103 protein-coding genes, 3 tRNA genes and 1 pseudogene are annotated in these 115,343 nt (G+C 46.2%); 50 read left to right on the forward strand and 57 right to left on the reverse strand.

All coding sequences use genetic code 11. From position 1 onward, the window contains the following. Nucleotides 1-84: 84 nt before the first annotated feature. From arsB to LRY47_RS00020, 4 genes are all read right to left on the reverse strand, one after another. The gene (arsB, locus tag LRY47_RS00005) at nucleotides 85-972 is read right to left on the reverse strand and encodes an ACR3 family arsenite efflux transporter (protein WP_295221149.1); all 888 of its coding nucleotides are present in this window, start codon (nucleotides 970-972) and stop codon (nucleotides 85-87) included. A gap of 134 nt (nucleotides 973-1,106) precedes the next feature. Then, a tRNA-Lys gene (locus LRY47_RS00010) sits at nucleotides 1,107-1,179 on the reverse strand. Between the two features lie 74 nt (nucleotides 1,180-1,253). Further along, a tRNA-Ala gene (locus LRY47_RS00015) sits at nucleotides 1,254-1,326 on the reverse strand. Nucleotides 1,327-1,429: 103 nt separating this feature from the next. Next, complete coding sequence (locus tag LRY47_RS00020; RefSeq protein WP_295221152.1) at nucleotides 1,430-2,644, reverse strand: PAS domain-containing protein; 1,215 nt, start codon at nucleotides 2,642-2,644, stop codon at nucleotides 1,430-1,432. A gap of 241 nt (nucleotides 2,645-2,885) precedes the next feature. On the opposite strand from LRY47_RS00020, the gene pncA reads away from it, so the two are divergent. The 6 genes from pncA to LRY47_RS00045 all read left to right on the forward strand — a co-directional run bounded on the left by pncA (nucleotide 2,886) and on the right by LRY47_RS00045 (nucleotide 7,931). Continuing rightward, the gene (pncA, locus tag LRY47_RS00025; RefSeq protein ID WP_295221154.1) at nucleotides 2,886-3,518 is read left to right on the forward strand and encodes a bifunctional nicotinamidase/pyrazinamidase; all 633 of its coding nucleotides are present in this window, start codon (nucleotides 2,886-2,888) and stop codon (nucleotides 3,516-3,518) included. Continuing rightward, nucleotides 3,515-4,975: a nicotinate phosphoribosyltransferase gene (locus LRY47_RS00030; protein ID WP_295221156.1), complete on the forward strand. Its 1,461-nt coding sequence runs from the start codon at nucleotides 3,515-3,517 to the stop codon at nucleotides 4,973-4,975. The genes pncA and LRY47_RS00030 overlap by 4 nt, the downstream gene beginning before the upstream one ends. A 70-nt stretch (nucleotides 4,976-5,045) precedes the next feature. Beyond that, complete coding sequence (locus LRY47_RS14120) at nucleotides 5,046-5,441, forward strand: S24 family peptidase (protein ID WP_366042984.1); 396 nt, start codon at nucleotides 5,046-5,048, stop codon at nucleotides 5,439-5,441. A gap of 16 nt (nucleotides 5,442-5,457) precedes the next feature. After that, nucleotides 5,458-5,712 carry a hypothetical protein gene (locus LRY47_RS00035; protein WP_295221159.1) on the forward strand — a complete coding sequence of 85 codons (255 nt, stop codon included), beginning with the start codon at nucleotides 5,458-5,460 and terminating at the stop codon, nucleotides 5,710-5,712. Between the two features lie 3 nt (nucleotides 5,713-5,715). Then, nucleotides 5,716-6,348 carry a hypothetical protein gene (locus tag LRY47_RS00040; RefSeq protein WP_295221162.1) on the forward strand — a complete coding sequence of 211 codons (633 nt, stop codon included), beginning with the start codon at nucleotides 5,716-5,718 and terminating at the stop codon, nucleotides 6,346-6,348. A gap of 482 nt (nucleotides 6,349-6,830) precedes the next feature. Further along, on the forward strand, nucleotides 6,831-7,931 hold the full coding sequence (locus LRY47_RS00045; protein ID WP_295221164.1) for a Fic family protein: 1,101 nt from the start codon (nucleotides 6,831-6,833) through the stop codon (nucleotides 7,929-7,931). 156 nt (nucleotides 7,932-8,087) lie between these two features. Here the strand turns inward: LRY47_RS00045 and LRY47_RS00050 are convergent, their stop codons facing one another. The 19 genes and pseudogenes from LRY47_RS00050 to LRY47_RS00140 form a co-directional block, all read right to left on the reverse strand. Continuing rightward, a complete protein-coding gene (locus LRY47_RS00050; protein ID WP_295221167.1) occupies nucleotides 8,088-8,660 on the reverse strand; it encodes a glycosyltransferase family 4 protein in 573 nt (190 codons plus the stop codon). A 31-nt stretch (nucleotides 8,661-8,691) separates the two neighbouring features. Further along, a pseudogene (locus LRY47_RS14125) lies at nucleotides 8,692-9,135 on the reverse strand (glycosyl transferase); the annotation flags it as partial. Nucleotides 9,136-9,146: 11 nt separating this feature from the next. Next, nucleotides 9,147-10,289, reverse strand: a complete 1,143-nt coding sequence (gene ftsZ / locus LRY47_RS00060; RefSeq protein ID WP_295221173.1) for a cell division protein FtsZ — start codon at nucleotides 10,287-10,289, stop codon at nucleotides 9,147-9,149. 153 nt (nucleotides 10,290-10,442) lie between these two features. Then, nucleotides 10,443-11,687: a cell division protein FtsA gene (gene ftsA / locus LRY47_RS00065; protein ID WP_295221174.1), complete on the reverse strand. Its 1,245-nt coding sequence runs from the start codon at nucleotides 11,685-11,687 to the stop codon at nucleotides 10,443-10,445. Next, on the reverse strand, nucleotides 11,687-12,370 hold the full coding sequence (locus tag LRY47_RS00070; RefSeq protein ID WP_295221175.1) for an FtsQ-type POTRA domain-containing protein: 684 nt from the start codon (nucleotides 12,368-12,370) through the stop codon (nucleotides 11,687-11,689). Before LRY47_RS00070 ends, ftsA begins: the two co-directional genes overlap by 1 nt. A 189-nt stretch (nucleotides 12,371-12,559) precedes the next feature. Next, nucleotides 12,560-13,444 carry a D-alanine--D-alanine ligase gene (locus LRY47_RS00075; RefSeq protein ID WP_295221178.1) on the reverse strand — a complete coding sequence of 295 codons (885 nt, stop codon included), beginning with the start codon at nucleotides 13,442-13,444 and terminating at the stop codon, nucleotides 12,560-12,562. Further along, a complete protein-coding gene (gene murC / locus LRY47_RS00080) occupies nucleotides 13,431-14,819 on the reverse strand; it encodes a UDP-N-acetylmuramate--L-alanine ligase (protein WP_295221581.1) in 1,389 nt (462 codons plus the stop codon). Before murC ends, LRY47_RS00075 begins: the two co-directional genes overlap by 14 nt. Before the next feature lies 1 nt (nucleotide 14,820). Continuing rightward, complete coding sequence (locus tag LRY47_RS00085) at nucleotides 14,821-15,867, reverse strand: UDP-N-acetylglucosamine--N-acetylmuramyl-(pentapeptide) pyrophosphoryl-undecaprenol N-acetylglucosamine transferase (RefSeq protein WP_295221179.1); 1,047 nt, start codon at nucleotides 15,865-15,867, stop codon at nucleotides 14,821-14,823. Beyond that, nucleotides 15,867-16,958 carry a putative lipid II flippase FtsW gene (ftsW, locus tag LRY47_RS00090; protein WP_295221181.1) on the reverse strand — a complete coding sequence of 364 codons (1,092 nt, stop codon included), beginning with the start codon at nucleotides 16,956-16,958 and terminating at the stop codon, nucleotides 15,867-15,869. Before ftsW ends, LRY47_RS00085 begins: the two co-directional genes overlap by 1 nt. A 1-nt stretch (nucleotide 16,959) precedes the next feature. Continuing rightward, entirely contained in the window at nucleotides 16,960-18,219 is a 1,260-nt protein-coding gene (murD, locus tag LRY47_RS00095; RefSeq protein ID WP_295221184.1) for a UDP-N-acetylmuramoyl-L-alanine--D-glutamate ligase, read from the reverse strand. Between the two features lie 5 nt (nucleotides 18,220-18,224). Beyond that, a complete protein-coding gene (gene mraY, locus LRY47_RS00100; protein WP_295221185.1) occupies nucleotides 18,225-19,310 on the reverse strand; it encodes a phospho-N-acetylmuramoyl-pentapeptide-transferase in 1,086 nt (361 codons plus the stop codon). Continuing rightward, nucleotides 19,300-20,676, reverse strand: a complete 1,377-nt coding sequence (murF, locus tag LRY47_RS00105; RefSeq protein WP_295221187.1) for a UDP-N-acetylmuramoyl-tripeptide--D-alanyl-D-alanine ligase — start codon at nucleotides 20,674-20,676, stop codon at nucleotides 19,300-19,302. Before murF ends, mraY begins: the two co-directional genes overlap by 11 nt. Next, nucleotides 20,658-22,106 carry a UDP-N-acetylmuramoyl-L-alanyl-D-glutamate--2,6-diaminopimelate ligase gene (locus tag LRY47_RS00110; protein ID WP_295221190.1) on the reverse strand — a complete coding sequence of 483 codons (1,449 nt, stop codon included), beginning with the start codon at nucleotides 22,104-22,106 and terminating at the stop codon, nucleotides 20,658-20,660. The genes murF and LRY47_RS00110 overlap by 19 nt, the downstream gene beginning before the upstream one ends. After that, the gene (locus LRY47_RS00115) at nucleotides 22,084-23,775 is read right to left on the reverse strand and encodes a penicillin-binding protein 2 (protein WP_295221193.1); all 1,692 of its coding nucleotides are present in this window, start codon (nucleotides 23,773-23,775) and stop codon (nucleotides 22,084-22,086) included. Before LRY47_RS00115 ends, LRY47_RS00110 begins: the two co-directional genes overlap by 23 nt. Further along, nucleotides 23,762-24,067, reverse strand: coding sequence for a hypothetical protein (locus LRY47_RS00120; RefSeq protein WP_295221196.1), 306 nt, complete (start codon nucleotides 24,065-24,067; stop codon nucleotides 23,762-23,764). Before LRY47_RS00120 ends, LRY47_RS00115 begins: the two co-directional genes overlap by 14 nt. 133 nt (nucleotides 24,068-24,200) lie before the next feature. Continuing rightward, nucleotides 24,201-25,127, reverse strand: coding sequence for a 16S rRNA (cytosine(1402)-N(4))-methyltransferase RsmH (gene rsmH / locus LRY47_RS00125; protein ID WP_295221199.1), 927 nt, complete (start codon nucleotides 25,125-25,127; stop codon nucleotides 24,201-24,203). Continuing rightward, nucleotides 25,075-25,299: a hypothetical protein gene (locus LRY47_RS00130; RefSeq protein ID WP_295221201.1), complete on the reverse strand. Its 225-nt coding sequence runs from the start codon at nucleotides 25,297-25,299 to the stop codon at nucleotides 25,075-25,077. The genes rsmH and LRY47_RS00130 overlap by 53 nt, the downstream gene beginning before the upstream one ends. 37 nt (nucleotides 25,300-25,336) lie before the next feature. Beyond that, on the reverse strand, nucleotides 25,337-25,783 hold the full coding sequence (locus tag LRY47_RS00135; RefSeq protein ID WP_295221204.1) for a division/cell wall cluster transcriptional repressor MraZ: 447 nt from the start codon (nucleotides 25,781-25,783) through the stop codon (nucleotides 25,337-25,339). 248 nt (nucleotides 25,784-26,031) lie between these two features. Beyond that, nucleotides 26,032-26,457, reverse strand: a complete 426-nt coding sequence (locus LRY47_RS00140; RefSeq protein ID WP_295221208.1) for a pyridoxamine 5'-phosphate oxidase family protein — start codon at nucleotides 26,455-26,457, stop codon at nucleotides 26,032-26,034. Nucleotides 26,458-26,575: 118 nt separating this feature from the next. Between LRY47_RS00140 and LRY47_RS00145 the strand changes: the two genes are divergently transcribed. The 4 genes from LRY47_RS00145 (at nucleotide 26,576) to ftsY (ending at nucleotide 30,423) form a co-directional block, all read left to right on the forward strand. Beyond that, on the forward strand, nucleotides 26,576-27,508 hold the full coding sequence (locus tag LRY47_RS00145; protein ID WP_295221210.1) for a YafY family protein: 933 nt from the start codon (nucleotides 26,576-26,578) through the stop codon (nucleotides 27,506-27,508). A 46-nt stretch (nucleotides 27,509-27,554) separates the two neighbouring features. Continuing rightward, complete coding sequence (locus LRY47_RS00150) at nucleotides 27,555-28,355, forward strand: hypothetical protein (protein ID WP_295221212.1); 801 nt, start codon at nucleotides 27,555-27,557, stop codon at nucleotides 28,353-28,355. Then, nucleotides 28,336-29,361, forward strand: a complete 1,026-nt coding sequence (locus tag LRY47_RS00155; protein ID WP_295221215.1) for a spore photoproduct lyase family protein — start codon at nucleotides 28,336-28,338, stop codon at nucleotides 29,359-29,361. The genes LRY47_RS00150 and LRY47_RS00155 overlap by 20 nt, the downstream gene beginning before the upstream one ends. A 63-nt stretch (nucleotides 29,362-29,424) precedes the next feature. Further along, nucleotides 29,425-30,423, forward strand: a complete 999-nt coding sequence (gene ftsY / locus LRY47_RS00160) for a signal recognition particle-docking protein FtsY (RefSeq protein WP_295221217.1) — start codon at nucleotides 29,425-29,427, stop codon at nucleotides 30,421-30,423. A 76-nt stretch (nucleotides 30,424-30,499) separates the two neighbouring features. Here the strand turns inward: ftsY and LRY47_RS00165 are convergent, their stop codons facing one another. Then, nucleotides 30,500-30,751: a helix-turn-helix domain-containing protein gene (locus LRY47_RS00165; protein WP_295221220.1), complete on the reverse strand. Its 252-nt coding sequence runs from the start codon at nucleotides 30,749-30,751 to the stop codon at nucleotides 30,500-30,502. A gap of 109 nt (nucleotides 30,752-30,860) precedes the next feature. On the opposite strand from LRY47_RS00165, the gene LRY47_RS00170 reads away from it, so the two are divergent. Together LRY47_RS00170 and LRY47_RS00175 are read left to right on the forward strand one after the other, a co-directional pair. Further along, on the forward strand, nucleotides 30,861-31,220 hold the full coding sequence (locus LRY47_RS00170; protein WP_295221223.1) for a helix-turn-helix transcriptional regulator: 360 nt from the start codon (nucleotides 30,861-30,863) through the stop codon (nucleotides 31,218-31,220). A gap of 29 nt (nucleotides 31,221-31,249) precedes the next feature. Further along, on the forward strand, nucleotides 31,250-33,421 hold the full coding sequence (locus LRY47_RS00175; protein WP_295221225.1) for a S8 family peptidase: 2,172 nt from the start codon (nucleotides 31,250-31,252) through the stop codon (nucleotides 33,419-33,421). Between the two features lie 298 nt (nucleotides 33,422-33,719). Here LRY47_RS00175 and LRY47_RS00180 read toward each other — a convergent pair whose 3' ends face one another. After that, a complete protein-coding gene (locus LRY47_RS00180; protein WP_295221228.1) occupies nucleotides 33,720-34,679 on the reverse strand; it encodes a tetratricopeptide repeat protein in 960 nt (319 codons plus the stop codon). A gap of 150 nt (nucleotides 34,680-34,829) precedes the next feature. On the opposite strand from LRY47_RS00180, the gene LRY47_RS00185 reads away from it, so the two are divergent. The 16 genes from LRY47_RS00185 (at nucleotide 34,830) to LRY47_RS00260 (ending at nucleotide 47,064) form a co-directional block, all read left to right on the forward strand. Next, nucleotides 34,830-35,516, forward strand: a complete 687-nt coding sequence (locus LRY47_RS00185; RefSeq protein ID WP_295221230.1) for a hypothetical protein — start codon at nucleotides 34,830-34,832, stop codon at nucleotides 35,514-35,516. Nucleotides 35,517-35,526: 10 nt separating this feature from the next. Next, nucleotides 35,527-35,889, forward strand: a complete 363-nt coding sequence (locus LRY47_RS00190; RefSeq protein WP_295221232.1) for a hypothetical protein — start codon at nucleotides 35,527-35,529, stop codon at nucleotides 35,887-35,889. Between the two features lie 9 nt (nucleotides 35,890-35,898). Next, nucleotides 35,899-36,882 carry a major capsid protein gene (locus tag LRY47_RS00195; RefSeq protein WP_295221234.1) on the forward strand — a complete coding sequence of 328 codons (984 nt, stop codon included), beginning with the start codon at nucleotides 35,899-35,901 and terminating at the stop codon, nucleotides 36,880-36,882. 135 nt (nucleotides 36,883-37,017) lie between these two features. Continuing rightward, nucleotides 37,018-37,389, forward strand: coding sequence for a hypothetical protein (locus LRY47_RS00200; protein ID WP_295221237.1), 372 nt, complete (start codon nucleotides 37,018-37,020; stop codon nucleotides 37,387-37,389). Then, on the forward strand, nucleotides 37,386-37,739 hold the full coding sequence (locus LRY47_RS00205) for a hypothetical protein (protein ID WP_295221240.1): 354 nt from the start codon (nucleotides 37,386-37,388) through the stop codon (nucleotides 37,737-37,739). Before LRY47_RS00200 ends, LRY47_RS00205 begins: the two co-directional genes overlap by 4 nt. A 1-nt stretch (nucleotide 37,740) precedes the next feature. Continuing rightward, nucleotides 37,741-38,109, forward strand: coding sequence for a hypothetical protein (locus LRY47_RS00210; protein WP_295221243.1), 369 nt, complete (start codon nucleotides 37,741-37,743; stop codon nucleotides 38,107-38,109). A gap of 1 nt (nucleotide 38,110) precedes the next feature. Next, nucleotides 38,111-39,061, forward strand: a complete 951-nt coding sequence (locus LRY47_RS00215; protein WP_295221246.1) for a hypothetical protein — start codon at nucleotides 38,111-38,113, stop codon at nucleotides 39,059-39,061. Continuing rightward, a complete protein-coding gene (locus LRY47_RS00220) occupies nucleotides 39,046-40,233 on the forward strand; it encodes a hypothetical protein (RefSeq protein ID WP_295221249.1) in 1,188 nt (395 codons plus the stop codon). The genes LRY47_RS00215 and LRY47_RS00220 overlap by 16 nt, the downstream gene beginning before the upstream one ends. 1 nt (nucleotide 40,234) lies before the next feature. Then, nucleotides 40,235-41,866, forward strand: coding sequence for a hypothetical protein (locus LRY47_RS00225; RefSeq protein WP_295221252.1), 1,632 nt, complete (start codon nucleotides 40,235-40,237; stop codon nucleotides 41,864-41,866). Beyond that, nucleotides 41,863-42,366, forward strand: a complete 504-nt coding sequence (locus LRY47_RS00230; RefSeq protein ID WP_295221255.1) for a hypothetical protein — start codon at nucleotides 41,863-41,865, stop codon at nucleotides 42,364-42,366. Before LRY47_RS00225 ends, LRY47_RS00230 begins: the two co-directional genes overlap by 4 nt. Then, nucleotides 42,359-43,078 carry a PEGA domain-containing protein gene (locus LRY47_RS00235; RefSeq protein WP_295221257.1) on the forward strand — a complete coding sequence of 240 codons (720 nt, stop codon included), beginning with the start codon at nucleotides 42,359-42,361 and terminating at the stop codon, nucleotides 43,076-43,078. Before LRY47_RS00230 ends, LRY47_RS00235 begins: the two co-directional genes overlap by 8 nt. Continuing rightward, nucleotides 43,078-44,055, forward strand: coding sequence for a hypothetical protein (locus tag LRY47_RS00240; RefSeq protein ID WP_295221260.1), 978 nt, complete (start codon nucleotides 43,078-43,080; stop codon nucleotides 44,053-44,055). Before LRY47_RS00235 ends, LRY47_RS00240 begins: the two co-directional genes overlap by 1 nt. Further along, nucleotides 44,052-45,125 (forward strand): hypothetical protein, encoded by a 1,074-nt coding sequence (locus LRY47_RS00245; RefSeq protein WP_295221262.1) that lies wholly within the window; start codon nucleotides 44,052-44,054, stop codon nucleotides 45,123-45,125. Before LRY47_RS00240 ends, LRY47_RS00245 begins: the two co-directional genes overlap by 4 nt. A 12-nt stretch (nucleotides 45,126-45,137) precedes the next feature. Continuing rightward, nucleotides 45,138-46,574, forward strand: coding sequence for a LamG domain-containing protein (locus tag LRY47_RS00250; protein ID WP_295221264.1), 1,437 nt, complete (start codon nucleotides 45,138-45,140; stop codon nucleotides 46,572-46,574). Then, nucleotides 46,571-46,846, forward strand: a complete 276-nt coding sequence (locus LRY47_RS00255; protein WP_295221267.1) for a hypothetical protein — start codon at nucleotides 46,571-46,573, stop codon at nucleotides 46,844-46,846. Before LRY47_RS00250 ends, LRY47_RS00255 begins: the two co-directional genes overlap by 4 nt. Next, nucleotides 46,843-47,064 (forward strand): hypothetical protein, encoded by a 222-nt coding sequence (locus tag LRY47_RS00260; RefSeq protein WP_295221270.1) that lies wholly within the window; start codon nucleotides 46,843-46,845, stop codon nucleotides 47,062-47,064. The genes LRY47_RS00255 and LRY47_RS00260 overlap by 4 nt, the downstream gene beginning before the upstream one ends. On the opposite strand, the gene LRY47_RS00265 is transcribed toward LRY47_RS00260, so the two are convergent. Beyond that, nucleotides 47,061-49,277 (reverse strand): ATP-binding protein, encoded by a 2,217-nt coding sequence (locus LRY47_RS00265; protein ID WP_295221272.1) that lies wholly within the window; start codon nucleotides 49,275-49,277, stop codon nucleotides 47,061-47,063. The two genes, LRY47_RS00260 and LRY47_RS00265, sit on opposite strands and share 4 nt — an antisense overlap. 243 nt (nucleotides 49,278-49,520) lie before the next feature. Here LRY47_RS00265 and LRY47_RS00270 point away from each other — a divergent pair, with 243 nt between their 5' ends. Further along, on the forward strand, nucleotides 49,521-49,859 hold the full coding sequence (locus tag LRY47_RS00270; protein WP_295221275.1) for a P-II family nitrogen regulator: 339 nt from the start codon (nucleotides 49,521-49,523) through the stop codon (nucleotides 49,857-49,859). A gap of 16 nt (nucleotides 49,860-49,875) precedes the next feature. Next, nucleotides 49,876-51,210, forward strand: coding sequence for an ammonium transporter (locus tag LRY47_RS00275; RefSeq protein ID WP_295221276.1), 1,335 nt, complete (start codon nucleotides 49,876-49,878; stop codon nucleotides 51,208-51,210). A 525-nt stretch (nucleotides 51,211-51,735) separates the two neighbouring features. Here LRY47_RS00275 and LRY47_RS00280 read toward each other — a convergent pair. After that, entirely contained in the window at nucleotides 51,736-52,551 is an 816-nt protein-coding gene (locus tag LRY47_RS00280) for a helix-turn-helix transcriptional regulator (protein WP_295221278.1), read from the reverse strand. A 337-nt stretch (nucleotides 52,552-52,888) separates the two neighbouring features. Here LRY47_RS00280 and LRY47_RS00285 point away from each other — a divergent pair, with 337 nt between their 5' ends. The 5 genes from LRY47_RS00285 (at nucleotide 52,889) to LRY47_RS00305 (ending at nucleotide 60,514) form a co-directional block, all read left to right on the forward strand. Next, the gene (locus LRY47_RS00285) at nucleotides 52,889-53,317 is read left to right on the forward strand and encodes a DUF2062 domain-containing protein (protein WP_295221280.1); all 429 of its coding nucleotides are present in this window, start codon (nucleotides 52,889-52,891) and stop codon (nucleotides 53,315-53,317) included. Further along, nucleotides 53,317-54,201 (forward strand): P-loop NTPase, encoded by an 885-nt coding sequence (locus tag LRY47_RS00290; protein ID WP_295221283.1) that lies wholly within the window; start codon nucleotides 53,317-53,319, stop codon nucleotides 54,199-54,201. Before LRY47_RS00285 ends, LRY47_RS00290 begins: the two co-directional genes overlap by 1 nt. A 10-nt stretch (nucleotides 54,202-54,211) precedes the next feature. After that, entirely contained in the window at nucleotides 54,212-56,260 is a 2,049-nt protein-coding gene (locus tag LRY47_RS00295; RefSeq protein WP_295221286.1) for a chemotaxis protein CheW, read from the forward strand. 611 nt (nucleotides 56,261-56,871) lie between these two features. Further along, nucleotides 56,872-58,779 carry an AMP-binding protein gene (locus tag LRY47_RS00300; protein WP_295221288.1) on the forward strand — a complete coding sequence of 636 codons (1,908 nt, stop codon included), beginning with the start codon at nucleotides 56,872-56,874 and terminating at the stop codon, nucleotides 58,777-58,779. Then, complete coding sequence (locus LRY47_RS00305; RefSeq protein WP_295221291.1) at nucleotides 58,769-60,514, forward strand: YgiQ family radical SAM protein; 1,746 nt, start codon at nucleotides 58,769-58,771, stop codon at nucleotides 60,512-60,514. The genes LRY47_RS00300 and LRY47_RS00305 overlap by 11 nt, the downstream gene beginning before the upstream one ends. A gap of 10 nt (nucleotides 60,515-60,524) precedes the next feature. On the opposite strand, the gene LRY47_RS00310 is transcribed toward LRY47_RS00305, so the two are convergent. Genes LRY47_RS00310 through LRY47_RS00340 form a run of 7 tightly spaced genes read right to left on the reverse strand, consistent with a single transcriptional unit; the run spans nucleotide 60,525 to nucleotide 69,105 of the window. Further along, complete coding sequence (locus tag LRY47_RS00310; protein ID WP_295221293.1) at nucleotides 60,525-62,426, reverse strand: ChaN family lipoprotein; 1,902 nt, start codon at nucleotides 62,424-62,426, stop codon at nucleotides 60,525-60,527. A 38-nt stretch (nucleotides 62,427-62,464) separates the two neighbouring features. Continuing rightward, nucleotides 62,465-63,253 carry a hypothetical protein gene (locus LRY47_RS00315; RefSeq protein ID WP_295221296.1) on the reverse strand — a complete coding sequence of 263 codons (789 nt, stop codon included), beginning with the start codon at nucleotides 63,251-63,253 and terminating at the stop codon, nucleotides 62,465-62,467. A 47-nt stretch (nucleotides 63,254-63,300) separates the two neighbouring features. Next, complete coding sequence (locus LRY47_RS00320; RefSeq protein ID WP_295221298.1) at nucleotides 63,301-64,269, reverse strand: nucleoside recognition domain-containing protein; 969 nt, start codon at nucleotides 64,267-64,269, stop codon at nucleotides 63,301-63,303. After that, on the reverse strand, nucleotides 64,266-65,462 hold the full coding sequence (ilvA, locus tag LRY47_RS00325) for a threonine ammonia-lyase (RefSeq protein ID WP_295221301.1): 1,197 nt from the start codon (nucleotides 65,460-65,462) through the stop codon (nucleotides 64,266-64,268). The genes LRY47_RS00320 and ilvA overlap by 4 nt, the downstream gene beginning before the upstream one ends. A 40-nt stretch (nucleotides 65,463-65,502) precedes the next feature. After that, nucleotides 65,503-66,630, reverse strand: coding sequence for a HEAT repeat domain-containing protein (locus LRY47_RS00330; protein WP_295221304.1), 1,128 nt, complete (start codon nucleotides 66,628-66,630; stop codon nucleotides 65,503-65,505). Further along, nucleotides 66,630-67,781, reverse strand: a complete 1,152-nt coding sequence (locus LRY47_RS00335; protein ID WP_295221307.1) for a hypothetical protein — start codon at nucleotides 67,779-67,781, stop codon at nucleotides 66,630-66,632. The genes LRY47_RS00330 and LRY47_RS00335 overlap by 1 nt, the downstream gene beginning before the upstream one ends. A gap of 16 nt (nucleotides 67,782-67,797) precedes the next feature. Continuing rightward, entirely contained in the window at nucleotides 67,798-69,105 is a 1,308-nt protein-coding gene (locus tag LRY47_RS00340; RefSeq protein WP_295221309.1) for a hypothetical protein, read from the reverse strand. A gap of 308 nt (nucleotides 69,106-69,413) precedes the next feature. Here LRY47_RS00340 and LRY47_RS00345 point away from each other — a divergent pair, with 308 nt between their 5' ends. Continuing rightward, nucleotides 69,414-70,205 carry a mechanosensitive ion channel domain-containing protein gene (locus tag LRY47_RS00345; protein ID WP_295221313.1) on the forward strand — a complete coding sequence of 264 codons (792 nt, stop codon included), beginning with the start codon at nucleotides 69,414-69,416 and terminating at the stop codon, nucleotides 70,203-70,205. Between the two features lie 156 nt (nucleotides 70,206-70,361). Here the strand turns inward: LRY47_RS00345 and LRY47_RS00350 are convergent, their stop codons facing one another. From LRY47_RS00350 to LRY47_RS00375, 6 genes are all read right to left on the reverse strand, one after another. Beyond that, a complete protein-coding gene (locus LRY47_RS00350) occupies nucleotides 70,362-70,622 on the reverse strand; it encodes a Txe/YoeB family addiction module toxin (protein WP_295221315.1) in 261 nt (86 codons plus the stop codon). Next, entirely contained in the window at nucleotides 70,615-70,869 is a 255-nt protein-coding gene (locus LRY47_RS00355; RefSeq protein ID WP_295221317.1) for a type II toxin-antitoxin system prevent-host-death family antitoxin, read from the reverse strand. Before LRY47_RS00355 ends, LRY47_RS00350 begins: the two co-directional genes overlap by 8 nt. Nucleotides 70,870-71,099: 230 nt before the next feature. Continuing rightward, nucleotides 71,100-72,176 carry a c-type cytochrome biogenesis protein CcsB gene (ccsB, locus tag LRY47_RS00360; protein ID WP_295221320.1) on the reverse strand — a complete coding sequence of 359 codons (1,077 nt, stop codon included), beginning with the start codon at nucleotides 72,174-72,176 and terminating at the stop codon, nucleotides 71,100-71,102. 1 nt (nucleotide 72,177) lies between these two features. After that, complete coding sequence (locus LRY47_RS00365; protein ID WP_295221322.1) at nucleotides 72,178-73,539, reverse strand: cytochrome c biogenesis protein ResB; 1,362 nt, start codon at nucleotides 73,537-73,539, stop codon at nucleotides 72,178-72,180. A 133-nt stretch (nucleotides 73,540-73,672) separates the two neighbouring features. Next, entirely contained in the window at nucleotides 73,673-75,316 is a 1,644-nt protein-coding gene (locus LRY47_RS00370) for an ammonia-forming cytochrome c nitrite reductase subunit c552 (RefSeq protein ID WP_295221325.1), read from the reverse strand. A gap of 191 nt (nucleotides 75,317-75,507) precedes the next feature. Continuing rightward, nucleotides 75,508-75,864 carry a response regulator gene (locus tag LRY47_RS00375; protein ID WP_295221327.1) on the reverse strand — a complete coding sequence of 119 codons (357 nt, stop codon included), beginning with the start codon at nucleotides 75,862-75,864 and terminating at the stop codon, nucleotides 75,508-75,510. A 120-nt stretch (nucleotides 75,865-75,984) separates the two neighbouring features. Between LRY47_RS00375 and LRY47_RS00380 the strand changes: the two genes are divergently transcribed. The 3 genes from LRY47_RS00380 to LRY47_RS00390 all read left to right on the forward strand — a co-directional run bounded on the left by LRY47_RS00380 (nucleotide 75,985) and on the right by LRY47_RS00390 (nucleotide 81,460). Then, complete coding sequence (locus LRY47_RS00380; protein WP_295221330.1) at nucleotides 75,985-77,757, forward strand: histidine kinase dimerization/phosphoacceptor domain -containing protein; 1,773 nt, start codon at nucleotides 75,985-75,987, stop codon at nucleotides 77,755-77,757. A 70-nt stretch (nucleotides 77,758-77,827) separates the two neighbouring features. Further along, complete coding sequence (locus tag LRY47_RS00385; protein ID WP_295221333.1) at nucleotides 77,828-79,642, forward strand: KUP/HAK/KT family potassium transporter; 1,815 nt, start codon at nucleotides 77,828-77,830, stop codon at nucleotides 79,640-79,642. 171 nt (nucleotides 79,643-79,813) lie between these two features. Beyond that, the gene (locus LRY47_RS00390; RefSeq protein ID WP_295221336.1) at nucleotides 79,814-81,460 is read left to right on the forward strand and encodes a methyl-accepting chemotaxis protein; all 1,647 of its coding nucleotides are present in this window, start codon (nucleotides 79,814-79,816) and stop codon (nucleotides 81,458-81,460) included. Nucleotides 81,461-81,500: 40 nt separating this feature from the next. Here LRY47_RS00390 and LRY47_RS00395 read toward each other — a convergent pair whose 3' ends face one another. Both LRY47_RS00395 and LRY47_RS00400 read right to left on the reverse strand, forming a co-directional pair. After that, a complete protein-coding gene (locus LRY47_RS00395; protein WP_295221339.1) occupies nucleotides 81,501-83,222 on the reverse strand; it encodes a hypothetical protein in 1,722 nt (573 codons plus the stop codon). An 84-nt stretch (nucleotides 83,223-83,306) separates the two neighbouring features. Further along, the gene (locus tag LRY47_RS00400) at nucleotides 83,307-85,151 is read right to left on the reverse strand and encodes an alkaline phosphatase PhoX (RefSeq protein ID WP_295221340.1); all 1,845 of its coding nucleotides are present in this window, start codon (nucleotides 85,149-85,151) and stop codon (nucleotides 83,307-83,309) included. A gap of 188 nt (nucleotides 85,152-85,339) precedes the next feature. On the opposite strand from LRY47_RS00400, the gene LRY47_RS00405 reads away from it, so the two are divergent. The 4 genes from LRY47_RS00405 to LRY47_RS00420 all read left to right on the forward strand — a co-directional run bounded on the left by LRY47_RS00405 (nucleotide 85,340) and on the right by LRY47_RS00420 (nucleotide 90,934). After that, nucleotides 85,340-86,608 carry an MFS transporter gene (locus tag LRY47_RS00405; RefSeq protein WP_295221342.1) on the forward strand — a complete coding sequence of 423 codons (1,269 nt, stop codon included), beginning with the start codon at nucleotides 85,340-85,342 and terminating at the stop codon, nucleotides 86,606-86,608. Then, the gene (mprF, locus tag LRY47_RS00410; RefSeq protein WP_295221343.1) at nucleotides 86,598-89,153 is read left to right on the forward strand and encodes a bifunctional lysylphosphatidylglycerol flippase/synthetase MprF; all 2,556 of its coding nucleotides are present in this window, start codon (nucleotides 86,598-86,600) and stop codon (nucleotides 89,151-89,153) included. Before LRY47_RS00405 ends, mprF begins: the two co-directional genes overlap by 11 nt. A gap of 134 nt (nucleotides 89,154-89,287) precedes the next feature. Continuing rightward, nucleotides 89,288-90,496 (forward strand): HD-GYP domain-containing protein, encoded by a 1,209-nt coding sequence (locus tag LRY47_RS00415; protein ID WP_295221346.1) that lies wholly within the window; start codon nucleotides 89,288-89,290, stop codon nucleotides 90,494-90,496. A 111-nt stretch (nucleotides 90,497-90,607) separates the two neighbouring features. After that, nucleotides 90,608-90,934 carry an EF-hand domain-containing protein gene (locus tag LRY47_RS00420; RefSeq protein WP_295221348.1) on the forward strand — a complete coding sequence of 109 codons (327 nt, stop codon included), beginning with the start codon at nucleotides 90,608-90,610 and terminating at the stop codon, nucleotides 90,932-90,934. Here the strand turns inward: LRY47_RS00420 and LRY47_RS00425 are convergent. Genes LRY47_RS00425 through LRY47_RS00430 form a run of 3 tightly spaced genes read right to left on the reverse strand, consistent with a single transcriptional unit; the run spans nucleotide 90,924 to nucleotide 94,146 of the window. Next, entirely contained in the window at nucleotides 90,924-92,159 is a 1,236-nt protein-coding gene (locus LRY47_RS00425; protein ID WP_295221351.1) for an MFS transporter, read from the reverse strand. The genes LRY47_RS00420 and LRY47_RS00425 overlap by 11 nt on opposite strands. Nucleotides 92,160-92,185: 26 nt before the next feature. After that, nucleotides 92,186-92,554, reverse strand: a complete 369-nt coding sequence (locus tag LRY47_RS14130; protein WP_366042960.1) for a cytochrome c3 family protein — start codon at nucleotides 92,552-92,554, stop codon at nucleotides 92,186-92,188. 56 nt (nucleotides 92,555-92,610) lie between these two features. Then, nucleotides 92,611-94,146: an FAD-dependent oxidoreductase gene (locus tag LRY47_RS00430; protein ID WP_295221354.1), complete on the reverse strand. Its 1,536-nt coding sequence runs from the start codon at nucleotides 94,144-94,146 to the stop codon at nucleotides 92,611-92,613. Nucleotides 94,147-94,320: 174 nt separating this feature from the next. On the opposite strand from LRY47_RS00430, the gene LRY47_RS00435 reads away from it, so the two are divergent. Next, a complete protein-coding gene (locus LRY47_RS00435; protein ID WP_295221357.1) occupies nucleotides 94,321-95,031 on the forward strand; it encodes a Crp/Fnr family transcriptional regulator in 711 nt (236 codons plus the stop codon). Between the two features lie 22 nt (nucleotides 95,032-95,053). On the opposite strand, the gene LRY47_RS00440 is transcribed toward LRY47_RS00435, so the two are convergent. Further along, the gene (locus LRY47_RS00440; RefSeq protein ID WP_295221360.1) at nucleotides 95,054-96,406 is read right to left on the reverse strand and encodes an alginate export family protein; all 1,353 of its coding nucleotides are present in this window, start codon (nucleotides 96,404-96,406) and stop codon (nucleotides 95,054-95,056) included. A gap of 320 nt (nucleotides 96,407-96,726) precedes the next feature. Between LRY47_RS00440 and LRY47_RS00445 the strand changes: the two genes are divergently transcribed. Both LRY47_RS00445 and LRY47_RS00450 read left to right on the forward strand, forming a co-directional pair. Beyond that, nucleotides 96,727-97,977: an ATP-binding protein gene (locus tag LRY47_RS00445; protein ID WP_295221362.1), complete on the forward strand. Its 1,251-nt coding sequence runs from the start codon at nucleotides 96,727-96,729 to the stop codon at nucleotides 97,975-97,977. Next, nucleotides 97,967-98,605 carry an RloB family protein gene (locus LRY47_RS00450; protein ID WP_295221365.1) on the forward strand — a complete coding sequence of 213 codons (639 nt, stop codon included), beginning with the start codon at nucleotides 97,967-97,969 and terminating at the stop codon, nucleotides 98,603-98,605. The genes LRY47_RS00445 and LRY47_RS00450 overlap by 11 nt, the downstream gene beginning before the upstream one ends. Before the next feature lie 55 nt (nucleotides 98,606-98,660). Here the strand turns inward: LRY47_RS00450 and LRY47_RS00455 are convergent, their stop codons facing one another. The 9 genes from LRY47_RS00455 to rpmB form a co-directional block, all read right to left on the reverse strand. Then, nucleotides 98,661-98,957, reverse strand: coding sequence for a hypothetical protein (locus tag LRY47_RS00455; RefSeq protein ID WP_295221367.1), 297 nt, complete (start codon nucleotides 98,955-98,957; stop codon nucleotides 98,661-98,663). 195 nt (nucleotides 98,958-99,152) lie between these two features. Further along, nucleotides 99,153-99,226 (reverse strand) — tRNA-Pro (locus tag LRY47_RS00460). A gap of 273 nt (nucleotides 99,227-99,499) precedes the next feature. Continuing rightward, nucleotides 99,500-101,416: a cytochrome C gene (locus tag LRY47_RS00465; protein WP_295221369.1), complete on the reverse strand. Its 1,917-nt coding sequence runs from the start codon at nucleotides 101,414-101,416 to the stop codon at nucleotides 99,500-99,502. Between the two features lie 172 nt (nucleotides 101,417-101,588). Then, nucleotides 101,589-104,570 carry a putative Ig domain-containing protein gene (locus LRY47_RS00470; protein WP_295221372.1) on the reverse strand — a complete coding sequence of 994 codons (2,982 nt, stop codon included), beginning with the start codon at nucleotides 104,568-104,570 and terminating at the stop codon, nucleotides 101,589-101,591. A gap of 86 nt (nucleotides 104,571-104,656) precedes the next feature. Then, nucleotides 104,657-105,946, reverse strand: coding sequence for a sigma-54 dependent transcriptional regulator (locus LRY47_RS00475; protein ID WP_295221375.1), 1,290 nt, complete (start codon nucleotides 105,944-105,946; stop codon nucleotides 104,657-104,659). Next, nucleotides 105,927-107,756 carry a sensor histidine kinase gene (locus LRY47_RS00480; RefSeq protein ID WP_295221377.1) on the reverse strand — a complete coding sequence of 610 codons (1,830 nt, stop codon included), beginning with the start codon at nucleotides 107,754-107,756 and terminating at the stop codon, nucleotides 105,927-105,929. The genes LRY47_RS00475 and LRY47_RS00480 overlap by 20 nt, the downstream gene beginning before the upstream one ends. Nucleotides 107,757-107,795: 39 nt before the next feature. Beyond that, nucleotides 107,796-108,158, reverse strand: a complete 363-nt coding sequence (locus LRY47_RS00485; protein WP_295221380.1) for a DUF805 domain-containing protein — start codon at nucleotides 108,156-108,158, stop codon at nucleotides 107,796-107,798. Nucleotides 108,159-108,173: 15 nt separating this feature from the next. Then, nucleotides 108,174-108,515 (reverse strand): hypothetical protein, encoded by a 342-nt coding sequence (locus tag LRY47_RS00490; RefSeq protein WP_295221382.1) that lies wholly within the window; start codon nucleotides 108,513-108,515, stop codon nucleotides 108,174-108,176. 491 nt (nucleotides 108,516-109,006) lie between these two features. After that, nucleotides 109,007-109,195, reverse strand: a complete 189-nt coding sequence (gene rpmB / locus LRY47_RS00495) for a 50S ribosomal protein L28 (RefSeq protein WP_295221384.1) — start codon at nucleotides 109,193-109,195, stop codon at nucleotides 109,007-109,009. Between the two features lie 99 nt (nucleotides 109,196-109,294). Between rpmB and trmB the strand changes: the two genes are divergently transcribed. The 4 genes from trmB to LRY47_RS00515 all read left to right on the forward strand — a co-directional run bounded on the left by trmB (nucleotide 109,295) and on the right by LRY47_RS00515 (nucleotide 113,423). After that, nucleotides 109,295-109,984, forward strand: a complete 690-nt coding sequence (trmB, locus tag LRY47_RS00500) for a tRNA (guanosine(46)-N7)-methyltransferase TrmB (protein ID WP_295221387.1) — start codon at nucleotides 109,295-109,297, stop codon at nucleotides 109,982-109,984. Nucleotide 109,985: 1 nt separating this feature from the next. Further along, entirely contained in the window at nucleotides 109,986-111,230 is a 1,245-nt protein-coding gene (locus LRY47_RS00505; RefSeq protein WP_295221390.1) for a nodulation protein NfeD, read from the forward strand. Beyond that, nucleotides 111,223-111,480 (forward strand): DUF493 domain-containing protein, encoded by a 258-nt coding sequence (locus LRY47_RS00510; RefSeq protein ID WP_295221392.1) that lies wholly within the window; start codon nucleotides 111,223-111,225, stop codon nucleotides 111,478-111,480. The genes LRY47_RS00505 and LRY47_RS00510 overlap by 8 nt, the downstream gene beginning before the upstream one ends. A 122-nt stretch (nucleotides 111,481-111,602) precedes the next feature. After that, the gene (locus LRY47_RS00515) at nucleotides 111,603-113,423 is read left to right on the forward strand and encodes a methyl-accepting chemotaxis protein (RefSeq protein WP_295221395.1); all 1,821 of its coding nucleotides are present in this window, start codon (nucleotides 111,603-111,605) and stop codon (nucleotides 113,421-113,423) included. A 209-nt stretch (nucleotides 113,424-113,632) separates the two neighbouring features. On the opposite strand, the gene LRY47_RS00520 is transcribed toward LRY47_RS00515, so the two are convergent. Together LRY47_RS00520 and LRY47_RS00525 are read right to left on the reverse strand one after the other, a co-directional pair. Continuing rightward, the gene (locus LRY47_RS00520) at nucleotides 113,633-114,421 is read right to left on the reverse strand and encodes a hypothetical protein (RefSeq protein WP_295221398.1); all 789 of its coding nucleotides are present in this window, start codon (nucleotides 114,419-114,421) and stop codon (nucleotides 113,633-113,635) included. After that, nucleotides 114,421-114,987, reverse strand: coding sequence for a hypothetical protein (locus LRY47_RS00525; RefSeq protein ID WP_295221401.1), 567 nt, complete (start codon nucleotides 114,985-114,987; stop codon nucleotides 114,421-114,423). The genes LRY47_RS00520 and LRY47_RS00525 overlap by 1 nt, the downstream gene beginning before the upstream one ends. Nucleotides 114,988-115,343 lie beyond the last annotated feature (356 nt).

Raw genomic sequence — 115,343 nt, forward strand, 5'->3', positions numbered from 1 at the left:
AACAGAAGGCTGCATTCAGCTTTGGGATATAAGAGACCTATGGAAGTGCACATGAATCAGATGAAGATGGCGGCATAATATTTACTAAGAAATAGTAAACTGATGTCTTGACAATAGGTCCACTATATATCCTGCGCCTGCTTTTTTACCCATATAAAAAGAAACAACAAACATAACTGCAAAATAGATACAGAGCGGAACGGCTATCCTGAACACATCGTATGGTATCTCCACAATCATCTTACCCTTAAGACTGAACATCACAAATATAGTAAAAAGAAGGGCAATCAGTGTAAGTTTACCCACTTTCGGAACGAATCGGCTGTAGTAAGCATCTTTTCCTATAATCTTTATGCCTATCAGGCGTGTTATGAATCCCGCTATGAACGGTATGCCGAGGTATATAAAGACACTGACTGCTATCTCTTTGACAGATATGTCCACATAAGTGCCGCGAAGCCCGAAGAACGGCGGCAGAACAGTCATAAAAAACCACGCGAAAACGCTGTAGAAAAACACCTGAAATATTGAGTTGAAAGCAACCAGTCCGGCGGCATACTCTGCGCTGCCCTCCGCAAGCTCGTTCCAGACGATAACCATTGCGATACATCTCGCAAGACCTATGAGGATAAGCCCCGCCATATAATCCGGCTTGTCGGGCAGAAAAATAACAGCGAGAAAAAACATTAGAAAAGGACCGATAAGCCAGTTCTGCACCAGCGAAACCAAAAGCACGCGGACATTGCGGAACACGTCCGGCAGATCTTCGTAATGCACCTTCGCAAACGGCGGATACATCATTATGATAAGCCCCGCGGCAATCGGTACATTAGTTGTTCCGACATTGAAAGCGTTTACTATATTCTCTATTCCGTCGATGAAATAACCGACGGCAACTCCCGCCAGCATCGCAATGATTATTATAAGCGTCAGGTTTCTGTCGGTAAATGACAACTTTGAGGATGTTTTCATAACTACCCTGCCGAATAAATTTACGACAGAATTGCATATATCAACTTAAAAATCAACATTATTCCTAAAAATATAAAATTATAACGGCGATAAAAAAAATAGCCCGGATTTCTCCGAGCCATTTCAGTTATTTATGGGGTATGTAGGATTCGAACCTACGACCTACTGATTAAGAGTCAGCCGCTCTACCAACTAAGCTAATACCCCTATAAAATTTTTAACATCCAAAAACGGAACAAAAGGGAACCTGTGTTGTTTCAACAAGTTCCCTTCCGATAATATGGAGGTAAACGGGATCGAACCGATGACCTCTACAATGCCATTGTAGCGCTCTCCCAGCTGAGCTATACCCCCTGATTTTTCAGGAAGTTTGATTATATTTATATTCATCAGATAATCAAGCATAAATTTTCAATTATTTTTGACAAAAAAAGCGGCTTGCAAACCCGCCTGGATATCACTGAAAGTCCAGAAGTCTCTTTTCGCCGGAAAGCTCGCGTATTCCTGTCACATCCTGACTGACCTCGATTGTACCTATATATTTCCCGTCTTTGTCTCTGAGCGCAAAATACTGGATGAGGATAAATTTGCCGCCCATCTGAATCCAGAAGCTCTCAACGTTCTTTTTGCCGGATTTAAGACGCTCCACAACATCGTTCACTATATGAACGCTCTCCGGCGGGTGGCAGTTCTGAACTGTGCGTCCGATGATAGCTTTTGAACGCGGAAAGATACGATCATTGGGAGATGAAAAATAGCGAACCCTGTCGTCGGCATCCACATAGGTCATGTCCACCGGCAGTGTGTTCAGCATAGTTATAAGCTCATTTGCGGATAAGCTTCCCGTTTCAAGATCAATAGTTCCGTCGGGAATGGCTGTTCCTTTTTTCAAAGCGGCTTTGACTTCCGGTGTTTTTATGAACGAGTAACCGATTTCAGGACACTGCGACACTATCTCTGCGAAAACGTCCTCCGGTATCTTTTGTGCCGCCATGGGCAGCAGTATGTAATCCTCTCTGAAGATAAGCCCGTATATATCAAAAAACAGCCTGCCCACAGTGCGGTTGAATTTTATACTGTCCATAGACGGTTCCGAAAGGATGCCTGTAAGTAACTTTATACCCTGACGCACGTCGTCATGCATCGACCACATCACGCCTATACATCTGTATTCCGGAATATATTTCTCAACATACGGAAAAAGGATGTTCTCCTTCTTTATGTAATGCTTGTCTATCTCTGTAAGCTCTTCCAGTTTCCCGATGAGTTCACGTTTGCACCTGTCAGATTCAGCGGAACCTTCCTGTGCCTTACTGAATGATTTCAGCAGCTCCTTTATAGAATCCATGTGTTCAATTACGGCACTGTTTTCATCCGACAGAATGGAAATGAACTGCGGCACATGCCTGCATAGATTGAAGACGTCCTTGTCCAGCTGGCTTGAAAAGATGTTTATAATTCTGTTCAGCGCATCCTTAACAGTTTCCATATCATAATCGCCGCAGGATACCATCCAGTGAACAAGAGCCATGACCTCGTCATACTGAACTGATTTTATATCGCCTTCATATTCGGCATAAAGTGCTCCAAGGTCTTCGTCTTCAAGAACGCCCTTGCAGTAGAGCCTGAGGTTTTCCATATGGGGATCATTTTTGGCAAGCCATTCCGACATTATCACCCTCCGGCAGTGTTTAACGAATTATACCCCATTAAGAACCATGTTTCAATTCACCACGCTGATTTCCAAAGGAGTTCCGGTCAATTTTTCTTCTGCCGGACAACCGTACAGATACTTTTGATATTGAAAAAACACACCTTTATTTTCAATACACTGCACGACAGTCTTGCTTCCTTTCATTTTTGATACCATAATTACAGTCAGCTCACAAAATATCAGCACAGGAAGGTACAGCATGACAGCAGGAAAAGATACCGCTTTGATAGTTGTTGATGTCCAAAACGACTTCTGCCCGGGCGGCGGGCTTGCCGTTAAAGGCGGTGACGAGGTTGTTTCAGTTATCAACAAAATGATGGATTGCTTTGATACGGTTGTCGGAACACAGGACTGGCATCCGGCAAACCACAGATCTTTCGCATCAAACAACGAAGGCACCGAAGTTTATCAGATTAAAAATCTGAACGGAACTGATCAGGTCATGTGGCCCGACCACTGTGTTCAGGGTACATGCGGAGCCGATTTTCATCCCGATCTCACAACCGACCTTTTTTCAGTCATAATCAGAAAAGGGAGCAATCCTGAGATAGATTCATATTCCGCATTCATGGAGAATGACAGGAAGACAGTAACGGGACTTAAAGGCTATCTGGAAAGCAAAGGCATTAAAAAAGTGTTCATAACCGGGCTTGCAACTGATTACTGCGTAAGATATACCGCAGAAGATGCGCTTTCAGCCGGATTCGAGGTTTATGTAGCCGCAGACGCGTGCAGAGGAGTGGATTTTCCGGAAGGAAGTGCCAAAGCCGCTCTTGATGCTATGCAGGCAAAAGGCATAAGGATAATCTCTTCGGAGGATATTTTAAAATGAAATGCACTTACTCGGCGCTTCTGACAGATTTTTACGAACTCACAATGATGCAGGGATTCTTTTCGCAAAATCCCGACAGACTGTCCGTTTTCGACATGTTCTTCCGCAGACAGCCATACGGCGGCGGTTACGCTGTTTTCGCAGGACTGGAGCCTATGCTCGACGCTATAGAGAACTTCACTTTTTCGGCGGACGATATCGGCTATCTCAAAAGCCTGAACTGCTTTTCTAAGGAATTTCTGGACTACCTCAGTAATTTCCGTTTCAAAGGCGAAATATATGCCGTTAAGGAAGGCACTGTCGTTTTCCCAAATGAACCTCTGCTCAGAGTTAAAGGGACTCTGCTCGAAGCCCAGCTTATCGAGCCTATTCTCCTCAACTTTGTGAATTTTCAGACCAGCATAGCTACCAAGTCCGCCAGAATATGCAGAGCCGCAGGTGCTTCCGCCGTTATGGAATTCGGACTGAGGCGCGCGCAGGGACCCGACGGCGCAGTGTCCGCCACAAGGGCATCATACATCGGCGGAGTCGGCGCGACATCAAACGTTCTTGCAGGCAAATTATATGATATCCCAGTCAGCGGAACCATGGCGCATAGCTGGATAATGAGCTTTAAAACCGAGCTTGAGGCATTTGAAGCATTTGCACAAATGTATCCCAACAATTGCATTCTTCTTGCAGATACATACGACACGCTGAAATCAGGCGTACAGAACGCCGTAAAAGTATTCAAAAAACTTAAGGCAAAAGGCTGCAAAGGATACGGCATACGCCTTGACAGCGGGGATTTGAGCTTTCTGAGCCGCGAAGCTAAAAGAATCTTTGCGGAAAACGGATTGCAGGAAGCAAAAATAGTCGCATCCAACGATCTGGACGAATGGGTCATCGAACAGATGGCATTCGAAGGCGCCAGAGTAGACGCTTACGGCGTGGGAACCAGACTTGTCACAGCGGACAAAGATCCTTCGCTCACCGGAGTGTATAAGCTCACAGCGAAAGAAGCTGAAGACGGCTCTTTTTCTCCGGCAATAAAACTGACAAATAACCCAGAAAAGATGTCAAACCCCGGTATAAAGAACATCCTCCGTTTTTATGACAAAAGCGGAATGATGCTTGCAGATATGGTACTTTTTGAAGAGGAAACAGAGGAAATTCTGAAAATCACCGCAGAAAAGAAACCCCTGCGCCTGAACCACCCATCCATTGAATATGCTTTCATAACACTGGATGAATACGCCGATGCAAAACTCCTGCTTGAGAAGGTCATGGAAGGCGGTAAAAAGATAATCGCTCAATCTGACTTGCGTGAAATAAGAGGACGTGCGAAAACAGAAATGAATTCCCTGCACGACACGTTCAAACGCCTGCTGAATCCTCACGTCTACAAGGTAAGCATCTCCGACAGGCTGAAGAAGGTCAAAACCGACATGATCAGCGAACATATGCAGGACTCATAAAAAAAACCGCTATAATTACAATCTATTTCTATAAGGGCTGACATTTCAGCCCTCTTTTTTTATGTCTTAACTGTTAGAATCTGAAAATCAGGCATCGGCAGGTTACGGAGCATATAACAGCAACGAGCCTGTAGGTCAAATTTCTCTTGATAGAGTATTTATCGAAAAGGGACTTAGAGCGAATTACAAACTTTTAGCATCAATTACAGTTGTTGGCGACAGTATGGAACCTACATTGCGAAATGGTGATGTGGTCATCGTTGATAATAGCCAAACTGGCGGGGATGGCATATTTATAGTCAGAGCCGGAGAGGTTTTATATATAAAACGTGTACAAATATTCTTCGATAAGGGTATAATGAGATTAACATCGGACAACGGTTTCTATGAGCCGATGGAGCTTGATGTCAAAACTGATAATGTTAAAGTCGTTGGTCGCGTAATATGCTGCCTCCGAAAAATCTAACAACTAAGAGGTCTTGATGGCTAAGTTAACTTTCATTTTTGCTATACTCTGCCTTCTGATTGGTTTGATTTTCCCTCCATTTATCATGATAGCCATCATCATGTTATTGATTGCTCTATTTCTCAAGCCCACTAATCAAAAACCTGACAACGGTTTTTTAGCTGGTCTCAAAAGAGGGCTTTATGAAAGAAAATGTCCCTACTGTTTGTCACAAATCCCCGCCGATGCACTTAAATGCAAGCACTGTGGGGAATTTGTAAAGCCGGATTAATAAATGAAATTTAGAATTATCTTTATAATATGCTTGTCAATCATTACAACATCGTGTGCAAACAATTATACTCCAAAGTATTTCCCAACATCGCAGACAAAAATTGACGGATATCTTAAAGAAATAAATGTCACCACGGCACCCGAAGAAAAACAGATGGGAAAAATTGTCGGGTTAAGGGATTCAAAACTTGATTTAATTAAAGAATCAATACAAAAAACAATGGACAATTCTCATACATTTAATGGCAACATTAAAAACCTGTATACATTGGATGCAACAATTTACACGTTTTACACACCTGCTGCAAAGGTATTTATGTCTTTTTACCCCATGCAGGTATTTGTCCCCGCAAATCAATCACAACCGACTGATGTTATCATCAGATATGATATCTATGATGATTTTGGCACCATTTACAGTTTGGTTGTAACAAGCCAAGGCGTCGGAGACTCTTCATGCACAAGTGATTGCTCAGAACATTTCGCAGTTAGAAATAACATTTCAATGTTTATGGATAACTTTATCGCCGCAATTCCTGAGATGGAAGAATACATAGAGGGTAGTAAACCGAAAAAAGAACAAGAGAAGAATTTCAAATCTCTGATCAGAATCATGCCTAAGAACAGTCGTTAGTCTCCATCATCAAAACCGCGCGTTCAAATTTCGCTGGTTTCGATGCGCTCGTCAACCATCTTCAAAAAGGATAGCACTCTTAATTTTCTCGCTTTAAAAGTTCGACCGTCTTTCTCGCATTATAGATTTTCATAATAGCTCTTTTCTTGGTTTTGGTCACTGTGACTTCTTACGAAAGCTCTGACATGTTAAGAGATGTTAAGTAGAAGTTGGAAAAAAAATTCCATTCCGTTTGACACGACAGTCACTACTCTTTTGACACCCCCGTACATTTATTCATCAAAACTACTCACTTATAATTCTTCTGAAATATTTTATTCCATAATATCAACCATATACATTCTTGATATATTATCGGATATTTTACATTTTTCTTTACATTTTATATGACTTTTTTCTTTACATTAAATAGCTACTATGATATATAAATAATTGTGGTTAGGAATTAAAAATATTACATTTTTAATTTTAAAGAGGGTGTTATGTTATATAAAAAGCAACTGGTTATTGCGGACGGTTTTTCTACGGCGGATATTTTTGACGAGAATCAGCTAAATGATTTACTTACAAGGGCATCTGTTCTGAACGGAACCATCAGCGATATACCGCTGCTGCCCAATCAGGCGTTAGAAATGGAGACCGAAATTGCTGTTTCCTCCATTTTTGCCACTGCCGCACTGGACGGAAACACACTTTCTAAAGAAGAAATAGCATCCATATACTCACAAAATGCATCTAAAACTTCTACAGCAAACAATGTAAAAGAAATAAAGAACCTGATAAGAGCATATAAACTGCTCGACGAGATAGTGCCGGACGGTTCGGCACCAGTTATAACTCAGGAACTCATAAAAGAACTGCACAAAAACCTCACCATAGGAATCGACACAGCAGGTTCCACCCCCGGTGAATACCGCGATAAACCCGCGAAGGCAGGAAGCAGAAAATCAGCAGACCTTGACGCGCAGATGGCTGAGTTCATTGAGTTCATCAACCATCCCGTTATGATGTCCGTATCACCCTATGTCCGCGCCGCAGCCGCGCACGCGAAGCTCACAGGAATACACCCTTTCTTCACGGCGAACGGACGCACTGCAAGACTTCTGGAAGCCTACATCCTCTCCCATGCTGACATGCGTCTCACTGCAAAATCACTCAGTGTCCGCTACCATGCAAAATCAGAAGAGTATTTCAATATATTTTCAATGTCTAAAAGAGCCAAAAAAGACATAACTCCTTTTATCCGGTTCGTCCTTGAGGCGGTCAACGCCTCACTGGACGGGCTGAAGGACACTGTTTACGGTTACCTTTATGACCTGACCATGCGCGAATACCTCAATATACTTAAAGAGGACGGCGATCTGAACCAGCGCCAGCTTGATCTTGTCATACTTATGATGGACAAGGATTGTACAATCACTCTGGCATCCATCCAGACGAACCTTCCGTTCTCTCTGCTTTACTCAGGCAAGAACGAGCAGACAGCCAGACGTGACCTTAAAAAACTGACGGATATGAAGATATTAGCAACCGACGATAACAAGGAATACAGACTCGGAACAGACCTGCTCTGTTTCGGCTAATATAACCAAGCGTAGTGTGAGCCTACGCAGGCTTTGCCTGTGTAAGGCGTTGATCAAAAATGACACGACGTCATTTTTGATATACATACTCTGATCATTTCGTACCTCGTAACTCTTCTTTTAGCCTGAAAGCCCCGCACTGCCATGCGGGGCTTTTCACATCCGCATGATTTTGTGAAAAGCTGACGCGAAATCGTCAAGTGAATAGACAGTAACCGACGGGTCGTAATCTGTCAGGAGTTCCGACAGCCGCTCCCAGTCGTTTTTAGGATAGACGTTCTTAGAAATTTCTGGAAGCACGCCTGTATCGCTGGTGATAAGCGGCACTCCGCATGCCATGGCTTCCATACCGACACGGCATATAGCTTCCGAACCCAGAGAAGACACAACGCACACATCAAAGCTGTTGTATATGTCCGCAATATCCTCACGGAATCCCGTTATAGTTGCTATATCTTCGATACCGTTGTCGTATATATATTTTCTTATGCTTTCAGTCTGGCTCACCGCATCGAAACCGGCGATCACCAGTCTGATGTTCCTTCTGCCCTCGCGGTAGACCTTGCCGACTGCTTTTATGAGGTTTTCATGACCTTTTATGGGGTCGAACCTGCCGACTATGCCCACAACATGATCGTCCTGTGCAAAACCGAACTCGTCGCGTATCTTTATTCGGGCAAACTCGCTCTTTTTGAATTTTTTTTGTATCGACACCGCCGTATACGACATTGAGTGCCGAATCGGGTGTTTTGAGATTTTTCCTGTAGCTGTCCGCTATAAATTCGCCTGAACAGATTATTGCGTCGGTGCATCGGTTGTGCATGACACGGTTAAAGAATCCGTTTCTGGGCGGACGTATATCGCCGCGCACGCGTACAAGATTGAAGTTTTGTCTGGTGATGCGTTTCCACGCGAAATACCCGAAAAATTCGCCGCGGTTTGCAATGATGATATCCGGCTGATAAGACATGAGTATCCTGTCCATCGCCCCCATGGCGGCAAGCACCTTTAACGGGTTTGATGTGTTAATGCCGGCCTCGAAAATTTCGAGACCGGCATCACGAGCTTTAAGGACAGGAGGTGAGCCCGGCAGTCCGCAAACAGCGACATCGTGCCCTTTGCACTTAAGAGCCGACGACAAAGACACGGCATACCAGGCGGTTGCGTTATACCACCGTACGTTGATTACGTTTAGTATACGCACCTCAATCTATCTCAGTCTGCCTGATTCCTAAGGTATGCGGGGAGTTCAGACTCCTCCTCATTGAAATCAGTCAGCGTTTTTAACCTGTGGTCTGTCTTTCTTATTGTGCCGAGAGTCATTTTGATCTCTTTACCGACCTTAGTCTTCTCGGCGAAGCTTTCAAGGTCTACCGGCTTTTTTTCGCGTGTTTTACCCAGACCTGTAGCAACAACGGTAACTCTCAGTTCGCCGTTAGTGATGTCGGGGTTGATCACGACGCCTTTAAATATGTTTGCTTCATCGCCTGCCGCTTCATAGATTTTGGTGGCGATTCTGTCCATCTCAAACATACGGAAGTCTGTGCCGCAAGTGATGTTAAGCAGCAGAGCGTCCGCGCCCGCGATGGAAACGTCTGTGATAAGCGGAGAGCTGAGTGCTTTTTCCGCAGCGAGAAGGTCTCTGTTTTCGCCTTCCGCAGTACCTATACCCATAAGAGCCATGCCTTTGCTGCTCATGATGGTGCGGATATCTGCAAAGTCCACGTTCACTACGCCGTTTGAGTTGATAGCGTCGCTGATACCCTGAACGCCCTGACGCAGAACGTCGTCTGCCATTTTGAACGCTTCCTCAAACAGAGTGTTCTCTTTGCACTGATCCATTATTTTATCATTGTGAACAACGATATAGGTGTCCACATGGTCTTTCAGAAATTTAAGTCCCTGCTCTGCGTTGTCGTTTCTTTTTCTGCCTTCAAAAGCGAAGGGTTTTGAAACAACGGCAACTGTAAGAGCTCCGAGATCTTTTGCAATGCTCGCTATAACGGGAGCCGCACCTGTGCCGGTACCGCCGCCCATACCTGCTGTAACGAATACCATATCGGCCCCGCGCAGGTGCTGTTCGATAGCTTCCATGTCCTCGATAGCTGATTTTTTACCAACTTCGGGAACGCCGCCCGCACCGAGACCGCGTGTGATGGTGGTGCCAAGCTGAATTTTGTTAGGTGCAAGGTTGGATGCAAGTGCTTGTGCATCCGTGTTCGCAGCGATAAACTCAACGTCTGCTATCCCTGCTCTGATCATGTTGTTGACAGCGTTTCCACCTGCCCCGCCAACACCGACTACTTTGATTACCGCGTTTTGAGGCAGCGGCGCAAAGTCGAATTGTAATTTGTCCATCTGAAACCTCCTTGTAAAGCTCGAAAAATTTCCTTAAAGCTATATAAAGACCTAATTCAAATCCACCCCAACCCTCCTTTTTTAAAGGAGGGAGTTTTTCCCCCTTTAACAAAGGGGGATTAAGGGGGATTTTCTTTCTATCCTGCCATTCTGTTAAAAGAACTCTGAAAACCAGCTTTTCATCCTGCCAAGCACATTTGAAAACTGCTTTTCGTCGCTGTCGGACGAAGAGGACAGTCTTGAACCTGATGATTTGCCTTTTTTTGCCGCGCAAAGTGCAAGACCTACGCCTGTCGCATATTTGGGGTCATGAACATAATCGCTCAGACCGCCGACGTTGTGGGGTCTGCCAACGCGCACCGGAACGCCGAGTATCTCGCCCGCGAGCATATCAATGCCTTCGTGGTTTGAAAGTCCGCCTGTGATAACCACACCCGCACCGAGATGATCAAGCAGTCCCTTGTATTGAAGCTCTCCCTTAAATATCTGGAAAACCTCTTCTGCTCTTGCCTGAAGAATCTGAGTGACTGTCGCCTTGCTCACCAGTCTGGGGGGTCTGCCGCCGACAGTGGGAACCTCGATGCGCTCATCCTCTTCAACGAGGGGCATCCATACGCATCCGTTCTTCAGTTTCAGCTTTTCAGCCTCGGATTCGGGAGTGTTAAGCCCTATCGCAAGATCTTTTGTAAAGTTGCGTCCGCCTATGAGAAGTGCCGCTGTGTGGAACACTGCACCCTGTTTGAAAACAGCCATGTCGCTGGTGCCGCCGCCGCCGTCGATAAGACAAACGCCTATCTCTTTCTCGTCTTCGCTGAGGACGGATTCGGAAGATGCGAGCTGTTCAAGAACGATATCGTTAACGATTATTCCCGCCTTTTCACAGCTTCTTATTATGTTCTGGGCGCTTGACACTGCGCCTGTGATTATATGTACGTCAGCTTCCAGACGAACGCCGCTCATACCGACAGGATCTTTGATCTCGCTCTGCCCGTCCAGAATGAACTGCTGGGGCAGAATAGCCAGAATCTCGTTTCCCACGGTGATGTTCGTGGCGGCGGCTGTCTCGATTACCCTTTCAACGTCCTTCTGGGTTATCTCGCGCCCGCCTTTAACGGCTATTGTTCCCCTCTGGTTAAAGCTTTTTATGTGTCCGCCTGCGATGCCCGCAGTAACTGCCTTTATCTGCACACCGGACATTCTTTCAGCCTCTGCGATGGCGTCGCGGATGCTTTGCACTGTGGAGTCTATATTGACAACCACGCCCCGCCTGATGCCGTCGCTGGGCGCCTTGCCCAGACCGATTATGTCTATGCTTCCGTCGCTGTTCTGACTTGCGACAACAACACATATTTTCGTTGTGCCGAAGTCCAGCCCGACATAGATATTATCCTGTATCATTACATCACCCCTTTCACGAATATCTTGTCAGGAATCCTCATATCAACGTATTCTATCTCTTTGTAGCGTTTCCTGATGATGTCCTGATAAGCTGCGTACATCCTTTCAAAATCCGCCTGATCGTATGAAGCCCGCAGTTCCACGCCGTTTTCCACCATTGTGAAATAAAACTGCTTAAGATTTATGTTTTTGTCCTTAAGCACCGCCGCGGTCTCATACATTTTGATGAACTCCTTAAAATCGTCTTCCTTCACTTTCTGGTCCATCTTTATCCTGACGCCTTCGCATGTATCCTTTATCATAAGTCCGGTGGAGGTAGCCGTAAAGCATCCTCTGGTGTATTGAAGCTTGAACACGGGACGTTTTTCAAACACCACCACATCCAGCCTGTCGGGGAACACCTTGCGTATTTCCATACGCTCAACCCACGAATCCCCGTTATAGTTTATGGTCTCCGGCTTAACATCAAATATGCTCTGCCCCACCATGCTTTTCACCATGGTTTCGACCTTTTTGTTGTCAGCTTTTATCAGTCCTTTGACATTTACGCTCTTCACCTTGAAATAACCGCTCTCGGTGAAAGAATCCGCACCCTTCTTTATGCCGACGCCTACGGCGCTCATTGTTCCCAGCGCAAGAAGAGACACGAGAATAAAACGTCCGATTCCTTTCTTTTTTGCCATTACTTAACTCCGTTCAAGCAACCCCATCCTTGGGCATTGGCAGTTGATTTAACTCTCGGAAATGCTGTCCTAGCATTTCCTCGTAACGCTCCGCATGGAATGAATCCATGCTACGCTCACACTCCGTCGCAAATCCGAGTAAAACTTCGGATTTACTCCTCCGTGTGGTGCGTCCTGCACCTTGAGAACTCATTTTTTCAGCGCTCCGGCGAGCATCTTTTCAACCATCTGCTCAAAGGTCATCCCGGCTTTTCCGGCGGCCTTAGGCAGCAGACTTGTTTCGGTCATGCCCGGCAGTGTATTGACTTCGAGAACGTAGCTCTCTTTTCCGTCAAAGATGGCGTCAACCCTGCCGTATCCTGAACACCCTGCCGCGTTGAACGCATCCAGAGCGACTTTCTGCACATATTTATACTGTTCGTCGGTCAGTTCAGTTTCAAAGACATACTCTGTCATGCCCTTGGTATATTTAGATTCATAATCGTACACGCCTTTTTTCGGGCGTATCCAGATGATAGGGAGCGCTTCGCCGTTGAGTATGGAGATAGTAAGCTCCTTTCCCTCGATGCACTCTTCAACCATCAGCTTGCTGTCATATTTCGCAGCGTCATCAAGAGCCGCAGCATAGTCAGCTTCGTTATCCACTATATGTATGCCCACGGACGAACCCTGACGGCAGGGTTTGACCACGCATTTCTTAAAGGGCATCTTTTTATCTGTCGGCACTTTGTATGCCGGAGTGGGTACGTTGTTCTTAACGAACTGCTCCTTTGTCATGAGCTTATCGAAGGCAACCATGTTCGCCTCGAAGTCCGAACCTGTGTAGGGAAGCCCCATGATGTCCAGCATCCCCTGAATACGTCCGTCCTCACCGTATGTTCCGTGGAGAGCGATGAAGCAGACTGTTGCGCCCGCCTCGCGTATTTTAAATGCAACGTCCTTGTCCATATCTATAAGCGCCGTGTCGTAACCCAGACGAACAAGCGCATCATACGCCGCCTTACCGCTGCGCAGTGAAACTTCTCTTTCAGCAGACATCCCGCCGTAAAGTACGGCTACCTTATTTTCCTTCACGTTTTTCCCTCACCTTTTCGGCAAGATCGAATGAGAACTTGGTTACGTTTCCTGCGCCCTGCGTGATTATCACGGTGTTGTCGCATCCTTCGTCTTCAAGGTAGTCATAGACCTCGTCAAAGGAACCTATATAATTTACGTTTTTGAATCCTCTTCTCTTTATCTCACGTACAAGGGTCTCTGAATCAACACCCTCTATCTTGTCTTCGCTGGCGGCATATATGTCCGCTATGAACAGCATGTCCACATCAAAGAAAGCCATTGCGAAATCTTTTATGAGCGCCTGCGTTCTGGTGTATCTGTGTGGCTGGAACACGGCGATTATCTTCTTGTCGCCGTATGCGCCGCGCACCGCACGCAGTGTGGTCTTTATCTCTGTGGGGTGGTGACCGTAGTCGTCCATAACGATGCATGAGCCGTCGTCATATCTTGCGGTCAGCCTTCTCTGTACGCCTTTGAATTTCTCAAGGGCGCGTTTTACCGTTTTGAAAGGAATGTTGAACTCCTGCGCAACAGCTATGGCACCGAGCGAGTTCAGTACGTTGTGTTCGCCGGGGAATCCAAGCCTTATCTTACCCATCTTCTGACCTTTGATAACAACATCAAAATGCATTCCGAATCCCTTCTGTTCAACGTTCACCGCATGAACGTCAGCCTGTGCCTTAAAGCCGTAGGTAAGGAACTTTCTGCCGATATGCGGAATTATGTCCGCAGTGTTCATATCTTCCAGACAGAGAACAACGCTTCCGTAGAACGGAACCCTTGAGGCGAAATCTATGAAGGTCTGTTTAACATCCTCAAGGTCGCTGTAGGTGTCGGGGTGTTCATAATCTATATTGGTGATGAGCGCTACACTGGGTGACATCATCAGGAAACTTCTGTCGGATTCGTCCGCTTCCGCAACGATAACGTTACCTTTGCCGAGCGACGCGTTTGTGTCGCGAGTATTGAGGATACCGCCCACGACTATCGTCGGGTCGAGTTTCGCCTCGTTCAGAATTTCAGCAACCATTGAGGTTGTGGTAGTCTTTCCGTGGCTTCCTGCAACTGCGACTGAGAATTTCAGGCGCATAAGCTCCGCAAGCATCTCTCCGCGCTTGATAACTGGTATGAATCTGTCCTTCGCACAGACAAGCTCCGGATTGGTTTCTTTAACCGCAGATGTATAGACAACAACGTCGGCGTTCTCCGCATATTCGTATCTGTGCCCTGTGCGCACATCTATTCCCATGTTCTGTAATCTTTTAACGTTACCGCCTTCGGACAGGTCGGAGCCGCTTACGCCAAACCCCATGTTATGCAGAACCTCTGCGATCCCGCTCATACCTATCCCGCCGATACCCACAAAATGAATGTTCTTGACCGAACCGAACACCTTATCCAATGTTCATTCCCCCTGCTATAAGAGCAGCACTTTCGTATTTTTTCATATTTCTAAGCGACTCTATATATAAATCGCTGTTTTCTTCATAATCTATAACGGCTTCTATAATTTTTTCCGCATTTGCGTATTCTTCCGTAACAACTTTCGCACCTTTCTGCTTTTCAGCAAACAAAGCGTTAAAGTATTGATGGTTATCCGCAGCCTTTGCAAACGGAACGTAAATAGCATAGCGTCCTGCGTTCGTGACCTCGAAAACGGTACCGGAACCGCTTCTGGCTATTACGATATCGCAGTTTTCAAGCGCCTCGGCAACGTTGTCTATGTATCCGCAGACAGTGACTTTTCCGCTGTCCAGAAGCCCTTTGACCTTATATTTCTCTACGGTCTCTTCATACAGCGCGCCGCCTGTCTGGTGGACGATGGTATATCCTCTGTCCACAAGTATGGGAGCGGAGTTGGAGACCAGTATGTTCACCAGTCTGGAACCCTGCGAACCGCCCATCACAAGTATGCGCTTTCCGCCCTTTTCGGCGGGTTTTATGCTTTTAAATTCCTCGCGGACGGGATTGCCTGTGACAATCGTGTTGCCCGCCGCGTTTATGGTTTCCGGAAACGACAGAAAAACCCTGTCGCAGCATCCGGCAAAAATCCTGTTTGTCAGCCCCATGACGCTGTTCTGCTCGTGCATGTAAAGCTTAAGCCCCTTCATAACGGCGATTATCCCCGCCGCCGCAGATGCGAAACCGCCTGTCATAAGAACCGTGTCGTGTCTGCGCACCAGCGTGTAGCAGACGCTTATCTCTTTCAGCAGTCTGAAAAGAGAACGGATGCGGGTAAATATATTTACGCCTTTCAGAGGTGTCTGTTTCTGTTCGTAGAACCTGTATCCAAGCTCTGTCAGCACCCTGCGTTCAAGTCCTCGGTCGGAAACGATAAAGAAACATTCGACGTTTTTGTCCTTTAGATACTGCGCAACGGCAATACCCGGATAAAGATGTCCGCCGGTTCCGCCGCCGGCTATTATAAGACGCTCCTTCATCACTTCTTCACCTGAGCCTCTTCCGCACTGCGCAGAAGAATCCCCGTCATGAACATCGCAAATATCATACTCGAACCGCCGTAACTCATATACGGCAGACCGATACCTTTTGTGGGCAGTGCGCCCGAAACCACGCCGACGTGGAGTATCGCCTGAATTATCATGCAGTACGCCAGCCCGAACGTAAGCAGTCTCTTGAATTTATCATCGTGTGCTTTCGCAACCTTTATAACCACATAAAACAGGAGAATGAACAGTATCATTATCCCGAACGCACCCCAAAGCCCCGTCTCCTCAGCTATGATGGCATAGATGAAGTCAGTGTGGGCTTCCGGCAGGAAATAGAGTTTCTGTGTGGAGTTCCCAAGCCCCTTGCCCCAAAGTCCGCCGCTTCCAACTGCAATGAGCGACTGAATAAGCTGATATCCTACCCCGTGGCTGTCCTGCCACGGATCGAGGAAGTTCAGAAGCCTTGCCTTGCGGTAGCCCATCATCATACCCGCAATGAGTATGGGGGAGATGAACCCCAGCATACCGCCGATGTGCAGTACGCTTGCGCCGCCGATGACGAACATGGCGAGCAGAACCGTGATAAGCAGGAAGGTTGTTCCGAAGTCAGGTTCCATAAGTATCAAAGCCCCCATCATACCGAGCATGATGGAAGCAGGTAAAAATCCTTTTGAAAAATCCTTGAGCTTGTCCTCTTTCTTCTCAAGGTAGTGCGCCAGATACAGTATAACCGTGAACTTAGCAAGCTCCGACGGCTGCAAGCTGAATCCGGGCAGAATAACCCATCGGTGCGCACCGTTGATGGGTCTGTAAAAGAAGACAGCAACCAGCAGTATCAGCGTTCCGAAATAGAAGATAGGCACAAATCTGCGCCATGTATCAAGGGGCACCTTATATGCAGAGTACATTATGAACGCACCCACAAGGACACTGATGAGCTGTTTCTGGAAGAAATACAGCTCCTGACGACCGAGGGACATCGCCTGCATACTGCCCGCAGACAGCAGGAATATCAGTCCCAGAATCACCAGTACGGAGGTGATTATCAGAATTTTAAGTCTGTTGTCCTGTAAATCGTGCATATCACCCTTTTTTAAGAGCTTTTACAAGCTCGCAGAAATGTTCGCCGCGGTGCTCAAAACCTCTGTAGAGGTCGAAGCTTGCGCAAGCGGGAGACAGAACCACTTTTTCGCCCGCTTTCGCGTGCTTAAAGCATACGTCAACCGCCTCAACCATGTCTTTTACCCTGACAACAGGTACTTTTACCTTGTCTTTCAGAGTGTTTTCTATCTTTTCGCCCGCCTTGCCGTATGCAACAACAAGGGAAGCCTTTTCATTAAGTACGTCTATCAGAACGTTGAAATCCCCGTTCTTGTCCTTTCCGCCGAGAATAACGTTAACGCCCTTTTCAAACCCTTTCAGCGCTGTAAGGGTGCTGTGCAGGTTCGTTCCCTTGGAATCGTTTATCCACTCGACACCGTTTATAGTGTCAACGTATTCGCATCTGTGGGGCAGTCCCTTTAAACCTTCGACAAGATGAGTTACATCCCCCTCAAATTTGCAGAGCGCGTCAGCCGCCAGCAGAGCGTATGAGAGGTTCATTATGTTATGTCCGCCGTTCAGCGGAAATTTTGCTACATCAACAAAAAAACTTCCGAAATCGAGCTTAGTGCCGTTAAGCTTCGGAAAACCTTTCAGTTTCGGGTCTATTTTGACCGTTTCGCCTTTATAAAAGGCGGTCTTCTTAACAAGGTACGGCTCGTCTTCGATTATAAGTCTGCCGCCCTCCTTGATATACTTCACCAGATTCATCTTGTCGTCTGCGTAGTCGTCCATATCGCGGTATCTGTCCATATGGTCTTCCGCAAGGTTGGTGACTATCGCACAGTCCGCTTCAAACTCGCGGAGCATCCCGGTCTGGAAGCTGGAGAGTTCCACGACATAGCAGTCCATATGCTCGCCGAGAACACATTCGCCGTATGTCAGCCCGATGTTTCCGCACGCCTCGGAGCGGATACCGGCTTTGGTAAGCACCTGCGCCGTGAGTGCCGTAACGGTGGATTTACCGTTTGTACCTGTTATACCCACAACCTTCGCACCCTGAGGCTTGTGCTTCTGCGCAAGCTCAATCTCGCTGGTAAACTCTTTGGGCGCGTTCGGATAGTTTCTCAGGTTCACGCCGGGGCTTACGGCAACAAGGTCGTAAGTATCTGTAAACTCACTTATATTTTTAAACGAGTTATCACCGTCGTCAAAAACGGTGATATCTGTGTATCCGTCCAGTTTAAGCAGTGCTTCGGCAGCTTTGCCGCTTTTTCCGTATCCTAAGATCGCAGCTTTCATCTACATTACCTCAGTTTCAGCGTAGACAGCGCTATGAGCGCCAGAATAAAGGATATGATCCAGAAACGAATGGTTATCTTCGTTTCGCTCCATCCGGCAAGCTCAAAGTGATGGTGTATCGGTGCCATGCGGAACATTCGTTTGCCCTTTGTTATTTTGAAGTAGCCCACCTGCAGGATAACTGAAAGTGTCTCCATAACAAAAATGCCGCCGACAACCGCAAGAACTATCTCGTGTTTTGCTATGACAGCCACGCCCGCAAGCGCGCCGCCTATAGACAGCGAACCGACGTCGCCCATAAAAACGCTGGCGGGATGCGCATTGAACCACAGAAAACCAAGACCCGCACCCACCATCGCCCCGCAGAAGACTGCAACCTCGCCCGCTCCATGAACATAAATGATATTCAGATAGCTGGCGAATTTGAAGTTACCTGTAAGGTACGCCATGAAACCGATTGTTCCGAAAGCGATTATGCTTGGAGTGATGGCAAGTCCGTCCAGACCGTCGGTAAGGTTCACCGCGTTGGACGTGCCTATCATTATAAAAATAGCAAGCAGGGCATAGAAATAGCCCATATCTATTACAAACTTTTTAAAGAATGGCATTGCAAGTTTCGTTGAAACACCGGATTTATCCACATAAAGCACCAGAAGTGTGGCTATCACAGCGAAAAGAAGCTGTCCGCCGGATTTCTGGCGTGGAGATATACCTTCTGGGTTTTTAAGGATCGTTTTTTTATAATCATCAACGAAGCCTATAAGTCCGTACCCTATGAAGAGCAGAAGAACTATCCAGATATAAGGGTTGCGCAGGTCAGCCCAGAGCAATGTTGATATAGCGGCGGAACCGACTATCATGACACCGCCCATTGTGGGTGTACCCTCTTTAACCTTGTGGCGTTCCGGTTCATATCCCTTTGATTTCATGCTGAAAGACATCTCTTTCAGCTTGCGAATAACATAGGGACCGAACACAAGTGTTATGACCAGAGCGGTAATGGCAGCATACGCCGTTCTGAAGGTAATGTACCTGAATACGTTAAGAAAACTTAAATATTCCGAAAGCGGAACTAAAAGGTTATACAGCACGCTGCTCTTTCTCCTTCTGAAGATAATTTATGAAATCTTCAAACCTGCGGGCGCGGCTCGCTTTGAACAGGAACATCCCGCCGTTAAGAGCAGCCACCTGTTTCATGGCATCCTCTTTTTCGGCTATGACCTTCACGTTCTCTGCGCACTCAAACTTTAAAAAGCTTTTGCCCACGAATATGAAATTTACATCCTTAAGCTCTTTGGCACGCTTCATCAGCTTGTGATAAAGCATCTCTTCGTATCCTTCGATCTCGCCCATTTCGCCTAATACAGCGGTTTTTGGTGATGCGGGTATCTCCGCCAGATTGTTCATTGCACTCATGACAGATTCAAATCCGGCGTTGTATGTGTCGTCTATAACTCTGTATGCGCCGTAGTCAGTTATCCTTCCCCTGCCGTTCTCCGGCTGAAAATTCCTGATACCTTTCATAACGTCTGTGTATGAAAGCCCGCATGTCATGCCTATGCCGATGGCGGCAAGGCTGTTCTGCACGAAGTGGCTGTATATATGGTTCAGTTTAAAGCAGTAAGGCGTGTTGCGCATAACTGCCGTAAAGTAAAAATCGCCGTTAACGGTTCTGTTCATGTCGCCCATGATAACGTGGGAAGCCATGTCCGTTCCGAAGTAGCGGACGTTTACCTTTGAAAGCTCCCGTTCGCCTATGAAGCGTCTGCATGAATCATGCACCCAGAGGGTTCCCTCGCCTGTCATGCCGTCGACTATGGACAGCTTTTCCGCCGCCAGCCCCTCAATGTTCCCGAATCTGCCGATGTGCGCGTGACCGATAAGTGTCACAACAGCTACGTCAGGTTTGATATATCTGGACAGGGCGGATATCTCCCCTGTGTTGTTCGTTCCCATCTCAAAAACGGCAAAACCGCTTCTGTTCTTCATATTCGCCGCGCAAATGGCAACACCAAGCTCGTTGTTATAGTTGCCGTATGCCGTATAGACCTTCTTTTTTGCTCCGAGAACACAGGAGATAAGCTCCTTAGTGGTGGTCTTGCCGACGCTTCCTGTCACTGCGACTTTTATGCCTTTGAACTTCGACAGGTTGTATGTGCCGATGGTCTTAAGAGCATCCAGACTGCTTTTAACAAGCACCCTGTTGCCTGACATCTTGTTGAACGTCTCTTCATCCTCAAGGATAACGAGCGCCGCTCCGCTGTCCACCGCCTGCTGCGCATACAGATTGCCGTCGGTGACCTCTCCTCGGAAAGCAACAAAACAGCTTCCTGCGGAAACCTTTCTGCTGTCGATTACAAAATCGGTTATCTCACAGTCGGTTGAGATAGCTGACCTGAGAACCCCGCCCATTGCATTTATTGCCTGTGTAACGTGCATCACTGCGCCTCCAGACATTTTCTTACCTCTTCCCTGTCGTCGAAATGTATCTTATCTTTGCCTATTATCATGTAATCTTCGTGTCCCTTGCCGGCTATCAGTACAATATCCTTGTCCTGTGCCATACCCACCGCCTGCTGAATTGCATGGCGTCTGTCGGGTGTAAGGATAACGTTCTCCGCATCCTCAAAACCTGTGAGGATGTCCCCGAATATCTGTTTCGGATCCTCGGTTCTGGGGTTGTCGCTGGTGAGTATCACCACGTCGGAGTTTTTCTCCGCCGCTTTCGCCATTCTGGGGCGTTTCGTTCTGTCGCGGTCTCCGCCACAGCCGAAAACGGTTATTATTCTGTTCTCTCTGAAATTGCCCAGAGCGGACAGAACGTTTATAAGCGCGTCGTCTGTGTGGGCATAGTCCACAAAGATGAATGCGCCGTTGTCTTTTTTAAATTTCTCAAGCCTGCCCGGCACGTTCTTCATCTTAGCAATGCCCTCTCTGATATGCCCGGAATCTATACCGAGCATGATGCAGGCTGATGCCGCAGCCAGCAGGTTCTCAAGGTTGTGCAGTCCCACAAGGTGGGAATCTATATTTATCTTTCCGGCGGGGCATATCAGCTTCGCTTTGATACCATCCAGCCCGAACCATATCTCTTCCGCTCCGATGTCGGTCTTCGGACTCACGCCGAAAGTGACCTTGTCGACCTCGCTCTCTTTCGCGAGCCTTTTGCCGAAATCATGATCAACGTTTATAACGCCGACCTTTGAATACGTCGGTGTGAAAAGCTTTTTCTTAGCATTGAAATACTCGTCCATTGTCTTGTGATAGTCGAGGTGATCGCCTGTCAGGTTTGTGAAGGCGGCGACATCAAAGACTGTTCCGTATACCCTGTGCTGGTCGAGAGCGTGGGATGATACCTCCATCACCATCGCATTGCAACCTGCATCTGCTGCTTTTCGCACAGCTTTGTAATATTCATACGGAGACGGGGTTGTCGAATCCAAATCGAACGATGTGTCGCCGTATGCAACGCCCGTCGTACCGATGCGTACAGGTCTCATTCCCGCTTCTTTCATGATGGATTCTATAATATATGTAGTGGTCGTTTTTCCGTTTGTACCTGTTACTCCGACCTTAACCATATCCTCGTCGGGTCTGCCGAAAAGGTTGCGGCATGCAAGAGCAATGGCTTTGCGTCCGTCCTCAACCACAACGGTGGGAACGCCTTCAATGGGGCGCTCGGCAACTACAAAAGGAGCTTTTTTTGTTTCATACGCTTCTCTGGCAAAGGAGTGAGAATCGAAATGTGTCCCCTTGAACGCAAAGAAAGGACACTTTCTCTTTGTGTCTCTGTTGTCGAAGCTGATATCTTTGATATCCGCTTCAAAGTCAACATCCAGATCAAACCCCTTAATATCAAGTCCGTCAAGAAGTTGGGACACTTTCATATACATAGCTCCTTTTAAGCCCCATGTGCATGGATATCTGTTCCGCGAGGGTCTTGAAAGTTCTTGCGGCTGTGGTTCCGCCATAGATAGAACTTTTGGGCTCCTTGTAAACGACAACCATAGCAATTCTGGGATTGTCAGCAGGGAAAACGCCTGCAAAACTCGCAACGTAACCCGTTTTGCTGTATGTGCCTGTTTCCTTATCTATCCTCTGTCCGGTACCCGTTTTTCCGCCTATATCAACAAAGTCTGAATAGGCGTTCTTTCCGGTACCGTCCTTGACCACCTTCTTCAAAAGCCCCTGCAAACGTTTTGCAGTTTCATCCGAAAAAACCCGCTCGTCTTTATTTTTCGGCGTATAGGTGTCCTCGCCCTTCACTATCTTCTTTACGACTTTGGGGTTAAGAAGATGTCCGCCGTTTGCTATGGCGCTGTAAAAACGCACCATCTGCAAAGGAGTTACCAGTATCTCCTGACCGATTGAAATGGAAGGTTTACTGAGACCCGACCAGCGTCTGTAGCTGCGTACAAGCCCCTCTTCCTCTATCATGCCGGAAATGCCCGTTCTGTCACCGAATCCCAGAGACTTTATATAATCGTGAAATTCCTGTTTAGTAACCTTGTCGGAAAGCTTAACCATTCCGATGTTGCTGGACTTAATAAGCACCTGCTCCGCCGTCAGCATACCGTTTGGGGAAACATCCTTGATGTTGTGTCCGTAAACGTTATAGGCACCGTTTTCGCAGTCTATAGTTATATTCGTATTCAGGTGGTGCTTATCCAGAAGCAGTGAAAAAAGAACCGGTTTAAATATCGAACCCGGCTCGTAAAGAAAACTTGCAGGATCGTTCTTCCACTCCTTCTGGGAATACTTTCTAAAGTCGTTCGGGTCAAACCCTCCGGAGGACGCGGCAAAAATTATTTCCCCTGTCTGTGCGTCCATGGCAATGGCCATGCCTTTGTCCGCCATGAACTCAGCCGTGCCCTGCCGAAGGATCTCTTCCGATAGACCCTGTAGGTATTCGTCTATGGTCAGATAAATCACTGTATCCACATCTTTTTTCTTCTGCGGATCTTCAAAGATAATTCTTTTTCCTTTGTTGTCGCGCATTGCGAGAAGCTGGAATTCGCTCCCTTCAAGCACGTCGTTGTAACGGTACTCAACTCCGTTGAGACCTTCGTTGTCTGTTCCTGTGAAACCTATTATGGATGCCGCAAGTTTGCGTTCAGGATAAAACCTCTGTTCTTCGAGGACATACTCAATCTCCGGTATCTCCTCCTGAATTCTTTTTGCCTGTGCAACCTCAATGTTTCTGGCTATCCATGTGAAGCCTTTTTTATTGATTATTCTGCGTCTTTTATCAGCCGAAAGTCTGATTCCGTCGCGTCGAAGCTGATCTATAAAAGCCTGACGGTTTTTCAGTTCCTCCGGAAAAACATAAAGGGAAGCGGACTTTTTGTTCAGTGCGAGCGGGTTGCCGTTCGCATCCATGATAAGTCCTCTTCCCTTTGTGCTTTTCATCACGCCTTTCGACTGTCTGACAGCTTTATCCGTGTAGAAATCGTTCTGCGCTGTCTGGAGATATGCCACCTTTGCACCAACAAGGCAAAAGAAAAAGATGGCGAGCCACGAAAAGAATGTCAGTCTTCCGCTCTCAGTTTTTAACATAATAGGTTCTTCTTACGTCAGGCATCATAAGCCCCATATCCTTTGCTTTTTTATAAAGGTTCTCCGCATCGTATGCGTCGGATTTTTTTGAAAGCAGAGAGGTATAGTCTATCTCACCCTGCTCTATTTTCTGCGTCATGCTGCTGATGTCATAACCTGCGCGGATGCACATCTGGCGCACATAAACTATGGAAAACAGAAGAAGCATCATAACAGCGCCCAGTATCAGGGTGCTGAGTCTCACTCTTGAAACAGTCTCTGCGGGTGCTGCCGTCATGGTTTGCGCTTTCATATCCGTCTCCTGATATAAATGTTTTTTACAGTTCTTCTTGTCTCCCCCTTTAATAAAGGGGGAATAAGGGGGATTTGCATTAAATCTTAATCAAATCCACCCCGACCCTCCTTTGCTAAAGGAGGGGGAAAAGTCAAACTCTTTCGGCAACGCGCATCTTTGCGCTTCGCGAAAGAGGATTAAGTTCAACCTCGTCCTCTTTAGCTGTCAGAGGTTTACGGGTTATCTGGCGGAAGGTGCGTACCTTTCCGCATGTACAAACGGGCATTCCGGGAGGACATACACATTCTTTTTCAAACTCACGGAAATAGTCTTTGACAAGTCTATCCTCCAGAGAATGAAACGAAATAAAGGCAGCCTTGCCGCCCTTTGATACATATTTTTCAAGCTTGCCAAGCATCTTTTCGATGGCGTCAAGCTCTCCGTTTACATAAATACGCAATGCCTGAAAGCTCTTGGTCGCCGGATGAACACCGGGCTTCTGAGCTTTTTTCGGCACGGCGGAAGCTATAATGTCCGCCAGCTGTACAGTAGTCTCTATTCTTTTTATCGCTCTCGCCGCAACAATAGCGGTGGCAATGTTCCAGGCGAAATCGTCTTCGCCGTACTTTCTTATAAGATTTGCAAGTGTCTCTCTGGAATAGCTGTTCACAACCTCAGCGGCAGTGAGCCTGTCCGCGGGGTTCATACGCATGTCCAGCGGTCCCTGACTGCGGAATGAAAATCCGCGCTCCGCTGTTTTAAGATGGAACAGCGAGACGCCGAAATCCGCCAGAACAGAGGACACAGCTTTAACATCCAGTTCGTCGAGAACCTGATCGAAGTCGGAAAAGTTGGAATGAACAACGGTAACGTTGCTGTGCTCCGCAAAGCGTTCCTTCAGCCGCACCACTGCGTCAGGGTCACGGTCAAGGACGATAAGCCGCCCCTTTTCCGATATCTCCTTCAGCATGGCAGCCGAGTGACCGCCGCCTCCGCCCGTCATATCCAGAGTTATCCCGTCCGGATCAACCGGCAGATACCTGAGCACCTCCCTTACCATTACCGGTACATGCTTCATTTCCTCTTACCGCCCTTTGCGTTCTGCCGAAATCAAGCTCGACAAAACTGCCTTTTTGCATAAACTCTCTGCACTGCGCCGCAATGTCTTCGATGCTTCGGTTGTGCCTGTCGAACATCGAAAGGTCGGCGCGGTTGTACATCAGTTGGGTCAGCCAGAAAAATATGTGCATTTCTCCACTCCTTATTATAAGGCGGGCCGACCTGCCCTTATCTTATTTTGGAAGCGAACTTTTTGAAAAGTTCGTCCTTTCTCTCCTCTGAGGCTTTCTCGCCCCAGACAACGGCAGGCCATAGCTCGAAATGGTTTCTGAAACCGTTTACGATACATTCGCCTTGGATACCGTTTCGCTGTCTCACTTCGGAAGTGATCTGTATGCGCCCGTTTCCGTCGATGGCAACCTCGTCCATCTCGGAATACAGGTATCGCAGAAACTCCTGAAATTCGTCATTGTCGGTGGATTCGGACTCCAACCGGGCTTCCTCTCTGTCCCATTCGGCAGAAGGGTACAGTCTCAGATGGTCTCCCATGGACAACAGTGTAAGCTCGTCACTGCCATATTTGACCTTCAGTATCTCGCGGAACTTTGAAGGAACCGAGATACGTCCGGTGTCGCTGATTTTATGTTGGTACTGCCCTCTGAAACTTCCTGCCATTTTTATGCCAATTTATACCTATTAATGACATTATCGTACAATTTATGCCAAAGTTAACAAATTATATTTCGCTAGTCAAGGGATATTGAAACTGCTCAAAATAGCATCACTAAAGGGTTTCAGAACTTAAGAGACTGATGTGTATGCGTATTCGGATATGAAGAAATTATGTGCCTAATTACATGTAAAAAAATTTTACGCAGAAGGGAGGAAAGAAGGGTCCCCGGAAACAGAGGACCCTGTTTAAATCACTGAAAAGATACCGTTTCAAACTGATCCATGCCGGTAACAACTACACAATCTTTAATGGAAATCTCATAAACCTCCAGAACGTCCCCCATCGCCTCGATTATCTTGTCGTACCCGTCATGCACCTCGGCAAACTTTCCGCTCATGTCCTTAATTGTAAATTTGCTTTTAGATACTGAGGAATCGACGGAACGGATATGAGAAACGTCATCTGTGGGGATGGTCGTAACAGCCACTTTGCTGTTTTCCCAGAACTCTTCAACTTTCCGGCTGTGGTTCTCCGTTGCGAAATAGACCACGCCCGGTCTGCTCAGGTCGTGGACGTAAGAAAGTAATCTCACGTTAGGGACATTGTCCACTGAAGTGGCGAGCGCCAAAACTTTTGAACTGTTCAAAACTCTGCTGTAGTCTGCATATTTTTCCATAAAATAAAGCCTCCTGAAATCATTGATAGAGAACTTTATCAGATGATTTTGACATCTGTATGGCAACAATTGAAAAATGAAATTTGACACCTTTTATTCTGCGGGCTAACATCATCTCATGAAGATAGACAGGCTGATATCCATCATAATGCTGATGCTGGAGCGCAGAAAGGTGAGCGCAAAAACACTTTCGGAAATGTTTGAGGTATCCCTGCGCACAATTTACCGTGACATTGACACCATCAACACTGCGGGCATCCCAATAGTATCCGCACCGGGGGTCAGCGGCGGTTTCAGCATAATGGAAGAGTATAAGGTCAGCAAAAGGATATTCACCGTTTCAGACATCACCACCCTGCTGATGGGACTTGGGAGCCTCCCCGGCAATATCACGGAAAACGAGATAGTGAACACACTGGCAAAGATAAAGAGCCTTGTTCCTGCGGAGCAGGCGAACGAAATAGAGTTCAGAGCAGGACAGATAACCATCGACCCGCGCCCGTGGGTTTCCAGCGAAACCTCAATGAGCTTTCTGGACACGGTGCGCACGGCGGTTCTGACGCACCGCATACTTTCGTTTAAATATTCAGACCGCAACGGAGGCAGAACCACGCGCAGAGTTGAACCTTACAGGCTGGTGCTAAAGGCTGGTTTCTGGTACGTTCACTGCTTCTGTCTGGAACGGCAGGATTTCAGACTGTTCAAGCTTACGCGGATGTCCGAACTTATGATGGAAGAAGAACAGTTCAAACTGCGCAGCGTTCCCGAAACCATAGACAATTTCTGCGACAGCATGGACAAAGCCTTCACCAGAATCAAACTGCTGGTACACGAATCCACTCTGAACCGCGTCATGGACATCTGCGAAAGCAAGCATATAGAACCCTGCGGAGACGGGAATTATATCGTAAGTTTTCCATTCTTCCCGGACGACTTCGGATACGGAATGATATTCGCGCTGGGCGAAAAATGCCAGTGTCTTGAACCCGCAGAAGTGCGCGAGGAAATGGCGCGCAGGGTCAGGCTCATGCTGGACAGCTATTCCGGCTGAACAATCTGTTTTACATCCCGCCGCTAATGCCATATACTCTGCCCCTATGAAAGGTAAACTGATAACCGGAATATCACCGTCTTATGAACTAAACTGGACAGACCAGCGAACTGCTGTGTCAGTTTTCCCGCCCGCCGTTGCCGATGTGAACGGCGAATACTTTTTTATCAGCGGCTTTGCCGAGGCGGAGAACTATTATGCTGTCACTGTTTCTTCAATGGCGGAGGCACTTGACCTGTCTGTGTCCGTCCACGGCAGAATAAGCATGACAGAACTGGCAAACATCTCATGTATATGTATAAAATTGAACATAAATCACTCATCACTGAATGTTTTCGCGCTATATAATATAAAAGGACGGCAGAATTTTCAGACATTGGAAGCTGTTCCATCCTACCCTGAACCACTGAAAAAATATCTCCGCACAAAGGATATCCCACTTAAGGTGCTTGCGATTTTCAATAAGCTGAACGACACCTGCAAAACCTATGTTGCCGACACGCTGGCATCTAAAGATATGTCGGTGGGTGATTTCAGAAATCTGGTGAATATACTTTTCGATATGATGCCGACAATAAGTCCGGAAGATCTGAACGGTGACGTATTGAAAAACCTTTCGGCAAAGAAAGATGCAGCACGTCTGGATTTTACGGCAAAGTTTGCGGCTCTTGCAGACGGACTGCCTCTGAACGTCACATCTCTGGACAATTTTGAAACGGGAAGGCTTACCTTCTCTTTCACAGCAGAATCGGCGGAGGAGTTTTGTAACAAAATAACCTCAGCCGGATCGAAGATGTCGGAGATTCAAAAAATTTACGGGTTTCTGGATGAGCAGGATATATCTTGACCGTAAAGCTGTAAACAGCATCCCCGCCAGAATTGTCATGAAAGACCGCGATGTCATACTTGTTGAAGGCGTATCGGAAGTGCCTGACGAAAAAACAAGTATATATATTGCGGAGGAACACAACACCTTCGTACACAGATGCCCGGCAACGAAGATATACAGATGCTGTGACTATTATGTTACGGACATCTCCGAAGGCTGCCCGTTCGACTGCACCTACTGCATCCTGCAGAGCTACCTTAACCACGAATATATAAAAGTCTATTCAGGATTTGAGAACGTCAGGCGTGAAATTGAGAACATGCCGAAAGACAGATTTTTCAGGCTCGGCACAGGCGAACTCACAGACAGTCTGGCACTGGATCACATATTCAATTTCAGCGGCTATATCGCAGACATAATAAACAGGTCGGACAATATTCTGTTCGAGTTCAAGACAAAATCCGCAAATGTGGGCAATCTGCTGAACTGTAATCCGAAAAATCTGATGGTGTCATGGAGCATGAATCCCCAGAGCATCATGGAGGCTGAGGAACACGGCACGGCAAAAATCAGCGACAGGCTGAAAGCAGCAAAAGAATGTGCCGCCCACGGGCTCGGCATAGGCTTCCATTTCGACCCGCTGATATACTCCGAAAATTTTGAAAAAGACTATGCCGATGTCATAGAAAAGATGTGCAGTTCTGTGCCTGAGGCATCCGTAAACTATATAAGCGTATCAACTTTCAGGTTCATGCCCGAACTTCTGGATATTGTGCGCAATAAATTTGAAAGCTCTCTTCTTCTTCAAAGCAGTTATATCAAATCGCTGGACGGAAAAATGCGGTATTTCAAATCCCAGCGGGTTTATATGCTGAATTTCTTCGTTAAAGAGGTCAGAAAACACTGGAAGAACGTATTCATCTACTTCTGCATGGAACATGAAAGCGTGTGGAAACGCGTATTCGGCTTCGACCCTGGCGAACGCGAAGAACTTGAAAAGTACTTCCCATGCGTCAGAAAATGATTTTTCCTTTGTATTAATCTGTCTTTCTGCTTATAATACCCCGTTTTAAGACTTGGAGGCACCATGGGATTTTTCAGTATATTCAAAAAACAGGAAAAAACAGAACCTGTAATCCAGCAGGAACAGGAGCTCCCGGAATCCTCCTCAGGCTTTTTTCAAAAACTCAAACAGGGTCTATCCAAAACATCAGGCAAACTCGTCGGCGGCATGGAGAATATCTTTCTGGGTAAAAAGGAGATAGACGACGACCTTCTCGAAGAGCTGGAAGAGCTGTTCATAACCTCCGACATCGGCGTTGAAACCACCATGAAGATAATAGATTCCGTCCGTGAACAGGTGGACAGAAAAACCCTCAAAAATCCGGAAGACCTCAAAAATGCACTTAAAGAACAAATATTCAATATACTAAATATAGATAACAGCCTTGTTCAGACAAACGACAGACCGTATGTTATGATAGTTGTCGGCGTTAACGGCTCCGGCAAAACCACAAGCATAGCAAAAATGGCAAAAATGTTCAAAGAACAGGGACTTAAAACATGTCTGGCGGCGGGAGACACCTTCCGCGCGGCAGCTATAGACCAGCTCTGCGTATGGGCGGACAGGGTTGACGTGCCTGTTGTAAAACAGTCCGCAGGAAGCGACAGCGCCGCTGTTATCTTCGATGCAATACAGTCCTGCAAGGCAAAGAATTTCGACGTTCTCATCTGCGACACGGCAGGCAGACTGCAAACCAAGGTCAACCTTATGAAAGAGCTTGAAAAAATAGTCCGTGTTGCAAAAAAGGAACTTCCCGATGCACCCCACGAGGTACTGCTGGTTCTGGATGCAACCAGCGGACAGAACGCACTTTCTCAGGCGCTCAAGTTTCATGAAGACGTAGGACTCACCGGTATAGTTATCACAAAACTCGACGGAACCGCAAAAGGCGGCGCCATCATCGGTATAGTTGACGAACTCAAGGTACCTGTTAAATTCATAGGTTTCGGCGAAGGTATCGACGACCTGAAACCATTTGACGCTCATGATTTCGTAGAAGCACTATTTGACACTAACAGGTAATCAGAAATAAGATTACTTCGCTACACTCGTTAAGACTCCTTCGTCTTCGCGAGGAGTGTAACGACGACGCGATCTTTTAATCTATATTCATGCAGTTTCGGGACTGTAAAAACTCCTCAAGACTCTCCTTCGGCACGCGCCATCTCCCGTGTCCTTCAAGATTTGTGTTCCATGCAATGAGTTTTGCCTCTTTTATCCAGCGTCTGACTGTGATGTGGCTGACCTGAAGCATCTTAGCCACCTGATATATCGTCAGGTTCTTCGACACTATATTAGCCATCTGCTTTGTAATGCTCTCCTCTTCCCAAACCTTAAAAGGTGCTGCCATGTCATCCTCCTGAACATATATAATTTGTATCCTTATACACAAATTGACTGTATTTTTCAACAAATATTTTCTGTTTGAACATGACACAAATAATCTGTATAAGTGAATTATGAATATAGGCGATAAACTTAAAGAACTTCGTAAAGAACTGAAAATAAATCAGAAAGAGCTGGGCGGGCTTCTCAATGTTACCCAGCAGGTTGTCAGCCATTACGAATGTACAGGAAACATAGACGCAACAAAACTTGCTGTCATAGCAAAAAGATACAACATAGACATCAGATATTTTTTCAACGAGCACCCGCTTTCTTATTACAAAACCGCCACACTCCACGCAAACAGCGCACAGGGACCGGATATTCCCGCCGGATGGCATGATCTGCTGGACGATATCTCTGATCTTGATTTTGACAAAATAAGATTCATCGAAACGGTCATCAGAGCATTACTGAAAGAATTTTCAAGCTGACCGGTCTTTTACGGGGAGGTACAGGCCCTATGACAGTCAGCGGCTGTTGTCCGTTCATCCTGCGTTTTTCAAGATCCATGCACAGACCAAACCCCAGAAAAGTCAGAGGCGGGTCACCACGGACTTCCTGCCGTGGGCTTCCGGACAGAGAAAGTATAGCCTACTCACTGGCATCGGGATTCGGATTCTACAAAAAATTCGAGTACAACCGCTCCCTGCCGGTTTACAACATCATGACCCTCAGACAGGGTTCGTTTTCAAAATCACTCCGATACCACTTTCTAAGCTCTACAGGCATCAAACCCGTTGCCAGTCTTTCGCTTCCCGACCTTATTTTCGGCATCAACAGCGAAGAAGCGCTGACAAAACTGAACACCCAAGTACTCAGCGGCAGAGGCAAGGACTTTATGGCTTCTTTCAGTCACATAGAAACGATGCACACATTCATGCCGCATGACAAGCTCTCCCTCTGCAATCCTTTTGAATCAGGATTTTCTGAAATGAGTCCCGACGAAAGCATATACATCCACACCCTGCCCGGCGAAGGTGAAGAGAGCCTTCTTGGTTTTCTGAAAAACGAAGTATCTGCAGTCCGTTCAAAAATAATCAGAATTGGCACCTATCGAATAATTCAGGCGCATATCCCCGACGTAAAGGCTAAGCTGGATACAATAGTCACCCACAGTCTTGTGCGTTCTGTTTCCCCCGCATCCTGTCTGGTTTTGAAAGAGGATTATGTGCGGCATGGCGATCTGCCGCTGGAATGTGTGCAAACGCGCGATACGGAAAAGATTTATCCGAGAGCCGCCATTGTGGATTCAGGCATAGCCCCATCCTCATATCTGCGCGAATGGGAGATGGATACCCTGAGTTTCTGCGATGAGCCGGAAAGAGACCCCAAACACGGTACGTTTGTCACCGGCAGACTGCTTAACGAAGGTGAAAGCTTCGGCGGCATCGTCTATCTGAATGCGGAAATACTTCCGGCGGGCGGAAGCATCGGACTGGCAGAGTTTCAGCAGAGGCTTGAGTCCACACTCAGGACTTACCACAAAATAGTTAAGGTGTACAATATATCCCTCGGTTCTGACATACAGACCGATCCTGACTCTTTTTCAGCGGCGGCACACGTTCTTGACTCGCTGCAGGAGCGCTATGACGTTCTGTTCATCATATCCGGCGGAAACTATGAAAGACTGCGCGACCCTTCGGAAGAGTATACACCTGACAACCGGATAACCTCACCCGCAGAGAGCGTACACTCCATAACCGTCGGTTCCGTCACACACAGGGACACCAACGTTCAGTCCCGTCATTCCCCCTCCCTATTCACACGAAGAGGTCCCTCATCCGCAGGTTTTATAAAGCCGGAAGTATGCGCATACGGCGGTTCCCATGAAAAACGGATGGGAAGGCTTTACCCCGTGGGAGTTTTTTCCATCGGCACACGGAACGAACTTGCAGAAGATTCCGGAACATCCCATGCGGTGCCTATGGTCACAGCTCTTGCCGCCAGAATTTTCCACAGATACTCACATGCATTTCAAAACCCCGACATGACAAAGGCAATACTCCTCCACTACACCCGCCTGCATACACGCCGCCCGCCCGATCTTTACACGGGATACGGAATCATCACAGGTGACAGTGAAAATTTTGAAGATACACCATCAAGCGCAGTTTATCTGCATGAAGGCAACGTGCGCCATGGCGGGATAACGGAAGTGACCGGAATCCCCGTACCGGAATCCATGTGTGGAAAAAATGCGGGAAGCATTGAAATGACCCTTGTTTATAAAACAAGAACAGACCTGAACTTCCCACATTATTACTGCTGCACAAATCTGGAACTCTCTCTCGGCTATTACAAAAGAGGTGCATGGAAGGCGATATTGACGTCTAAAGATTTGCTGGCTCTGCAAAAAAACGCGGAAGATAAGGAGACTAACAGGGAGATGTTCAAATGGAACCCTGTTAAGCTTTACGAAACAAGGCTGAAAGGGGGCGCACTGCCCGAAGAGCTGGTTCTCAGGATCACACCTTCCAAAAGAGACTTCTGTGCGGATAATACCGAAATAAGGTACTCTGTCGTCCTATCCTTCACTCATGAAAGAGAAAATCTGTTTGAAGAGATAATAATGCATTACGATGAATATGACGGGGTGCTGGAGCCTGCATCAAGAATGTGGAAAACCTGTTGAAAATTTCATGTTAAAAACCCGTGATTTATCAGCATAAATTCCACATGATTCCACAAATAACTGATATTGAACACAATCAAGAGAATTCCCCGAATTTTAGGGGTTTATGCTGTCAAGCTTTTTTTTATCAACAAAATTGTGGAATATCTGTTGAAAGATTAATATGAATCCTTTGTCAGGGTGCTTTCTGAACAGGGTGACAGTTTTTTGACCATCATTAAATGAGTAAAATTTTTTTACATTGCCCATTTTTCAGACAATGGGGGCGCATGCGTTGTGAACACGCCCCCAGCTTTATCTACCAGCTATTTATGGTTCTTTTTTCTTCATATGCATGCAGATATACGCGCATATCGTCCTGCTTAACAAAATCCTTTTCTTTATCCGCAGCATTTTTAAGAAGTTCCGCCGCTTTGTCAAAATCTCCTTTCTCCGCATATGCCGCCGCCAGAACAGTAACATTGCCGGATGACGGATTCGCGTCGTAAAGTTCAGATGCCAGCTTAAGCGCCTTTTCGCCGTTTCTGTAAATAGATACGGGGCATGTGGCATAAACCATGGCAAGTTCCCTCTTCGCGTCGTAAAAATCAGGTTTAAGCGCCACAGCCTTTTCATAGTCGGCTATTGCCTGATTTGCATCTTTGGTTCTGTAAAACAGCTTTGCTCTCAGATAATACAGTCCGGCATCATCAGGTATTTCAGATATGGCTCTCTGAACGTAAACCTTTGCCGTGTTGTAGTCGGCGGTCTTATAATATATCTCCGCAAGCGCCCTGTCCATATCGGCAGAAACTTCCGTATGTTTCCGAGCCTTTTCAATATCTTTCAGAGCTTCTTTATATTTTCCGAGTTCAATGTATACCTTCGCCCGTTTCGCATAAGCGATATAGGCATTCTCTCCGCCGTATTCTATAGCAGATGAAAAATCATATGCGGCATCGGGATAGAACCCAAGCTTAACATATGCATCCCCTCTCTTGAGATGAACTCCGGAGGCATCCTTGTTTCTGAGCGAACTGGTGTATTCGTTCACTGCGTTCCCGTACTCTCCGTACGCATAATATATGTCGCCCAGCCCTTCGTAATAATAGTGCGAATGGACACTCTTTCTAACTGTGGATTCATATTTTTTTACTGCCGAATCGGCATCCTGCATGTTTTTAAGCTGTGCCGCCGTATCAAGGTAAACGGCGGAATTGTCAGCAGCACAGGCGGCGAGTATCAGCATCGATACCAAAAGCATAGCTTTTTTAAGCATCAGTTATCTCCCTTAGCTTTTTCTAAAGGATAGCCTCTATTCAAATATATTAAAAGAGGAATTGTTACAAATTTTATTTGTCATTTTTAAACATATACTACAAACAATTCCTGTATTATTTGCCAATCCGAAAAGAGAAGGAGGCGGAATATGAAACTGGAACTTGCCAGAGCAGGAAACCACAACGGTGTTGTGATAACACCCGAAGATATTCTCAGCATGGCTGAAAATTTTTCTTCGCAGGTACCTGTAACAATAGGACACGAATCTGACGATTCCATGCCGGCATACGGCTGGGTGACGGCTGTGGAAGTGTCTGCTGACGGTGCAGTGCTTCTTGGCGAGATAGAGCTTGGTGCGGAGCTGGCGGAGGCATTTGCCGAGGGCAGATACAAGAACTGGAGCATAGGTGCGGCGCGTAAAGAGGACGACAGCCTGTATTTGCACCACGTCGCGTTCCTCGGCGCCGTCCCGCCCATGATCAAAGATCTGAAAATAATCAGCATGGGCGACAGGACAAAGATAATCACCTTTTCACCTTTAAATTGCGGGTTCGTCCTTTCCGACAGCGAAATGAGCGAGTTTTCAAAGCTCAAAACGCAGAATCTGGAACAGAAATTGAACAGACTGAAAGAGGCGGCGGCGGGTAAACTCCCCTCCGGTGCATATCAGGCGCTCATCAGCTTCGCAGACAGACTTGAACGCGAAACACCCGCAGTTCAGGCATCAGACACCCTTGCAGAGATATTCGGAAGAGTGAAGAACCCCGTTTCACAGGGAACCCACGGGCTGAGATCCGAAAAGGCACCCGCGGCATCAATATTCTCAAAGATATAAGGAGGAACGAATGGCAACAGTCAACGGAGTGGTGGGAACACAGACCATCACAGGAAAAACGGTAACAGACGGCAGACACCCAGCCGTGATCCGCATTATGGAGTTTGCATCCGACGCAGGCACAATTCAGGCGGGCGAGATAATCGCCCTTGACGCATCCGGCAAGGCGGTCAGCTTTGACCCTGCGGCGTCCGACAGCACAAATACGCCCGTAGGCGTTTGCACTGAAGACATCGACACGTCAAAAGACACGGCTGGAAGCGTCGCCGTCCACGGCACAGTGATGAAAAAGAGCCTTCTGACCAAAGGTTCCGCATCTTCCGCGGCGCACGTTGCGTCCCTTGAAACAAACGCACCCATCTGGGTATTTTAAGGAGTTAACATGATACAGCTTGATCTCGGTAAATATTTTACAACGGACTCCATAGTCCGCTCGCTCACGTCCATGCCGGAGCTTAAATCCCCCGTTATGGACAACGTATACCCCGAAACGAAAAGACGCAATCACCCGCTGCCCACAGTTTCCGTAACAGACCTGCAGCAGCCGGTAACAAACATAGCGGTGACACGCAGAGGCGGCGATCCTGTCCCCGTTTACGAAGAGAACGGCAGCATAACTCATATCGAACCCCAGCCCTTCCGCCCCTCCGAAAGGCTCAACGGCGTGGACGTGAACAACCTCAAACTCCTTGACGAATCAGGCATCCAGCTCCTTGTGAACAACAAGATAGACCGCCTGCGCAGGATCGTCAGAGCATCCACCGAAGCTATGGCGGCTCAGTCGCTTAAGGGAAGTATCGCATATCCCATGCACATGGACGGAGGACTTGCCACATACGGGGTTGAGTTCGGCTCAACACTTTCACACACACCCGAAGAGACATGGGATCAGTCTTCCATCAGCCTAGACGGAATCCTCGCCGACCTCATCGGCATGGAATCGCAGATTCAGAACAACAGCCACTACGGTTCCGACATCCGTTTCTGGGCTGGACAGAGCGCGTTCATGGCGCTGGCTAAGGTTGTTCAGGACATCGGAAACAGCTCGCTGACAGCGGTAATTGACTCAAAAACAATCAACATAGCCGGATTCCGTGTTGAGCTTATGAACAGCTCATACACAGACCTTGCCACAGGTTCGCAGGTAAAGGTGGTTGACAGCGGCAAGCTCATGGCGTTCGCCGCAGACGCACCATTTGAAATGGTTTACAGCGTCATCGACGATCTGGACAGCAACCTTACGGCGATGCCCTTTTTCGTTAAGCAGGTGCGCGACGCACGTTCTTCCAGCATAGAGATAATCGCGGAGAGCAAGCCGCTCCCCGTGCCTTTCACAAAAGGTATCTGCTGGGCGACAGTGCTTTAAGACTTTTTGAGGCGGGGTTCTGCCCCGCCCTGGAAATTAAACTATGAGACTGCGTCGTCACGTTGTTCCTCGCAGAGACGTTTGCCGTCTTCGCGAGGCGCGCAGCAACGACGCGATCTCATTATGGAGCTTAATATGGAACTTATTGACATTGAAGAGATACAGGAACTCATGCGCGACGACGACTACCTTGCAGTATGTCAGGGGGACGATTCCGTAGCGGAAGAGGCGCTGGAAAATGCCCGCATCTACGTTCAGGCAGTGGCAGACAGTTACGGGCTGGAATATGACGAATCGGACGCGGTTCTGCGCCTCGCGGTGAAAAAGCGCACTCTGGTAGAACTTTACATCTACGCCGCCGAATGGACAACCGCAGAACAGTACAAAACCGAAACAGCACAGCTTCTCGCGCCGCTGGCACCCGTCACCTCATCCACGGGCGAGATACCCAAACAGGCGGCGGCATACACACAGACGGGACGGGGCGACTGGCAGGGATACAGATGAGGACAGCGGATCAGCTTACGCTGGACACGGTGCAGGTGCTTGAGGAGTGCGGAGTTTTTACCCGAGTTCTGCTGAAAGACGGCAGTACAGAGGTGATGACGGGAAAGGAACCGCTGGCTGCGGTCGCCTATGCAGGATTTGAAACAGTTAACGACAACGGCGTGCAGGTGACGCAGCATAATCTGAAAATATACGTCCGCCTGCTCTCTGTGGGCAGGGCAGATATATCGCCATTCCACACAGCGGTCAATGCACTCGGTGCGACACGCCCGATCAGCCTTTCAAGCAGTATACAAACAACCGACACACGCACCATGACCTTTGTCATCGAGTGCGGATACAGGTGCTGAAATGATAACCATAGCAGGAATAGCACTGCCCGAAACGGCGGTGTGGACAAACGAAACGGCATACGGACTGCCGCAGACCGACACGGAAACCGACCTTTCGGGTACCGAGATAGTATACGCAGGCAAACCTTACAACAGTATCGAGATATATATCCCCGCCACCGAAAGCGGCATGAAGCGGGAGGACGTTCTTGCCCTCTGCCGCGCGGCATCGGCGGCGGCGGCAGTTCACGCAGATATAAACGGCAGGCAGATGGAGGTTGTTTTCGTAAGCGACAGCAGTGCAGTTCAGCTTAAGCCGCTGAACGCCAGACAGGTTCAGTCGGATGCCGACGTTTACAGCGGCACCATAAGGCTTTTGGAGGTTTAGAATGAATCAGAGCGACATCAGCATAATAAGAAGCGTAAACATCACCGACACCGACGATAACGGCGGCAGAGCGAACCTTGCTTCCACCGTGGTTTCAGGCGTCAAATTCAACCTTTTCCCCCGTGTCACCTCTGCAGAGAGGGAGACTGGAGTGACCAGGTACCGCAAGGCGTTCATCGCAAACTCAAACGTGAACGGAGAGACGGCGTATTCCGCATGTGTGTGCATCGGCACTCCCGGAAACGGTCAGGACAGATTTTACATTGCACAGGCGGGCATGGCGGACACTCAGGCTGAACTGCCCGACGAATGGACGGGATGCGGAAAACTCACTCAGAGCGCCACGGCGGGAGATGAAAGTATCACTCTGCTGTTCAAATCATCAGATTACAGCATCCCCGAAGGCGCGCTTCTGCTCATCAGGGACGATGAAAAATCATGCAATATGCGCGTGGCATCCGTTTCCGGAAACGTCAACACTGCCACCGTATCGCTCGTAGGTCAGTTACCACATTCGTTTGAGGCAAACGCGGCTTATGCGGGCGTTATGCTTGAACTGGGCGACCTCGAACCTGTCCTTGAAAGCGCATCACTGAACAGTCTCACGGGGGCTTTCGATCATGAGCTTGTGGTGCTTTCCAACGGAGGCACGGAATACGACACCTTTTCGCTGACGTTCACATCGGCAATATCATTTTCTGCAACAGGGCTTTACGCAGGTACTCTGCCTTCCGGTCAGTCCACAGCCCAGTATGCACCTCTGAACCCGAAAACAGGAAAACCCTATTTCACCATTCCGGCGGAAGCATGGTCAGGTTCATTTGAAGCCGGAAACAGCCTTACACTCGTCACCCTGCCCTCTGCAAAAGGTTTCTGGCTGAAAGAGGTCGTACCCGCCGGATGCCCCCACGAACCCGATAACAGAATAACACTTGAATGGCAGATAGACTGATGAACAGATTCGCCAACTTCGCGCGCTCACAGCTTGCGGCGTACCTTCATGCCAACGGCACGGAACTGACAGTTCAGAATGCGGAACTGTTTCCGGAAGGCAGTTTCACCGCCGTCATATGGGGAAACGGTTTCGCATCCCCTGCGGACGACCCTAACCGCGAAATAGTTCTGGCGCAGAAAACCGAAAGCACCATATCTGTCGAGCGCGGCAGGGAAAGCACATCGGCAAAGGACTGGAACACAGGGAGCATGATGGCCAACGTGGTCACGGCGGAAATGCTGAACACCTTTGCATCTGCAAGGTCTTTCAGGGTGGTCACCGATTCAGGAAGTGTTATCGACCCGTTCGATTGCACTGTCGCCATCTCCTTCAGCAAGGCGAACCAAAGCATAAGCTGTGTTCTGCCTGATGCCGCGCTTTACAGCGGCGACGTGCTGACCATCATCAACAGCGGAACAGAGCCTTCGCAGTATGCGGTGATTATAGCTGCCGAAGGGGACACTATAGGTCTGAACGGCATTACGCAAACCACACTGGGTTCTGCATGTACTGTGAAACTGGCTGTCATCGGCGGGATATGGCGCATCATCGGGACAGGGATTTTCTCGCCCCACTCTTTTCAGACTTTTACAACCAGCGGACCTGTCTTTTCCTACGGTTCCGCTGTGTACGCCGATGCGTCGGAATCCCCTTTGTATCTGTACATTCAGCAGAACAGCGCCATGACCAATGTACCCGTCCCGGTCATAAAAACGGACGAAACCGATAACTCCGTTTTCATTTACGACACGGCAAACAAACTGCTCGCAGAACTGAAAGAAGAAGGCGGCTCCTTCTGGTTCATGCAGACTGCTTACGGCGGCATTGTAAACCTCACACCTGAAAGCGGCGGTTCATCGGGAACGGGCGGAACTGCTTCCGTCACGGGATATTACAGTCTGCCAAGCGGCATATCCTATATCTTCGCCGACGCATCGGTTGGCTATGCATATGTCAGCATGGGCAGTGCATCGGAACATGCGGGGCAGTCCGTAACGGTTATCAGGACTGACACTAACTCAAATCCTGTGATGATCGGAGATATCGAAACATCTGAAATCATGCTGGAGGCGGAAGGAAGCTTCCGCACATACGTTTCAAGCGGAACCAAATGGTTCAGGACGGCATAGCATGGACACTTGCGCCGGAGATTACACAGCTTCGGGGTTTTCGCCGTCAGACACAAAAACAGGCGGGTGCGGTATCACCACGCCTTTCATCATATCGGGAGGGACATATTCAATGACAACGGTTTCCACAGGCGGCACAACCGTCTTATCAACATCACTGACATGTTCCGAAGAGCTGATACTCACTGCGGAGATGACAGCAGTAACCTTAGGATCGTGCGAAGCGATGAACTCTCTGTCGGCGATGGAAGACCCGTCGGCGGGAACAGAACTTTTTAACAGCCTGTCTGCGGACGGTCTTCTGACAGTTCCATCCGTGAGCGGTCAATATCTAAGCACCGATATTTCTTTGTCAAATACACTGGGCGACTTCGGCTATACGGGATTTATAAATATGGAAAATCCGCTGTATCCGGCAGGTCTGAGCGGCAGTTTTGCCGTTTCAGTTCCTTCGGCGGCAGGCTTTGTATCAGCAGATACGTTCACCGTTTTCATCGACGGCAAAGACGTCACAAAGTATCTGACGGAACTGAATATTTCGCTCTTCGACGTCCCGTCGGTAAAAGCGTCTTTCGGCATTATGTTTAAAAGCGCGAAAACTCTGTCGGCTGTTATTAATGACGAAACCTTCACATTTGGCATCAGTTCCGTATCTTCATCGGACAAAAGCACAGTGCTGACAGGTCTGATATCTGAGCCGGAAGGCAGTTTTTATGCCGAAATCACGGGCAAAAAAGCATCGGAAGCGGCGGCGGAGCTTTCAGACAGGATAATATGGGCGGCACGGGATTTCGTAACAACTTTCAAAGGTTCCTTCACCCACATGTCTCTGGCGCAATATCTGGCAGACAGTGCGGGGCTGTCGGTACGTCTTCTGCCCGACGGATACATAGCGGTCACAGATGACGGTTCCGACATCGAACTGATACCGACCGGAATATTTTCACGCACATTTGAAAGAACTGAACACAAATATAAAACCATAACAGTAAATTACGGTGCATATTCATCGGATTATGTACATATAATTGCTCCTTCCGAAACGGGTACAGGCGAAGCGGCTGAAATAAGACTTTATCACAGCGGGAACGCCAGCCTGATAAGCGATTCGGAAAATCTAACCCTCGTAAGCCGCAACGTTGCGGAAACCGTCACCGAGGACGTACTTTTTACAGATGGCGAAGGAACGCTTTCAGTTCCCGCAAGGTCGGTAATCACAGCAGGAATCGGATATGACGGCACAAGTGTAACAAGCCGCAGTCTGAACGGTTACAGAACCGTCACCTATACAACGCGCTTCGACCTCTACACCGTGACGGAAACAGCGGAGACAAAAAAATATGTCACTGCTGTCACCGACAGCAGCGTGACAATCATTTTCAGAGACGGCGAAGGTTCACTCACCAAAAGCACCCCTGCCCTGTGCGACAGGGTTTCGGCTCTCCGTCTGGCTATGAATCTGGCATACACCACAAACAGAATAACACTGGAAACAACCCACATGAACGGACTGACGACTGCGGCGGGACTGAAACTCAGAAGCAGATTCGGCTCAGGCAGAGTAACATCCGCCGTCATAAAGATATCCGGCAGTCCGCTCAGGGTGAAAAATATAATCGAGGTACAGCCATGACCGACGCAACAATAAGCTTCGTCACATCATCCAAAGGCTCAAAAATACTGATAACGCAGGATGCAGACAGAAACATCGACGAATACGGCAAGACCAAGACATCATTTGCATACGGGGAAACGGCATATTTCAGGGTTTATGCGGAACACCCTGACAAACTGGCAGTTTTCGCATCCGACGGTACGCTGACCCCAATGGGTATATGCACGGAAGACGTTGAGGATGAGACCGTCGTCTTTCTGGATTCCTCATCTGCAGACACAGACAAACCCGTAACATCAGTCAGCAGTTATGAATGGATGGGCGGCAGTCTGGGCGCAGTCACACGCAAAGGAACATACTCCGTACAATGCGAGGTTGAGCCAAAACCCTCGCAGGGGCTTTTCTCGGCGGCTCTGATAGGTTATCGCACAGCATACGCTCTTTACGGCATAACTCTCACGACAAAGGATAGAGACAGCTATCCCGTAATCGTCTATGCGGAGGTTGTAAATGGCTGATACCAGTCTGACATTCAAAAAAACCTCAGACAGCGACATATTCCGTTTCATCCTCGAACCGGAAGAGAACAACGGCACCACCGTCTTTGCGGCAGGTACAACTGCAAGGCTCAAACTTTACCCGGGAGGGCTTAACCCCACGCTTAAAGCGACATACGGAAGCGCCTCATTTTACGGTACGAACCACAGGCAGACTGTCACCGAGTTCATAATATTCAAAGACAGCAAAAAAGCTTCCGCCTCATTCCCTGTGGACACGGTGATATCCGCCGTATGGCAGGGCGAACAGGCGGGTAATCCGGTATTTTCGGAGAGCGCAGTAATACTTCCTGAAAACGCCACCGCAGTTCTTAGGATAGAATACGAGACAGTTTACGACATAGTTGACGTGACGTGCGGCAGTTCCGTCTTCTGCCTTGTGTCCGCAGAAAAGGACGGGCGAAGCGGAATCTATGCACTGGATTTTACGGATGACCTGACGGGAACCTACAACAGAACGGTCGTACTCACTGTTCGGGATGCATGCACAAAGAAAAAGCTGAAGGACGCCCACGTCTATCTGAACGGAAAGTATGCCGGAAAGAGCGACAGCGAAGGCAGGGTGCGTCTGGGGAGCATGAAAAGCGGCACATACAGCCTTCTTGTGGAAAAGGAAGGATATAAAACCACGGATGCGGACAACATCTGCAACGATACGTTCACGGTGTCATGATGGCGCGCTACGTTACAGAGGAATACTCGTCAGTGGGCGTCTGGCTGTGTCCGTCGGAATACACCCCATCGGGTATGTGTTATCCTGACAAGTGCGTGTCCACCTATGTAACAACGTCGGTCATCACAGACGAACCGCCCGTAAACGGCTGGCCTTCATACGGATTTGAGACCGTTTCAGTCAACGTTTATCTGATTGAAGAGGACGGCGGTGAATACGTCGTGAATCTGTTTCTGCTCCCCTCAGACAAAACGGAAAAAGAATTCACTCCCCCCTGCGCAAACTACACGGATGCAGACACCACATCGCCATGGGAGCGTTCGGGAAACCACATAACCGCCTATTTACCCGTCATAAACACATGCGGAGTTACTGCTCTTTTAACCTATTACAGTTCATCTGGTTTCAGCGAAACAAACATAAATCCGTCAGGCGAGATAACCTCCGCATTTCCCGAATACACTCACAACGTTGACGGGAGCATACCGCTTTCAACATCGCTTTCAAACACACTACTGATTCCGGGACGCACAGTTTCCGTTTTTTTCAGGATGTACGATCTGCCGGAAGAATACTATCTGGGTTCTTACAGTTTTCAGACAGATATTTTTACGGGCGCTGTTCTGCTAGGGTGTGGTGTGACCGTCCGCCGGAAGGTGTACAACGACAAAAACGATCCGGAAAAGGGGTATACCTACGAATATTTCCCTGTAAAAGGGGGAATAGGACACAGCTTAAAAGATGAATGGCTGTACGAAAAGGAACTCCGTTGGTGTGTAGAATATCACGGCGAACGCTGCTGGTTAAAATCAGTTTCGCCATGCAGACTTTCTGTGGGCAGTTTTGTGGCAATTGCAAAAAATCTTGATCTGCCGCTTCTGCCCGACACTGACATATCCAATGCCAATGTTAAAAAAACTCTTTCTGAATCAGGGGATTTCATAGTCCCCGAAATGTTTTATCAGGGGGCGGTATGATCTATTCACAGAACGCCCTTGACCCCACCGAAAACATCTCTTACGCCGAGGGGCGAGTCACAAAAACCAATCACACGGAAAACACGGTGGAAGTGGCGGTGAGCGGCGCAGCATACGGCGACCTGCCCATAGTATACGAATCCGCTGACGGCAAGCCAGAATCCTACGCTTTCTCCGTCAGCGATACGGTGGTCGTCAGACTGTATAAAGGAGTGCCGTCACACATTATCGGATTCAAAGACAGGCTCTGGTCTTTCGTCCCGATGCCTGCGGAAGTATATGAAACAGATAACTTCATCATGTCTTCGGGGCTTCTGCACAGAACGGAATTAGTCCGCTCACAAAAAGCAGCTTTCAACAGGGCTTATGAAGCGATGAAAAAAAGGACATGCGCGGTAAGCACGCCGACGTACATAAACGAACCTGCGCCGGACGACACCAACGGAAAGATATACTCCCTTCAGGTACACCAGACCACAAACGTCTATACCCGCCTGACCCGTTACTATTTCGGCAGTGAATTCATCTATGAAACGTACAACGAAGAGACAACATCCGGCGTTTTCAACGGCACGCGTTCAAACGTTATAACCGCCCACGTTGACCCCATAAGCGGCGCGGCGTTTGTGATATACCAGATAAACACCTTCACCGACTGGAAGCCGCAGACATCCGGCAGGGTGGATTTCGACTTCTACCTGTACTCATCACTTGGCACACACGAAAAGATTGCGAGCGCTTACACCATTGTCACAGGAGCATCGTCTCCTGTTTACGGCGAATGTATCGGATACGAAACGACAGGTTTCTACTGTGAAGACACAGTCGGCACAGGTTTTTTCATAGGCGGGTTCTATACCTGCTCAGTGAATCCTTTCACAGCGGCTTCCGGCACAAATACAGTGTCAACTGGAGCATACATTAAATACAGCAGATTCATCCAATCGTGGGCACCGGACGGATACGGCACGTCTGTCATAAACTATAACTGCGACGAAGACGGGAATATTGAACTCACTGCCGGACTGTATGTGTCGCCTGACGGAAATATTTATAAAAAGAAACGATAAACAGGAGGAGACATGAGCTATAAGAGCGTAAAAGAGATTCTGAACGATGTTTTTGACAGTTCGGACAACGTTCTCAGAGGTATCCACAAAACTGAGGGTGAAGTTCTGAACATGGTTCTGGACGAAACGGGAGACCCGTCACTAAAGGTACGCATCGAAGGTCTGGAGGACGATTTTTACACAAAAACTCAGACCGATACCCAGCTTTCTGCAAAAATGACAAGGTCTGCAATGGCTGGGATGGTGGGAAATCTTTCCGCGCCGCTTACGCATCTGCCTTTGAAAAAGAACCTTCTGACCGCACAGGGACAGAGCATCTGCACGTTCACAAGGGCATCGACAGCGACATACATCGACAGATACGGGGTGCTTAAAACAGCCGCAGCCGACACACCGCGTTTCACAGCTGACGGTTTGTTAGTAGAAGGTGCTTCAACAAATCTGCTCACATATTCAGATCAGTTCGATAATGCGGTGTGGGCGAAATCTGGGTCTTCTATCAGTGCAAACACGGCTGATACAACTGACCCATACGGAACCAATCTGGCTGATAAACTGACTGAGGATACAAGCACTGCATCGCACTTTGTTGAAAGCGGGAATATATCGTTTACCTCCGGTACGGTATACTCATTGTCGGTTTTTGCAAAAAAAGCGGAACGTGATCAATTCAGACTATATTTTCCCTCAAGCATAACAAGCGGCAGATACGGGCATTTTGATTTATCAGCAGGAACAGTTGTTTCAACGGGATCGGGGATAACCGCTAAAATAAAGAAATTAGTAGACGGATGGTACAGATGCTCTGTAAGCGTAACCGCAGGAGCTACAACCACAGGCAAGCCGTCATTAGTTTTGGCTCAGTCGAATTCAGTTGTAACATACACAGGCGACGGCACATCGGGGCTGTATATCTTCGGCGCACAGCTTGAAGCAAATCCGGGCATGACAAGCTATATCCCGACAACTACGGCGCCGGCAACACGGGCGGCGGAGGTCTGTTCTTTCCCTATTACCGATAATATGGTTAAAATCCTGCAATCAACGGGACATACCTATGTGATGGATATAAAGATGTTATGGAGTCCATCAGCGGCGACAGACAGGATAGCGCTTGGTGGGGATACTCTAGTCACCCGATTCGCCTTAGGTTTCTACGGTGGAGGGGTATTCTCTCACAATGCAAAAGGGGGGACTTCGTATAGCGCACTGTCAGGTATTGATACTCTCTTAAGGCACAGATACAGCACCGTGTATACCGGAACCGGAACCGATTTTTACATAGATGGCACATATAAAGATCGCAGATCAGATGTGGTACCGACTTCCGATAATACATCAGTTATGTATATCGGCTCCGCATCCGGAGGGCGCTATCTTAACGGTACTATATCAAACCTGCGCATCTATGACCATGCGCTGACAGAAGAGGAGGTAAATGCGGCATGACAGATATCATTATTATATATAAGACGGAAGAGGAAATCGAAGGGCTCACAGTGACCCCTTACGAAACTGACGGTGACGTAAAGATGTGCCTTTGCAGGTGTGAAACAGAGCCGGAGGGAGTAGCGGTTCTCGGAACATATGAAGAGGTTTTCGCCGATGAAACAAAAAAAATCATATACGACCGCATCTATCCGCCGACATATTCATATACCGACAGCTCAGGCGAAACTGTAGAAGTTAAAAAGCCTCAAAAGTTCGGGGTGTTCGCATGATAATGGACATATCGGACATAATACAGAACCTTGGCGGGCTTTCGGCTATGGTTCTTCTGCCCATATGGCGCACGATAAACGAGCTGAGAAGGGGTCAGGAAAAGACAAACGTCATACTGGCTCGGGACTACGTTGCAAAGAACGAATGCAAACATCGCCACGAGCTTCTGCACGCAGACATAGCGAGAGTTCACGACAGAGTGGACGAGATATTCTAATCAATCAATCTGTCCATGAATATACTGAACCGGCAGCCTTTGTCCGTATTCTCAACGGCGAGGCTGCCGTTCATATTTGATTCTATTATCCCTTTGGACATATAAAGACCGATACCCGTTCCTCCCGTACTGCCCTTTGTGGTGAAATACGGATCGAATATCCTGTCGAGTATTTCGGCGGAAATTCCGCCGCCTGTGTCTTCAACATCAAGTCTGATCTTATCACCGTTGCGCTTGATGCTGATATCTATCCTGCGTTCCGACCTTCCGGTAAGAGCATCCCTTGAATTTGAAATAAGATTCAGAAGCACCTGCTTGAACTCGTTGGGATATCCTTTAACTTTCATATCATGACCGGCACAGTATGTAAGTTTTTCCGAATCCATTATGGGCTGACCTGAATTTTCGCAACTGCAGGTGACAGTGCAGGTTATGCTGTTGTTTATAAGCTGGGCGCGAACGATTGAAAGCACCTGTTCCACAGAACGCTTAACGTCAAATACCTCTTTGGTCTTAGACGGTTTGAAGAAATCGCGGAAATCGTCTACCGTTTTTGACATGTAATCTATCTGCTGCATGGAGTTTGCCACCACGTCGCGGATATAATCTCCTGTGAGCTCTCCAAACTCCCTTGCGTCCTGGATATCCTGAATGAGAATGGCGAGCGTATTCAGAGGCTGCCGCCACTGGTGGGCTATACTGCCTATCATCTCGCCTATCTCCGCCAGACGCATCTTCTCCATGAGAAGCTCTTCGTTTCTGCGCCTCTTGGCTATTTCATCCTCAACTATATATTTAAGGTTTTTATTGATATCTTCCAGTTCACGCTGATATTTTAACCGCTGTGAAACGTCCTCAACAATGATGAACATATAGACAGTGCTGTCTATTTCCACCGGAGTTATAAGAAGTTCCACATCGCGCACAGCTCCGCCCGCAGTATACTGCTGCACAGGTATCTTAGCTCCGCGTCTGTTTTCCAGAATACTGCCCACAAGTGTCAGGCAGTCGCCATGACTTGTATGCACTGTCAGGTCGCACATCTTTTTAAGTCTGAGCTGTTCGATAGGACATCCGTAATATTCAGCCGCAGCCCTGTTCGCATCAACAAGAGCCATAGTGTCAGGCTCAAAAACCAGCATCACCGCCGTGTTGTCTGCAAAGAAACTGCGGAACTTCGCCTCGTTCTTTTTCAGACTGCTCTGGAGCTGAACTTTATCGGTTATATCTATAACGCTGATTATCTCCGCTGTTTTTCCCGCTATCTTCATTGTATCGGAAATAACATGAACGCTTATCCTGCGCCCTTTCGGAGAATAGTATGCTATTATGTGCTCGCCGGGATCGCCTGTGTCATATACTCTGTCGCCCAGATAATAGGATATTCCATGTTTAAGCACGTCGTCCCTGCCGACCCCCAGAATATGCAGAAGACCTTCATTGGCAAAGCGAAACCCTTCATAGTCAAGATAAAGCCCCACCATAACACTCGATTCAAGCGCAGTTATCATGGCTTCCAGTTCGTTTTTGAAAGCTTCCATCTGCTTTTTTACAGAAATGTCACGGAACCGCCAAAGATGTCCTTTGGGTTTGCCGTCCATATACAGAGGCACATGGATACGGGCAAAGGTGCGCCCGTCCTTTGATGTAAACTCGTCAGAATAGCTTCTGTCCTGTTTTTCTTTAAGGATAAAGTCGGTCTTTTCGCGATACATACCGGAAAGATCCATCTCCGCAAGCAGTCTGTGATAGAAAGCGGCATTTTCAGGATCAGAATAAGGTTCGGAAAAGTACGGTGATACCATTTTAAGAAAGCTGTTGTTGAGATGAACAAGACTTCCTGATTCGCCCTCCACCATAACCCCCGATTCCATCGCCTCAAGAACATCAGTGAGCCTTTTATTCTTCTCAATGACCTTTCTCAGGTTATCATCGGTGATCTTTGATTCGTCAATGGCGGCAGTTTCAACCATTATTTTGCGGTTGACCAGAGATGTTACGTCAGAAAATGACCAGATATGATTCTCACCGTCGCGGGAAACGGACGCAAGATAACACTTTATTTCGCCCTTGTCCGTGCAGAAGAATAACGATCTTGTATCGTCTTCACGACCAAAACTACTAAAATTACCAGCGGCATAAAGCCTTTTAAACTCTTTGTTGGAATATGCTATTTCCGAATCGGAACCGATTACGGCTATAGGATGTGCCAACAAATCGAACAATTTGAAATCCGAGCTCAATTCAACCCTCAAAATAATATCAATATTAGACTATACCACTTTATATGAAAAATTGCTGAAAAATTAACCACCGATGCATGTTTTTTAAACAGCATGTCTGGTATTTTTCACAATATAACGCTTTTATCACTCTATACAATGAAAATGTGCATTTTCAGAAATTGGCACGAGTTTTGATAAAAAGAAGCAAATGCTTTTCTAACGGAGGAAAACATGAAATTAATCAAAGCCATAGTCAAGCCACATATGCTTGACGAGGTAAAAGAAGCTCTCAATGGTCTTGGCATAACCGGGATGACAGTTTTCGAGGTTAAAGGTTTTGGCCGCCAGAAAGGACACCACGAACTTTACAGAGGAGCAGAATATCAGATAGATTTCGTTCCTAAGGTAATGCTTGAAACGGTTGTCAGTGACGAACTCGCACCAAAATGCGTTGCAGCTATTTCAGATGCTGCAAAAACAGGCAAGATCGGCGACGGTAAAATATTCGTTATCGACGTAGCAGAAGCTCTCAGAATCCGTACCGGTGAAACCGGCAACGATTCCATCTGATTTCAGGGAGGTTGAAATGTTAAAAAAAATTCTTCTCACTCTTTCAATAATGGGTCTTGCCGTATTCGCTTTTGCGGATGAAGCGGCAGAGCCTGTTACACTCGAATCTCTTGACGCGGCTGTCAAGGCAACTCAGGCAAATACCGACTGGCTCTGGACACTCATTGCAGCTTTCATGGTCTTCTTTATGCAGCTTGGTTTCGCAATGGTTGAAACAGGTTTCACCAGAGCTAAAAACGCAGTTAACATCATCATGAAAAACCTGATGGACTTCGCTTTCGGTTCAATAGCTTTCTGGGCAGTGGGCTTCGCTCTTATGTTCGGAACATCAAACGGTTTCTTCGGAACCGAAGGTTTCTTCATCAGCAACTGGGACATGGTTGACAACTGGACACTTGTTTTCTGGATGTTCCAGACAGTTTTCTGTGCAACAGCAGCAACAATCGTTTCCGGTGCTATTGCTGAAAGAGCTAACTTTACTGCTTATCTTGTATTCACATTCATTATGTCAGCAATAATCTATCCTGTTTTCGGAAGCTGGGCATGGGGTTCACTTTTCCACGGACAGGGCTGGCTTGAAGGACTTGGATTCATCGACTTCGCAGGTTCAACTGTTGTTCACTCCATAGGCGGCTGGGCTGCTCTTGCGGGTGTTATAGTTATCGGACCCCGTATCGGTAAATTTACAAAAGACGGCAAAGTAAGAGCTATTCCCGGACACAACATTCCCCTCGCAACTATCGGTGTGTTTGTTCTGTGGTTCGGCTGGTACGGTTTCAACGTTGGTTCTGAAACTGCTGCCGATACTTCACTGGCTCTTATCGCAGTTAATACAACACTTGCTCCCGCAGCAGGCGTTATTACTGCTCTTTTCTACACTCGTTTCATCTACAAAAAATATGACGCAGGCATGGCACTCAACGGTGCGCTTGCAGGTCTCGTCGGTATCACAGCCGGCTGTGCGAACGTAACCCCCGGATTCTCTCTCATCATCGGCGGTATCGCCGGTATTCTGGTTGTTCTGTCCGTGCAGTTCTTTGACAAGATCAAAATTGACGACCCGGTGGGCGCTATCTCTGTTCACGGTATGAACGGTGCATGGGGTACACTTGCTGCCGGTCTCTTCAACTATAACTTTGAAACACACGCTCTTGAGCCTGTTATCGTTCCTCAGCTTATCGGTATCGCCGCCGCATTTGTTTGGGGCTTCGGAACATCCTTCGTTCTGTTCAAACTCATAAACATCTTTATTAAGGTCAGAGTTTCCGAACAGGAAGAACTTGAAGGTCTCGACTTCCACGAACACGGAATCGATGCTTATCCTGAATACTCTAAATCTTACATTAAGTAAGAGATTTTATATCACTCCTAAAAGGGCGCTCTCACGGGCGCCCTTTTTTTGTGCAAAAACGAGATGATGCCGAAACAAGTTCGGCATTCAGACTGATGACAAAGAGGAGAAAAGACCGGATTGCTTCGCTTTATTCGACAAATAGTTTAAAGTGGACTCATTCAGCCTTCGGCTAGTGCTCGCAAAGACAGAATTTTCAGATGTTTGAACACAGTCGGCGGTGAGCTATAATCAGACTGTGGGTAGATGCGAGCCAGACTTGAGCGGTTATCAGAACCAAGCAGCTCAAGGCGGACGAGGAAAAATCAACGAGCATACATCTAAGTATGTGAGGCAGATTTTTGCAAGGACAACGAAGCGGGGCTGTGGCTAGATGCGAGTGATTCAAGGCGAAGGACAAAAAATATGCGCAGTGTACACAGAAGTACATGAGCAATATTTTTTGTTCCAACAACGCTGAATCACGACGCATATAGCCACAGACAAAAAAAAAAGCCCTGCTTAAATCGACAGGGCTTTCTTACTTTAATACTTTACTGCATGCCAGTGTATCTTATACACTCTGCAATCTGCGTGGAGTTCGGAACCTTTCTGGTGAACAACAGGTTCTCCCGCTCCGACTTCAGGAGCAAAAAGCACCTTATCGGCTGAAACGAACGCCCGCATATATTTGAGCGATGAGCCGTCAAAATAGAGAACAGGTTCTCTATCACCCAGATCGCCAATGGTTAATTTTTCAACGTACAGAATGTCTGACTCGTTGACCTTTGGAGCGAATCTTCCGTCATTAACGGAAACCCACACCGCGCCTTTTTCCTTCTCGCATCTGCCGTCTTCGACATCGCTAAGGTTAAATCTGATAACAGGTGCTTCCGGTTCATACAGAACAGATTCTGCTTCCGCGGCGGAGGATGCTCCGAAATCCATCGAATATCCCTCCTCTTCCCCGATCAGATCCGAAACTTTGCATGTCAGACAGCCTGCAAGGTTTTCGATTAAATCTCTTTCAAACTCACCGTACCCAAGTTCAAGTCTCGAAATAAACTGAACGTCGAGCTTCGCAACAACAGCCAGATCGCTTTTGGAAAAACCTCTCTTTTCCCTCATCTTTTTAATGTTTTCCCCGATCTCTTTGGTGTTTTTGATGTTATCGCCATAGGCGAAATAATCTAATTTCACTTCCAGAAATCTGGCTACTCTGGAAAGTGTTTCAAGATCGGGTTCTCTGCTGCCGCTCAGGTAGTTTGAAAGCCTGGAAGGTGAAAGCCCGACAGCACGGCAAACGTCTATCTGCTTAATTCCCTTCCTTTTGATTAATTTACGAATCTTATCTCCCAACATAAATGAATCATACCTCATTAATTATAACCAGTAAATCAACTAATTGCACATAAGCCTGAAATGTACACGAAACGCATACTCATATATGCAAAAATATCAGAACTGATCAGAATTTGTAAAATTAATCAGAAACTTACCTGAAAGAAAGTCCCGAAATAATTATTATAAAGCCAGTGTTTCTAAACGTAATAATATTCGTTATACTGAAAGTGACAATAGTTTTTTTGTATAGACACATTCCAATCCGTAATCTACACAATTCTGCCAATACTTTTCAGTATATTTTATATGAAGACATTTTCTGAAATTGGTGATATGAAAGCAAATGCTTGAGCGCATGAGACACAAGATAAAAAAGATACTGCTGCTTGATTATTCTCCGCGAAGGATAGCAATGTCCTGCGCCATAGGAGTATTCATAGGCTTTTCGCCTTATGTGGGGCTGCACACGGGTCTTGCAATGGGCGCATCTTTTCTTTTCGGGCTTCCGCTTTATCCGCTCATACTTGGCGCCTACATCACCAACCCTTTCACGCTTGTTCCCGTATATACCCTGTGCTATAAATTCGGCGCACTGATCACAGGAAGACATATCACAACCATGCCGGATTTCAGTAATTTTGAATATACCGCCATGATACACACTGCTAAGACGTTTTTTATTCCTTTTTTTGTGGGAACTCATCTGCTGGGGTTGATTCTTGCGGTAATAACGTATATTCTATCCTATCATTTAGTTAAAAAATATAAAGGCAGAGTCGCATAATGGCTGAAATTATCGCAGTTGCCAGCGGAAAAGGCGGCGTTGGTAAAAGCTTTTTCTCATCAAACCTGTCCATGTCCCTGAAAACAGCAGGGAACGAGATCCTTTTGGTCGATGCAGACCTGGGCGGCGCAAACCTGCACGATTTTATCGGACTCAAGGTTCCGGGAAAAGGTCTTTACGAATTTCTGAAAGACAAGATAGACATAAACTCCGTAATTGCGAAAACTCCCGCAGGAGTTGATTTTGTCGGAGGTTCCAGCGATGTTCTCGGAATGGCGCACATCACAAACTTTGAAAAGCTTAAAGTACTGAACAGACTTAAGAAACTTGATTATAAATATATAATACTTGACCTTGGAGCCGGAACAAGCTTCAATATGATAGATTTTTTCAACTTCGCCGACAAAAAGATAATGATAATGAACTCAGAGCCCACCAGCCTTGAGAACTCTTACGGTTTCCTTAAAGTGGCGCTTTACAGAAAGATTGAACTGCACCTGCGCAAGGATACAAAATTCAGCGAGATATGCAACAAACTGCGCAGCAAAAGCATGAACTATCCTAATATCGACTCCATAACAAAAGCTCTCATTCAGGTGGACAGCACCGGAACTGGAGAAATAAGAAAAATGGTCGATGATTACAAGATAGGAACCGTGCTGAATATGGTGAGAACACGCAAGGAACTCAATGTTTTTTACGGTTTTGAGTCGGTTACTAAAAAATATCTCGGCATAGATATTGAAAAATTAGGTTTTATGCCTTATGATATTAGCGTCAGCGAAAGTATTAAACTGATGCGACCCTATTATATAAACAACATGCGAAGTGATATGGCAAAATGTATCGACGATATCAGAAGCCACATCATAACAAAGCTTTAGGGAGATTTTTATGAGTAATCTTCAGCCTGTCAGAGACCTTGAATACGGGGATATTAACCATTCTGATGACCTTGAGGTCATACAGCTTGTCGGTCTTAAACTGGGGGATGAAGAATATGCCATTGACGTCCTTAAAATACAGGAAATAATACGCACTGTTGATATAACATCCGTACCAAGAACAGACACTTTCGTTTTAGGCGTTATGAACCTCAGAGGAAAGGTTATACCGGTCATCGACCTGCGTGTACGTTTCTCACTGGATAAAATGGACTTTGACAAAGAAACCCGTATCATTGTCGTTAAATTTGAAACGGAGAATATCGGTTTCGTTGTGGATGAAGTCACAGAAGTAATCCGCATTAACAAAAAAATGGTTGAACCCACACCGCCTCTGGTTGGCGCAGTGGGGCAGGAATATATACTCGGCATATGCAAATATGCGGATCGTCTTATCATCCTTCTGGATATCGACAGCGTCATTGCCGACGGAAAACCCACAATCGAAAGCAATCTTAAAAAATCTCTGCTTACACAGCCAGGTCAATCAGCTCAGGCGGCTCTGCCATCACAGGAACAGAACTTCACAAAGATAGCGGAAGCTGTCGAAAAAGAGTTCGACGAAAAAGACATTGAGCCTGCGGCTATAGAAACGGCAGAAAAACCTGAAAAAGAAAACAGTGCGTCACTTGACGACCTTATCGCAATGGAACTGGCAAAGCGCGAAGCGGAAACTGACGAGCTGAACCAGAAAAAGAAAGAGGACACTGAAGGAAAAAAAAAGCCTGAACTAGATCAGGAGGCGATGGATGACATACTTAACGACGCCCTGAACCAGTCAGAAAACTCAATGCAGTCCACATCAGGACACGTTGAGCAGGACGAGCTTGATTTCCTTATACAGCAGGAACTTTCCAAGCGCGAGGCTGAAACCGAAGAGCTTAATAAAAAAAAAAAAGTAAGTGAACCGTCTGCTCCGATAGCAGGCGCAGCGGCAGAACCTGCTGCATCTGTTGAATTTTCCGAAGACGACATAGAAAAACTCATGGCTGCCGAAATGGCAGCGGAAGAGCTTGCCGCACAGCAATCACCTGAAACACTCCCCGAAGAAGAAGAACCTGTCATATCAGAAGCCATCCGGGAATCCGAAAATCTTCCTGAAAAAACAGAAGATCTTACCATCCCCGACGACCTCGCAGCAGAGTTCGGTTTAGATACATCTGCCCTTGAGGAACCGGTTCAAAACGAACCGGAAGAGGAAGAATTCACGCTTCCTGAGCCTGTTGAACAGGAAATGGGTGATGAGATAATAGGCAAAGGTCTGCCTGACGAATATACCGAAAGCGACCAGCTTTTGGATTCAGTCGATTCACTTCTTGAAGAGCTGAAAACCGCTCCTGCAGAACCCATACAGACAGAGAGCATTCAGGAACTGAAAGCATCATCATCAACCCCGTTCAACGAACAGGAATCGTTTGAAAAACTGAAAACACTCTCTAAAAAGATAATTGACGGCGAAAAAGTTGACCTCGGAATTTCCATCAAACAGGAAGTTTCCGAACTCCTCCGCCTTATCCTTGATACAAAAGGACGGGTAGATGAGATCGAACCTACTCTTATCACGTCCAAAGAGCAGCTTCCCAACCTTGTGAAATCACTCGAAACCGTAACTGAATCCACAGAAGAAGCGACGATGGGACTTATGGAAGCCGCTGACGGACTCACTGGTCATTATCAGGAATTTCTCAACGAGATCGAGGATCTTGAGGATCTGATGTACAAAAAAGACCAGAAAGCGATACTCAAAAAACTGGAATCACTTGAAAACAGCGCCGAAATGGCAGACACAATGGGAATGAACATACTCCATGCGCTCGAATTTCAGGATATCACCGAGCAGAAACTCAATAAGGTGATCAATGCTGTCAGGGAAATAGGCGGCAGACTGGGTGCCATACTCGGATTCATCAAGCTCAAACAGGAAGTCGATCCCACAACCGTAGAAGATGCTTCTCAGGATGACATCGACAAACTGCTTGCTGAATTCGGACTGAGCTAAAATTTTTCAAACTATCTCCGCGAGCGAACAGACGAAATCCTGTCGAACCGGACACTGCGAGACAGCCATAGGATATTCTTGCAGAAACAGCAGCAGACATTTCTACATAACGTTTGTTTAAAAACGGGATATTCTCTATTCAAGACCTTAGAAATATGCAAAGAATATTTGTTGTCTGATGACTTTTCTCTATTAAATTTATAACAATTTCCGAATACAGGTATCTGATTTTTTAATAGCAATTTTACTCACTTCCATTGTTGATAACTTGTGGAAAATAATCCGTGTGTTTTCAACAGTCTTAACCAACCTTAATCACACTTAAACATAACCCCTTATTTATAAATGCTTTAACTCAAACACTTGACAAGCAAGGGTTACACCTGTCAAGCATTTTTTTCTCCACAAAATTGTTGAGAAATTGTTCAAAGAAAAATGAACGATCTAAAAAAACAATTAAAAACAAATCAGTTAACCGTTTTGAGTATTTTTTGTGCAGGTATATTTACATTAAAAATTTTTATGTATCTTTTTAATACACTTCCATTAATAAAATATTGCATAGTCATATGGATTGAACTAAAATATTGTTTTTAAAACGGAACAATTTGATGACAAATATACATACAAGATCTGTCTTCCGCATGTTCATTGAAGCCTGCGGAAAGTACAAAGGCAACACAGCTTTTATATACCGGGTGGGCGGTCAGGAGTTTTCTGTCACTTTCAAAAAACTTCTTGAGGACGTGTTCATTCTGTCGCGCAGTCTCAGCGATAAAGGTATATCCAAAGGCGACAAAGTCCTTTTTATATCCGACAACAGGTATGCATGGATAGTGACAGACATGGCTCTGGCATCACTGGGCGCTGTCAGCATACCAAGAGGAAGCGACACTCCTCCCCATGAAATGAAGTACATCACAGGTCATTCCGAGGCAAGATTTGCCATTTTTGAAACGGAAGCAGTATACGAATCCGCTAAGAAAGAGCTTCTGGACGAATATTTCAAAAAAATATTCCTCATCGAGGGTGACATCGTAGGGCACCCCCAGGGTCAGGTACACACCTATAACGAAATTCTTGCTGACCGTACTTTCACAGAAGACGAAATGAGGGCTTTTTGCGAACTTGACCCCACAAACGAATCAGACATCTTCACCCTTATATATACCTCAGGAACAACGGGCTACCCGAAAGGCGTACCGCTTTCAAATATGAACGTAATACATAACCTGCTTATAATGCCCGAAATAGTAGCTCTTACAGAGAAAGACAGCTTTCTGTCCATTCTGCCCACATGGCACATTTTCGAGCGCGCAGCGGAGCTTATAGCCGTTACAAACGGCTGCTGCACAGTCTATTCCGGTGTAAAAACCTTTGCACAGGATCTGGAACAGTACAAACCAACCATAGTGGCATCAGTGCCGCGTGTGTGGGAATCGCTCTATTCAAAGGTTCAGTCGGCACTTGAAAAGCAGTCGAAATTCAAACTTTTCATGTTCCAGTTCCTTGCAAGAGCATCGGCATCCTTTAACCGCAACTCCCGCTATCTCCTCGGAGTTCTTCCCGAATTTGAAAAAACACCCATTAAGCAGAGAATAAAAGAGACACTGACCGCCATTGCAAAGGTTATTCTGCTGCTCCCGCTTAAAATATTTGCCATGAACAAGTTCAAGGCGGTTCAGGCAAAATTCGGCGGACGGCTCAGGCTTGCAGTCAGCGGCGGAGGGAGCCTTCCCGGATACCTTGAAGACTGGCTGGACGCTATCGGTCTGCGCATCGTAAACGCATACGGCATGACGGAATGCGCACCCGCCATAGCAGGCAGAGGGCTTGACTGCCAGATATTCGGAACCCTCGGTAAGCCGGTAAAGGGAACCATACTCAAGATAATCGATGAAAACGGCAAAGAATTACCCAGAGGTCATGAGGGCGAAATAGTCATTAAAGGACCGCAGGTCTTCGCAGGGTATTACAATTCGCCGGAAGAGAACGCAAAATCTTTTACATCAGACGGATTTTTCCGCACAGGAGACCTCGGAAAACTGACCTTCTCCGGTGAACTGAAAATAACAGGACGCATTAAAGATATAATCGTTCTGGCAAACGGTGAGAACATAGACCCCTCACGCATAGAATCAGCAATTACAATGCTCCCGTTCATCAAGGACGCGGTGCTTGTGGGGCAGGATCAGAAAAGCCTTGCGGCGCTGATAATTCCCGACATGGAAAAACTTAAAGACTATATGACATCCAAGCTGGAACACATCCGTTCGGACTTCGATATGAACTCCAAACCCGTTGTGGACCACGTTAAAAGAGAGATAAACAAATTGCTTTCAAACAAAAAAGGTTTCAAAAACCATGAGAAACTGCACAACCTGTCCTTTCTGGAGCAGGAGTTCAAACAGGGCGAAGAACTGACAAATACCCTGAAAAAACGCAGACATTTCATTGAAAAGCGCTACAAAGAACTGATATCAGGTCTTTTCAAACAGAATAACAATGATGGTCAATAATACTTTCCTGCCTGTAACACAGGAAGAAATCTCTAAACTCGGCTGGGACAGACCGGACGTTATACTTGTCTCCGGTGATACATATCTGGACAGTCCGTACAACGGCACCGCCATCATCGGCAGACTGCTGACCGAAGCAGGATACCGCACGGCGATAATCGCACAGCCGGACATGGACACAGACGATATAGCACGCCTCGGCGAACCGAAACTCTTCTGGGGAGTGTCCGCCGGATGCGTCGATTCCATGGTGGCAAACTATACGGCTTCAAAGAAAAAACGCAACACAGACGACTTCACTCCCGGAGGCGAAAACAACAGACGCCCCGACAGAGCCGTTCTGGCATATACGAACCTCATCCGCAGGCATTTCAAAAACACTGTGCCGATTGTTATCGGCGGTATAGAGGCGAGTCTGCGCAGAGTGACCCATTACGACTTCTGGTCGGACAGCCTGCGCAAATCCGTGCTTTTCGACTCGAAAGCGGACTATCTTGTATATGGAATGGGCGAAAAATCCATTATGGCACTTGCCGATGCATTTAAAAACGGCACCGATGTCACAGGAATCAGAGGACTCTGCTACATCTCCAAAGAGGTACCTAAGGGTTACCTTTATCTTCCTGCCCACGAAGAGTGCGTTGGAGATAAAGAGAAGTTCATGCAGATGTTCAACACGTTCTACAAGAACAACGACCCTATCACTGCAAAAGGGCTGGTTCAAAGGGTAGACAGCAGATATCTTGTCCAGAATCCACCATCAGAAACGCCTTTGCGCACAGAGATGAACAGCTATTACGAACTGCCATACACTTACAAAGTACATCCTTTCTACGCCAAACAGGGTGCTGTAAGGGCGCTTGACACCATAAGAAACTCCGTCACCACCCACAGAGGCTGCTACGGTGAATGTAACTTCTGCGCCATCGCAGTGCATCAGGGAACAACAATAGCAGAGCGCACAGAAGCTTCTGTTATTAAAGAGGTAAAACGGTTCAGAGATGCCGAAAACTTCAACGGGATAATAAACGACGTAGGCGGTCCCACCGCGAACATGTTCGGCATGGAATGCCGCAAGAAGAAGGACCACGGAAGATGTACGGATAAAAGGTGTCTGTTCCCGCAGAAATGCCCGCAGATGCCTGCAGACCACAGAAAGCTGAACAGCCTGCTGAGTGCTGTGCGCACAATGAGCGGCGTAAGGCGCGTATTTGTGGCATCAGGAATCCGTTACGATATCATCATGGAAGACAAACAGTTTGGCGGTCAATATCTTGACAACCTTGTGAATTTTCATATCAGCGGACAGATGAAAATAGCCCCCGAACATACTCAGGACAGCGTGCTTGGACATATGGGTAAACCATCCGCAGAAGTGCTGAAAAACTTCGTAGCGGAGTTCCAGAAACGCAATAAAGGTAAGAAACAGTACCTCACATATTACATGATCGCTGCCCACCCCGGGTGTACAATTAAAGATATGGAAGACCTCAAACGGTTCACATCAAAAGAACTTCGCATAAACCCCGAACAGGTGCAGATTTTCACTCCTCTGCCTTCAACCTATTCAGCTTTAATGTATTACACAGGCAAAGACCCGTTCACAGGAAAAGATATTTTTGTTGAAAAGAGTCCGCAGAAACGTCAGGCTCAGAAAGACGCTTTGGCAACTGCTGACAAGCAGTTTAAACCGAAAAGAGCGATACAGCAGGTCAAAAAAAGAAAGGGGCGTTAGCCCCCTCCTGTCAGAATTTTATCTTAAGGTTCTCCGTTTTGTCCCCGCGCAGAACCTTCATATCGTATTCTCTGCCCTTCTCCGCATAAAGGAGCTCCAGCTTCAGCGTTGCAAGATCTTTCAGCTGCACACCGTTGAAACCTGTCAGAATGTCGTCTTTCAGCACACCGCCAACCTGAGCGGCTGATTTATCAGAAACCTCGACAACCTTGAGTTTTCCGTCCTTATCGTCTAGCCCCACGCCAAGCATGGGCGACGCGTCGTATTCGCTCTCTGCCGGATACAGAACATAGTCCGCTATACCTGGTCTGTTCTCCTCGTCCTGACACACTGCAACGTAGTTAAGGAGGTTTCTGCGGAACAATCTTTCCGGTATGGACGACCTGTATCGTATATGTCCGTTTCCGGCGATGATAACCATCAGCCTGTCGGGATTCGCTTTCATATATTTGTCGGCAGAATCCGCCATAGTCTCATCCCACAGAAGCTGCGCTTCGTAGAAATTCTCAAAATCCTTGCCCATGGGGTGCATGGAAAAAATGGTTGTCAGGTTCTCCCTGTATGCTCCGTCCGTATATTCGATGCTGTCCGGAATCTGTTTAAGGTCTTCCGCATCAAGGGATTTGATACCGCCAGCCGACACTTTTTTCGTTATCTCCTGCGGAGTGTTCAGCGCCACAAGGGGGATTCCGTTCTCTTTCGCGTAGCGGAAGATGGGCATATACATGCGAAAATCGAATTTCCAGCGGTCATAATATTCCGTGCGGATAAGCATCTCTTTTTCGCTTATTTTACCCGCAACGTAGTCGTCAAGCGCCTGCTGAAATGGTTTCTGAACCATCTCAAGCCCGACTGCAACCTTTTTTCCTGCTTCGTTCAGCCTGCGGATGAATTCAAGCTGGTTCTCGTGGTGAGCGTAGCTCGTGTGTGACTCGCCCACATAAAATACTTTCGCATATGGATTTTCATCTATAATGGTTTTGATGTTGATTGCGGACTGCACACGCTCTCCCTGTCTGTCATCGTAAAGGATAAATCTGTTGCCCTGCCAGCTTTCTGCCAGTTTCGGCATGAGCCTGCCGTTTTCAAGGGACAAAGAGCTGTATTTGCCGTAATGGCTTGCCCTTGCGATATTCTTTTCCGCTGTTTCAGCGTCTGACGTGTGTATGATATACGTCATTCTGTCAGTGTAGAGCGGATGGAGAGATGATATCATCTCAAAATCCGACCTGATAACTGGAGCGTTCACGCCGTAATATTTTTTATATGCGGCGTTGTCCCTGTCAAGAAAGATGAGTATTTTATCATTATACTGATAAGGATTTACATCGTCACTGTAAACCTCAGCATTATTTATCATCTTCAAAACGCTTTCGTATTTTGTTTTATTTTTTGCACTTACAAACACAGCTTTAGGATATTTTCCCCAAAGTCCGTAAAATGCAGGGTAAACCTCTGTCCGGTCAAGCATCCTCGCTGTTTTATACTGCGGGTCAATGACAAGTTCGCTGGGTCTCTCTTTGGTTTTTATAACGATTTCTTTGTCTTTGGTGTCGATATACTGCGTGCTAACCGTATCTCCTTTATCTGTTCTGACAACAATTTCCAGAGGATAGTTAAGGTTTTCATAGTGGTTTTTTATTGTGAACGATGTTTCGTAACCATCCATAACAGCTTTGTAGCCAGCCTTGTCAACGTCAAACTCAGCTATATAATTCTCGGCAAGCCAGCCGCCGAAAAATTTATCAAGTTTCCTGCCGGATGCATCTTCAAAACACTTCTGGAGTTCATCCCAGCCTGCCTGTTCATATTTATATCTGCTGTAGATAAGTTTAAGCCCTTTTCCGAAAGCATCGGAACCTATGACATCCTCCAGCATCGAGAAGAACATCATCCCTTTTGAATAGCCCACCGCCTGCGCGGCTTTCCCGCTGTTATAGCTGAATCCTATCAGCAGCTGCCATCCTCTTTCTGTCTGGCGTTCTGCATAATGTCGATTATCGCCGCCTTGCGGTACTGCACATCCTTTCCTTCCTGCTTTTCGTAAAGTCTGTCTGCAAGGTAAGTTGTCAGCCCTTCCGCCCAGTTTCCGTTGCGGTCGGTTTCAACAGAAACACCAAGCCACTGGTGCAAAAGCTCATGACCCAATGAAGTCTTTGTCATGAAAGGCATGGCAACAATTCTGTCGGAAATGAATGTAAGAGAAACGTGTGCATGACCGATGGGATACGGAACGTCCGCCACTGCAAATCTGCCATAGGGGTACTTTCCGAACATATCTGAATACATGTTCATAAGTTCCTTTATCCTGTCGAAATAGGTGTCTGCATACTGCATATTCTCTTTTGAGAAGTAGACGGCAAGTTCAACGCCGTTGAATTTCTCCGTGCGCACCTGCCATTTGTCTGATATTCCGAGCATCATGCCGTATTTGGCATGTTTCAGAGTGAATTTATAGCCGTATTTTGTTTTTTCGGCTCTGTCGCTCTCGGCGATCGCTGTGTAGCTTTCGGGAAGGGTCAGTTCAAGAACATAGCTTGTGTCCTTCGGTTCTCCGAACCAGTCACCGTCAAGAATAAAGGTGCCGTTCAGATCCGTCATGGCACTCTGGAAGGGTTTTCCGTCCACAGTACCGGAAATGACCTTTGCCGTCATGTCCGCTTTCGCTTTCACCAGCGTTGCGGCGTTTACAGAAAATACTGATGTGATTAAAAGAAACATGGATAACAGTCTTTTCATCTGCGCCTCGCAATTATATTGGGAATTTGTTGAAAATATGACTTATCTTAACCTTTTTGGTTCAGAAAAAGGAAGCGGTAAAAGTGCACGTCGGAAAGTTTAGCGCTTATGCGCACAGCAAGTGCGATGAAAAGAATTGAAAAAACAGTTCTTAGCAAAAGAATCCCCGAAAGATGCCCGCCTATGGAGACCATAAGAAGGGTATCTTCTATCATGGAATGACAGATGCCCATGAAGGCTAGGCTGAAAAATACGTCCCTGTGGCTGATTGTTCCCGAACGTGCTTCGTTTATGATAAGTCCGCCGCCGTATGTAAGCCCCAGCGTAAAGCCTACCATCGTAAGATATGCCGCCTCTTTGCCTATTCCCATGAGCTTCATAAGTGGTTCACAGGCTGAGTTTATCAGATTTATCACGCCGATCACTTTCAGCACCTTCATGATGAACACCAGAAGGGTCACGATACAGGCGATATATGCGAGATTCTGCACCTCGCCGAGCGCCCAGCCGATGATGGATGCGTCAACGGGTGACGGTTTCAGCAATATTTTTGCAGGCTGGTCAAGCCATCCGCCGTAACTGTATATCAGATTAAGGATGATGCCGAAGATGAGCGCCGAACCTATGCGGAAAGCCGCCATAGCCGCGAAACGCGTTCCGGCTTTTTTCGCTATCTGCACTTCCACAGGAATTGCGTGCGCCATGAGCATCATTGACGCAAGCACTGTCGCCTGCGCAGCCGTAAGCTCCAGCTTACCCGCCAGCGAAGCGAACACGATGATACCGCCGTATATGTTGGTAAGCAGCGCGGAAGCCCATGCAAGCCCCATCTCGCCCGGCAGACCCGTCAGCACCATAAGGGGTGCAAGGATTTTGCCGAGGATGGTCACAAGCCCCAGCATATCCAGTACCTTTATAAGGATCATCATAGGCACAAGTATCCTGAACAGAGTGACAAGTATGAAGAAAGACTCTTTAAAAGTGGATACGAATATGTGCCTTATGCTGTATATCATACGAGGCGCTCAATCTCATAAAGGGAGCTTAAACGCGCCATTATCCTGTCTATGTGATCCTGCCCTCTGGTTTCAAGAGAGACGTTCACGCGGCTCTGGTTCAGAGGCACGCGCTGGTCGTTGCGTATGTGTGCTATCTGATGAATATTCGCCTGCAGATTGCTTATCTCCTGAGAAAGCGACGTGAGCGCGCCCGGCACATCACGAAGAATGATAGAAACCGTCATAAATCTGCCTGTTGCGGTCATACCGCGGCTGATTATCCGGCTGATAGTGGTGACGTCGATGTTTCCGCCGGAAACAACAAGTACAGTGGTCTTGTCCTTAACGTCCACCTTGCCCGCCAGTACAGCGGCAAGCGGAGCGGCTCCCGCTCCCTCCACAACGAGTTTGGCGCGTTCTATATATTCAAGCACAGCAAGTGCTATCTCGCTTTCAGAGACAGTAACAAGCTGATCCACACAGTTTTTGCAGGATGCGAAAGTAAGCTCGCCCACCTGTTTGACAGCTATGCCCTCGGCAAAAGTTGCCGAAGTTGAAAGGCTCACCACCCTGTCCTCTGACAGACTGCTCACCATTCCCGCCGCCTCTTCCGCCTGTACGCCGATCACCTTTATCTTCGGATTGAATTCTTTGACATATTCCGCTATGCCGGAAATCAGACCTCCGCCGCCAACAGGCACAACTATCTGGTCGATATCCGGTTTCTCCGCCAGAATCTCATATGCTATCGTACCCTGTCCGGCTATCACGTCGCGATCGTCGAACGGGTGGATGAAATGCAATCCGCGTTCTTTGCCCACCTGCACAGCATACCTGTAGGCGTCCTCAAAGGACTGCCCGTAAAGTATAACTTCCGCTCCGTGGCTCTGAGTGTTCGCCACCTTTACCATAGGTGTGAATTCCGGCATTACTATCACTGCTTTAATGCCCAGTGTCTTCGCGCTGAACGCCACACCCTGTGCGTGGTTGCCCGCTGAAGCGGCTATGATGCCGTCCTTGCACATCTCCTGATTTTTCAGGATGCAGTTGAGCGCACCGCGTATCTTGAACGAACCTGTGCGCTGCAGATTTTCCAGTTTGAAATAGATATCAGCGCCTGTTATCTCTGAAAAATTGTTGGAGTAATACAGAGGCAGATATTTGATATAGTCTTTTATCCTTTCACGGGATTGCGTAACTTCGTTTAACATACGGATATATTAGCCGTTATTGTTACAATTGCAACCACAACTATTGTGAAAAACAACTCTCCGCCCATTCGTACATGCCCAAATCGGCAAGGCACTTTGCTGCCGCTGTTCTGGCATCAGTATCCCCATTTATGAAAAGTTCCTTTACGGTATCAACAGAATCAGGAGTAAGCCTGACCATGGCGTTTGCCGCCGCTGCGCGCACCTTCCATCCCGAATCTGAAAAATGTTTTGCAATGACAGGAATATATTCTTTTGAAACCGAAAGTCTGACAATGATATTTGCTCGTACACCCTGCGCTTTTTCCGTTTCCAGCAGCTCAAGAAGATGCGCGGTGTTGCCTGAATATACCACTGCCGCCGCCCTCACCCGTTCATCATCATGTGAGAGAAGCTTTTCAACAGCCTCCTGAAAAATGCTTGTATCCCTTAGATTTTTGAGACAGCCAAGAGCGCCTGTCAGAATACCTGCTGCCTCGTTTCCGCTAAGGATGCTTTGAATGAGTATTTCATAACCGGAAGGGGAGTCTTTCAGAAACGTATTTAACGCCCACTTTTTAAGCGAAACAGATAATTTCTCCCATCGGGACAAAAACAGGTCATAAGGGCGTTCTTTAAGTTTCAGAAAGCGGGAGCGGATGCTTTCGGGATATGCCCCCTGCATTTCAGACAGCCAGTCATCAGCTGTATCCGCGGTAAATGGAGGGATATCGCATTTTCTGTCGGCAATGGCGCTTATGCGCAATGCGGTTACGGCGTCGATGGCGCTGTTGCCTGCCAGCAGATTGGCACATAACCGCGTACGGTTTCTGTTGTTATCTGCAAAAAGTATTGGTTTGATAAAGGTGAATTTCTCTATGTCCGTAAAGAACGACAGACGTCTTGCCGCCATAACGATGAATTTGCTGTCTCTCTCTGATGTGAACACTTTCTTTGCAAGCTCCGCCGTGCGCTCATCGTTAAACCCCAGAGTGGTGAAAACGTATTCCCATTTTTCGGATGAATCTGAAAATTCATCGCACATCTGCAAGAGCTTATCAACAATGTCAAAACCTGTATTGCGGCACGCTTCTTCCGCCGCCTGCATATTCCGGCGTATATATCTTACCGCGCCTATTCTGACAGAGGATTCAGGGCTGTTCAGTCCAGCGGCGATATCAGCCGCCATCAGACCACACCTTCAAGGTTACCCTTATCCACAGAAGAATTTGTGAGGTCTGCAGCGCCAACCAGATTATAGAAAGTCGAATCTCTTGTGGATTCGGCTTCATCAAGAACCTGCCAGACCTTTCTTGCCTCAGCAGAAAGAATTTTCAGCCAAGATATCTGAACGAAGGCTCCTGCAAGCAGATAATAGTGAGAATCTGCATGAAACGAAACAGATACGTTCTGACCTGTCAGATCGGCAGGAAGTACGGCGTTGCCTGTTCCTGTGCCTGTGAAGGTTGAAGAGCCTGTGTCTGTTACGTTGAATTTGCTGTCGCCCACAGAAAAATCCGTGATGCTTATCTCCACAGGGGAAGAAAGACCGAAGCTGGGACCCAATGCCACCTGAGGAACTATAAAATCCTGAATTGTAAGCACTATATCTCCCAATGCAAAGATAGCCATTACAACGAGTTCAGCAGGAGGTTCAGGAAGAAAAACCGCTCTTATTATATCTTCGCCAACAGTGGTAAGAAAGTTGACAAGGTCAACGTCACCCACAACTTCCGGAGTTAGTTTCAGTTTTCCACCGTTTGCCGCAATGCCCTCATTTTTATCATAATACCCGCCTGTCTCAATGTTCTGGGGAAAAAGAGCCACCAGAAGATCACCCAGCGGTATCATATCGCCAAGGGTTATGAGCTTGCCGATGATAAGCCCCAGAATGGATACTACCGAAAATCTGTAGGGTCCTTTATTAAGCTCCCACACCTTATCCCATGTATGGGACTGGAAAAGATGATAACGTATATGCGATATTTTGATATCAATACTCGGCATAAGATCAAAACCAATTACCTTTCCCGCTACGAATTTATCATCTGTGATAGTCAGCGTCGCGCTGTCAGGGTCTGTCTCGTCCACTTGGATGTCAGCCATCATTCTTGCGCCCCACCCTGTTTTGCCAAGCCCGACAAAGATATCCAGCGGCATGTCTGCTTCAACTTTCCATGCACCATACAAAGGGTATTGCTTATACTGGATGTGCAACGAGAACGAATGGGTAAAGTTGTCCGGCGCGTCGTCCGTGTCGTCATAAGGAATGGCTCTGTGGGATTCTATGATATCTGCCGGATCACTTGTCGCCAGCAGTGTTTTGCTTATCTGTCTCATGTTATTTCCCCTTTATCTATGCCGGTATGCCAAGCACGAGAGATTTTGAGCCGTCTGTAAACGTGCAGTAAAATACCAGTCTGTTCTGACTGTCCACATGCTTTGTTGTACCGCCGAATACGATATTCTCAACCGGCTCGCTTCCGTCGCTCAGCCTTTCTCCGGAAGTGAGCAGAACGGTATGCGCTGACCCGTCGAAATACACGAGTTCCTGCACGATCTTTCCGTTTACCTGCGAAGAGGTTATCGTATAAAAAAGCGCATTGTCACCTGCAACCGAACCTGTGCTGAAATAGAGTGCGGTGTTTCCCAGAGGCGACACATCACCGGAGGAGATTACCTTATTTTCGTCCAGATAAAGGTGCATATTGTCGTTCGCCTCGTCCCAGCCAATGCTGTATATCTTCCCTGCGGATGTCACACGCGGACCGAAAAAACAGGGTGCTTTCACAACGCCGACACTCATGGATTCAGTGGCGCCGAGGACAGAGTTTTCGGATGTGGCAACGTTACCAGAAATAAGCAAAGGCTGACTGGCATCATCCGATGACCCGTCTTTGGGGGATGAAAGCGAGGCAGCCTGCCCGCCAATGGCATAATGACCGTTATCGTGCATGTCAAGTAAGCCGAAAGATTCAAACGCATGGTTTGAGAGTGGCACAAAATCTCCTGTGGAAACAAGCATCTGTGAATCTTCCACAGATGCTCCTGGCAGATACATCACGCCCTGTCCGTGTTCCGAGGAATCATCCACGGATTTAAAGTGACCGGCGAACATTATTTCGTTGTCGTCGTGGAGGTCTATGTCCCCAAGCTGTCCGGTAGTGAAAACGGAATCGCCGTCAAGCTTCTGTCCGTATGTTAAAACAGGCTGAAAACCTTCATTAATGTCGGTTTGAAGATACAGACCGGACATCTGATGGGTGATGCTACCGCCGGAAGGCGTCTTAGCCATAACGTCAACGGCGATATTGCCGTCACTGTTTACATCCATAGCTTTAAAATTCCCGACATAGCGCCCGTCCGGCAGTGTTTCGTCTGTCATTGCGGCTATGTTTTCCCATTCTATCTTCGGAACGGTGGAATCCATATCCAGCCCAAGCTGAACTATTCCGCACCTTTTCCCGCTGCTGACGGTGTCAAATGTGATTGTGCTGTTGTCGCTTATATGGACGGAGCCTCTGAAATAAGCAAGATCAATAGACCTGTTTTCAGTTCCGACGGTATCACCGCCGTTTTTAATACGATAAAAACGATATGCGTTCGGAGAACCCGAACCTGTGTCAAATGGGAGGTCGCATCCTGTGAGTGCTGAAGAGACCACAGCGCCGCCTGCAGCTCCACCGAAAAGTTTTATAAATTTTCTTCTGCTGATACCGTCTATGGGAAGCCTCCTTCGCGTTAAAAATAATCACTTTCGCAAAATATGTATATTTAAGGATAAATTATGAATAACTCCATATCAACCCAAATTCAGAATTAATTTGCATACATTCATATTTTAACCTTCAATCTCCGATGCATACAATAAATCCTTTATATTAAGAGGTATAAATAATTCATTTACATTTGCCCATTTATTCGGAATAGGCTACAGTGTGGAAGAATCAATTAAACAAGGAGCCTTTATATATGAGCGACATTTTACCTGATCTGACCACATACGCATGGCAGATTGTTTTTGCAATATTAATTCTTGTCATCGGCCGATATGCGGCAAGATACCTGTCTAAATTTTCTGTCAGGCTGATGGAAAAAGGGAAAATGGACAAAACACTGTCCAAATTCCTCTCAGGTATAATCTACTATGTAAGTATGATCGTTGTTGTCATAGCTTCACTGAATCAGCTGGGCATTGAAACAACGTCCATCGTAGCTGTACTCGCCACGGCAGGCTTGGCTGTGGGGCTTGCTCTTAAGGATTCGCTGTCAAACTTTGCGGCTGGCGTTATGATAATAATCTTCCGCCCGTTCGTAATAGATAATTTCATTGAGGCAGGCGGCACAACGGGGGTTGTCGAACAGATAGGCATCTTTACGACACAGCTTAAGACGCTCGACAACAAAACAATAATAGTACCCAACGCATCCATCATCAATAACACCATAACAAACTACTCCGCCAAGGACACCAGAAGGGTCGACCTTACCATCGGCGTAAGTTACGGAAGCGATATCAAACAGGTGAAAGCTATTCTGAAAAATATAGTTGATACTGACGAACGTATTATGAAAGACCCGGAACCCACTATTGCCGTTGCAGAACTGGCAGACAACAGCGTCAATTTCGCTTACAGGCTCTGGGTGAAATCGGACGATTACTGGGATGTATATTTCGACACACTCGAAAGCGTTAAGCTTAAATTCGACGAGAACAAGATAGCTATCCCATTCCCGCAGATGGACGTACACATCACAAAATAACAAAGTCAGGAAAATACGAGATCGCGTCGTCACTTGCGCTCCTCGCGAAGACAAAAAACGTCTCTGCGAGGGTTTTAACCCGAAGCAGTCTAATGTGAGTCTGTGTAAATTTAGTTTGTCAACAACCTGAGGGAGCCTCGGCTCCCTTTTTTTATTTCAATAGTGGTATCTGCATGAAATGATTATCAGTTTTGTCTCTTCAACCGCATAGACCAGCCTGTTGGTGTCGTCTATGCGCCTTGACCAGAATCCCGAAAGATTCTCTCTCAGCGCCTCCGGCTTTCCTATTCCTTCAAACGGCATCCTCATGGTCTCTTTTATAAGCAGATTAATTCTTTTCAGAGTTTTTCTATCCTGCGACTGCCAGTAAACGTAATCTCCCCAAGCCGCTTCTGTAAAGACAAGAAGCCTACTCATCCGCTGTTTCCCGTTCCTTAATGCTGCCCTTTCTGTACTGCTCGATGGATGTCATAAGATGTTTTGCATTTGCAGGTGTTTTCAGCAGATGGAATGTCTCCATTATGCTATTGAAAGTGTCAAGAGACATTACAACAGTGTCTTCAGCATCGCGGCGTGTGATAACTGCATAGTCCGAATCCTCGACCACTTTGTCCAAAACGGATTTCAGGTTGTTTCTCGCTTCGGTGAAATTAACAACTTTCAAGATATCGCCTCCAATATGTTCAATATAATGTACATATCAGAGGCGAAAATTTCAATGATTTTATTGTCGAATAGAATTACATCTAAATTCAGTAACCGCCAACAATCTGTCGGTGTTTATATGCAAGCAGTACAAGGAAGATCATAAATTCCGCAGGGGAGTGTACGCAGAAGTACATGACCCGAGGAATTGAAGACCTGACGCCGTAATGCGAAGCATAAAACCACCGACTACAGCGCTCCGTAGGAATGGAGACCTGATATAAGTAAATTCACACCGATATATGTAAATATCGTACAGACGAAACCCGCCACAGCAACTGCCGAAGCCTTTGCTCCTGTCCAGTCTTTAACGTATCTTGCATGCAGATAGAACGCATATATCAACCATGTGATGAGCGCCCACGTCTCTTTCGGATCCCAAGACCAATAGCGTCCCCATGCCTTGTCCGCCCAGACAGCACCGAATATCAGCCCGCCGACAGTGAAGATGGGAAAGCCCACGGATATCATCTTATATGTAAGTTCCTCCATAACTTTTCCGTTTATGGAGAATCTGTCCATGAGGCTGGCAAGTTTTCCGCCGAAAAACCATGATGCTGCACAAAATGAGGCATAGACGGCAAACAACAGGACAAAACCTCCCGCGCCCATATTTTTGAACGTGAAATAGAGCGGTTTATAAGCACCCTCAACAGCCTTAGCTGAAAGTGCCGCGGTAAAATCGCCTATCATAAGCAGTGTAACGAAAACAAACGTACCCAGCGCCACTGTCCAGAAGATATATACGCCGCTTCTGCGCGGAAGTCTCAGCGATGCCAGATGCAGAACCGCTGCCACAAAAGACATAGAGAAAGCCGCATAAGCTATGAAACTCATGGTTGCGTGCGCCAGAAGCCAGTTACTCTTGAGTGCCGGAACAAGGGGCTGTATGCCCTTCGCCGCACCTATGGTGTCGACAAAAGCCACAGCCATTCCTGCGATTGCCGTAAGGAATGCGCCCATAAATTTTGTTTTATATCGTCTTTCTATCCAGATATTGCCCGCTATGACGCACCACGCAAAGAACAGGAGCGATTCATAGAGGTTTGTTATCGGGACAGAGTGGAAAAATCCCAGATGATATGTGTTTGAAAACTCCACCCAGCGCATAAGAAATGCGGCAGTGTGACACACAAAACCGAATATTGTCATCCATGACGCTACCTTGCCTATCATCTCTTTTTTGAGAATGAGATAGGCAACATATACCGCCATTGTTACCATGTATGTGATACTCGCGATACCGAATAAAACGGAGCTGTTCATATTAGCCCTCTTTTGTTACGGATTGTTTCAGTTTTTCGAGCAGTTCTGGAATCGCTGACCTGAACTTACTCCTGTCCGCATGAACGGAAACCTCTTTTTTGCCGCCGTTCTCTGCGATGCGCACCCAAATGCGTTCGTGGCGGAAATAGAAAGCAATAACGACGCCCAGACCGAGGATAAAGAATCCGATATATACTAGGTAGTCAGCAGGGTCGTATGTCACGGAGAACACAGAATATTGAGCGCCGATAACATCGACGAACTCTATTTTCATGTCGCCCGCCTGACCGGATTCGGGATAGTTCTGGAACACCCATTTGTAGCCCAGAGACACGTCATTCTCGTCAAACACCTCTATCTTAGCGGCAGGGTTCATCATAAGAGTGTTGAAATTCACCAGTTCGCCTTTCTGATCCTGACCCAGCGACGGTGCGAAATCCGTAACCTCTGCGGAGATGTCAGTGCCGGGAACAGTGAATTTTTTGCCGAACTGAACGGCTATCTTTTTAACGCTGCCCTCTTTACCTGTGTTCATGATGAAAGAAAGGTCTTTGTTGGGATAAAAACCATGATTTGTCTGGAAGATACGATAGCCCTTATATTCTATTGGCGAGTTGACCATCACCTCTTTGGATATCTCTTTTCCGTTTTCGATGATGGCTATTTCAGAGCGGTAAAGCTCCGGTTTGACGGAGTTTTCATAATATTTCACATCGAAATTGTCCAGACGAACTGAAAACGGCAGTTTCCTTGCGGCATTGTTCGCGTTGACGATTGTGTTGTCACTCTGCCCCTCCACAACGCCGAGATTCCCTTTGAATCCGACAGTTATACCCACAAGCGCCGCAATAAGAATGACCATGATGCCAAGGTGTGTTATGTACACCCCGCTTCTTGCAAATCGCCCTTTCTCCGCGGCAAGATACATGGTTTCGCCGTCTTTTTCGTCAACGACCGTGTAGCTTTTTAAAAAATCCCTGACATTCGCTTCGGCATCCTCTCCCGCTTCAAATGTTACGGAATTATCGCCGAAAATATTTCTGTTTACCGTGACGGGTGTCTTGAGCTGTCTGTAAACGTGAGACAGTCTGTAAAACGTGCATACGGAGAGGTTCACACCAAAAAGCACCAGAAGCGCAATGAACCACCACGATGAATACATATCCGCAAGACCTGTCTTCACCAGCCACATGTATATCTGCTCATGTGTCATGCCCAGTTTTTCGGAAAGCCAGAAGACAGCCTTTGAACCGGAGTCGTTCTGCTGGATAAAAGTACCCAGAGAAGAACTTAACGCTATCATGATAAAGAGAAACATCGCGAGCTTAACGGAAGCCCAGAAATCGAGTATTTTTTTAAGCACGGATACACCTCAAAGTAAGAATAACAAATAATTAATGAGATTGCTTCGTCACTCCGCTCCTCGCAAAGACGGCAGACGCGGCAGTCTTTTAAAAACGGGGGACTTAAAAAGCCCCCCGCGAGGTTTATGTCTGTTACTTCGCTGCGGCAGCGGGAGCTGCTTTTGCTGCGAGAGCATCGTCAATCATTTTGATGCCTTTCATGGACTCGTCAACAGACTGAGTGAGAGATTCGCGAGCCATTTCGGGGTTGTGGAAACCGTCTGAGTTTTCAGCGGTCCAGTATTCCCAAAGGATATGCGCTCTGAGGTGCTGATCCTGAGCCTGTTTGATAACAGCCGCGTCGAGACCTGCTTTTTTACCCTCAACTATCTTGTCGATAAGTCTGTCTATCCAGAACTCTGCTTTTCTCATTTTGCCTTTTGTATAAGCTTTTACAGAGTCGATGGCGTAAACGGCATCCTTCTCGTTCCAGCCTTTATGGCATCCGCCGGTGAGACAAGATGATTTGATGTGCTCTTTAGGAGTCACAGCATAGTGAGAAGTGAATGTTTTGCCGTCTTTTCCTTTAACTTTTTCCATGTGGCAAGTGTCGCAGCCTACGCCCGCTTTCGCGTGAGCAGAGTTATAGTATGTCTCAGATTCGGGGTGCTGTGCTTTCCACAGGAGTCCGCCTGTAAGAGCATGTTTGAAGTCCAGCATATGTATCTGGTTTTCATAGTGGTCATACAGTTGGAACACGTCTTTATAGGGGAAGTGGTTCGTTCTGTCGTCGGCGAAAGTAACTTTTTCACCTGTTTTAGTGTCTGTACCGGGGTTGCAGTTGTATTCAACGTGGCACTGACCGCACTGGAGTCTTGAGTCGTATTTTTCAAGGATAGCTATTTTTCTTGTATAGCCTCTCATACCCATGTCATACACTTTTATCTTTGTATGATTGGGGTCTTTCGCCCAGAGAGTATCCGCTTCGGGTCTTGTGAGCGCCTGAATAAGAGCATCTCTTACGATTCTCGGTTTGGCAGAGTGAGGATCATGGCAGTAGAAGCAGTTAAGTCCGTGCTGAAGTTTTTTTGACTGAACCATAGCAACGGGTTTGCTGGCTCTGGAGAAAGGAGCGCCTGCTTTGGGATCGCCCATGTATGCCCAGTCAAGGATATGGTCCTGAGTTTTACACTGGAGGCAAACGGGGTTAACCGTTGTTGCAGTCTGTCTCATGAATGCTTTCTGGTCGTCTGTGGAGGGTTCTTTGTCAACAATAGTGTCCCAAACCTTTCCGGGTTTGTTGTTAACATATTCCCAGCCGTTTTTGGGCTGGAATCTGCCGCCGAAAGCTCTGTCAACAACAAGCTGGTCAAGAAGCATAAAGGGGTGGCTTCTGGTGAGTCCGTGTTCCTTTGTGAAACCATGTCCCATCATCAGTTTATCCCAATAAGGGTTGGGTGCTCTGTTTGTCAGCTGAGATTTTTCGTCTCTCGCCGGACGATGCTTGCTCACCTGAAGGAAAGTATCGTGCTGATTTTTGTGACATTGTCCGCACGCTTCCCAGGATGTGTCCACAACGGGGCGTTTTGAAGAATCTGCAAGGTGATCCTTCAGACCGGAGTGGCAGCTTACACAGTTAACATTCTTGTGCTTTCCGCCGGCGTGCAGTTCTTTAACTACATCGTGGCATTCGTAGCAGGTCTTGGGGTTAACAGGTTTTTCCTGTGCGGCCATGGCAGACGACGCGAAGAGCATAAAAAGTGCCGACATCGCTATGACCGTAATAAAGTTAGCCATTCGTAACATTGTTCCTCCTTTTAAGGTTAAAAAACGTCAATACCAATATTGCTTAATAAAGTTATAACTGTAATTTTGTCAGGATGGTGTTAATGATTTAAATCTGGTGTAAAGATTGTAAAGTAATGATTTTAAAACAAAAAAAGGACGCATAAAGCGTCCCTTAAAGAATTATGAAATGGTATTTAACCTTAACATGCGTATAAGCTTGAGATGCTTGACATCAGCCTTTCAAGGTTAACAGGTTTGCGGATGACATCGTTCACCCGAAGCTCGTCTTTTGTATATTCGTATGCGGTAAGCGCAATTATCGGCGTCTCACAGCCTTTCTCACGCAATCTGCGAACCATCTCCCTTCCATCCATAACTGGCATATTGATATCCGTTATGATGATGTCCGGAGCCGATTCATTTACTTTGTCAAGCCCATCCTGTCCGTCTTTGGCAAGAACAACTTCCTTTACCCTTTTTGACAGCATTTTGGCAAAGTACATGCGTGTTATAGCTTCATCTTCGACATAAAGGACAGTCATATCATTCACGTCCATACCTCACCTGTTTAATATCTTATACAATATTATGTATCATATTAACATAAACGACAAGATTATATTAATAAATTTACATACTGACACATGAAAATAATGTTATAATTACCAAGGTGACATATGAAACAGCCCAACAGCATCAGATTGATTCAGAATTACTTTGTGGTACTGATAGTTGTATGGACAGCCGGTGTCGGCGGTTCACTGATATGGACTATTGACACTGCGAAAAATAATACTCTGATAACTGCGCTTGCTCAAGGCAGGATGGCTCTTGAAAAAGACAAGATGTTCCGCCGGTGGGCATCAATACACGGCGGGGTTTATACTTTTACATCCACAACGATCCCAAACCCTTATCTGTCTCATATCAAAGACAGGGATATACACCTTCCCGACGGGCGTACACTGACCCTCGTCAATCCGGCGTACATGGTGCGCCAGATGTACGAGTTCAACAAAGATGCGGACAATGTTAAAACCCGCCTTGTCAGCGACAAACTCCTGAACCCTGTGAACGAACCGGAAGGATGGGAAATAGAAGCTCTTAAACAGGTCAACAAAACCGGAAAAGAATATTATGAGATGGACAAGCGCGATGCAAAATATGAGTTCCGCATGATGGCTCCGTTCTTCATAGAACCGCCATGTATGAAATGCCACTCGTTTCAGGGATATAAGGTCGGCGACATAAGAGGTGCAATCAGCGTTGTAACTGACATATCCGGCGTTATACACGGCGAAAAAGAGATTAAGCGGTCGGCATATGTCGGGCATATCATTCTTTACATACTGGTACTTATTCTGTTTCGTCTGGGTTATCTGAACATAGTACGCATGCTCACCCGCCTGCACGACCGGGAATCCGTGCTTGATTCCGCCATGAGCCGCAATGAATCAATACTTCAATCCGCATCCGAAGGTATCTTCGGTGTTGACAGACTTGGAAGCGTTACCTTCATAAACAGCGCCCTCAGCAAAAGCCTGCAATACACGGCAGAAGAGATAGTGGGCAAAAGCCATATCCTGCTTACCCACAAAAGGGACGAACAGGGCATGCCTGTAGAATCTTCCGACTGCATCATACTGAAAGCCATCGGCACAAAAAAACCACTCAACTCAGTGGAAACATTTGTCCGCAAGGACGGAACGGAATTCTTCGGCGAAATGTTCGCATCGCCCATGGTGGTTGACGGTCACTCAACAGGCGCCGTCGTCTCATTTTTTGACATAACAGACAGGATGGCAAAAGACACTGCGATCAAAAAAGCTTTGCAGGAGAAAGATATACTGCTGAGCGAACTTCACCACAGGGTAAAGAACAACCTTCAGATCGTTTCAGGGATACTGTCGCTTCAGGCGGAAGCGGCAGAGACAAGCGGACAGTCTCTGGATGATATTTTAAAGAACGCCCAGTCGAGGGTGATGTCAATGGCGCTCATGCACGACTGTCTTTATAAGTCGGAAGACCTGTCAACTGTGGATATGGCTGACTATTTCTCAAAACTGATAGATTACTATGCGGTCACATTTACTCACACAGGAAATATGATCCGGTTTGAAACGGACATAGAGAAGATCGACCTGCCGATATCGTCCACAATAACATGCGGACTTCTTATCAACGAGCTGGTCACTAACAGTATCAAACACGCATTTGCAGAAACAGAATATCCGGCAATATCCATAAGTCTGAAAAATGATCGGGGGAATGCCGTTCTCACTGTAAGCGACAACGGAAAAGGTCTCGACGAGAACGCTCAGGAGAAGGACAGTCTGGGAATGATGCTGATACACAGTCTCACAGATCAGCTTTACGGAAAACTCTCCTTTGAGAATAAAAACGGACTGACAATCACGATAAGCTTCCCCATAAGGATAAAAAAATCTTAATTGACACATCCTTTAAACAGGCGTATTTTTTGCAGATGTTTCTTAAATATAATACAGGAAGCGCCTTTTAATGCTGAACCGAAGCGATTACGCAAAGATAGTCAAATCTTTGGGACTTGTTTTCGGCGACATCGGCACCAGTCCGATATATACTCTGACGGTCATTTTTCTGCTCCTTGAACCCACAAAACTTAATATCATGGGTGTTGTATCACTCATCTTCTGGACAATGTTCCTTCTGGTGACAGTGGAATATGCATGGCTCTCCATGAGCCTGAGCAAACGCGGCGAAGGCGGCACCATAGTCCTGATGGAGATACTCAACCCGCTTCTGAAGTCCGGACGGAAAACTGCGTTCTTCACCCTTCTGACATATGTAGGCGTTTCCCTTCTCGTGGGCGACGGCGTTATAACCCCTGCAATCAGTATCCTTTCCGCTGTGGAAGGTTTGAGACTTATTCCCTCTTTCTCGGGAGTTGCTCAGGGTGTTCTGATACTTATAGCTGCTCTGATAGCAATAGCGCTCTTCTCGGTGCAGAGCAAGGGAACGGAAAAAGTTGCGGTATTCTTCGGTCCTGTCATGCTGGTCTGGTTCTCGGCACTGCTTATAACAGGTCTGGCGTCCCTTTTTCATCATCCGGAGGTTCTTCTTGCGGTTAACCCTATTTATGCTGTCGAGTTTCTGGCAACCCACGGTGTTGTTGGATTTTTCGTGCTTTCAGAGGTTATACTCTGCGCCACCGGCGGCGAAGCTCTGTATGCAGACATGGGACATTTCGGCAGAGCGCCGATAATCCGCGCATGGTCGATGGTCTTCTTTGTGCTGGTATTCAGTTATATGGGACAGGCGGCGTTCCTTCTCGGACATACGAATGCAAAAAACATCCTTTTTGAAATGGTTTACAGTTTTGCTCCGTTCCTTTACATCCCGTTCCTGATACTTTCGGTAATGGCGACAATAATAGCTTCACAGGCGATGATAAGCGGTATGTTCTCCGTTATCTATCAGGCAATAACTACACGCATCCTCCCTTTGTTAAAAGTGGATTACACATCCGATGAGATACGCTCACAGATATACATTCCATCGGTCAACTGGTTCCTTCTCGTATGCGTGCTGATAGCCATGTTCGTGTTCCAGAACTCCGAACATATGGCAGCGGCATACGGTCTGGCGGTTACTGGTTCAATGACCATCACAGGTATAATGATTTCCTTTATCTTCTTCATAAGAAAAGACTTCCTTAAAGGCTACGTCTCTGTTTTTATAACGGTTGTGGATATCCTGTTTTTATCGTCAAATATGCTGAAAATACCCCATGGCGGCTACTGGTCGCTTCTGATAGCCTCTGTTCCGTTTCTGGTGATACTTGTTTACACGAAGGGCGGCAGAAGGATGTATAAGGCAATTAAACCGGTGATCATCGGAGATTTCCTTTTAAAATATAACGAAAAGTATCACACGTCATCGAAACTGGACGGCACAGGAATTTTCTTTATCAGAGATGTTAATTTCATACCGCCTTACATAGCGAAGACAATGTTCGTTAATAAAATAATATACTTAGACAACATTTTCATATCCATTAACATAACCGATGAACCGTTCGGCATAAGCTGGATGTTCAAAGACGACCTTGCAGACGGACTCCGTGTTTTCGACATCCGTATGGGATACATGGAATCCGCAGTGGATATCGACAAAATATTCAGAAACGCCGTTATCAATGAGGCGGCTGTATTTTATGGCGTAGAGGATATAATGACTGACAACCCTGTATGGAAATTTTATTCTCTTATACGCAAAGTCACCCCCACATTCGTCCAATTCTACAGACTGCCCGCCGAAAAACTCCATGGTGTGGTCACCCGTGTAAACTTATAATTCATATTTTATAAGTATCTCCTCACAATTAAGAGCTTTTGCTTATTATCTGTTTCCTTTCCAAAATATTGGTTATTTTTCACTTTAAATATGGTTTTCTGGGCTTTATAATCAAATAAAGATATATATGTAAAAATACAAAAAATTTAAAATGATTACGGAGCGCCGTCTATGAATATCTTAAATAACCTGTCTATCAGGACAAAAATCAACCTTGGACTAGGCACCTTAATGCTCATGCTTTTAGTCTGCGGAGTAATAGGTCATTTCGGTCTTACCAAGATCAACAATACGCAGGCGTCAATTTTCTCCGTACGTCTTCCATCTATGGACTATCTCATAGAGGCAGACAGAGACCTGCACCAGCTTCTGCTTGCGGAACGCGCACTGACAATAACACCGTTGGATTCACCCGACTATAAAGACTTCCTTGATTCATACAACGAAAATATGGAACAGGTCGTCACACGTTTCAGAAAATATGAGGCACTGAGCAGAACAGACAAAACTGCTGCAATAATTGACAAGTTCCACTCGGACTATGATCAATGGAAAGAATCCTCGCAAAAAGTACTGATGCTGGTTTCCGAGAATACTGATGAATCCAGAAAGCAGGCTTCCGATCTTTCATACGGCGAAACAAGCAAACTTTTCGACACTATGAGAGATAATATCAACACCCTCACGGAGATAAACCTTAAAGATGCGGAAGAGGAACACAACACCGCAAACGCCACTTTCTCATCTACTAAATTTTCCTTCATCGGAGTTATCATCTTCGGTATGGTTGTGGGCGCTGCAGTGGCGTTTAAACTCGGATCAGTTATCGTGAAAAGCATAAAGCAGACAGTAACCATGCTGAAAGATATATCAGAGGGCGAAGGCGACCTTACCAAAAAACTTCCTGTAACATCTCAGGATGAGGTTGGCGACCTTGCAAGACACTTCAATGCGTTTGTCAACAAACTCAGAGATATCATAAATACAGTTAAACAGAACTCCGAAAGCATAGCATCGGGAAACGCGGAGCTTGCGTCTACCTCAGACAAACTTGCGCAGAACTTTCAGGAACAGACCATGCAGCTGACAGCCGTTGCATCGGCAACCGAGGAGATGAGCACATCCGCAGCGGAAGTGGTTCATTCAGTACAGGATGTTACGGAAAAAGCCGAGCAGGCAAACAGCTTCATACACGACGGCAGAGAGATGCTTCTTGACGCCGTTTCCAGCGTGATGTCAATCAAAGGCGAAGTGGAAAACCTCGGTACGACTATCGGACAGCTTTCTAACTCTTCCGAGGAAATAGGAAACATACTCAACGTCATCAACGATATAGCTGATCAGACAAACCTTCTGGCTCTTAATGCAGCTATCGAAGCGGCAAGAGCAGGTGAACACGGACGCGGTTTCGCAGTTGTTGCCGACGAAGTCAGAAAGCTTGCAGAACGTTCGCAAAAGGCAATCAAAGAGATTGAAGGAATCATCGTAAACCTGCAGAAGGAATCCGCTGTCGCATCAGACAATATGCAGGAGGCGAGTAAAAAGGTTGAAGCGGGCGTTGTGGTCATCAGAAACACTGAAAGCATGTTTGAGAACATCGTCAGCTCTGTGGATACCATAACAAACGCTAGCAGACACATTGAAACAGCCGTTTCCGAACAGGTTCAGGCTATCCATAACATAAACGGAAACACGCAGGTGCTTTCAAACGGTATTGAACAGAGCAACCTGTCGGTTACAGAGGTTTCAAACACAGTGGGCGACCTGCAAAAGCAGACGGAAGACCTTTCAATGCTCGTAAGACGTTTCAGAACATAAAAAAGAAAAAGGGCGATCGACTGATCGCCCTTGTTTTATTTCAGAAGATAAGTGAAGTCGCCGTCGAAAGGATGAAATCGGTCAGTCCGGTTGGCTTGTCCTGCGGCGATATGGTTTTATGCACGTTTGTAACAGGCTTCACATTGGCATCCCTGCCGTATACAAAACTCTGTTCCTTAACAATGCTTCTGTATGCTTTGTTCAGCGTCAGCGCCCTTTCTGAAGACGGGAACAGCAGAACCGAAACGTCGGAATGAAGCGCCGTCACCATATCAGTCTTCAAAGAACCGTCAGAGTTGAAGAACTTGGCTTTAACCTCGTCGTTATCCCTGAACTCATCTCCCGCAATGTTTTGCTGAAGATACATTGTATACTCATACTGTTCGCCTTTGCCTTCGTATGCAACTTTATGCTCCGGCGTACCCTTTATGCTCTTCTGAGTCCAGTGGTACCATCCGCGCTTGTTGGATGCATCCTCGTATTTACGGCTGTAGGTGAAAACAGTGTCGGCTGTCGCTCCAAGCCTTGAATGGCATCCCATACAGAATACGGTCTCCTCGTATGTCTGCGGGCGCAGGTCGCCCTTTGCATCCTCTATGAATGCCTGAAATACCCAGCCCTGCGGATTGCCAAGTCCGTTCTCAATGTCACCGTAATAAACGGAGAGCCTGTCAGGAAAGTCGTATTCCTCTTTGACCTCATCGTAAGTCTCGTACTCGAGGTCGCTGTATGTCATCCATATGAGCTTCTTTGAATATCTCAGTTCTTTCATTCTGGGTGCCATGGCGATATCGCCGCCGTCAGTCACATTGATATATCTCACAGAGTGAAGAAATTCAGTTCCTTCGGGAAAAAGCCCTGCCGCAAGATGCACTTCTCCGGCGGCAAGTTTTGTCTTTGCCATACCGACATAATACATATATCTGCCTGCGGTGGGCAGCCAGTCATATTCTATTACTGATGCAGTGCCGAGACTGCCGTTTTTATCGAGATCAACGCCATATGTCGTTTCGTTTACAGTGTCGATGGCGATATCCTTTTTCTTTATGAGCGCTTCCACGATGGCGAGGTTTATTTTATATACTTCAAGGCTGAAATTGCCGTTTTCGTCCTTCATAAATACATCGCTGAGACGGATTAGCACGTCGTCTGTGGAACCGTTCGTCGGCCAGAAGGTGCCGAGAAACGGAGCGTACGCATATGCTCTCCATCCGGTGTAGTCGCCTCCCGACGTACGGTCGAAGCCTTCGCTGTCAAAATTAAAATAGCAGTCGGGCGTATAGCCGTTCCATGTCCCGTCGCCGTTATAATCCCACTCTTTAGGAACGCTTTTCAGCTTTTCGGCAAGAATTATCTTTCCGTCGGAACTCTTATAGTTGTCCTGACGGACATATGAAAGTATCTCGCTGTCACTCTGCGCGGCAACAGCCTCAGTGCGATCCACAAACAGATTTGTCCAGTGGTTCGTGTTCGCGTATGAAGCGAACGTATATGTTTCCTGAAGATCGTCGTCGTTGGTATAGTTCGGTTCAACGGAATTTTTGTGACAACTGTAGCAGGGGTTGTACTTTGCGCCGTTTTCCCCTTCCGTCACTGTGTAGCACTGTGAAGGGATAAACGCCGCCTCGTTCTTCATGGACTTTGAAAGCAGAGGATATGTAACGGAGCTTTCCGCCGATGCGGAACCTCCGCCGCCTCCGCATGCCGCCGTGACAAAAAGCGCGGCAGCGCACAGCAGGGAGAACACGCCTAATTTTTTCATAAGACCAACTCCTTAACATTAAATCAAAAGTCCCCGTGAGACCATTGCCTCACGGGGAACTCATTCAAAGATAAAGCCTGAACCTTAGTCCATCGCGGGGAAAGGTCCGATGAAGCCTGTGTATGCTCTCTTCTCGGCTGTGGTGTTAGCCGCGGGCATACCTGTGGTGGCTTCGCCGTAGGGGTGCTGTATAACGCTCATCAGGTATCCGAAACCGTGATAGTTGGGATAGAAGTAGGGAGATGTTGTTTCGGAACCGTAGGGCGTTGTCTGGATACGGGTGAGAGTTTTTGTCTCAACATTGTATGACCAGATCATGTCGTTTTCGTGTCCGGCGCCTGAATCCTCACCGATTATAAGCGTTTTGTAACCGGGCATAAATGTCAGGTTGTCGGGGTTGGCTATACTGTCCAGAGAGCATTTGTTGTTGGCAAATGCACCGGAAGAGGAATATGCGTTGGAATCGTCAGCCGCGCCGTAGTCAGTTGTAACGGGTACGCCTGTAACTATGGGATACATCTTTGTTGCGGCATAGTCTGAATCGAGGTCAAGAGCGTAAACTGCACCGCAGGTGTTCTTGGCAACCTTGATGTCGTTGTAGCCGCCTGTATCGTTTGAGCCGCCGTCAAGCATACCGTTGCCTATTTCGGAAAGGGCAAGGTACATGGTCTTCGTTTCAGCGTTAAAGGTTATGCCTTCCATCTTGCGGAACTCTGTAGTACCGCCGAGCATAGCGGCATAGCGGCGTGTTTCAAGCCTTGATGCGGCTTTTTCCATGCCTGTTTTAACCTGAAGACATTCATGTCCGTATGTCGTGTTTATCTCTTTATGAGTTGTGGGGCAGGTCGCTCCGCCTGATATATCAACTTCATCAAATATATCAGTGTAAGCAGTGTGAGCGTCGAGCATAGTTTTCACTTCTGCATCTGTTGCATGTCCGAGGCTTATCCAGCTTATGTTTGCAGAACCGCCGTCAGCAGCGTCTGTCTGCGCCCATTTTGCAACATAAAGCGTACCGGAGGAAAGATCAGCCGCACTGTCAGCAACAAATCTGAACAGACCTACGTTTGTACCGTCGTCAGAGATGTAAGCCGTTTTTTTGTCGGGCATAACATAGCCGAGCTCGTGGGCAACGCGTCCCATGCTGTAGTGTTTTGTAACTGTAACAGAGTTAAAGTTCTGAACAGCAAGCTCTGTCTGCCATCCGTAGTTATAGATGTTCATGGAGCTGTATGCGCCTGCTGTTGTAAGGTTCGTGGCAAGACCGAAGTACAGAGCCATTCTGTTTCCGTATGTATCGTTGAACTTGCCTGTTACAGCATCAACACCCTTTGCATTGGGTTCATACTCTTCGGAACCAAGATGTGTTCCCCAGGGGGTAACGCTGCCCGCACAGTGTACCCAGCCTCCTGCAACGCCGGAGAAGTCGATGTGGCGTGTTTTTTCCGCTGTAAGAACGCCTGTTGAACTCTGCGCCAGCTTTGTGATGTACATTGCGGCAGGAACTGACTCAAAATGCGAAACCATATACATGTTGCCGTCAAGACCTGTCAGAAGAGACGAAAAGTCGTTGTCGGATGAAATGTAGTCTGAAGCATCAGAAGGGTTGAGAACCTTGTTTCCGTTTTCGTCATAAAGCTGACCGAAAGGTTCTGAATCTGTTGAGGGCTGATCACCGCTTCTGAGAATTGTGTGATAACCTATGGAATATTCTTTTCCGTCGATTGTCACAGTGTCGGAAGCAAGGATGCTTCTTTTTTCTGTGTCTGATTCGGGAGCCTTAACCCCGTCGAAAGAGATGCTCTTTCCTGCGGGAGTTTCAGGCGCTGGTGTTGCGGCATCGCTGTCACTGTCGCTGCATGCCACGATAGAGACTGTCATAACAATGGCAACAAACACCATTGACGCTAACTTTTTGAACTTGCTCATTCGGCAAACCTCCGAGATTTTGAACGAGTGTAGCCGATAGGTGTTATAAGATTATGCAGAAAATGTGATATATAATTTAGAAAATTTATCCGAAGACTTTGATTGTATTTTCATCATAATTATCATAGCAACAGAGGCTTTGCAGTTTTTAACGGTTTGGTATATCATCCTGAAAGAAAGGAAAACATATGTTTAAAGAGACTTTTCGCTCCCTGGCGGTGCGGAATTACAGAATATGGGCTGCCGGTGCCATCGTTTCAAATACCGGAACGTGGATGCAAAGGACAGCACAGGACTGGCTTGTTCTGACAGTGCTGACCCACAATAATGCCACAGCGGTGGGCATAGTTCTGGCGCTTCAGTTCGGTCCGCAGTTCTTTCTTCTGCCTGTGAACGGTTTTGCGGCGGATTATTTCAACAGACGCAAACTGCTCATAGCCACACAGGCATCCATGGGGCTTCTTTCTCTGGGGCTTGGTCTTCTGACGGTTTTCGAGGTGGTCGAGCTTTGGCATGTGTATATCTTCGCCCTGATATTCGGCTGTGTGACAGCCTTTGACACACCCACCCGCCAGACGTTCGTTTCCGAGCTGGTCACTGAAAAAGATATCTCGAATGCCATTGCGCTGAACTCCACCTCTTTTAATGCCGCAAGGATGATAGGTCCTGCCGTTGCGGGTGTGATGATAGCAATCGTCGGAACCGGATGGGTCTTTCTCATCAACGCCGCATCGTTCGGCGCTGTTCTTATTTCGCTCGTGACGATTAAAAAAAGCGAACTGCATCTTCGCGAAAAAGTCAAATTCTCCAAAAGCGGGCTTGCGGACGGCTTCCGTTATATATCCAACAGACCCGACCTTAAAACCATACTTTTAATGTTCTTCCTGATAGGCACTTTCGGGCTGAATTTCCCGATATACATATCGACAATGGCTGTTTCAGTGTTCCATTCGGGCGCACACGAATACGGAATTCTTACCTCCATAATGGCGATAGGCTCCGTTGTGGGAGCTCTGCTTTCGGCAAGCCGCGACAAGCCGAGGGTCTCACTCATTTTTCTGGGTGCGTTCGTCTTCGGTTCCGGATTTGTTCTGGCGGCAATGATGCCGACATATCTGCTTTTCGGTCTGTCGCTCGCCGTCATAGGAATATCTGCTCAGACGTTCACAACAACCGCTCTGGGCGCTGTTCAGCTTCTCACAGAGGCTCATATGCGCGGGCGGGTGCTGGCTATCCTCTTTGCCATTTCATGGGGCGGAACCATCATAGGCGCACCGATTGTCGGCAGGATCGCCGATATATTCGGGGCGCGCTGGGCTTTGTCTGTGGGTGCGGCATCGGGTCTGCTTGCGGCGGCGGTGGGGCTTTACTATCTTTTTAAATACAGAAACATGCGCGTCCGGTTTGAAGCTGGACACATACGCGTTTCAATTGATACAATAGAAAATGACAATTAACCGCAGAACCAGACAGATATTATCTTTCGGTTTCATAATCGTTATGATCTTTCTGACAGGTGCATTTGTCGATAGGTTTCTGGACAAATACAGCCTGCACCAGATAATGAAGGATCTGAACAATATACCTCTCAGTAACAAGCTTTATGCTGTCCTGCTTATGGCGGCGAGCTATCTTTTTCTCACGGTTTACGACTTTCTTGGTCTGCGGTATCTGGGGAAAAAGCTTCAGGCGCACAAAGTCGTTCTGGCTTCGTTTCTAAGCTACGGGTTCAGTAATTCAATAGGACTTTCAGTGCTTGCATCCGGTTCGCTGAGGTACAGATATTACTCGTCATGGGGGCTCACCTTTTCAGAGATAAGCCGCATGGTGATCTTCACATCAGCAACCCTCTGGCTTGGCATACTTACGGCGGGCGGAGCAGCGTTCACCCTTGCTCCTGTGGCGGAGATGCCTCTGAAACTACATACATTTATAAACATCCGTCTCGTGGGTATCCTGTTTCTCATTGCTGTTTCTGCATACTATTTCCTTCTGGTCTTCTTCCGCAGACCGTTCACATTCTTCGGTCAGCAGATGACCCTGCCATCTCCCGCCATCGGCATGGCACAGATAATCACAGGGGCAGTTGACTGGGTTCTCGCCGGCGCAGTGCTTTACGTTCTTATGCCTGACAGCGCACCTATAGGCTTCATGCAGTTCATGGGAATATACATTCTGGCGCAGACCATAGGTCTCATAAGCCACGTTCCCGGCGGAGCTGTGGTATTTGAAACCGTCCTGCTGTCGTTTTTCCCTGCGGAAGCTATCCCATCAATGATAGGCTCTCTGCTTGTATACAGGGTGGTTTACTACATCCTGCCACTGTTGAGCGCCGCACTAATTCTGGGCATAACGGAGGGCGCGAGACAGAAACAGCGCGTGCTCTCATATGCAGGATACCTCAATAGGATTTACAGAGCCGTAACACCCAATCTGCTGTCAGTGATCGTATTTATTATAGGAGCATATATGCTTTTCGCGGGTGCAACACCTGTCAATCCCGCAAGATTCGACTTCATAAAACAGATACTGCCTCTGGCTGTTGTGGAGACTTCTCACTTTCTCGCAAGCATCACAGGAATGGGTCTCATTATTCTTTCCGGCGGTCTAAGAAAACGTATCGACCTTGCATACCAGCTCACAATGGCACTTCTTGCCGCAGGAACGGTTTTCGGACTGCTTAAGGGTGCGGAGGTGGAAACCGCACTGTTTGCCGTCGCCATTGCCGCGGCGATGCTCCCTGCAAGAAAGCTTTTTGACAAACGCAGCCCGTTTTTTGACGAAGTGCTTACAAAAGAGTGGGCGGCGGCTGTGTTCGCCATACTGCTTGTATACGTTTGGCTGGGCTTCTTCTCATATAAACATGTGGAATACAGAAGCAGTCTGTGGTGGACGTTCACATTCAACGATCAGGCACCCAGATTTCTCCGGACACTTGTCGGTGTTTTCAGTTTCATGTCAGCACTCCTGCTGTATAAGTTCATGCAGCCGTCAAAAAAAGTCCGGCATTATGAGCCGCTTGGCATCGACGAAATAGAAAGAATCGTAAGCAACAGCAGCGACACTTCTTCATATCTGGCGCTTCTGCACGATAAAAAGTTCATAACAAACGATGAACACTCCGCTTTTATTATGTACGGAATAGACGGGCGGTGCTTTGTCAGCATGGGAGACCCTGTTTCGGCGGCGGACGAAGACACGGCGGCGGAACTTATCATAAATTTCCGCAGACTGGCAAAGAACCACGGATGCACTGCCGTTTTTTACGAGGTTGGTACCGAGTATATCCCGCAATACATAGACGCAGGATTCAGAATTTATAAGATCGGTGAAGAGGCGCGGGTTCCTCTCGGCAGTTTCACCCTTGATGGAAGCCACTGGAGCGGCACACGCAACACACTGAAAAAGATGGAAAAAGAGAACTGCCGCTTTGAAATCATACACGACACCGAGAACCTTCTGCCTCAACTGCAAAAAATATCAGACGACTGGCTGACAGGTAAAAATACACGCGAGAAACGCTTTTCACTTGGCTGTTTCGACGGGGAATATCTGAAGAAGACACCTGTTGCAGTGGTATTTAAGGAAGATGTTCCCGTTGCATTTGCTAACCTTTGGGCGGCAGCGGACAAGGATGAACTCTCCATCGACCTGATGCGCTACGGCGACGATGCACCAAAGGGAGTGATGGAATACCTCTTTGTTAAACTGATGCTCTACGGCAAAGAGAACGGATACGGATTTTTCAATCTGGGAATGGCGCCGCTTTCAGGCATAGACACCCACTCCTTTTCACCCCTGTGGAACAGGGTTGCAAGCGCACTTTTCAATCACGGAGAAAGATTCTATAATTTTAAAGGTCTCAGAAGCTACAAAGATAAGTTCAACCCTCAGTGGAAACCTAAGTACATCGCAGTTCAAAGCTTTTTCTCATTACCATCAGCGCTGCGCAGTGTTGCGTCACTGATAAGCGGCGGCACAGCCGGTATCTTCGGAAAATGACTACCTGCCAAAAGTGAGGAATGACATATAGATAAACTAAATATATATTGACCGGATGCTATCTTTTTACTATAAGTAAACTGTGTTATAAATTTGGATATATCTGAATAAAATACATATTTTCGGGATTGTGCATGGAAAAAATTTTCCTGAATGATTTAAAGATCGGCGACGAAATTATCAAATTTGACCGGGGTTGGATGGAAACTGATTTTCTGTCGCACAAAGTCAGAGTTGATAATACCTCTGTTATAGATCGTCTGCGCAGAAACGGAATCGAATATGTTTATATCAAACCCCGTAACGAGGAAATCCGCAAACTTGATGATCTCCTTGAAGGGAAATCCAGTGAAATAATCAACGAATTAAAAGAACAGGCGCCCGCATTTCAGCTTAATCTGAAAGACCTGAGCCATGCATCGGAAGTATACAGCGAATCGGTGTTCATTGTCGGAAGTATTCTTGACGGAATCAGAAACGGCGGAGCAATAAATACAGAAGCCGTAAAACATGTGTCCCAGAGTATCACTGAAATGACGCTGAAAAAACGCGGCGTTCTGACAAGCATCACAAAACTTAAGCAATATGATAATTATACTTTTCACCACTCCATAAACGTCAGTATCTTCGCAGCCAGCCTTGCGACACATCTGGGGATGAGCAAAAAGGAGATAGAAATAGCCGCAAACTCAGGACTTATACACGACATAGGCAAGATGCTGGTACCCGAATCGATTTTGAACAAACCTGGGAAACTCAGCGAAGAAGAATATAAGGTGATGAAGACACACGTTATACGCGGATATGAATATGCTAAAAAATGCGGCACTCCGGCAGAAGAGCTGAAAATGATCATTGAACACCACGAACGCCACGACGGCTCCGGATATCCTTACGGACTGAAAGACGAACAGATAAGCATATTCGGCAAAATAGGCGCAGTGGTGGATATTTACGACGCAATGACCAGCGACAGGGTTTACCACAAGGGAATTGCGGCAACTTCCGCGTTAAAATTGATGTTCCAGTGGACAGACAAGCATATCAATAAATCCATTTTTGAATTTTTCATAAAAAATGTCGGTATCTATCCGGTGGGTTCCCTTGTAATCATGGCAACACACGAGATAGGCATAGTAGGCAAGATGAACCCCGCAAACCCTATGAGCCCTGTGGTTGTGGTTTTTCTGAGCAAGAATGGCAGCAGGATGCCTATCAAGGTGGTAGACCTGTCCAAAAGCGGCATTGATGCGCAAAAAATAATCGGTCTTATAAATCCTGAGAACGTCTCAGTTCCGCCGGAAGTCTATAAATACATAGACAACATGAACACCCTCGCATAATTTCCCGATTACATTCCATTCTGAAAATACTATCTGCATGACTGCTCAAAGTTATCAAATATCTCATTTGTCCGATACTTATTGATATAAATATACACTGAGGCAACAGCCATGAGCGTATCAAGCGTAAACCCTTCGGTTCAGAGCGGTGCCGAATACAACGGAATAAAAAACAGGAACAACGCACAGGAGAACCCCGCTCCGAAGTCATCTGAGAAAGACAGCAGTTCCGGTTCTGCAACTTCATACAGTATAGGTTACGACAGGGTAAGCAAAGACGTTTACGACAGATATGACACTGATGGCGACGGCAGGATAAACAAGAAAGAACTCGACGAATATAAAGCTGAAAAAAGCGGGGTAAAATCGGTAAATGCGAACTCCGGAAATTATGCTCCTTTAACCAATCTCGGAAATAATGTAGACATTATCGCCTGACATCACAGGAAAGCTCTGCGCAACCGCTGAAATCATTACAGGTTCTGGATACTATTATGAATGCTATCCATGAAAACACGCCTATGCCGCCCGCAAAATAAAAAACATATTTAATATCAATTGACTCCATAAGGTATGTTCCAAACAATGGTCCTGCAACGAACCCCAGATTCATGAAAAAGTTAAAAATGCCGCTTGCAAAACCGAAACCTACTTTTCTTCCTTCATAAGCCAAAATAGCGGAACTGGCAGGCTGTGACATTGCGCTGAAAATTCCTATGAGAGCAAAAACTATTGCAATACCGACAACATTAACACTGGGGATAATAAAAAAGAGAGCCGACACAACCAGACTGCCAACACTGATAATAGGATATATGCCGATGAAACCAGAAAGCCTTACTGCGGGTTTTATAAACAGGATCATGGAAATAGATAACAATGAGATGATAAATCCGATTCCTGATATTGAAATATCGTAATGCGGCAGCATTATAGGCGCGATGGTAAGCAATAAAGACAGCATACACCCTTTACCCATGATAAAAATGCATAAGCCGCAAAGCTTAGGTGTAAAAATGTTCAAACCGGACTCGTCCGGGGATGTTCGCTCCTTCACCTCATCAATACGTTTCATATTTCCGGTGGTTATGATGAAGAAAACAAATGAAATTCCCGTTAACAGCACTAAAAAACTTAAAAGCCCGTAATATCCGAAAATCTCTCTGATGAAACCGCCAAGCAAAGGACCTGCACATGTGGCGATATAAAAAGAAAGGTCAAGGCTGCTGATCATTTTTGCAGACTGCTCAATGCTTATATTCTCACATAGAATTGAAAATATGAGAGGTCTGAACAATGCAAAAAAAATGCCCTGAAATATTCTTACAGCTATGACCGTGTAAAAATTGTCTATTCTGAAACAAAGAAAAGACAAAACCGTAAACATGGATAAAAGAATCAGCATTAGCTTCTTTTTATTAATTTTATCAACCAGAACACCCATAAAAACGCTGGAAAAAAGCTTTGATATGGAATAGGTCGATACGATTATCCCGATGATAGTACCGCTGAAATTGACCTCTTTCAGAAATAAAGGCAAAAAAGTATTAAAAGAAGTAAAACCTATTGTGATAAGCAAATTAATAACGAACAGAGTTCCCAATACTCTGTTGCTTCCATCATTACTGCATCCAAGGAGTTTCAGCGGTACATTATATAACATAGATCAGAGGCCCTCCCCCCTCTATATTAAGGAACCTTTATCTCAAAAGTATGGTGACAAGCCTTATTGCAATATAATTGAGACTCATCATGTACAGAATGGCAAAGAGTACATCTCAAAGTTCCGGGGTGAGCATTGTGAACGTTTATTGTAATCGTTTTCGTAGGTCCGGCTTTGAAAGTGCTTTCCGCTGCGTCCTTCATATCACCGTGGCATTGTATGCATGATTTTGCAGACGCCTTATTTTCCGGTGAATTTGTTCCATGACAATCAATGCAGGCGATGCTGTTCTCGCCGTGTTTTCCTTTTATCTGTCTTTCAGCAGCAAAAGCAACGATTGAAATACCTAATATAAACACAATTAAAAGGGATATAATTTTCATATCAAATTTCATTTACAAAACCTTTTGATACCGCAGTACAGACAGAGTGCCTGTACTGCGGTGTTTTATTATTGAATTTTCTTATGGAGGACTTTTTCAACTACGTCTTTCACTGCAAATATGCCGGTGTTCATTGCTGTTGCGCTGGCAAAGCCGGGCATAATGTAAGGATAGCTGTCTCCGTACATTCCGCCGCTGGTTGCGCCTGCTGCGTAAAGTCCGGGGATCGGTTTACCATCAACGGAAATAACCTGAGCATTTCTATTGATCTTCAAGCCGCCGCCAACATCGCATATTGTGTTTTCACCTCTGAACGCATAGAAAGGAGCTTTAATGAGAGGTTTCATCCATTTGGCTGATTTGCCGAAATCATCATCATTACCTTTTTTTGAAAGCTCATTGTATCTGTCCACTGTCTGCTGAAGCATTTCAGGGTCGATATTAAGCTGTTTTGCAAGTTCTCTGACAGAATTGGCTTTGAATGCATATCCTCTTTTCAGACCATCAGCCAGAACCTGATCAAAAAGTGTAATTTTCTGTCCGGCACCAAAGAGAGTGAAATAGTTTGTATGGGCTCCTGTTTCTTCCATAAGGTCTTTTCTGTAGTCGGCATCCATAATAACTATTTCGGTGCTTCCGTTGGGGAGAAGAGCGTTCTGTACGATAGTAAAGTCGCCCGAGTGTTCTTCATCCATAAATCTGGCGCCTGCTTTATTGACCCAAAGGGATTTGGTCTTAAGAACCATATACGCCTGAAGCATTTTTTCATCTGTGTAAAGTTCATCATAAAGAGTGTTTGTAGGAACAGCACCTTCTGAAAATGAGAGGTGCATATTTGCAAGCTGAGCGCCTACTTTCTGTCCCATGATTATACCGTCACCCATATTGCCTTTCAGACCGTTTGCACGAACTGTCGGGGGAAATTCAGGGTTATACTTAAGCAGTATCTCTTTGTTCTGAGCATAAGAACCTGTTGCAACAAGGACAGCTTTTGCATTAACGCGTACAGTTTCACCTGTATCAAGATCTTCACCGATAACGCCTGTAACTTCGCCTGCTTTGTTCTGGATCAGGGATTTTGCGGGAGTTTCTGTCAGGAATATACCGCCGCCTTTTTTGACAATGTTTGCCATGGTATCAATGTATTGTTTGCCGGGGTTGTGATCTTCATATGTATGATACACTCTGTTGCCGTCGGGCGTATCAGTTATAAGTCCCTGCATCTTAACACCATTGTCTGTCACCCATTTAAGAGTGCCTGCTGACTCATCAATAATCCGTTTAACCAGAGACGCATCAGCTTTCCATTGAGAATAGTTCATGGTCTGCTCAAATGCCTTTTCTTTTGTCAAACCGACCATTTCCTGACGCTGCAAATCCGTTTCAACAGCAAAAGTTCCTTCAATAAGAACCAGCTGACCGCCTATTGTGGCAAGTTTTTCAAGAACAACAACTTTAAGTCCATTCTGAGCTGCATAGGCAGCTGCAGTAAGCCCTGCAACACCTGAACCAAGTATTGCAAGATCAGCCTGATAGACTTTCTCGGCAAATGCCGTGCTGAAAGTCATTACAATAAATAACAAAACAGAAAATAATTTTTTCATGTTTACCTCCTGCTTATAGATAATGTTTTCCAACCTAAAAAAACCACGTACATATGTATGTGACTTACATGATAGGAACCGATATTACCGACATATGTGGGTGAATTTTTTCACAATTACATTTTTGCAAGGATAAAACATTGATTGGCGTCACACTCACGGTATAATTACCTCATGGGAAAATACTACAAATCGACACCATGGATCGTACCGGCGGCACCGAATGAACTCGCCAGAATTTTTTATAAATACGGCGATTTTGTTAATTATCCTAAAAATTCTGTTATTGCCGATGGAGAAACACTGCTCACTGACATTATTTTTCTGAAATCAGGACTTCTCTCCCAGGTATACAGAACTTATGACGTTAACAAACCGAAAGCGATCAGTATTGTTCTTCCGAAACGTATTATTAACTATGCATTTTATCTGCGAATTGAGAATGACAAAGAAGCAGTTGAGGTTCTCCGGAAATCTGATGTTTTAAAAATACCTGCGGACAAATACCGTAGTCTGGTGAAGCAATATAATCTGGAAGAGGCTATGCTTAACCACTGCATCGGATGCATAGCTTCTGATTACGACGCTTTCACCTGTATGTTTACATGCTGTGCCGAAATAAGACTTGTGTACTTTATAAAATCTCTGGTTCAGTCGTTATTGCCCGAATACGAGATACCCGCACAGCAGTCAGAATGGATCGAAATACCGCTGAAACTTACATATCAGGAACTCAGCTATGTCATGTTCACTACTCTTAAAACTATCGAAAGAATAATGCACGAATGGCACAAATCCGACTTCATCCGCTATGGACATGGAAAAATCATAGTCAATTGTAAACTATTCGATCTGACCTGTGATGAAACAAGCGGGCAGCAATAAAAGCTGCCCGCCGATCCTGACATTAGAAATTATATGTCAGCTGACACTGAGCAAAAGTTCCGTCTGCATCGTCACCGTATAAATCTTCTGCGGCTTTACCGGGCATTGCATACCCAAAACCGACATGCAGATATACCCCCTCGGCTATAAAATAATCAACGAGCAGATCTATCTCATTTGCCCAGTGCTTGTTGCCTTGAGCGTTCTTTTCTGCAAGATTATCTGTGATATACATAAGAGCTACATTAAGAGATTCAGTGGGCGACATGCCTACCTCATATACAAATGCCTCTTTATTTGAATTGCCAAGCTGATTTTCACCTACAAACTCGCCTATAAAAAACCTGTTCCAGCCGGACATACCGGAAAACATCGGATCATAAGCCTCTATGTCGCTGCTGTCGTCATCGTCACCTGAATAGTAAAAATATGATCCGCGAACATAAGGATTAAGATTGGCCTCAAACCTGTATGTTACAGCACCCCAATAAGCGTATGCGTCTCTGTCAAACTTGTCTGATGCGGTAATAACGTCACCTGTCTGGTACGCTCCCTCAAGCTCAAACTGGAACTTCCCGTATTTAATATCAGCACCGAGATCGTAACTTGTTGTGTTGTTCTCCTGAGTGTCAATGTCAGATGATGTGTCATCAAGAGAAGGTTCGTCCTTTCTGAAAACTGAACCGTAAATATAGGCATCTTCATTGAAGTCATAATGCATGTTGATACCGTAAAGCTTAACATCGTTTTCAAACGCATCTTTGTCGTATCTTTCAGCCTGCGCCCAGAGCGCTGTTGTGGAAAGATTACCGAATTTGTTATCAACCCTCACTGCGAAAGGAAAGCTCTGTTGGAAATTGATCCATGCTGCGGTTTCAAGCCTTGGGTTTCCCCAGACAATAAACCCCTTTTCAAGCGCTATATCCTGACGACCGACTGTAATATCAAAAGACGAACCGAAAGCTTCGCTGAGTTTTAACCATGCCTGATTCAGAAGCACATTTTCTGATTCGGAATCATATCCGGCAGCATCCCATGCTGTGTTCGTTTCGTTTTTGATCAACCCGTAAAAATCATCTCCGATGGTTTGAGCCATGTAAACGCCAAGCTGACCTGTCAAAAGACCTATGTCAGTATTCTGTTTTGCGGTAACGGCAACTGTCGCTGCGATTTCACCGTAAAGATCGTCAGGTTTTGAGCCTTTGTAATTGATCTCTCCGCCGAAATATGGATTATCAGTGTATCTGCTGAATATACTCAGCTTTCCGCTGACAGTCACCGGTGAGGATTTTTCAACATCCTCCGCAAAACCAAAAATCGGAACAAGAAACAAAAAAACAACAAAATTAATAATAGAACAACGTAATCTGTACATAAGATACCTCCGTTGTTCATTATTATTGATTTTTATTTTTCAAAACTACGGACATATGAGGCAGGTTCTTAAAATTATTTCAGTATTTTTCTGTTTTTTTGGAAGAAAACCAGAAAATAAAGAGCTGGAAAGATATGGAAAGAATATAAGAAATCGTGTAGTCAATTTTCAAATTCTATAATAGCAGATACAGATACCAAACAGCCCTCAAAATAACAGTACGCAACAAATTAACCATTTTTTGAGAAATTTTCACAAATTTATTGATTTTTATAAAATTACTATTACACTACTTATATAAGAACACAGTGGAGAATATTATGTTAGTGGAATTTAGGGTCAAAAATTTCCGTTCAATCATGGATGAACAGGTTTTCAGCATGGTTGCATCAACTGATAAAGATTTACCACAAAACACAACCAAAAAGAAAAAATTTAACCTTCTCAAATCAGCTTCAATTTATGGAGCTAATGCTAGCGGTAAAAGCAATCTGCTTCAGGCTATTAATTTTATGAAATTTTTTATCAAAGCTTCTGTGGCACATTTTCAGGAGGGAGAAGCAATTCCTGTCGAACCTTTTCTGCTAAATTCATCTACGGGAGATAGTCCTTCATTATTTGAAATGACATTCTTCGTTGAAGAAACTCGTTATCGATACGGCTTTGAGATTTCAAAAGATAAAATTATAAACGAATGGCTGTTCTATGTACCAGCAGTACAGGAAAAAGAACTTTTTTGGCGAAATGGCAATGAAATTAAAACACATTCTGATATTAATAAAGAAGCCAAAGGATTAAAAGAAAAGACAAGAAATAACGCTCTTTTTCTATCCGTACTGTCTCAGTTCAACAGCCAAATAGCAAAAGATGTAATGAAATTTTTCAATAACCTCGTTGTTATCAGCGGAGATATAAGTTTCTTTGCTAAACAATTATCTGACTTAATTAAAGATAAAGCTATCCATAACGCCGTAAAAGCAATTATTAAAGGTACAGACCTTCAGATTAAGGATTTTAGGTGTGAGGAAGAAGAGCTTAACTTAGATGAAGCTCCTGACGAGTTAAAACAAATTGTTGGTTTGATGAAAGAAAAACCTAAACGATACGAATTTTATACAAGACATCAAAAACTTAATAAAGATGGAGAAAATATTGGCGAAGTCGAGTTAATGCTTAACACCCATGAATCAGAAGGGACTAAACAGGTTTTCTGGCTGGTAGGTCCTCTGATTGATGTTCTATCAAAAGGCGGTACTCTGGTTGTTGATGAATTGGATAACAGTTTACACCCACTTATTCTCGAAATGATTGTAGGGCTGTTCAACAGTGAAAAAAATACAAAAGCGCAACTTATTTTCAGCACTCATAACACGAGAATGCTGACCAACAAATATTTCAGAAGAGACCAAATCTGGTTTGCTGAAAAAAATAGATTCTATGCTACAGAACTTTCTTCTCTTTACGATTTTTCAGTCAGAAAAGATGCTTCTTATGACAAGGATTATCTAAGCGGCAAATATGGAGCTATTCCATATCTTCAGGATATTACGGAGAGCTTCTATGGCAAATGATAAAATATACAAACGAAGACGCTCAGCTGCTGAATATGCAAGAACATCACGAAACAAAGACACACGTAAAAGAATTTTGATTGTCTGTGAAGGGGAAAAAACTGAACCTAACTATTTTGAATCTTTTCCACAGCGGGGAGATTTGGTAAAAGTGTATGTTCATGGCGAAGGAAAAAACTGTTTAAGCCTTGTAGAAAAAGCAGATACTCTTATAAAAGAATATAAAGCTAAAAATGAGCCTATCGATGAAACATGGTGTGTATTCGACAGAGATTCTTTTTCTGCTGATAAGTTTAATGGAGCAATAGAAAAATGCCGAACAAAAAAATATCATGCGGTTTATTCGAATGAGGCATTTGAAATATGGTATCTTCTTCATTTTGAAAAACACGACACCGCTTATAGTAGAAAACGATATGAGGAAATGCTCTCAAGAAGACTCGGCGAGCCTTATAAAAAGAATTCTAAAGAAATGTACACAAAGCTAATTGATAAGCAAAATACAGCAATTAAAAACGCAAAGAGTCTACGTGAATTTTACGGTGAAAAACACAACCCATGTCTCGATAATCCATGCACATTGGTCTATCAGCTAGTCGAGGCATTAAACAAAAATTTTATAGGCTAAGAACACCCTGTTCCATGTTTCGGAACACGGAACAACAAAACAAGAGATTAATATTTTAAACGACTTGCAGCGAATAACCAAGATTTGAAAGGATTTTTCTGAATATTTCTAAAGAGATGTCTTCTTTACCTGTCAGAATACTGCAAAGAACATCTTCAGAAATTCCAATTTTTGCTGCCAACGCAGATAGTCCAACTCCTGCAATAGCTACTTGTCTGATCGCAAGCAAAAGTTCCATTTCATCGCCGTTTTCAAAAAAGTCTTCAACAGCACACCTGATATATTCATTTCTACTGTCTTCATCTTTAAGCTCGTCCTGAATAATTTCATCAAGCGTTCTGGCTCGCCTCACTTTTCACTCCCATAAATTCATTGAACTTCATTATAGAAAATGACTCAATAACAAGTCAACGTATTCAATTTTTCAGGATAAAAACAGAAACGAATAATGAACTATAGTCAGAAACACAAACTCAAAAGTGTGCCAAATTTGTGCCAAATTGAAAAAGCCAACCGCTAAACGATTGGCTTTAAAGAAGAAATTATATCGGGATGAGAAGATTTGAACTTCCGACCCCTGGAACCCGAAACCAGTGCGCTACCAAGCTGCGCTACATCCCGTTATGCAATTTTACAGGAAAAATCCACCCTAACCCTCCTTTGCCAAAGGAGGGAAAAGAAAGGGCAATTCCTGATTCCGCAGTTCGGATTTATCTGCGGAAGAGTAAAAAAGAATACTCCATCCTGTTTATTTTGCAAGCGTTTTTTGCTTATTCATAAGCAGCAATATAAATCCACCCCAACCCTCCTTTGCCAAAGGAGGAAGCAAAGCAGAGATAAAAAAAGGGTCTTTCTAAGTGAAAGACCCTTTAAAGGCATGAGGCTAACTATGCCTTATTTCATATTTTTCAGCATCTCTGCCGCGTATGCCACGTTGTGGGGCAGAACTGCTTTGATCTTTTTAAGCTGCGCAAGTTTCGCAGGGTCTTTCTCGCTGGAAATTCTGTTGTGCAGCTCTGCATAAAGGTTCTGATAGTCACCGAAACCTTTTGCATATTTTTTGTCGTCAAATTTGATCTCAAAGTCGATACCTTTAACGTTCCATGCTTCGGGGTTTTTAAGGAAAGGAGCAAAGTCCTCAACATCAACACCGTCTGCGGGAACTATTTCGGTATTTGTCATGTTCTCAAATCTGATGCCTTTTTTACCTGCAACCATTGTGTAAGAGCCGCTGAACGGTTTCTTAACAGCGTTTGCAAGGTCGAATGTGTACCATGAGGTTGCTTTCTGCTCGTGTGAAGCGTGGCAGCTTGCGCAGTCTCTCGCTTCGCCGACAGAGTGGGACATTTTGTCCATCTGAATCCATGCAAGCATCTTATCGTTGGTTTTGTAACCGCCGTAAAGACCTGTGATGATGTACATATCATTCACTTCGTCTGCACTTCTTTCAACTTCAAAAGTTTCGGGCTGACCTATAGAGGTATTGCCTTTAACGGTTGTTTTGGGGATATCGCGAAGCAGAAGCTTGTTAGTGATCTTCGGTTTTTTCGCGATGTTCATTGTGCCCATGGGATAGGGTTTCAGAGGTATCCAAAGTCCTGTTTTGGGCTGTTTAACGATAGTGGGAAGGTCTCTTGTGCCGTAGTATTCTTTATATTTTGTATAAAGATTGGGCATACCTTCGGATTTGCCGGGACCCCAGAAGGTATACTGATACGCGCCCACAGCCTTAACGTGGCAAGATGAACAGTCAACGTTGCCGTGTTCGCTTTTCTGAGCGGCATCATATATTTCCGTGTGGCATTTCTGACATGATTTTCTTGCGTCGGCGGAGCCGATGTGACCGTATGAGTGGTTTTTCGACTCGTGGCAATCTGTACACTGGATACCTTTTGCGAAGTGAACGTCGTCATGCAGTTCGTTCACGGGGAACGCAAATTCCTGACGCATATATCCTGCACCGCGTCTTCTGTCCATGGGACCTGCGTGGCATATTGTGCCGCGTCCGCCGCCATAGCATGAAAGGGTTTCAGGTTTCTTGGTGAATGTGTGACGTGCTTTTGACTGTTTAAAGCCTTCATAGTGGCAGTCGTTACAGCTTGCGTGGCATTTGTTGCATCCTCTGTCGCTGCCTGCTGCCATAGCCTTAGTATAGCCCTCCCCCCTCGCACATTCGCCTTTCAGCTCTTCGTAGTTGTCACCGAACCAAGGACCGCAGTTCTGGGGTCCGGGTTTGTCCGATGACCAGTGGGTGAAGCCTCTCTGGGTTTTCTGGAGACCCATTCCGGCTTTGTTATAATCTTTGACCTCGTTTTCGTGGCACTGTCCGCAGGTTTTCATAGCAACTTCGGGGCTGTATGCCATTGTTTTTGGGTCACGGTCGTGCCAGTTGAGCATGGGAAGCATTTTAACGCCCATCTCATCTGCCTTTTTAGGGTCGGGTTTAGCGCCGAGCAGTTTTGTTCTGTCCGTGCCTTTGGGCGAGATGGGAGCAAAGTTTGTTATCTCTCTGCCCACAGCCTGATATTTGTATTTTGCGCCCACAGCTGCATAGAAAGGTCTGGGCATGTCTTTGTGTGCCTCGTCCTTGTCCATTGCGGCGGGGTTGCCGAGGTGGCAGGATTCGCAGGCTATTCCGCCCATGTTAACCTCTTTGTCCACTTCTGTGGGGTCAAGGTACATCTGGGGGAAGCCGAGTTTGGTTATCATCTCTTTGTTTCCGTGACATTTGACGCAGGAAGAATCGGCATCAAAGGCGAACGCTGGAACGGCAAAGAGAACCGCTAAAATAAAGATAAATGCAAAACGCATTGTACACCTCCATAGTTGAATGTTTAATTGCAACATATGTGCCGAAAAACAGCTATTGAAATCCGCAGTTTTCGTCACGGTTTTTGCAAATTGCAAAAAACTCAATCAACTAATGTGTAAAATGCGAAAATGGCGGCACGGAACTGATCCGCACCGCCTGATTTCCGATAATTTATTCCGGATAACCACCACGAACACATTTGATGTTCTGATTGCCTGTTTTTGCGGTGGTTGCCACTGTTCCAGCGCTGATATTAAAATACCATGCCTTGTCCGTGTCCTCGGCGTCTGTCGTAGAAGTCCAATAAGCAACGGCGGCGTAATTAACGAATTCGCTGTTCAGCTCATTGGGATATTCGAAAAGCGATATCATCTCTTTTATATTCGGAAGCCGCCAGTCCGTCAGTCCGTTAAGAGTCTTGTTCTCGCAATAAGCCACTGCATTGCTCCATGTTGCAACCTGTGCGCTGGTGGTGTCGTCGTCCCACTGGAGCATAGTACCCTTCGCGTCCACTATTCTTGTATTATGGTCACGTTTATAAATCGGTGCTGTATACCCAGTTTGCGAATATCTAGAGCACTTTACGTTATTTAAGGGGAAAGGTAATGAATATGCATCATTAACATTTAAAAACATTCCGCTCCCCGTAACAACACTTGCGAAAAGTGTCCAGTATCTTCCCGAAACATCAAAATTCTGAAATATGCTGTTAACCGCAGGAGATCTGCTGTAGTCCATAATTGTACTAAAAGGCACAATATCGGGCAGGAACCAGTCGTCATAACCGCCCAGCACAAGATTGCTGCAATAGGAATTGGCATCAAAGATTGTAAAGTTATTAACCTCCGCATCATCCTGCCACATAATACCGTTCAGATTATCGGTAACGATACCTGTTGAGTCGTCTCTTGTGTAATCAGGTTCAAAACCTTTATCGTAATACTTATCGTCAAAGTCGAGATAGGAAACTGCCGCACCTGTTTTGGTGTATGCCCATTTAAGCACGTCTACAGTAAACGGACCGATGGTGGCAACTCCGCCCGTTCTGCCATCGGAAACCGTAACCATTATGTTCTCAAACGTTCCTGGCGCAGAACCGTAAAATGAAAGCTGACCAGTTGTGGAGTTAATCACCATGCCGGAAGGTTGATTCTGCAAGCTGAACGTGAGAGTATCCCCATCGGCATCGGAAGCTGTGAAGACAGATGTGAACGGCAGATAGAGGTTCCATCTATACCTCGGCATAGTGCCGCTTATTGTCGGCGCATGGTTCAAACCTGTTATACCGAACGATTCGAGGAAAGTCGTAGACTTCCCATCGGAAACATAGATGACTATGCCGTCATAAAGTATATTATCTGTCGGAGCACCTGAAAGCTCTCCCGTAGATGTATCAAAGGATGCCCAGTCGGGTTTGTTCAACACGCCGAATGTCAGTGTGTCGCCGTCGGCATCGTCTGCCGTCGGCGTGAAGCTGTAGGCTGTTTTGACATAAAGCGAAGCTGTCGGCGTTCCGGTTATGGTGGGTGCATGATTCGTACTCGCTATGGATATGCTGAATGAAGCCAGAGAAACAGTTTCTATTCCGTCTGAAACGCTTATCACTATGTCCGTGTATATGCCCGCTGTGGTCGTTCCCGAAAGCTCACCTGTTGTCTCGTCAAAGTTTGCCCAGCCGGGGCGGTTTGTGATGCTGTAGCTGAGGGTCTGACCGTCAAGGTCATATGCCGCAGGTTTAAAACTGTATGCACTGCCGAGGCTCGCAGATGTCTGGGGTGTGCCGCTAATCACAGGCGCACGGTTTGAAACCGTAATTGTAAAAGATGAAAGAGATGCTGATGTCTGACCGTCGGAAACGGAGATAACTATATTGCTGAACGTTCCAACTGCGGCAGTTCCTGAAAGCCTGCCCGTGGTCTGGTTAAAAACAGCCCACGAGGGTTTGTTCTGGATTGTGAAATTCAGGTCATCACCGTCCGCATCCGTTGCCGAAGGGGTGAAGTCGTACGTCTGGTTGACATACAGCCCCGTTGACGGCGTGCCGGATATTTTAGGTGCATTGTTTACAACAGATTCCACCGTTATGGTGAACGCAGTAAGGCTGGCTGTATCCGTTCCGTCCGTAACGCTTATGACAATGTTAGAAAACACTCCGGCAGTGGTTGTTCCTGTGAGCGCTCCGGTTGACGTATCAAAATCTGCCCATGACGGCTTGTTGGAAATTGAATATGTGAGCGTGTCCCCGTCTGCGTCCGCCGCCGAAGGGGTAAAGCTGTAGCTTGTACCTGCCGCTGCAGTGGTGGAAGGTGTGCCGTTTATCACAGGTGCCGTGTTGGTTTCATCGCCGCCGGGAGTTGTCTGGCAGACGTCGTTGCTTTTGGTTATCTCACATACCGCACCTACTCCGCCTATACCGCCGTCAGGGGCATAGCAGGTAATCTGATAACTTGCCAGAAACGCATTTGAAAACGACATGCCGAAGACTTTCCCAAGTTTCTGCGTAATTGCGGCAGTGAGTGCATCTCCGCTCCATGTACTGCCTGTTTTCATGTATAAGCTGCTGTCAGCTGTCAGACCGCTGAAAAGGAGTATTTTTGAACCGCCTGTGGATGAAAGAGTATCCGATATTTGAGATGATGTCGCGCAGACTGTTGACCAGCCTGTACCTGTGCGTTCAGACGTACCTAAAAAACTGCTGTTAAGATTCTCCGCATCTGCGGTAAATCCGGTCGGTGATCCGTCGCTCTGTTTCAGGGTCACGCCTAAGTTATACGATGTAGCTCTTTCTGAGCGGTATGATGTTTTTTTGCTTCGCGGAAACTGTGCAGACAATTCGGATGGTATGCCTATCATCATAACGTCGGCATACTCGCCGCTGCTGTCTGTTATATAGACCACAGACTTGCCGCCGCTTTCGCTGTATGTCAGTTCTATGCCGCTGACAGGCTGTCCGTCCCCGTTCAATATTGCTATCTCGTAGACGATGCCAAGCACAGCGCTGGTTACTGTAATTTTTCCTCTGCTGTCAGTCACGGCGGAAACATCTGCTCCGCTGTATGTCACCTCAGAGCTTAATTGATTATCTGATGATGAGCCGCCTCCGCACCCTGCCAACAGAAAAAGAGCTATCAAAACCGTAAGTATATTACGCAAAGGAACCTCCGAAATTTAAAAAGATAATTTTTTTAATTATCTCTTTAAAACGGAGAAAAAGAACCTACACGGAAGTGTGGGAAGTTTTAGCCTATGCCGTAGTCCTTCAGCTTGCGGTACACTGTCGAAGTATCCACACCCAGAATTTCTGCTGCCTTCTGGCGGTTACCTCCGGCTATGTCCAGAACCTTAAGGATATGACGCTTCATAACAGCGTCGAGACTCAGCGTATCCGCCTCTATGGGGCATCCGAGATTCAGGGATTCACACCCCAGAAGTTCTCCCTGTTCCAGTATCATGGCGCGTTCGATGATGTTCGACAGCTCCCTTATGTTGCCCGGATAGTCGTAGCTTTGCAGGCACTGCACAGCCGACTCCTCTATTCCTTTGATATGGGTGTTGATGTGTCTGTATTTTCCCATAAAGTGATGGGCAAGTGGCATGATGTCCTCGCGGCGTTCGCGAAGCGGTGGAAGTTCTATATTTATAACGTTAAGCCTGTAGAAAAGATCCTGTCTGAACTCTCCTTTCTCGGACATAACGGAAAGATCGCGGTTTGTGGCGGCAATAATGCGAACGTCTGCCTGTTCCTGAACGGGACATCCGACCGGATAAAAACTTTTAGTTTCCAGAAACCGCAGGAATTTCGGCTGGAGATCAAGTGGCATTTCGCCTATTTCGTCCAGAAAAAGAGAGCCGCCGTATGCCGACTGGATTATCCCTTTTCTGTCGCTGTCAGCACCTGTATAGGCTCCGCGTTTATGCCCGAAAAGCTCGCTCTCAAAAAGATGATGCTGTAAATTACAACAGTTTATTGCGGCAAAAGGTCTCTTGCTGCGTTCGCTGTTTTCGTGAATAAACCTCGCCAGAACCTCTTTGCCGGTTCCGGTTTCGCCTGTGATGAGGACGTTTGAATCGGTCTTTGCGACACGCGCCGCTGTGTTGAGCACTGCTTCCATCTTTGCGGAAACGCCGACTATACCGCTCTTTCTGGCGGCTGTATCGGCAAGCGCCTTAAGCGCCAGCTTCTCGTTCACGAGGTCAAGTTTATAGATAAGAAGTTCTGTATCCACAGGTTTCGGAATATAGTCGAAAGCGCCTGACTTTATAGCTTTCACCGATTCATCTATACTGCTCTGTCCTGTCATAAGTATAAGCACAGTCTCGGGGCTGACGGTTTTAAGCTTTTCCAGCACTTCAAAGCCCGTCATTTCAGGCATCCGTATATCAGACACAACAACGTCCGCACCGCTCTGGGCAACGTATTCAACAGCCATCTGCGGCGAAACGAACGACATCACCGTATAATTTTTTTCTATCACACGTTTCAGCGTGCGGTTAAGAACCGCATCGTCTTCAATCAGAACTACTTTCATCCCTTAACTCCAGTCTGATATTGAATTCTGTTCCTTCGCCCTCTTCGCTCTCAACGGTTATCTGCCCGCCGTGCTTCTTCACTATCTTATGTACCAGCGACAGCCCCAGCCCCATGCCCTTGTTCGGAGCTTTCGTGGTGTGGAACGGATCGAATATCCTGTCTATCTCGTTCTTCGGGATACCGCATCCGTTGTCGGAAACGGAAAGAAGGGCATACCCGTCCGAACGTTCCAGCTTAACGCGTATTCTGCCGTTATCACCAAGGGAATCCAGCCCGTTCTGAACCAGATTAAGCACCATCTGCTGTAAAAGCGTGGGGAAACCGGACACCACAACATCATCCAGATCGGTTTCGATAAGCGCATCGGTATTTATATATTTCAGTGTTTTTTCAATCACATCTTTCAAATGCACAGGCAAAGGCTCTGAATTTCCCTCTTTGTCCGGCGCAAGCTTTTTAAGGTTTTCTATTATGTCCACACATCTTTTCGCTTCATGCTCGATGGTGGCGAGATCCTCGTTATCGCCAGTCTCCTGTTTCAACAGTTTCGTCAGTATTATTATGGAGTTAAGAGGGGTGTTCAGTTCATGCGCTATGCCGCCCGCCATGACTCCAAGCGCCGAAAGACGGTTCATCAGCTCCATGCGCATCTGGGTGTTTTTCAGATCCTCTATATAAACCTTAAGGCTGTCCGCCATGGAGCGGATGCTCTTTGCTATCTCATCTATCTCACCTGTATATCTGCCGTCCAGCGGATAATCAAAATCACCGCAGCTGTAAGCAGTCACCGCCTTCTTTATCTCCGCAAAAGGACGCATGAAATATTTGCTGAAAACCGCCGCAGTAAGGATGCTCAGGATAATACAGAACAGCATTACACCTATGAATTCATGCCGCAAAGCTGTAAGCGACTGAAAGAAATAGTCTTTATACATAACAGTGCATATTTTCCATGCCTGCCGTTTATCCTCATACGGGTAATAGGTCGAATAGAACATAAAACCGTCTTTCAGCGGGATCATATTCTGCTCGCCGGAGAGAAGAGTTTTGAAATTCTCTTTACCGTAAACAGTATCGAAGAAATATTCAGTGCCGAACTGGTTTGCAAATTCGTATTTGTGATCAGGATGGAAGATGAAAACCCCGTTGCGTTCAGGCACTCTGCCGTTTATCTCCACGATGAATGAATAGCCTCTTTTCGTATCGAGCTGGCTGGCGGTCTCGCCCAGTTTCTTGCCCCATAGATTCACTATCAGATAGCCGATGACCTTGTCCCCCTCGAAGATGGGGAGCATACTGCGTATCATCGAAGGGCAGAAAGATACCGCATCGGGCAGGTGTCCGCGCTCGAAATCGGAAAACGTAGGTTCGTGTCTGGGCTTACGGCTCACGAGCTGGAAAAAATCTTTATCGCCTATGTAGATAGGCTTATAATCCGGCTTTGCCGACACAAGTTCGCCTTCACGCCAGAATACGACAATATTACCCTTAAGGTCTATGAGCCGCATCGCCTGTATGTCTGACATCTTTCCGGCATATATGGTGAACAGTTTTTCAATGGACTGCCTGTCTGTCTTCCCCTCGAAATACTCCTTAAGGGCGCTGTTCTCTGAAAGAGCAAGCATCAGATAACGTATACGGATGAGGAAATCGTCGATACCGTTCTTTTTAAGGCGGAGAATGATATCCGCCTGAGCGTTCATGTCTTCCGTGATCAGGCTTTTTGACTGTGCAAAGTAGATGCCCGTTGTGATGAGCAGAACGAGAGCCACAAGGGTACTGATGAAGAGTGCCAGACGTTTTATCATAAGGGGATATTACATTCTAAACAGAATTACCGCAAGTGGTCAGAAATCAGGCTGTTCCATGCGGGGACTTTTCGGGTTTCTGCCGTACTGATTGTCCTCTCTGCTGTCCTGACAGTAAAAAACAAGCAGCACTATAAAACCTATAACAGGCACAAGCATAATAAGCAGCCACCATGCGGAACGGTTAGTATCGTGCAGTCTGCGGATGCTGACGGCAAAGGCGGGAATAATCACTGCCAGAGAATAGAGTAAATCTATCAGGTCGGTATCTATAAAATAACCGATGAAAGATATCAGAGCCATGATCACCACGTTGAAAAGAGTGAACATCCAGTATTCGGTTCTTGTGGCTCTGCCTTTGAAATCAAGCCAGTCTCTCCACACCTTCAGATACCATTCCATGGAACCTCCAGAGATTTATGCGGGAAAATAAAAACCCACGGATTTTATGACCAGTTTCCCGATAAAAAGACATGAACCGAAAAGCACCAGATATATGCCTACATAAGCAGTTGTGTTGTCTTTGCTGAAATCAAAGAGGAACCTGTCTAATTTCGCTATTGAGTCTAAAGCGCAAAGCTCCGGTTCGTCCCCTCTGTTCAGCAGAGAAAGAGTACCGAGAACAATAATATAAACACCCATAACGATGTAATACGCCAGCCTCATTCTGGGTTCGTTCATAAAAAGTACGTCGCCAAGAAGAATGAAAACCAGAACGTGAACAAACTCAAAAACGGCTACAGTTGTAAAGGATATCATCGACCGTCCCCCTGCATCTATTGAAATTTCCACAGCATAATAAATACTGCCGACCAAAACACAGGTTAATAGAAAACGTCCTCACCGGAAAACCGGAGCGCCTCCCCCTGCTTCAATCGACTAATATCAAATAAATATTTGTTACCACATTTTAGCGCTGTGGCAAATGATTGTCAAAGCAATCACGCCCTCCGTAAAAATTAACGGAGAATTGACAACCCATCTCTGCAAAAGTCATAATTCCAAAATCTGCCAATATGTGAAAACCAGCCTTGTGTTTACAGATTTTAACAATAGCAGACCTTTTACCGCAACCTCCCAAAAATGGCAGGTATGCTATTTGATAGTAAATATCATTATCAAAAGACGATGTCAAACGATTCAATATGTTAGATAAAATTTTATGCGAATAATTGAAGCAAAAAAGCCTGCACAAAGGCAGGCTTTCGTGAATTTTTTCTGATTTGAAGACCGCAGAGGCAGGACAGAAATTAAGCTTTCTGAACTTTGCCCGCTTTCATGCATTTCGTGCAGACAGTTTTGCGCACGACTTCACCGTCCACAACGACTCTGATTTTATGTACATTGGGATAGAAAACCCTTCTTGTTACATTATGAGCGTGGCTGATCTGGTGACCAAACATGGGGCCTTTACCGCAGATTTCACATCTTCTGGCCATCGTACCTACCTCCTTGATTTCGAGAGCTTAAAATGTTAGCATAACTTCTGTATTCAAACAAGCATTATTTTGCATGTATTTTTACAAAGGAAGAACACAATGACAGAAGACAGGATTAAAATCCAGCTAAATTTTCAGAACGACCTATTTATTTATTCGGAAAGTCTCTATCCGCAGATTGAAAAGATTCAGAAGTTCAGCCACGGCGGGGAGTATGCAGCTTATGAAAGACTTTCCCCAAAGGACTTTTTCGACACAGACAGACCCTTTAACGTTGAGATAGGCATAGGAAACGGCGAATTTCTGAGTGAATATGCAAAAGCTAATCCCGACCAGAACTATCTCGGGTTTGAAGTTATGAAACGCATATTCAACCGAGCGGTTACAAAATCACGTCAGATAAAGAACAATAACATCAGGCTAATACATTTCGACGCAACTTTCATCGTATCCATTCTTGAGGATGGAAGCGTGGACAACTTCTATGTAAATTTTCCCGATCCGTGGCCCAAGAAAAAACATCTGAAACGCAGACTGCTCAAAACAGAGTTCATCGAACTGCTCACCAGAAAACTTAAAACAGGCGGCACTCTCTGCATGGCAACAGATCAGATAGATTACGCACAGGAGATCGCTGAGAATCTCAAGCCTGTTAAAGAATTAAAAAGCGTATATAATACTATGTATATTGACAGGCTGGACGACTACCTGCCGACAAAATATTACAGGAAGTTCGTCCCCGAGCTGGGGGTCAGCTTCTTCCGCCTTAAAAAAACCGACGGGAAGTGACATGAAAAGACTTTTCATATTTTTTGCCATGGTGTTGACATTCTCCTTTGCGCAGGCGAAAGAGGTGCTTGTCTGCGAAGTGAACGGTATAATCAGCGGATATACCCACAATTATCTGAAACAAGCACTTAAAAAGGCTACGGATGAGGACGCCGTTCTCCTTGTAAGACTTGACACACCAGGCGGACTTCTGGATTCCACCAGAAAAATTGTCCAGATGTTCCTTGAATCGGAAACCACTGTGATAGTGTTCGTCGCCCCGCAGGGAGCGCGGGCAGGTTCGGCAGGAACGTTTATAACACTTTCAGCAAACTATGCAGCAATGGCGGAGGGCAGCAACATAGGCGCCGCCCATCCTGTGGATATATCCGGCAAGGATATTCAGGGAGAAATGGCGCAAAAAATTGAAAACGACACCGTGGCGTTTATGAAATCCATAGCGGAAAAACGGGGCAGAAACGCGGAAGCGGCGGTTGAAACCGTGGCAAACTCCGTAAGCTACACATCAAAAGAAGCACTTGAAAAAGGACTCATAGACGGTATCGCAAATACTGACGCCGAAGTTGTAAAGCTTGCGGCGGTGAAACTGGGCTTTGAGGCTGGCGGTATAACTGCGCTCAACCCTTCGGCAATGCAAAAGACGGCATTCTTTCTGAGCGACCCCAATATACTGATACTTCTCCTGTTTGTGGGAATAGCGGCAATATTTCTTGAATTCAAAATGCCCGGCACATTCATTTTTGCCGGCATAGGCATAGCCGCGCTGGTGCTGTTTCTGGCGGGAATAAACATAATCCCCGTTAATTCTCTCGCCCTTCTGCTGATACTGGCGGGATTCGGTCTGCTGATCGCAGAGATTTTCGTCCCCAGCTTCGGGCTTCTGACACTGGCTGCTGTGGTATGTATGGGGTTCGGAATGTATCTTATGTTCTCAAGGGAGGGCAACATGGGTATTGGAGTCTCCTTCTGGCTCATCTTCGGCGTTATCGGAACAATAGCCGCAGTTTTCATTTTTTTGGGGAGGCTTTTGATTAAAGACTTCAGAAAAAAGACAGTTACCGGTAAAGAGGGGATGAAAGGAGAAACAGGAATAATAACCGATTGGGAGAACGGCAAGGGTCATATTTTTATCCATGGTGAACTTTGGAGGGCTAAAAGTTCGTTTAATTTCAATAAAAACGATTCCGCAACGGTGACAGCTGTCGAGGGGATGGTTCTGATACTGGAGGCTAGTAATAATGAGTGATACAATGAAAGAAATTATGGAATTTCCGACTATTTTTACCTTTAAGGCGATGGGGGAAAATACTGAAATTTTTAGAAACGATATAAAAAATATCTTTGTCAGACACGAGTCTGCATTAATAACAGAAAAAGCAAGTACAAAAGGCACTTACACATCAATATCCATCACTGTGGAAGTTGAGAGTTTCGATGAACTGCAAAATATATATACAAAAATAAAGGAAACAAACGGCTTAAAATTCCATTTATAGCAGAATCTTACGATATTATTTTATTTTACCTGGCCGGTCTTTTTATGTTTGCAAAAGTTAACTAATGTGCTAAATTATGTCCAGGTTTTGCAAAAACTGTTCATTATTTTGTGGGGTTATACATGTTTATGCAAATATACAAATCATTGGAAAAATCATTTTTTAACACGCTTGCCAGAAAATTGCTCGGAAATATCCTGTTCGTGACATCCATTCAGGCGATAGCCATCTTTTCTTTCATGAGGTATAAGAACAACATAATAGAAAAGATAACCCTGATGGATATGGAACCCGCTCTGAAGCAGCAGATTCTTGATGCCTGCTCCCACGGGTTCGGCACCGCCCTGTTTCTTATGGTGCTCACGATCGTTGCGCTATTCTTCATACTCGGTTTTTTTTATATTCTGATAGTTCATCCTATAAGAAGAATGGCACAGCTTTTCAAAGAAATGGGCATGGGGGGTAACGATCTTTCGACGGACATGCCTCTTCTGACATACGACGAAATGCGCGATCTTGCGGAAGGCTACAACCTTTTCATGATGAAACTGCGCAAACTCATTCTTAAGATAAGAATGATAAGCATCAGCATCGGCGTTGAATCTGCACAGGTGGTTCACAACACCGACAGAACCTTTGTCGAAGTTAACAACCAGACGGAGCTTTCCGAAAGGATATACGAAGTAAGCTCACGCTCCACGGATGCCGTTGAAACCGTACGCGGTCACTCATCCAGCATCAGCCAGGCAGCAGAGGACAACATCGCCAAGGCAGTAAGCTCCAAAAATGAGATGGAAGCGCTGACCTGCAACATGGACGCCATAAGCGGTATGCTGGGCGAGTTCCAGCAGACGGTTGGCAACCTTACGAAAAACTCTGAAACCATCAGGGAGATAGTCTCGCTCATCGAAGATATCTCCGACCAGACAAACCTGCTGGCACTTAATGCCGCCATCGAAGCGGCGAGAGCAGGAGAAGCAGGACGCGGTTTCGCAGTTGTTGCCGACGAGGTGAGAAAGCTTGCCGAAAGGGTCAAATCCGCTACCGAAGAAATATCGTCCAACATCAACCAGATGATCGGCGAAGTCCGCCATACCTCCGACCAGACCAACAAAATTAACCAGTACATAAACGAAACAAAGAGTGTTGTGGACAAAACGTCCTCTAACTTCGCGACAATGGTACAGGATTTTGAACAGACAGGTCACGGTATTCAGGAGATAACCGCTTCTCTGGACAGCTTCACCGACAACAACGTGGAGATCCACACCAACATAACCGCTATCAAAGATGCAGCTTATCTTGTTGACCACATGATGCACGAATCCCATAAGAATACTCTGACGCTGAACTCCCACATCGAGGACATTCAGGATAACGTCGCTAAATTTAAGATAGGTATGGGCGAGATGGAAAAGATACTCCACCTCGGCGAAACATACAAAGCTAAGTTTGAAGCAATTCTTAAGGAGCTTGCCGACAAGAGCGTCGACATCTTCGACAGGCAGTACAAACAAATTCCCAATGTTTTCCCTGCGAAATATACCACCAAGTACGACAACAAAGTGGAATCTCTGTTTCAGCCCCTTTATGACAAAGTGCTTACGGAACAATCAGGAATCATCTTCGCACTGTGTGTTGACGTGAACGGCTATGCGCCCACTCACAACAGGAAATATTCTGCTAAACCCACAGGCAACAAGGAAGCGGACACAGCACACAGCAGAGATAAACGCATATTCAACGACCACACAGGTCTTCGCGCTGCCCAGAGCACCCAGTCGTTCCTTATCCAGACATACTCCAGAGACACCGGAGAGGTCATAAACGACATAAGCATGCCGATAATAGTCAACGGCAAACACTGGGGCGCATTCAGAATAGGCTTCGATCCAAGAGCCATCATCGAATCAGCAAAGAAAGTATTAAGCGAACAAGCTTAGTACAAAAGCAGATAAACAGAAAATCCCCCGCTATAAACGGGGGATTTTTTTGTGTTATTGAAAGATAAAATCAGATCGCGTTGTCGCTTCGCTCCTCGCGAAGACAGAAAAAGCACTAGTGATGGTCAGATGCGAACAATTACAGGTCAGGCGCAAGCTATGCGAGCAAGTTTAAACTGACGCCGCAAAGCGCAGTGCATCACCTGTAATTATATGAAGAGGAGCATAAGAACAACAAGTATAAGCGCAATAATAACATTAGTAAGGAATTTGATAGCCTGATCTTTCTCAAACCTGTTCATGAACGTGTTGTTCTTCTTATATTCCGCTTTTATCCTGCCGAGTTCCTGACGAAATTCGTCCCGCTCCCTGAAAAGCGTGCGGATGAAAGGAGCAAGCTCTATCTCCGCGCATTTGTCCTTTTTCGGGTTTATGCGCAGAAGCTCCGCTTTTTCCATATTCAGAAGACCTTTGTTGTTATTTTCATCGTCAAAGCTGAATGTGAAGCCGAATTTCTCCATGAATGAGAAAAAAGCGCCTCTGTCGTCGTCTTCGCGTTTCGAATCGAAATAGAAGAAGACCGGCTCAACTGCGAAATCAGGGAAACTGCCTTTCAGAAGTCCCGAAAGTTCGTTCATGGCATAGGTGCCAAGACCATACCCTCTGTATGTCGGTGCAAGTCTGAATTTATTGATATGAGGGAATCTTATTGTACGCGTAAGCAGGTCGGCAACAGCCGAAAGTCTGTTGTCTTTTTTAAATTCATTCTCCAGTCCGCTCATGATCTCCGAAGGCTGTTCGTTTTCGGGCAGATTTTCCGCCTCGCCCTCGGGGCTCGTTTTTGCGATGGGTACGAATGTGATGCTGTATGTGACCTCTGTGTTTGTGCGCACCACCTCAAGGGTATAGAGCATATACCCCATAGTGATCTTTCTGGTCTCCGTGATTTTGTTGACCAGCTTAAGAAGTCTGATATCGCTGTTTTTTTCTTTCGCCATCATCCACCTATGGGAAGTTTAAAGAGACTCTTGAGGCTCCCGAAAAAGCTGTTGTGAAACTCTATGCGCACAAGCATTTTTCTCGCTTTTTCATTTTTCATGATGCTGGGAATGATGGAGGAGAAAGAGTTAAGCTGCTGCATATAGATCATCTGCGGCAGCCTGTTGGTGCTGACGCCCGCCTCAATGAGGTCGGAAACGAATCTTTTCAGCACAGCTTTAAAAATATCCACGGTCTCCTTCTGTTCCTCCGCCAGCAGGATAAGATACTTTTTATCTGTGAATCTCTTTTTAATATCCTGATCTATTATCAGGCGCTTCGTGTGGGATACAAATCCCCAGCGCGACCTGTCTGTAGCCAGACAGAGCATGTAATTATAAAAACAAACGTAATACTGAACAAAATAATTTTCAAGGGGTTCGGCCAGATTTTCTGCGTCCGCGGGCGCAGTTTCAGACTGACGAACCTCGAAGCTGACCATCTTAAACATCTTATTAGTGAATTCGGTAAGGCTGAAAGTCAGCTCACCTTCATTAATCTGGTCTGCCGTAATATCCCATTCCATTCATAACTCCTGAAATAACCTAAAATACCATATAAAGTATAATCATTATCGGAACAAGGACAATATAACTCAATCACTCATTTTAGAAAAGGTTTTTAAATACTATAATTTCCTCATAATTTTCCGCTAAATTTTTGCGCGCGGTTTTCGATTTATATTGTATATCAGGAAATTTCCACATAGGTGTAAAATATGTTTAGCCTTGTGCTCAATAAGATGTCAGACTATATAAATACACATAAAAGCCATGACGAAAACGGTTTGGATTTTGTTTTTGCGGAGAGTGACGGCGTGCAGAAAGAAGATATAAAAAACATCGAAGAACACATGTCTGTGAACACCAGAGTTTCGGTCGC

The organism is Seleniivibrio sp., from assembly GCF_021209385.1.
Classification (GTDB): Bacteria; Chrysiogenota; Deferribacteres; order Deferribacterales; family Geovibrionaceae; genus Seleniivibrio.

Coding starts and splice junctions, on each gene's coding strand:
- LRY47_RS00350 (WP_295221315.1), bottom strand. CDS start 70,622: ATGAGTAGGCTTCTTGTCTTTACAGAAGCGGCTTGGGGAGATTACGTT.
- LRY47_RS00020 (WP_295221152.1), bottom strand. CDS start 2,644: ATGTCGGAATGGCTTGCCAAAAATGATCCCCATATGGAAAACCTCAGG.
- LRY47_RS00390 (WP_295221336.1), top strand. CDS start 79,814: ATGAATATCTTAAATAACCTGTCTATCAGGACAAAAATCAACCTTGGA.
- LRY47_RS00430 (WP_295221354.1), bottom strand. CDS start 94,146: ATGAAAAAATTATTTTCTGTTTTGTTATTTATTGTAATGACTTTCAGC.
- LRY47_RS00490 (WP_295221382.1), bottom strand. CDS start 108,515: ATGATATCCTTTACAACTGTAGCCGTTTTTGAGTTTGTTCACGTTCTG.
- LRY47_RS00285 (WP_295221280.1), top strand. CDS start 52,889: ATGAGACACAAGATAAAAAAGATACTGCTGCTTGATTATTCTCCGCGA.
- LRY47_RS00115 (WP_295221193.1), bottom strand. CDS start 23,775: ATGTTAAAAACTGAGAGCGGAAGACTGACATTCTTTTCGTGGCTCGCC.
- LRY47_RS00290 (WP_295221283.1), top strand. CDS start 53,317: ATGGCTGAAATTATCGCAGTTGCCAGCGGAAAAGGCGGCGTTGGTAAA.
- LRY47_RS00380 (WP_295221330.1), top strand. CDS start 75,985: ATGAAACAGCCCAACAGCATCAGATTGATTCAGAATTACTTTGTGGTA.
- LRY47_RS00375 (WP_295221327.1), bottom strand. CDS start 75,864: ATGGACGTGAATGATATGACTGTCCTTTATGTCGAAGATGAAGCTATA.
- LRY47_RS00155 (WP_295221215.1), top strand. CDS start 28,336: ATGAGCAGGATATATCTTGACCGTAAAGCTGTAAACAGCATCCCCGCC.
- LRY47_RS00385 (WP_295221333.1), top strand. CDS start 77,828: ATGCTGAACCGAAGCGATTACGCAAAGATAGTCAAATCTTTGGGACTT.
- ftsA (WP_295221174.1), bottom strand. CDS start 11,687: ATGATACAGGATAATATCTATGTCGGGCTGGACTTCGGCACAACGAAA.
- LRY47_RS00040 (WP_295221162.1), top strand. CDS start 5,716: ATGAAATTTAGAATTATCTTTATAATATGCTTGTCAATCATTACAACA.
- murD (WP_295221184.1), bottom strand. CDS start 18,219: ATGAAAGCTGCGATCTTAGGATACGGAAAAAGCGGCAAAGCTGCCGAA.
- LRY47_RS00215 (WP_295221246.1), top strand. CDS start 38,111: ATGAATCAGAGCGACATCAGCATAATAAGAAGCGTAAACATCACCGAC.
- LRY47_RS00180 (WP_295221228.1), bottom strand. CDS start 34,679: ATGCTTAAAAAAGCTATGCTTTTGGTATCGATGCTGATACTCGCCGCC.
- LRY47_RS00200 (WP_295221237.1), top strand. CDS start 37,018: ATGGAACTTATTGACATTGAAGAGATACAGGAACTCATGCGCGACGAC.
- LRY47_RS00480 (WP_295221377.1), bottom strand. CDS start 107,756: ATGATAAAACGTCTGGCACTCTTCATCAGTACCCTTGTGGCTCTCGTT.
- LRY47_RS00050 (WP_295221167.1), bottom strand. CDS start 8,660: ATGTCGTATACGGCGGTGTCGATACAAAAAAAATTCAAAAAGAGCGAG.
- LRY47_RS00395 (WP_295221339.1), bottom strand. CDS start 83,222: ATGAAAAAATTAGGCGTGTTCTCCCTGCTGTGCGCTGCCGCGCTTTTT.
- LRY47_RS00400 (WP_295221340.1), bottom strand. CDS start 85,151: ATGAGCAAGTTCAAAAAGTTAGCGTCAATGGTGTTTGTTGCCATTGTT.
- LRY47_RS00240 (WP_295221260.1), top strand. CDS start 43,078: ATGGCGCGCTACGTTACAGAGGAATACTCGTCAGTGGGCGTCTGGCTG.
- ilvA (WP_295221301.1), bottom strand. CDS start 65,462: ATGTTAAACGAAGTTACGCAATCCCGTGAAAGGATAAAAGACTATATC.
- LRY47_RS00445 (WP_295221362.1), top strand. CDS start 96,727: ATGTTAGTGGAATTTAGGGTCAAAAATTTCCGTTCAATCATGGATGAA.
- LRY47_RS00420 (WP_295221348.1), top strand. CDS start 90,608: ATGAGCGTATCAAGCGTAAACCCTTCGGTTCAGAGCGGTGCCGAATAC.
- LRY47_RS00275 (WP_295221276.1), top strand. CDS start 49,876: ATGTTAAAAAAAATTCTTCTCACTCTTTCAATAATGGGTCTTGCCGTA.
- LRY47_RS00425 (WP_295221351.1), bottom strand. CDS start 92,159: ATGTTATATAATGTACCGCTGAAACTCCTTGGATGCAGTAATGATGGA.
- LRY47_RS00505 (WP_295221390.1), top strand. CDS start 109,986: ATGAAAAGACTTTTCATATTTTTTGCCATGGTGTTGACATTCTCCTTT.
- ftsW (WP_295221181.1), bottom strand. CDS start 16,958: ATGCACGATTTACAGGACAACAGACTTAAAATTCTGATAATCACCTCC.
- LRY47_RS00465 (WP_295221369.1), bottom strand. CDS start 101,416: ATGCGTTTTGCATTTATCTTTATTTTAGCGGTTCTCTTTGCCGTTCCA.
- LRY47_RS00335 (WP_295221307.1), bottom strand. CDS start 67,781: ATGAGACAGATAAGCAAAACACTGCTGGCGACAAGTGATCCGGCAGAT.
- LRY47_RS00370 (WP_295221325.1), bottom strand. CDS start 75,316: ATGGCTAACTTTATTACGGTCATAGCGATGTCGGCACTTTTTATGCTC.
- LRY47_RS00220 (WP_295221249.1), top strand. CDS start 39,046: ATGGCAGATAGACTGATGAACAGATTCGCCAACTTCGCGCGCTCACAG.
- trmB (WP_295221387.1), top strand. CDS start 109,295: ATGACAGAAGACAGGATTAAAATCCAGCTAAATTTTCAGAACGACCTA.
- LRY47_RS00295 (WP_295221286.1), top strand. CDS start 54,212: ATGAGTAATCTTCAGCCTGTCAGAGACCTTGAATACGGGGATATTAAC.
- LRY47_RS00270 (WP_295221275.1), top strand. CDS start 49,521: ATGAAATTAATCAAAGCCATAGTCAAGCCACATATGCTTGACGAGGTA.
- LRY47_RS00280 (WP_295221278.1), bottom strand. CDS start 52,551: ATGTTGGGAGATAAGATTCGTAAATTAATCAAAAGGAAGGGAATTAAG.
- LRY47_RS00405 (WP_295221342.1), top strand. CDS start 85,340: ATGTTTAAAGAGACTTTTCGCTCCCTGGCGGTGCGGAATTACAGAATA.
- rpmB (WP_295221384.1), bottom strand. CDS start 109,195: ATGGCCAGAAGATGTGAAATCTGCGGTAAAGGCCCCATGTTTGGTCAC.
- LRY47_RS00255 (WP_295221267.1), top strand. CDS start 46,571: ATGACAGATATCATTATTATATATAAGACGGAAGAGGAAATCGAAGGG.
- LRY47_RS00515 (WP_295221395.1), top strand. CDS start 111,603: ATGTTTATGCAAATATACAAATCATTGGAAAAATCATTTTTTAACACG.
- LRY47_RS00175 (WP_295221225.1), top strand. CDS start 31,250: ATGACAGTCAGCGGCTGTTGTCCGTTCATCCTGCGTTTTTCAAGATCC.
- ftsY (WP_295221217.1), top strand. CDS start 29,425: ATGGGATTTTTCAGTATATTCAAAAAACAGGAAAAAACAGAACCTGTA.
- LRY47_RS00260 (WP_295221270.1), top strand. CDS start 46,843: ATGATAATGGACATATCGGACATAATACAGAACCTTGGCGGGCTTTCG.
- LRY47_RS00245 (WP_295221262.1), top strand. CDS start 44,052: ATGATCTATTCACAGAACGCCCTTGACCCCACCGAAAACATCTCTTAC.
- LRY47_RS00045 (WP_295221164.1), top strand. CDS start 6,831: ATGTTATATAAAAAGCAACTGGTTATTGCGGACGGTTTTTCTACGGCG.
- LRY47_RS00305 (WP_295221291.1), top strand. CDS start 58,769: ATGGTCAATAATACTTTCCTGCCTGTAACACAGGAAGAAATCTCTAAA.
- LRY47_RS00435 (WP_295221357.1), top strand. CDS start 94,321: ATGGGAAAATACTACAAATCGACACCATGGATCGTACCGGCGGCACCG.
- LRY47_RS00315 (WP_295221296.1), bottom strand. CDS start 63,253: ATGAAAAGACTGTTATCCATGTTTCTTTTAATCACATCAGTATTTTCT.
- LRY47_RS00205 (WP_295221240.1), top strand. CDS start 37,386: ATGAGGACAGCGGATCAGCTTACGCTGGACACGGTGCAGGTGCTTGAG.
- LRY47_RS00190 (WP_295221232.1), top strand. CDS start 35,527: ATGGCAACAGTCAACGGAGTGGTGGGAACACAGACCATCACAGGAAAA.
- LRY47_RS00320 (WP_295221298.1), bottom strand. CDS start 64,269: ATGATATACAGCATAAGGCACATATTCGTATCCACTTTTAAAGAGTCT.
- LRY47_RS00210 (WP_295221243.1), top strand. CDS start 37,741: ATGATAACCATAGCAGGAATAGCACTGCCCGAAACGGCGGTGTGGACA.
- mprF (WP_295221343.1), top strand. CDS start 86,598: ATGACAATTAACCGCAGAACCAGACAGATATTATCTTTCGGTTTCATA.
- LRY47_RS00510 (WP_295221392.1), top strand. CDS start 111,223: ATGAGTGATACAATGAAAGAAATTATGGAATTTCCGACTATTTTTACC.
- LRY47_RS00135 (WP_295221204.1), bottom strand. CDS start 25,783: ATGGCAGGAAGTTTCAGAGGGCAGTACCAACATAAAATCAGCGACACC.
- LRY47_RS00195 (WP_295221234.1), top strand. CDS start 35,899: ATGATACAGCTTGATCTCGGTAAATATTTTACAACGGACTCCATAGTC.
- LRY47_RS00130 (WP_295221201.1), bottom strand. CDS start 25,299: ATGCACATATTTTTCTGGCTGACCCAACTGATGTACAACCGCGCCGAC.
- ccsB (WP_295221320.1), bottom strand. CDS start 72,176: ATGAACAGCTCCGTTTTATTCGGTATCGCGAGTATCACATACATGGTA.
- LRY47_RS00250 (WP_295221264.1), top strand. CDS start 45,138: ATGAGCTATAAGAGCGTAAAAGAGATTCTGAACGATGTTTTTGACAGT.
- LRY47_RS00165 (WP_295221220.1), bottom strand. CDS start 30,751: ATGGCAGCACCTTTTAAGGTTTGGGAAGAGGAGAGCATTACAAAGCAG.
- LRY47_RS00185 (WP_295221230.1), top strand. CDS start 34,830: ATGAAACTGGAACTTGCCAGAGCAGGAAACCACAACGGTGTTGTGATA.
- LRY47_RS00415 (WP_295221346.1), top strand. CDS start 89,288: ATGGAAAAAATTTTCCTGAATGATTTAAAGATCGGCGACGAAATTATC.
- LRY47_RS00450 (WP_295221365.1), top strand. CDS start 97,967: ATGGCAAATGATAAAATATACAAACGAAGACGCTCAGCTGCTGAATAT.
- LRY47_RS00145 (WP_295221210.1), top strand. CDS start 26,576: ATGAAGATAGACAGGCTGATATCCATCATAATGCTGATGCTGGAGCGC.
- LRY47_RS00110 (WP_295221190.1), bottom strand. CDS start 22,106: ATGAAAGTGTCCCAACTTCTTGACGGACTTGATATTAAGGGGTTTGAT.
- murF (WP_295221187.1), bottom strand. CDS start 20,676: ATGTCTGGAGGCGCAGTGATGCACGTTACACAGGCAATAAATGCAATG.
- LRY47_RS00150 (WP_295221212.1), top strand. CDS start 27,555: ATGAAAGGTAAACTGATAACCGGAATATCACCGTCTTATGAACTAAAC.
- LRY47_RS00330 (WP_295221304.1), bottom strand. CDS start 66,630: ATGGCGGCTGATATCGCCGCTGGACTGAACAGCCCTGAATCCTCTGTC.
- LRY47_RS00120 (WP_295221196.1), bottom strand. CDS start 24,067: ATGAAAGCGCAAACCATGACGGCAGCACCCGCAGAGACTGTTTCAAGA.
- LRY47_RS00345 (WP_295221313.1), top strand. CDS start 69,414: ATGAGCGACATTTTACCTGATCTGACCACATACGCATGGCAGATTGTT.
- ftsZ (WP_295221173.1), bottom strand. CDS start 10,289: ATGGACAAATTACAATTCGACTTTGCGCCGCTGCCTCAAAACGCGGTA.
- LRY47_RS14130 (WP_366042960.1), bottom strand. CDS start 92,554: ATGAAATTTGATATGAAAATTATATCCCTTTTAATTGTGTTTATATTA.
- LRY47_RS00235 (WP_295221257.1), top strand. CDS start 42,359: ATGGCTGATACCAGTCTGACATTCAAAAAAACCTCAGACAGCGACATA.
- LRY47_RS00300 (WP_295221288.1), top strand. CDS start 56,872: ATGACAAATATACATACAAGATCTGTCTTCCGCATGTTCATTGAAGCC.
- LRY47_RS00140 (WP_295221208.1), bottom strand. CDS start 26,457: ATGGAAAAATATGCAGACTACAGCAGAGTTTTGAACAGTTCAAAAGTT.
- LRY47_RS00525 (WP_295221401.1), bottom strand. CDS start 114,987: ATGGAATGGGATATTACGGCAGACCAGATTAATGAAGGTGAGCTGACT.
- LRY47_RS00485 (WP_295221380.1), bottom strand. CDS start 108,158: ATGGAATGGTATCTGAAGGTGTGGAGAGACTGGCTTGATTTCAAAGGC.
- LRY47_RS00225 (WP_295221252.1), top strand. CDS start 40,235: ATGGACACTTGCGCCGGAGATTACACAGCTTCGGGGTTTTCGCCGTCA.
- LRY47_RS00070 (WP_295221175.1), bottom strand. CDS start 12,370: ATGGCAAAAAAGAAAGGAATCGGACGTTTTATTCTCGTGTCTCTTCTT.
- LRY47_RS00170 (WP_295221223.1), top strand. CDS start 30,861: ATGAATATAGGCGATAAACTTAAAGAACTTCGTAAAGAACTGAAAATA.
- LRY47_RS00475 (WP_295221375.1), bottom strand. CDS start 105,946: ATGAAAGTAGTTCTGATTGAAGACGATGCGGTTCTTAACCGCACGCTG.
- pncA (WP_295221154.1), top strand. CDS start 2,886: ATGACAGCAGGAAAAGATACCGCTTTGATAGTTGTTGATGTCCAAAAC.
- rsmH (WP_295221199.1), bottom strand. CDS start 25,127: ATGAAGCATGTACCGGTAATGGTAAGGGAGGTGCTCAGGTATCTGCCG.
- LRY47_RS00230 (WP_295221255.1), top strand. CDS start 41,863: ATGACCGACGCAACAATAAGCTTCGTCACATCATCCAAAGGCTCAAAA.
- LRY47_RS00030 (WP_295221156.1), top strand. CDS start 3,515: ATGAAATGCACTTACTCGGCGCTTCTGACAGATTTTTACGAACTCACA.
- LRY47_RS00520 (WP_295221398.1), bottom strand. CDS start 114,421: ATGGCGAAAGAAAAAAACAGCGATATCAGACTTCTTAAGCTGGTCAAC.
- arsB (WP_295221149.1), bottom strand. CDS start 972: ATGAAAACATCCTCAAAGTTGTCATTTACCGACAGAAACCTGACGCTT.
- LRY47_RS00035 (WP_295221159.1), top strand. CDS start 5,458: ATGGCTAAGTTAACTTTCATTTTTGCTATACTCTGCCTTCTGATTGGT.
- LRY47_RS00085 (WP_295221179.1), bottom strand. CDS start 15,867: ATGAAGGAGCGTCTTATAATAGCCGGCGGCGGAACCGGCGGACATCTT.
- LRY47_RS00440 (WP_295221360.1), bottom strand. CDS start 96,406: ATGTACAGATTACGTTGTTCTATTATTAATTTTGTTGTTTTTTTGTTT.